Source organism: Enterococcus sp. RIT-PI-f (assembly GCF_001297065.1).
Lineage (GTDB): Bacteria > Bacillota > Bacilli > Lactobacillales > Enterococcaceae > Enterococcus_D.
This window is the reverse complement of sequence record NZ_LHOX01000017.1, coordinates 1-115,343: the sequence shown is the minus strand read 5'-3', so window position 1 is coordinate 115,343 and position 115,343 is coordinate 1. Positions and strand designations below refer to the sequence as shown.

Sequence of the window (115,343 nt, the reverse complement as noted above, 5' to 3'; positions counted from 1 at the left end):
GTCTTTTTGGTGCGCAAGTATTCCCATGATACACCCGGCATGATATAATAAAAGAGTTGGAGAAAGGAGTTTTGCGAAATGACTGAAGTAGATCATTTAGAATTAGTCATTATTACTGGAATGAGCGGGGCGGGTAAGACCGTCGCAATCCAGAGTTTTGAAGATATGGGGTACTTTTGTATCGATAATATGCCGCCAAGCTTGGTGCCTAAATTTTGGGAGTTGATCAAGGAATCTGGTAAAGTCACGAAGATTGCTTTAGTGGTGGATCTACGCTCTCGCTCCTTTTTTGAAGAAATCCAAAGCATGTTGATCGATATTGAGAACACCAATTTCATCGATACCCGCATGTTGTTTTTAGATGCCTCCGATAGTGAGTTGGTGTCACGTTACAAGGAAACCCGCAGAGCGCATCCTTTAGCCATGGATGGTTTAGTCACAGAAGGTATTCGCAAAGAACGTGCGATTTTAGAAGATTTGAAAACCCGTGCCAGTATCGTGATCGATACAACGACACTAACACCTAGACAATTAAGAGAGAAAATCAATCAAGAATTTCGCTCTTCCCATGAAACAGGCTTTCGTGTGGAACTGCTCTCTTTCGGTTTTAAATACGGTTTGCCGATTGACGCTGATATTGTCATGGATGTCCGTTTCTTGCCAAATCCGCATTATATTCCGGCACTGCGTCCGCTTACTGGGAAAGATCAGCCCGTTTATGATTATGTGATGTCTTTTCCTGAAACCGAAGAGTTTTATCAACGCTTCACAGGCTTGCTGCAAACAATCATGCCCGGCTATGTCAGTGAAGGAAAAAGCAGCCTGACGATCGCCATCGGCTGTACCGGCGGTCAACATCGATCAGTGGCGTTATCTGAACGTATAGGTGAGGCATTGGCAACCGAGTATAAAGTCAATATCACGCACCGGGACAAAGATAAACGCAAAGAAACGGTGAACCGATCATGAAGATGAAAACTTACCGTATCAGAAAACCAAAAATCGTTGTAGTAGGTGGGGGCACCGGCTTACCAGTGATTTTGAAAAGTTTGCGTAATCAAGGGGTCGATATCACGGCTATCGTCACCGTGGCCGATGATGGCGGCAGCAGCGGTGAGATCCGTAATCTGGTCTCATCGATTTCACCTCCAGGAGATTTACGCAACGTCTTAGCTGCGTTATCAGATATGCCGCAACTGTATAATGATATCTTTCAATATCGCTTTAAAGCAGAAGATAAGTTTTTGGCCAACCACGCCTTAGGCAACCTGATTATTGCGGCTATTGCAGAAATGCGCAGCAGTACCTATGAAGCAATTCAAATTTTATCAAAAATCATGCACATCGAAGGACAAGTCTATCCTTCGTCTGATTTGCCTTTAGTGCTGCATGCGGTCTTCAAAGATGGAACGGAAGCCGTAGGAGAGTCTAAAATTGCCCTTGATCGCAAAACGATCGATCATGTATTTGTTCGCAATCAAGAGAACAATGACCTCCCTAAAGCTGCCCGCAAAGTGGTGTCATCGATCATGGATGCCGATATGATCGTCTTAGGCCCAGGAAGCTTGTTCACCAGCATTTTGCCGAATCTGATGATCAGCGAAATCGGCAAAGCATTGTTGGAAACAAGTGCTGAAACCGTGTATATTTGCAACATCATGACACAAAAAGGGGAAACTGAGTATTTTACAGATGCCGATCATGTCCGGGTACTGCACCAACATTTAGGCAAACCTTTTATTGATACAGTTTTGGTCAATACAGAGAAAGTACCTGAAGGTTACATGGACCCTGAGATCTATGATGAGTATTTGGTGCAAGTCAAGCATGATTTCAAAGGCTTGCGGGATGAGGCGTGCCGAGTGGTTTCTGCCGATTTTCTGGCATTAGAAAACGGCGGGGTATTCCATGATGGCGAAAAAGTCATCGAGGAATTGTTGCGAATCGTCTATGCTGCTAAGATCTAGTTTTTTTGTGTGTAATTGAGAAAGGAAGGGATCAACATGTCCTTTGCCGCTGAAGTAAAAAAAGAATTGACGACATTAGAAGTCCATCGCGAACATGCCAAAGCTGAGTTGGCCGCATTGATTCGCATGAATGGATCGCTGAGCATCAACAATCAGCAGTTCGTGCTCAATGTGCAAACCGAAAATGCCGCGATTGCTCGTCGGATTTATTCATTGCTGAAAGATCATTACGATGTACGCAGTGAATTGCTGGTGCGACGAAAAATGAAATTGAAGAAAAACAACGTGTACATCGTTCGTTTGAAACAAGATACCAAACGGGTCCTGTTGGATCTAGATATCATGGATGGGATGATGTTCAATAGTCATGTGTCGGATGAAATCATGGGGAATACGCAAAAAATGCGGTCTTATCTCCGAGGGGCTTTCATGGCTTCTGGTTCGATCAACAATCCCGAAACCAGCCGATATCATTTGGAAATCTACTCGATCTATGAAGAGCATAACCAAGATATTTGCGATATGCTAAATGCTTATGGCTTGAATGCAAGACCGTTAGAGCGCAGGAACGGCAGCATCGCTTACCTGAAAGGCGCAGAGAAAATCGCTGATTTTTTAACATTGATCGGGGCAACCAACTCAATGTTGAAATTTGAAGATGTGCGGATCGTACGGGATATGCGGAATTCTGTCAATCGATTGGTCAATTGTGAAACGGCCAATATGAATAAAACCATTGACGCAGCTTCTAAACAAATCGACAATATCGAATTTATCCAAAACCGCGTCGGGTTGCAAGCTCTGCCAGATAAACTACAAGAAATTGCTGCATTGCGGTTGGAGCATCCAGAAGTGAGTTTGAAAGAATTGGGAGAAATGATTCCTTCTGGCGCAATCTCAAAATCAGGGATCAATCACCGCATTCGCAAAATCAATGAATTTGCAGATCGATTAAGAGAACAAGTAAGTTAAAAAAAACCAGATAACGGCCAAAGATCGATCTTTGGCCGTTATCTGGTTTTTGTTTATTGATTGATCAAATCAGTCAATTCATCTGCACTGATCGATTCATCAAAGATATGTCCATCTAAGATCACTGTTGGGACAAATTGAATCGTTGCTTGATTGGCTTCTTCAACGATCGCTGATGCGTGATCAGGATGATTGCTCAACGTCAAGCCTAATGTATTTTCGGCATATGCTGCGACTTCTGTCAGACTTAAATGTCCCCATTCATCTTGTGTTTGAAAGATTCTGGTCAACTGTGTGATCGTTGCCGCTGGATCATTGGTGGAGATATAGCGGTGCATCACATTGCCTCGCTGTAAGGATTCTTTTTCTTTGTCGAATAGTTTGATGACACGGCGAACTTTGCCGGCTGCAACAGCTTCAGTCAAGATCGACAATGATTCTTCGAACCACTGGCGGCAATATGGGCAGCGTACATTGATGAACTCGATGATTGGTTTCGCATCGGCGGCACCGATTTGGATGCCAGTTGTAGCATTGGTTTGTGATGCATTGATGATTGATGTATCCATAGGTGAAACCTCCTTTTTCTCTAGTGTAACGAAACAACAGCAGAATGAAAAGAATCCTGTTCGTTTTTCTCAAAAGATCCAGCAAATCATTGAAAGATCAATGTATGTGATTTCACGAATTTGTTTAAATTTTTGTAGTCAGCTTTATTATTATTGGTGAATCAGCTATAATAAGTTGTGTTTTATTGTGCAAATTGAATGATTGAAGGAAGATAGATAAGAATGAAAAGAAAAACAATGGATGGGAATACTGCTGCTGCTTATATTTCCTATGCTTTTACTGAATTGGCTGCAATTTACCCAATCACGCCGAGTTCAACAATGGCTGAATTGGTGGATCAATGGTCGGCGCAAGGCAAGAAAAATATTTTTGGTCAACCAGTAAAAGTTGTTGAGATGCAATCAGAAGCTGGCGCTGCAGGTGTCGTGCATGGTTCGCTGAAAACGGGTGCCTTAACGACCACTTACACTGCGTCACAAGGCTTGTTGCTGATGTTGCCCAATATGTACAAGATCGCCGGTGAGCTATTGCCGGGGGTTTTCCACGTAGCTAGTCGCGCGGTGACCACCAATGCTTTGAATATCTTTGGTGATCACACCGATGTGATGGCCGCCAGACAGACGGGCTTTGCGATGCTGGCAGAAAGCTCTGTTCAAGAAGTGATGGACTTAGCACCGGTGGCCCATCTCGCTGCGATTGAAGCCAATGTCCCATTCTTGAACTTCTTCGATGGCTTTCGAACAAGTCATGAAATTCAAAAAATCGAAGTGATTGACTATGCTGATCTGGCACAAATGGTCAATCAAGAGAAGGTGACCGCTTTTCGCAAGAAGGCGATGAATCCCAATCACCCAACGATCAGCGGCACCAACCAAAGTCCTGAGATCCATTTTCAACAACGGGAAACCATCAATCAGTACTACGACAATTTACCAGAGATCGTCCGGGGATACATGCAGCAGATCAACCAACTACGCGGCACGTCATACGATCTGGTCAACTATTATGGTGCAGATGATGCCACAGAAGTTATCGTTACGATCGGTTCTTCTGCGCAAACGATCCAGCAAACAGTAGATTATTTGAACCGACAAGGCAGAAAAGTCGGCTTGCTGACGATTCATCTGTACCGACCATTTCCTTTGGCAGTCTTTTTAGAAAAATTGCCGCGGACCGTTCAATCGATCGCCGTACTAGATCGCAGCAAAGAGCCGGGGGCCAATGGTGAATCGCTATTGCTGGACGTGCAAAGTGCGATGTATGATGCAGCGATTCGTCCAACGATCATTGGTGGACGCTATGGGTTAGGATCCAAGGATGTCACGCCTGATCAGATCGTTGCTGTCTATGATGAGTTGCTGCAGCCTCAGGCAGTGCAGAAAAAAAGATTCACTATCGGTATCGTTGATGATGTCACAGGATTATCTTTAGCGTCTAAAGGCGCTTTAGACTTGACCAATCCTGCCACTTTCCAAGCAAAATTTTGGGGGTTTGGTTCAGACGGAACCGTCGGCGCAAATAAATCAGCCATCAAGATCATTGGCGACCAAACAGATAAATATGTCCAAGGATACTTTCATTATGACTCCAAAAAATCGGGGGGCTTGACGGTTTCTCATTTGCGTTTTGGAGATACACCGATCCGTTCCACCTATCTGATCGAACATGCAGATTTTATCGCCTGTCATACACCAGCTTATCTACACACCTACGATCTGTTGAAAGGCTTGAAAAAAGGCGGCACTTTCTTGCTAAATACGACGTGGAATGAAGCGCAGATCATGAAAAATCTGCCAAAGAAAATGAAACGTTATCTAGCTGAGAACGAGATTGCCTTTTATACGATCAATGCCATGCAATTGGCGATGGAAGTCGGATTAGGCGGTCGGATCAATACAGCCATGGAAACGGCCTTCTTTTACCTGGCAGATATCATGCCCATCGATCAGATCATCCCGATCCTGAAAGAAGAAGCGCTCAAAAGTTACGGTCATAAATCAATGGCGATCGTTGAAAAGAATCAACTTGCCATTGATAGAACAATTGAGTTGCTGCATAAAATCGAGATCCCTAGCGAATGGGCAACGATCAAGGTACCCGTCAGAACGTCTCATGCCCCTTCGACGTATGTCCGGGAAATCGTTGAACCTGTCAATCGTCAAGAAGGCAATGCGCTTTCGGTCGGTACCCTCGTGAATAACCAAATGACAGAAGGAACAATGCCTTTGGGGACCACTGCGGTCGAGAAACGCGGCGTGGCAGTTGAAGTACCGGAATGGCTGGCTGATCGCTGTACGATGTGTAATGAATGTGCGTTTGTGTGTCCACACGCGGCGATCCGTCCTTTCTTAGCGGATGAAGACGAGCTGTCTGAAGCGCCAGAAGGATTCATCGTCAGAGAGATGCGTGGCGCAGATGGTCAGAAGTACCGCATTCAAGTTTCAGTCGAAGATTGCACAGGTTGCGGACTTTGTGTCGAAGCTTGTCCAGCCAAAGGGAAAGCATTAACGATGAAACCCTATGAAGAGCAAAAAGAACAAGCTGTGAATTGGGCCTTTGCGATGACCTTACGGCAAAAAGAAAATCCAGCCAAACCTGGTACCGTGATGGGCTCGCAATTCACCAAGCCGCTGTTAGAATTCTCGGGTGCTTGCGCTGGTTGTGGGGAAACACCTTATGTCAAACTGTTGACGCAAATGTTTGGTGATCGAATGATGATCGCCAATGCCACGGGCTGTTCTTCTATTTGGGGAGCTGCCGCACCGGTATCGCCTTATACAACAAATGCAGAAGGACAAGGACCTGCCTGGTCTAATTCACTGTTTGAAGACAATGCAGAATATGGTTATGGCATGTTTTTGGCGAATCAAACCCGGCGAGAAGCTTTGGCGGAACAACTTGAAGCCGTTCAAGCATTTGTTTCTGAAGCAACTCAGGAATTGATCAGTGATTGGTTGGCGCACCGTGAAGACAGTGCGGGGACCCAACAGCGTGCCGCGAAATTAACAGCAGCCTTGACTGCTGATTCGGATAAGCACCCCGCGATTGCTAATGTTTTGGCCAACAATGATTTGTTCGTGAAGCCAAGTCAATGGATGATCGGTGGCGACGGTTGGGCGTATGATATTGGCTTTGGCGGGATCGATCATGTTCTGGCATCTGGTGCCGACGTCAATATTTTGGTTCTTGATAATGAAGTCTACTCCAATACAGGCGGCCAAGTGTCGAAGGCCACACCGGCTTCAGCAATTGCTAAATTTGCGGCCAACGGCAAATATGCAGCCAAAAAAGATCTGGGCATGATGGCCATGACATACGGCCATGTATATGTTGCACAAATCGCTTCCGGTGCCAATCAAATGCAAACCATCAAAGCCTTTGAAGAAGCGGAACGCTTCCCTGGACCATCCTTGATCATCGCTTACACACCATGTATCACCCATGGTTTAGCAGGCGGTATGCGCCAATCATTGAAAGAAGCCAAAGAAGCTGTGGCTTCAGGTTACTGGTCCTTGTATCGATATAATCCTTTGTTGTCAGAAGCTGGAAAAACCCCGATGACATTAGATTTCAAGAAACCAGATTTCGATCTCATGCCTGCGTTCATGGACACGCAAATCCGCTTTGCATCTTTAAAAAATGCGAATGCCACAGCCAGTGAAGGCTTGTTTGCCAAAACCGTCAATGATGCCCGCACGCGATTCTATCGATATGCTCGAATCGCTGGGGTGGAAGAAAAAATTCGTGCAAAACTAGAACCAGCGAACCTTGAAGCCTCAATCCACAAATCTGAGCTTGAATCGACCGCATCAGCACGTACCGTTGAAGGCAAAAAAGAGCGCAAAGCGCGAACACTGACACCAGAAGAGGCAGCGGCCAAAGAAGCAAGACGCGCAGCGAGAGCAGCCCGTCGGAAACAACAATAAAATAAGTGAAACAAACAATCAGAAAAATGCGAAAGAGTCTGTTCTTTTCATTTCTCTGATTGTTTTCGTTTAGACGGCGTTTTGAAATGATTTACTGCTAACAAGCCTTTTCATCTCCTTTACTAAGAAAAACATGGTAGACTGAAAACAAAGGTTTTCATGATTTTTGAAACTTTTTCATAATTTTGTTTTTTTTTGAATCTTTGAATAAGACCTATGTTATACTATTGTTTGAAGTCTTAAGAATAAAGGAAGGCTGTTTATGTCGATAAATTTCACTGATTTTTTTAATTTAGATTATTGGAGCAATCTGCTCTCTTTTGATATATTTTCACTCTCGTTTTTTGTTAATCTTCTAGATGTCATCGTAGTATGGTATTTAGTTTATAAGCTGATTCAGCTCGTGCGAGGAACCAAAGCGATCCAGTTGTTCAAAGGGGTCGGATTGTTTATTGTTCTGCGGTTTTTAGCCGGGATCATCGGACTCAAAACACTATCCTGGTTGATGGATCAAGTCATCACCTATGGTGTGATTGCGGCCATCGTCATTTTTCAACCGGAGATTCGGCGAGGGCTTGAACATTTGGGCCGCAGTTCGTTATTCAAAACATCTAAGAATGAAAAACATCAAGATGAAGTCTTGGTGCAATCCTTAGACAAAGCCGTGCAATACATGGCGAAACGCAAGATTGGTGCTTTGATCACGATCGAACGGACGACAGGTTTGGAAGAATATATCGAAACAGGTATTGCACTAGATGCGGATGTGACCGGAGAATTATTGATCAACATCTTTATTCCCAATACCCCATTGCATGATGGTGCAGTGATTATCAGGGAAGACAAAATAGCCGTAGCCAGTGCGTACTTGCCTCTTTCTGAAAGCCCATTGATCCCTAAAGAATTTGGGACGCGCCACCGTGCAGCCGTGGGCATCTCAGAAGTGAGTGATGCCTTGACATTGATCGTTTCTGAAGAAACGGGGGATGTCAGTATCACCTTGAACAATCGAATGATGACTGAACTGTCGCGCCAAGAATATTTAGCGATATTGAATCGTGAATTGGTACCTGAAGTCAAAAGCGGCAAGCGTAATGTGCTGCAATCTTTCCTTGAAGGGGTCAACAAAGGGGGAAGAAAATGATGAAGAAGGATCGCCGTCAGAATATATTTTATGGTATACTAGCGCTGTTCTTTAGTTTGGTTTTATTTTTTATCGCTAGTGGATCCACCTTGCAAGTTGATCTTTCTGGCGCAGCTAATACTTATCAAGAAGAAATCGAAGCAGTGCCGATTCAGACGGTATATGATACGGACGATTATTTTATCCAAGGGTTTGAAACCACAGTCAATGTGACTTTGAGCAGCCGCAATCGGGTCCAATTGAATGCAGAAAAAAATGAAGAAACTCGGAGTTTTCGGGTAGTTGCTGATTTGTCTGATTTGGCTATTGGCACCCATGAAGTTCCATTAGAAGTACAGAACATCAGCTCCAGTGTGTCAGCTGAAATCGAACCGAAGACAGTCACCGTCACGATCGAAAAGAAAGTTACCAAAACCTTTACGGTGGAACCTGTTGTGTCTACTGAAGATGACAGCAGCGGGTATGCCATTGACACAATGGTAGCTTCGCCTCAAGAAGTGACGCTCACCACTGGGGAACAAACAGCCGCAGATATCGATCGAGTTGTGGCAGTCATTGATCCTGATGACATTCCGAACGACTCTGGCACTGTATCCGCGGTGATCGAAGCATGGGATATCAATAAAAATCCATTGGCGATCGTTGCTGATCCAGATACGGTCGATGTCGCGATCACGATGGAAGCACCAACCAAGGATGTCGAGTTGTTCGTCACACAACAGGGCACTTTGCCAACGGGCATTTCACATTATATATATCGCATGAGCACGATCAGTGCTGCACTGACGGGTCCGCAAGAAATATTGGATCAGACGGCGCAAATCGGTGTCCCTGTTGATATCAGCGGTATTACATCCACCACCGAGCAAACAGTGCAGATACCGGCACCTGACGGTACGACTGTCAACCCGACAGAGGTGACGATCCAGATCACGCCGGTTGCCCAAACAGTAGATGAAAGCAGTGAATCAGGTTCTGATGCGACAGGTGATACGGCCCCTGCAACGACAGCGACTGACAGTGCAACAAGCGCTGATCAGGAGAGCAGTCAAGAAAGTGTTGAGGGGTCAACTGAAAGTGAAACTGATTCAACAAATTGAAATGAGTACGAATAAGAGAGGTTTTTAAAATGGGAAAATATTTTGGTACAGATGGTGTGCGCGGAGAAGCCAATAAGGAATTGACACCTGAGTTAGCTTTTAAACTAGGTCGTTACGGCGGCTATGTATTAAGTCAACATGAAACAGATGACCGCCAGCCACGAGTTTTAGTAGGTAGAGATACCCGGATCTCAGGGCAAATGTTGGAAAATGCTTTGATAGCCGGTCTTTTATCTGTAGGGATCGAAGTGTTTCAATTAGGTGTGATCTCAACGCCAGGGGTGGCTTATTTAACGAAAATCCAAAAAGCGAGCGCCGGCGTAATGATTTCGGCTTCGCATAATCCAGCTTTAGACAACGGTATCAAATTTTTCGGAAACGATGGGTTCAAGTTGGTGGATGAACAAGAAGCTGAGATCGAAGCCTTACTTGATGCACCAGAAGATACCTTGCCAAGACCCTCGGCAGAAGGTTTGGGTACGGTTGATGAATTTCCTGAAGGATTACTCAAATATTCGCAATTTTTACGTCAAACGATTCCAGGGGATCTAGAAGGGATCACCGTTTGTGTCGATGCAGCTAATGGCGCCACGGCAACGAGTGTCAATCGGTTGTTTGCCGATCTGGAAACTGATTTTTATACGATGGGGACATCGCCTGACGGCTTGAATATCAATGACGGTGTTGGTTCAACTCATCCTGAAAAATTGGCGGCATTTGTCGTTGAAAAAGGCGCTGATGCTGGTTTGGCTTTTGACGGCGACGGCGACCGTGTGATCGCAGTTGATGAGCTAGGAAACATTGTCGATGGGGACAAAATCATGTATATTTGTGCCAAATACTTAGCAGAACAAAAACGGTTGAACCAAGGGACGATCGTGACAACTGTGATGAGCAACCTAGGTTTCCATAAAGCTGTTGAAGCGATCGGCTTGAAAGACGTGATCACACAAGTAGGCGACCGTTATGTGGTGGAAGAAATGCGTAAAAACGATTATAACTTTGGCGGAGAACAGTCAGGTCATATGATTTTCTTAGACTTCAATACAACTGGTGACGGCTTGCTGTCTGGGATCCAATTATTGAATATCATGAAGCAAACTGGCAAAAAACTATCTGAACTTGCTGGCGAAGTGACAATCTATCCACAGAAATTGGTCAATATTCGTGTCACAGATAAAAATGGTGCGATGGATGTACCGGCTATCGCTAAGATCGTGGCTGAAGCAGAAGCTGAAATGAACGGAGAAGGTCGGATTTTGGTTCGCCCTTCAGGGACAGAACCGTTGTTGCGTGTCATGGCAGAAGCGCCAACGATTGAAAAAGTTGATTACTATGTGGACAAAATTGCCGCGGTAGTTCGTGAAGAAATCGGTGCAGAATAGAAATTACCTAAAACCAACGATGATTCGTTGGTTTTTTTTGTGAAATAAGCTGATTATCTCACTTATCATGATATAATAGTCATATTATAAGGTTTTCATTTTTATTTTCGAAAAAAATATAAGTGAATCAATGAGGAGTAATTGACTATGGGATTTTCTGCAGCCTGGTTGATTGTTGTCTTGTTTGTTTTGGCGGGAACTGTGCTCGTAACGGGTCATGGTTGGCAATTGATTGCTGGTTATAACACTGCTTCGAAAGAGAAAAAAGCGAAGTACGATTTGGATCGTTTGTATTTAGTTAATGGTGTGGGCATGATCGTGATAGGTCTTTTATTGGGGTTCATGCACTATTTTGCTGACAATTGGTCTCTGATTTGGCAATTGTTATGTCTGTTACTTTTGATTGTTCTGATTGTTGTCATTGTAGTGATGAATGGTACTTGGTGTATGAAAGACAATCCATCAAATGGGTCTTCTGGTTCTTCACTTTAGTAAAAAGTTGATAGTGTCTTTATTTGGTATCATCTGTTCTTATCAGTCTGAATAGAGGTGCTATCTAAAAGTGTGATGCAAAAAAACTTTTAGAAAACACATCAAAAAAACAAGCAACAATTGCCCATTTGACGGGCAATGTTGCTTGTTTTCTTTTGACCATATTATGAATATCATCTTTTAAAAAACTTATTCAACTGTAACAGATTTTGCTAAGTTACGAGGTTTATCCACATCAAACCCACGTTGTAGTGTCGCGAAATAAGCTAGCAGTTGTGTTGGAATCACGGATACTAAACTGGTCACTAATGGGTGGACAGTCGGGATGATGATTTGATCGGTAGGTTTTGCCAGTTCTTGGCTCGCAATGACCAACGTATGTGCGCCACGGGATTCAACTTCTTTCAAGTTGCCTCGAGTATGAGAACCTGTAACAGCTTCTGAAATGATTCCAATCACCGGGGTGCCTTCTTCGATCAAAGCGATGGTGCCGTGTTTTAATTCGCCAGCAGCGAAACCTTCTGCTTGGATATATGAGATTTCTTTTAGTTTTAAAGCTGCCTCCATCGATACATAATAATCGTTGCCTCGGCCAATATAAAAAGCATTGCGGCTTGTTGCCAAGAAGTCTTCAGCGAACTGACTGATCACTGCTTTTTCATCCACGAGTGTTTCCATCGTTGATGCAACAATACTTAACTCATGAAAGACGTCAAAGTCGATAGCTGCAGGGACATTTTTTTCGTCACCGATCGCTTTAGCCAATAAGGTCATCACCGCGATTTGAGCGGTATAAGCTTTCGTTGAAGCTACCGCAATCTCAGGGCCAGCATGCAGCAATAAGGTGTGTTTGGCTTCCCGAGATAAGGTGGAGCCTGCTACGTTGGTGATCGTTAGACTAGGCAAGCCTAATGCATTGATCTTGACCAATACTTGACGGCTATCGGCAGTTTCGCCGCTTTGAGTCAAGAAGATAAAGAAAGGTTTTGCTGAAAGCAATGGCGTATTGTAGCCGAATTCACTAGACAAATGAACTTCAACAGGGATCTCTGTCAATGTTTCAAGAATGGCTTTCGCTGCCCAGCCAGCGTGGTTGCTGGTACCGCAAGCGATGATGTAGATACGATCACTAGCGATCATTTCTGCTTTTAATTGGCTATCGATGGTCACATCTCCGTTTGTGCCTTGATATTCTTGCACGAGACGGCGCATCACAGTCGGTTGGTCATCGATCTCTTTCAGCATGTAGTAAGGGTAAGTCCCTTTTTCGATATCAGTCAAATCTAATTGTGCTTCATACGATTCACGGTAAACCAAGTTGCCTTTCAAATCTTCGATCACGATTTCATCTGCTTTGACTGTCACCATTTCACCATCTTCGATCTCAACAAAGTGCGTTGTTTGATCGAGCATCGCTAAGGCATCGCTGCAGATCACATTGAATCCATCGCCAAGGCCGATCAACAGAGGACTTTTATTTTTCGCAACGTAAATCGTATCAGGGTCTTTCTTGTCAACTAAAGCGAAGGCATATGAGCCGCGAATCAAAGTCAACGCTTGTTTGAATGCTTCTTTGGTCGTGCTGCCACTTTGTGCTTTCAAGACTTCGATCAAGTGGACGACGATTTCTGTATCTGTTTGGCCGGCAAAATGATGATCTGCCACATAAGTTTCGTGTAATTCTTCAAAGTTTTCGATCACACCATTGTGGACCAAAACCAATTCTTCGTTTCCAGAAGTATGGGGATGGGCATTGCGTTCTGATGGGATACCATGGGTTGCCCAGCGTGTGTGTCCGATACCGATCGTTCCTGTTACCTCTGGTGTCACTTTGGCTTCCAAGTTTTTGATTCTTCCTTGTGCCTTGATCAAGTGATCAGAGGTACGATCTGCAACGTATAGCCCCGCCGAATCATATCCGCGATATTCCAATCGTTCCAATCCGTTCAAAATAATCTGCTCTGCATTTGACTTTCCAACAATTCCTACAATTCCACACATAATGACAATCCTACTTTCAAAATTTTTTTCTGTCGATTATGTATTTCTATCTGCGCGGCAAACGGTTTGTGGACATTTTTCAATGTGATTTGTGTTTGCTTGTAGAGTGCAGTCCCTAGAGCCATCCGCCGAAAATTTCGATAAGCTCTTTCCTCGTCATCTGTTGCCAGATCAGGCGCTATCCTTATTGGTCTATCTATCCTCCTTGAAATTATTTTATAGAAATACAAGCAATATGATACTATTTAAGACTTGTGCTGTCAATAGAAAACAAAAATATATGAAATTGGTATAGATGAAATCAGGAAATGAACACACAGTGATTGGGGGAACAATTAGACCAAAGCTTATCTTGAAACAAAAGAATCCAATGAAATTTCCGCGAATGGCTATCCTTTCTTTTGCAATTTCGCTACAATTGAATAGAAAGAAAGTGAGGAATCCATATGGCAGAACAAGTAAGTTGTATGAAATTTTCTGAATTGAAGGAATTGGTGGCGACTTTAGCTGCCAATGACCAGGTCACGGACGATACGAAGATTTTCTTGGATACAGGTTGGGACAGTTTACAAGAAATTTTGCCTGGTGCGGTATCAGTAGCGTCTGCACAACCTTTTCAAGTACAAGATGAGTTGACAAAGGAATTTTTTGGCGGCTATGTATTAGCGGAAAAAAGTGCGAAATTCGAGCGCAGCGGTGCTGCTGAAGCTGTCATCGTCATTCAAAATCTCTATTGATCATGGATCGATAAGAATCAAATAGGAGGGAAAAATGAATAAAAGAAGATGGATTGCCGTAGTGATTGCGGCGGGGTTATTTATTTGTTCGGGGGTCTTTACATTGTTGACAACAAGAGATACCACCGAAGATACGTCATCCTTGCAAGGGTTGAATGCATTGTTTTATGGCAGTAATACAATCGCAGAAACACCTGTGGTATCTGGAGATGAAGAACAGCGGATCGTACGTTTGACGTTGGAAGGCACAATCGCCAATACGTCTAGTGGGGGCTTATTCACTTCAGAGACGTATGATCATCAACTTTTTCTAGAAGAATTGCGGATGATCCAGCAAGATCCTACGATCAGCGGTATTTTATTTGAAGTCAATACGCCAGGCGGCGGTGTCTATGAAAGTGCAGAGATTGCGCGAGAATTGGCGAAGATCAAGGAACAAGGAATACCTATGTATGTCTCGATGAAAAATATGGCTGCTAGCGGTGGTTATTATATTTCCGCAGGTGCAGACAAGATTTTTGCCACCGAAGAAACAGTCACTGGATCAATAGGCGTCATCATGTCTGGCATCAATTATGCCGGCTTGTTTGAAAAGCTCGGTATCGAGGACAGCACCTATAAAAGTGGCGCACTCAAAGATGCCGGTTCTGCTTCAAGAGAAGTGACTGAAGCAGACAAAGAAGTGTTGCAAACCTTTGTCGACAACGCGTATGGTCGTTTTGTAGCGATCGTTGCTGAAGGTCGGGGGATGACTGAAGAAGCTGTCCGTCAAATTGCGGATGGCCGTATTTACGATGGCCAACAAGCTTTAGAAGTTGGCTTGGTCGATGAGATTGGTTTTCCGGAAGATGCGCTAGCAGCGATGCAACAAGATTTAAACTTGGAACATGCAGAAATTTTTACGTATGATGTCGACAATACTGGCTTTGCTGCCACGTGGCTTGGTTCAAAGTTGGCCGAGTTTCAAGGGCTGCAAGCCTCCAATACGGATCGGATCTTAGAAGTCGTGGAAAGCTTAGGGACAAGTGATGCACCAAAACCGTTATATTACTACGGAGGTGAGTAAGTTGGATCAAGAAAAACAAGTGCCGCCGCAGCCTAAACCAACACCAAACAAGGAACAACCAGCGCATCCAGATGATTTTTATCAGCAAGTGTTATCCTCTTTTGAAAAAGAAGCCTATACCAAAGAAGAAATCGAAGCCAATCAACACGCTTGGCAACATGTTGAGTCGCCTGAGCGTCAAGCCGCGCAACCACCCGTGATCCATGACTTTCCTGATTACTTTTTTGCTGGTTTTTGGATCCGCCTCTTTGCCTTCACTATCGATTTGATATTGATCCATTCTGTGACCGAGATGACCATCGGCAGTGTCTATCGTTTACAAGGCCTGGCGATTGGTGCGCATCCTTTTGGCCTTTATCAATTGGTATCTTTGGCGATCTATCTGGCGTATTTTGTGCTGCTGACGAAATGCAATCATGGCCAAACGATTGGCAAAATGATCTTCGGTATTCGAGTGATTTCATTTGAAGACACACAGTTAAGCTGGCAAACGGTCTTGATCAGGGAATTATGTGGACGTTATGTCTTGCAATTCTATTGGTTGTTTTACTTAGGGTACCTACCAACTATTTTCAGCAAAAGGAAACAGCATGCAGCAGATTATTTCGCAGATACCAGTGTCGTGACGATCAATCTGATCAAAGCCTTCAATAAACAGGCGCAGGTGCAGCAAGACGTGTAATGGGCTGACTGTGGCCGGGTGTGTCAAAGACCAATCAAAAAACTGAGGTGTTAACAATGGGAGAAACAATAGATTTCCCAAGTCCAGAAAAAAGACTGAGAATCGCAGCGGAAAAAGCCTATCAAGGGAAAGAATTTTTGCAAGCGTATCGCCTATACCGCGAACTATATGCGTTGGATCATACCTTCGGTGTCAATCAATGGTTGGTGGACTGTTTACAACAGTTGAAAGATTTTGCTAAAGCATTGGAAACCGCCGACGATTATTTGACGGATTATCTGCTTGATCCGGATGGATTTTTACAGATCGGACATTTATATGTATTGGATGGGCAATACTTGAAGGCGCACAGATGGCTGGCCTTAGGACAACGGCAGCAGGTGTCAGAAGCGCTATTGCAGCAGATGCGTTTTGAAATCGATAAGGTAGAAGAAGTGCAACAGATTCTTGGCATGGAAGATCACTTAGCCAAAAAAGATCAATTATTGCGCATCGATAATTTACGTCAACCTGTGAATTATCGAGAATGGCAAAATTTTGTGCAAGGGATGACTAGTCAGCAGTTGATCGATTTGGTCAGGGATTTGCTGCCACGCTTGAGAAATGTCTATCTGCTGCCGCGCTTGATAGAAGAGTTGGTCCGTTTAGATGTGGACGAAGCATTTACGGTCATTGATTATATGGGCGATCGGCAACAATTCAATCCACATCTATTGCGCGTACTGCCAGAAATGCCGGTTTATCAGCACATCATGGCACGGATCAATGACACGATCGCCCAAGAGGATCCAATCCTAGCTGAAAGTGTCCGCGCAGAGATCACGGATCATTTAGCGATCAGCTACCCATTTTTGCCTCTTGAAGGACAAGTAGATGCTTGGATCGATAGTTATATTGCCGATTATCGTGGGGCAGCGAACAATGACCTTTCTGCTAAAACAAAAAATAGCATCCGCCTTCGCAAAGAACGACTGCGGGCCATCTTGCAGGAAACACGATTCTAGAAAGAAAAATTTGCAACTTTCATTGTAAAATGTTTACAATTAAACAACGTTAGTGTACTATTTAAAGGTATGCATGAAACTATTTCATATGTCAAACATAATTTATATTCGGAGGGAAATAAATGACTGCAAATTGGGAAAAAACAGGCACGAATGATGGTGCTTTAACATTTACGATTGCACAAGCTGAAATCCAAAAAGGCTTAACAACTGCATTCAACAAAGTGAAAGGCAACTTGAACGTACCAGGTTTCCGTAAAGGGAAAGTATCACGTCAAGTCTTCAACCGGATGTACGGCGAAGAAGCTTTGTATGAAGATGCATTGAACGCTGTCTTACCTGAAGCGTACGAAGCAGCTGTCAAAGAAGCAGGGATCGATCCTGTATCACAACCTAAAATCGATGTTGTCAGCATGGAAAAAGGTGAAGATTGGACGATCAAAGCTGAAGTCACTGTGAAGCCAGAAGTGAAATTAGGCGACTACAAAGATTTAACAGTTGAAAAACAAGACCGTGAAGTAACGGATGAAGATGTGGATGCACGCATCAAACGTGAACAAGAAGCGCAAGCTGAATTGGTCATCAAAGAAGACGAAGCAGCAGAGGATGGCGACACTGTCGTAATCGATTTCGAAGGTTTCTTAGGCGAAGAAACATTTGAAGGCGGCAAAGGCGAAAACTATTCATTAGAATTAGGTTCTAATTCATTCATTCCTGGCTTTGAAGAACAACTTGTTGGTACAAAAGCTGGCGAAAGCAAAGACGTGACTGTCACTTTCCCAGAAGACTATCAAGCAGAAGATTTAGCTGGTAAAGAAGCAGTCTTCAAAGTAACCGTTCATGAAGTGAAAGCCAAAGAATTGCCAGAATTAGATGATGAATTTGCAAAAGATATCGACGACAGCGTTGAATCATTGGCTGAATTGAAAGAAAAATACCGTACTGAATTAACTGAAACCAAAGAAAAAGCAGCAGAAGATGCAAAAGACGAAGCAGCAATCCGCCAAGCAGTTGAAAATGCTGAAATTCTTGAATTGCCACATTCAATGGTCCATGATGAAGTACACCGTTCAATGGATGAATTCTTGAACAACATGCAACAACAAGGCATTTCACCTGAAATGTACTATCAATTAACTGGTTCTACTGAAGCTGACTTGCATACACAATTTGAAGGCGAAGCAGAAACACGCGTCAAAACAAATCTTGTCGTTGAAGCCATTGCGAAAGCAGAAGGATTAGAAGCAACAGATGAAGACATTGAAAATGAAATCAAAGAATTGTCTGAAGCATATAACATGCCTGTTGATCAAATCAAACGTGTCTTAACAGAAGATATGTTGAAACATGATATTACAATGAAAAAAGCAGTTGAAGTTGTGACTGGAACTGCCAAAGAAGCGTAATTTTCTAAAATTTAAGCGGCGAACATCTTTAGGTGTTTGCCGTTTTTTATTGGTCGTCTTGTTGAAGTTTAAACATTTTACTAACAAATGATAAGAAAGACGTATAGAAAGTAAAAAGAACTTTTTCTTTCAAAAAAGATATGATATGATTGATGAAGACTGTAAATTTGGTCATCAAAATTCCACTCCTTTCATATAGGTTGGAAAATTTTCAAGGGGTGAACAGTATGTACGATAACACAAATGGGAATGAAGCTGTTCGTTGTTCTTTTTGCGGCAAAACACAAGAAGAAGTCAAAAAGATCGTCGCTGGACCTGGCGTCTATATTTGTAATGAATGTATCGATCTTTGTAAAGATATTATCGATGAAGAGTTTTATGAAGAAGCAATCCGTGAGTTTACTGAAGTGCCTAAACCACAGGAATTGTTGAATGTCCTGAATGAATATGTCATAGGTCAAGACCGTGCCAAACGGACGCTGGCTGTGGCTGTTTATAACCATTACAAACGGGTCAACGCTGAAACGTCAGCAGAAGATGTTGAATTGCAAAAAAGCAACATCTGTCTGATCGGACCAACTGGTTCTGGGAAAACGTTCTTAGCGCAGACATTGGCAAGATCATTAAATGTACCTTTCGCGATCGCAGATGCCACAAGTTTAACCGAAGCAGGTTATGTCGGTGAAGACGTTGAAAATATTTTGTTGAAACTATTGCAAGCGGCTGACTATAATGTAGAGATGGCTGAAAAAGGCATCATTTATATTGATGAAATCGATAAAATCGCCCGTAAGAGCGAGAACGTATCGATTACCCGCGATGTTTCTGGTGAAGGTGTGCAACAAGCGTTGTTGAAAATTTTAGAAGGCACAACTGCGAGTGTACCGCCTCAAGGTGGCCGCAAGCATCCGCATCAAGAAATGATCCAAATCGATACAACGAATATTTTGTTTATCGTTGGGGGTGCATTCGATGGCATTGAAACAATCGTCAAGAATCGTTTAGGCGAAAAAACGATTGGCTTTGGTACCAACAACAAACGTTTCTCTGAAGGGGAAAGCGTGATGCAGCAAATCATTCCAGAAGACTTATTGAAGTTTGGGTTGATTCCTGAATTTATTGGACGCTTACCTGTAATGGCAGCGTTAGAAAAACTAACCACAGATGATTTGGTGCATATTTTGACAGAACCGAAGAATGCATTGGTCAAACAATACCAAAAACTGTTGGCGCTAGATGATACTGAATTGGCATTCGAACCTGAAGCATTGCGTTCGATTGCTGACCAAGCCATTGAACGCAATACAGGGGCCCGTGGCTTACGCTCTATTATTGAGAATATTATGATGGACGTGATGTTCAATGTCCCTTCTAATGAATCGATCGAAAAAGTGATCATTACAGAAGACGCGGCCAAGGAGCAAGGTGAACCTACGATCATCTATAATGAAGAAACAAAAAAAGCAGTCTAATTTAGACGTCGTCGGATAGTCTTATTGCTATCCGGCTTTTTTTTGAGTAAAATAAAGAGTCATGAAAGGAGTGAGTGGATGAAAGTACATCAAGCTGAAATCGTCATTAGTGCTGTGGCGCCAGCGCAGTACCCAGACACCAACTTACCAGAAATCGCCTTAGCGGGTCGTTCAAATGTCGGTAAATCCTCTTTTATCAATACCTTGATCGATCGTAAAAATTTGGCCCGGACATCCTCCAAGCCAGGAAAAACCCAGACCTTGAATTTTTACTTGATCGAGCAAGCATTGCATTTTGTCGACGTTCCTGGCTATGGATATGCAAAAGTATCAAAAACAGAGCGTGCCAAGTGGGGTAAGATGATCGAAACATATCTAGCAGAACGCCAGCAATTGCGGGCAGTTGTTTCCCTTGTTGATTTGCGTCACGCACCTTCACAAGAGGACATTCAGATGTATGACTTTTTGAAATACTATGAGATCCCTGTGATCGTTGTGGCCACCAAAGCGGACAAGATTCCCCGCAGCAAATGGAACAAACATGAAAGTATGGTCAAAAAAGCCCTATCTTTCGATGCCAACGATACCTTTATTCTATTTTCAGCTGTTACAAAGCAAGGAAAAGAAGAAGCGTGGCAAGCAATCGAAGAAGCCATCAAATAAAGCTTCACAAGAAACCGTAGATAAGTTCTGCGGTTTTTTTCAATTCTACGTATCGTAGAGAAGTTATTTTTTGTTTTTTGCCGAATTTTCTCTTTTTGTTTGATAGAATCAAGAAGAGGAGGGGAAGTTATGCAAGAAAATTTAGGGAAGCAGTTGAAAGAGTATCGTGTCAAGAATCATTTAACCCAAAAAGAACTAGCAGTCATCCTACATGTAACGGACAAAGCAATTTCAAAATGGGAACGGGGTGGAGGTTTTCCAGATATTGAAACGATGGTCCAAATAGCAAAATTGCTAAAAATGCCGATCGAAGACTTATTATATTATAGAAAAGAGCCGCTCTATTTTGAATACCGAAGTCAGAGGATGTGGTTGAATGTTGCGCTTATGCATATACTCATACCCAATATCTTCTTTATATGGAAAACAGCCGTTTCAATCAAGGATTTCTTTCATATTTTAAATCATTTACCATGGACTAAAGGATGGTTTAGTTTGGGGATCAAAGCTAAAGGCTGTCTATCGCTTGGCATTGTATCATTTGGACTATTGTCTATAGGTGTATTCTCAATAGGTATTATAGCGATTGCAACTGCTAGTTTTGGTTTAATTGCGATTGGCAATTTGAGCATTGCAGCAGGGGGAGCAATTGGTAACGTCGCCATTGGTACGCTAGTGATTGGAAATATTGGATTAGGGCTCATTGGCATTGCGAATGTACTTGTCGCCCACGTCGGTGTAGCAAATATCGGATTTGGAACGTTTTTGATTGCTATTCCTTCAAATGGACAAGATCATTATGCAGTTCAAACTGCGATTCAGCAGTTATTGAATCAGGAAATCCCGATTCAGATAAAAGAGCTGATAGTACGACCTTTACTCACATTTATGCATGAACCAATATACATCATTATTTTTGTTTTGTTGGTTTTACTGGTAATGGGAATGATTCTTAGTATGGTTCTATATGGGGTGCTGAAGTTGAAAAAAGATCATATGAGCTATAAATATTCGCTTAATGGCGATAAAAATGTATGAACTTCAAATACTATAAAAGCAACTGACAATTTATTTGTCAGTTGCTTTTTTTTTCTTATTTAGTTTTTCTTCGTCTGTATCATTTAATTCAGATGATAGCTTTGGTTCATCTTTCAGAAAACGTTCAATATCAAGTTCTTGTTTTTTGTTGTCTTTGTCATTGTCGGGAAGAAAGGCAAAATCATCAAACATTTTGTCTAGAGAATCTTCTCGTTGGAATTTTAAGCCCATATTGTTCACCTCCAAGGGACTCTAGTGTATCACGAATCATGCTGGATTTCATCTAAATTAAGCGAAATAGTGTTCATTCACCACAGGCTTTACTATAATTAAATAAAAGGGATGGATCGAGGTGAAAAAAATTGATCAAGACAGAGAAGATGTACGGGCTTATCCAGTCGGCACCTTTGGATGAAGCGGCTTTACAACAGCACATCGAGAATTGGTTGGTCCTGGTACGTTTGTGCTATCAGCCGGTCGAGTTTTATATCGATCAGCAACTGAAACAACCCTATGACTTCGATACCGTCAAAGAGCTGTTGCAGAGAGGAAAACATCAAGCCAGTTTCGAACTGATCGTCACAGATGGTGAAAATGAGTCGAGTATCCATATCATTGAAGATGCTGTGTTGCAACGGCACTTGTTGACGAAACGTGTTTTTGACAGTTTTAGAGGGGTCATCCAAGACTATTTTGATACCACGATGTCTAACAATGGGTTGTTTGCTTATTTACGCGCCTATGACGAATTTCTAGCCCATAATGTCGAGAATATCGAGAAACGTCAACAGTTTCAAAGCCAAAATGAGATCGCGCTTTTACCTAAACGGAAAAATATGAATCAAGCGGTGGTGATCGACTGTAATCAATTTGCGGGCTACGATGTGTTTTATACTGGCTACACACTGACATCCTGCTGGCGCATGTATTTTTCTGCTTACTATGAGCAAATCATGCCAAGCATCATCATCAAAGATACCCAGCAAGTCGAAAAAATCACCACTTTAGCACATGATGTGGTCATGGTGGAGTTATATCGTGAACCTGATCAATGGGATCTCGAGGTGAACTTGACTTATCAGCGATTGTTTCGCGATCAAACAGGCATTGATCAATTGGCTTGGGACAATGGCGTGGGGGTGTTGCGAGAACCCTTTATCGAGTATGCCTTTGGGCCGCAGATCATCCAAACGATCCAATACCAAAATGATCAATTGCAGCCGACGACCAAACGCAGAGCGACCCATTTTGTCACCCGTAGTTTCGATTTAGTCCAACAAAATTACCAAGAAAAGCGCGTCAAAGGCTACTTGAATGCGCAAGCTTATTTTCCTTGGATCGATCGCGAACGTTTGCGTATGATGGACTATGTGGTTCTTCAACCAGAGCTGACTTTGGATGATGGCATCGCGGCTTACGTGTTTTATATTCGCAATCATCTAGATATATCTTTTTCCGCTGATGCGTTTAAAGATTATGCTGTATGCTTGCAATTTTATTTGCCGCCAGAGGCACTTGATACGCTGCCAATTGACGCTTTAAAAGAAGCAATTCCGGATATCCGTTTTGGTTATGTACATCGCAACAGTAAATATACCAGGGTTACATTGAAGAAAGACGGCAAGAAACTGCAAGTGTATTTTATGAGTGTCCAAAAACTCGCGCAGCAGCAGTTCATGGCAAAATAAGAAAAAAGCAGATCACGGGCATCGTGATCTGCTTTTTGATGGTTAGGCAATCTCTTCAGGCTCTTTCTTCAATAGGCCGAAGATAATACCTGAAACGATCGCACCAATCAATATAAACAATAAGAATAGCAAAGGTTTTGACAAGAGCAATACCACAAATATTCCGCCGTGTGGCGCCATTAATTGGATATTAAATGCGCCGACCAAGGCACCTGTTAGTGCCGATCCGATGATGAAACTTGGGATCGCACGAAGGGGATCAGCTGCGGCAAAAGGAATCGCACCTTCTGTGACAAAAGATAGTCCCATGACGATATTGGTCAAACCTGCTTCTTTTTGGTCTTTGGTAAATTTGTTTTTGAACAACAAGGTTGCTACGAAGATCGCTAATGGTGGCACCATACCGCCAGCCATGACAGAAGCCATCACTACGCTGCCGCCTTCAGCGACAGTTGTCGCCAATGTTGCAGTACCGAATACATACGCTGCTTTGTTGATCGGTCCGCCTAAGTCAGCAGCCATCATCGCAGCCAATAAAGCACCTAACAAGGCTGCGTTTGTGCCGCTTAAACCTGTTAAGAAAGTGTTCAATCCATCATTGATGGCTTTCATTGGTACATTGATCAGCAACATCAAGAAACCAGTGATCAATAGACCGAAGACAGGGTAGAAGAGAATTGTTTTGATCCCATCTAATGATTTTGGCAATCCTTTGAACAATGAACGCAAGAACTTGATCACATAACCTGCTAAGAAACCACCAATCAACGCACCTAAGAAACCAGCGCCGCCACTGCTTGCTAACGCACCTGCAGCAAACCCAACGATCAGACCTGGACGATCACTGATACTAGAAGCGATAAACCCAGCTAAGACAGGAAGCATGAAACCAAACGCCGCACTACCGATTTGATTGAACCAAGCAGCTGATTGGTTATAGCTACCCAACTGACTTAAAGAATCTTGAGGCACACCGATAAATTGATCGATCATAAAGGAAATCGCGATCATGATCCCGCCAGCGATAACGAAAGGCAGCATATGAGAGACACCGTTCATCAAATCTTTGTAGATCCGTTGGCCGATAGAGCCATCAGCGGAACCATCTTCATCACTTGCTGAAGCTTGACCCGTTCCATGGAAAACCGGCGCTTTGCCGCTTAATGCTTCATTGATCAATTGTTCTGTTTTGCGAATCCCATCACTGACTGGACGATTGACCAAGTGTTTACCGTCAAAACGGTCCATTTCGACTTTTTTATCAGCCGCTACAATGACACCAGCTGCTCGGGCAATATCTGCTTCAGTCAATCGGTTTTTGATTCCTTCTGATCCATTGGTTTCAACCTTGATATCAATACCTAATTCTTTGGCTTTTTTCTTCAATGCATCTTCCGCCATGTACGTATGGGCGATCCCAGTCGGACACGCAGTAACAGCGACTAAGTATGGACGTTCGCTCGTTGTTTCTGCTGCAACACTGGCTGCTTGTTCCTCAGCAAGGGCATCAGCTTCTTGCTGTGCTTCTGCTGCAGCGAAAAGTTGTTGGACTTCTTCAGGTGTTGTTGCAGTTTTTAATTTGTCAACAAATGCTGGATTGATCAAAAGACGAGATAGACCAGCCAATGCTTGTAAATGGGTATCGTTGGCGCCTTCGGGTGCTGCGATCATAAATAATAAATAAGTGGGCTGACCATCTAGTGCTTCATAATCAACACCATGTTTGCTTTTGGCAAACAAAACGGTTGCTTCTTTGACTGCACTATTTTTGGCGTGAGGCATGGCGATACCGTCACCTAAACCAGTTGAAGTTTGGGATTCACGAGCCAAAATGCCGTCTTTATAAACGTTCTCATCAGAAATACGACCAACCGCGTATAATTTTGCCACCATTTCGTCAATGGCACCTTTTTTGTCAACAGCTTGCAAATCCATGATCATGGCATCTTTAAGCAGCAATTCATTGATTTTCATTTTTCCATCCTCCTAGATAAATATCTCTTTGACTTCAACTTCTGGCAACAATTCATGAATGAAATCCGCTTGGGCTAAGTCATCTGAAAAAGCCGTTGCACTGCCGCAAGCAACACCCCATTTAAATGCATCAACGACATCCCGCGTTTCTGCATAGCGCCCAATAAATCCAGCGATCATTGAATCTCCAGCACCTACTGAATTTTTCAATGGTCGTTTTAGTACATTCGTGCGATAGATTTTTTCACCGCTAAACAATAATGCACCATCGCCCCCTAATGAAACGATGACATTTTTTGCGCCATCTTGCAGCATTTTTTGGCCATAAGGCAAAATATCCTCGATACTTGAAAATGATGTTTGATATAACTCTGCCAATTCATGATTATTGGGTTTGATCAACAGTGGGTGTGCAGGCAAAGCGGCAAAAAGTTCAGCCCCAGTTGTGTCGATCACAAAATCAGCGCCGGCATTTTGAACGAGTTCAATCAAATCTTCATAAAAGTCAGCAGCAAGTCCTGCAGGTTTGCTGCCAGATAAAATCACGATATCGTCGGGTTTTAGCTGGCTGAACTTGGCTTTTAGATCTGCAATTTCACTTTCTGAAATGGCAGGACCTAATCCATTGATCTCAGTTTCTTCTCCAGATTTAAGTTTGATATTGATGCGGGTATCATCAGTTACAGACGTAAATTGATGATCGATTGTTTCTTCCGTTAACCAGTCGCTGATGAATGTGCCAGTAAAACCACCGACAAAACCAAGTGCAGTTGAATCTACGTTGATTCGTTTTAAAATACGAGATACGTTGATGCCTTTGCCACCAGGTAATTTGAAATCTTGCGTCATTTTGTTTAGGGCACCAATCGCTAAGTGATCGACATGTACAATAAAGTCGATCGACGGATTAAGTGTTACCGTGTAAATCATGTGAATACCTCCATTAATGTTGTTTTTGCTCGGAATTTCGTCAAATAATTTTTCGGGCAATAATCGGTGATGATCGTAGCTGCTTCGATCGTGGCCACTTGTGCAAATGTCGTTTGTTGGAATTTAGAATGATCAAGCAGCACATAGGCTTGTTGACTTTGTTCAATGGCAATCTGTTTGATCATTGCTTCTTCAGGATCAGGTGTCGTAAAACCAGCTTCAGTATGACCGCCATTCATTCCCATAAAGCATCGGTTGAAGCGCAATTTCCGCAATTGTTCACTGGCTGTGATTCCTAGAACCGCATTTGTAGCAATTTTGATCGTACCACCTAAAATCAAGGTGTCGATACTGTGGTCGATCAACAGTGAAGCATGCTTAACAGAATTGGTGACCACTTTCAAGGCATGGATCGTTTTTAAGAAAGGAATCATTTCTAGCGTCGTAGTGCCAGCGTCTAAGTAAATGACTTCGCCATCTTTGATCACACTCGCTGCTTGTTTGGCAATCAATTGTTTCTCGGACTGGAACTTGGCGGTTTTTTCTGTCATATTCGGTTCAAAACCCAGTTGCTGACTTTTTTTAGCACCACCGTGGATCCGTACCAAAAATCCTTTGTCCTCCAAATCTTGCAGATCTCTGCGGATCGTCGACTCTGACGCTTCCAGCTGTTGCAATAAGTCACTGACTTTGACGATCTCATCAAGCTCTAAACGAGCCAAAATCGCTTGATGGCGTTCTTCTGTAAGCATTTTCATCACCTCTTCACAAGTCATAGTAACACAGCAAACAATCAAAATCAATCATAAACGGTAAAAATCATTCAAAATGTAAGCGTGAATATAAGGAAACGGTCAAATAACGCCACCTTTCCAGTCAATTTGTTTCTCATCATCGTTTAATATTTGACAGTTTGGCTATTTATTTGGCTTAATTGAATCAAGGGGGGATATTAATGACGAATAAAATTATTTTACAAGGTTTTGAATGGGATTTGCCGGCCGATAGCCAACATTGGCGTAAATTAAAAGAAATGAGTCAAGAATTAAAAGATTATGGTTTCACAGCAATTTGGCTTCCTCCTGCATATAAAGGAACTGCTGGTTCTAAAGATGTCGGATATGGTGTGTATGATTACTATGATTTAGGCGAATTTGACCAGAAGGGGTCAATACCGACTAAATATGGGACCAAAGATGACTATTTAGCCGCTATTCAGTCACTAAAAGAACATGGGCTGGAGGTTTATGCGGATATTGTCTTTAATCATTTAATCGGTGGAGATGAGAAGGAAGTCGTCCCAGCTGTCAAGTATGATTGGAACAATCGAAATGAACAAATCAGTGGCGAAGAAGAGATCGAAGCATGGACCAAGTTTACATTTCCTGGTCGAAAAGGTACCTATAATGATTACATTTGGACGTGGAAAAACTTTTCAGGTGTCGATTATGATGACCGAACCAAAGATCACGCTTTATTCAATATCGGGGATAAAGGGTGGGAGCAAGAAGTTGATGATGAGATGGGGAACTACGACTATCTGATGGGATGCGACCTTGATATGGAGAATCCTGAAACAGTGGAGCAGCTAGACAAATGGGGCAAGTGGTATTTGTCATTGACGGATGTTGATGGGTTTCGTTTGGATGCAGTGAAGCATATTGAGTTCAATTATTATGCCGATTGGTTGCTGAACCGTCGTGGAGAAAAAGGTGAGCCTTTATTCGTGGTAGGAGAGTATTGGTCGGGGGACTTGCCTAAACTTGAAGAGTATCTCGACTCCTCTGGCAATCTGATCAACTTGTTTGATGTACCATTGCACTACAATCTATATGAAGCCGCACATTCTAATGGTGAATATGATATGCGTCAAATTTTTACCAATACATTGATTGATTCAAGAGAAGACTATGCTGTGACTTTCGTTGATAATCACGATACCCAAGTCGGACAAAGTTTAGAATCATGGGTGGATGGCTGGTTCAAAGTCCATGCCTATTCTTTGATTTTATTGCGCAAAGCGGGCACACCGGTGGTTTTCTGGGGCGATCTGTTCGGTATTCCTGAGCAAGATGTGGGCCCAGTCGGTGATGCATTGATCCATATGCTGAAACTACGAGAAAAATTAGCTTTTGGCAATCAAGTTGATTACTTTGATGATCCTAGCGTGATCGGGTGGGTCTTAACGGGAGATTATGAACATGAACTTTCTGGTCTAGCGGTGGTCATGACCAATGCACAAGGGGCAGAAAAAGAAATGACGATCAGCGCCATTCATGGGGGCGAAACGTTTGTTGACATTTTAGGCAACAATCAAACTGAGGTTGTTCTTGATGATACAGGCAAAGGCTTATTCCCAGTCAATGATGGCCAAGTATCCATCTATGTCAATCAAAAACTGGTTGCTAAGTATTTCCAATGACCATCAGAATAAAAAAGGAAAAGATGCCTTGACAGGTCATCTTTTCCTTTTTTGCTAGATTTGATTTTGATTGAGCAGCAATGCTTGTGCTTTGATCCATTGATTCGATTCAACGGAGTCGGTCAGAACCATGAGCAGATCACCAGCTTGAAGAATCGTATCGCCTTTGGGGATCAACGTATAGGCGCCGCGCCGAATGCGAATCAGCAATGTATGTTCCGGCCAGTTCAGGTCTCTTACAGCACAGCCATGATACATGCTTTCAACCGTCACTGGCAATTCAATGACGTGGGTCTTCCCTTTGATCGAGGCCATTTGTTTGGGCTGAAGACGTTCCAATAAAGTTTCGTAAATGGGATGCCCACCCAACAAGTCAACAACCACGTAAGCTGTCAAGCTGACCAAGCCCAAAGGCATCAGATGATTGATTGAGCCAACCATTTCTGTTACCAGAATAATCGCAGTAAGTGGGGCCTTCCCGATGGCAGTGAAGTAGCCTGCCATGGCAACGATCACGAAATTTTTGATGTAGATGGTGTCTAACCCAAACCAGGTATGCAAGATCGTACCATAGATCGCACCTAAAATTCCGCCAAGGGTCAAAATAGGCAAGAAAATCCCACCTGGCAATCCGGCACCATAAGAAACCATTGAAAATAAATAGCGCAGCACAAACAAACCAATCAAAAGCAGCAGCGGTTGATGGAGACGGCTTAACTGGAGGATGATCTGGTTGCCGCCGCCTAAGTAAAGGGGAAAAAATAGCCCAATTGGTATGATCAGCACAAAAGGTACGAGGCTGTACCAGTTTGATGAGAGCGGCAGTTTTCCAAACAATTTGGGTAATGACAAAAGATTCAGCTGATATAAACGGCCCAATCCCCCTAATATCAGCCCTAAGACCACCAACGTACCATAATAAGGTAAGGGTAAATCACTCACGGTTCCTTGATACAAGACTGGTTGCAAGCCAAAAAAGTGCAAAGAAACAAAATTTGCGGTAAGGGCAGAAGTTAACGCAGTCAACCAAACCAAAGGTGAAAAGGAATGATGGATCTCTTCTAAAACAAACAATAATCCCGCAATCGGCGCATTGAAGGCTGCTGACAAGCCAGCACTTGCGCCACTGGAAATCAATATTTTTTCTTCATAAGAAGGACCTTTGAACCAAGTGCTGATCCCTTGCCCAACGGCTGCACCCAATTGGATCGACGGTCCTTCCCGCCCTAAGAAAAGGCCGGAGCCTACACTCAATATACCCCCGATAAATTTTTTCCATAAGACTGAAAACCAATTGTAGGAAAGCTCACCTGCAAGTAGGCCTTCGACTTGTGGGATCCCGCTGCCTTTGATCTGCGGCTCCCAGCGTACGAGCAATGCAATCAGCACGCCTGTAGCAAGGGACACCGCCAACCATAGAGGAAGCAAATGCGGGTGCGCACCTAGATAGTGATAGACGGACACCACCAGAGCGCTCACCGTTTCGATCGATAGCCGGAACAAACTGACGATCACACCGGCCACTGCACCGACGAGGATCCCTTTGACGATAAATAGCAATCGTGTCGTGTCGATTGCGTGTGTATGTAAGTATTTCATCTAATTCCTCGCTTTCCCTTCCATGTTAAACCCAACTGATTTAGATAACAATAGTTTTTTTCGACGCGTTCGGTTTTCCGATACTATGGATAATGCTATAATTGAAGAGATTGAGAAAGAAAGGATGTTTAAAATCATGTCATCCAAAAATGAATTATTGGCACGAATGAATCCACGGCAAAAAGAAGCCGTTATGCATACGGAGGGACCGCTTCTATTGATGGCGGGGGCTGGTAGTGGCAAAACCCGTGTTTTGACACACCGTATCGCTTATTTGATTGAAGAAAAAGATGTAAATCCATGGAATATTTTGGCCATTACGTTTACCAATAAAGCCGCCAAAGAAATGAAGGAACGGGTCACCAACTTATTAGGCAGCGGAGGAGAAGATGTCTGGGTATCCACCTTCCACTCAATGTGTGTCCGCATTTTGCGCAGAGATGTCGACCGGATCGGCTATGCCAAAAGTTTCACCATTGTGGATTCCTCTGAACAAAATACTTTGATGAAACGTATTTTGAAAGAACTGAATATTGATCCCAAAAAATATGATCCTCGTGCTATTTTGGGCGCGATCTCCCACGCAAAGAATGAATTGCAGACACCAGAAGCTTATAATGCCCTTGAAGGCAGCTTGTTCGAACAGATCGTTGGTCGCTGCTATGTACGCTATCAAAAAGAACTCCGCAACAATCAGTGCATGGACTTTGATGACTTGATCATGAACACGATTCGCTTGCTCCAAGAAAACGAAGATGCTTTGCAGTTTTATCAACGGAAATTCCACTATATCCATGTCGACGAATATCAAGATACCAATCATGCCCAATATACACTGGTGAATTTATTGGCTGCCCGCTTCAAAAATTTGTGTGTTGTCGGCGATGCGGACCAAAGTATCTATGGTTGGCGCGGGGCAAATATGCAAAATATCTTGGATTTCGAAAAAGATTACCCCGATGCCACGACCATCTTATTGGAACAAAATTATCGTTCTACACAAACGATTTTATCAGCAGCCAATCAAGTGATTCGCAATAATCGCAATCGGCCAGACAAAAAATTGTGGACAGAAAATACTTCCGGCGAAAAGATCACCTATTATCGCGGCGATAGTGAACGGGACGAAGCCCGCTTTATCGTCAGTGAAATGCAAAAGCAAATTGCGGAAAAAAGCCGCAAGTTCGGTGACTTTGCCATTTTGTACCGCACCAATGCGCAATCACGGATCATTGAAGAAATGTTGCTGAAAGCCAACGTGCCCTATACCATGGTCGGCGGCAGAAAGTTCTATGACCGCAAAGAGATCCGGGATATTCTTGCCTATCTGTCTGCGATTGCCAATCCTAGTGATTCGATCAGCTTAGAACGGATCATCAATGTACCCAAGCGCAGTATCGGTGCCACATCTGTGGAAAAACTCCGAGCGTTTGCGACTATGCATGAATGGTCGCTATTAGAAGCGGCGATCAATGTCGATCTTGCCAACATCTCTGGAAAAGCCGGAAAAGAAATCGGCAGTTTTGGGCTGATGATGGATGGGTTTGCGCAAATGATCCCTTATCTGTCAATCACAGAATTGACCAAAGAGATTTTAGACAAAACTGGCTATCGTCAAGAACTAGAGAACCAAAATACACTAGAAGCCCAAGCACGTTTAGAAAACTTAGAAGAGTTTTTATCCGTGACACAAGAATTCGATAAACGTTTTGAAAGTCAGAATGAAGATGATGCGGATGCGCCTGATGAAAAACTGACGGTCTTCTTGAATGACTTAGCCCTCTTATCTGATGTGGACAGTTACGAAGAAGAAAGCAGCCAAGTCACATTGATGACTCTCCATGCTGCCAAAGGACTAGAATTCCCTGTGGTCTTTTTGATTGGCCTAGAAGAAAATGTCTTCCCACTGTCACGCGCCTTGATGGAAGAGAGTGAGTTGGAGGAGGAACGTCGTTTGGCCTATGTAGGGATCACCCGGGCGGAACAGGAATTATTTATGACCAACGCTTTTTCTCGTACCCTCTACGGTAGGACACAGTACAATCGTCCATCAAGATTCATTGAAGAAATCGAAAAAGACTTAATACAGTCTTTAGGGGAAAGACAGCAACCAAAGGCTGCACCATTTCAGCCGAAAGTATTTAAGCCTGGCTATACACAGCCGCGTCAAACAACAGTCAATTCCAAACAAACCACCTCCGCAGCCGGCAATCAATGGCAGGTGGGAGAGAAAGTCAATCATAAAAAATGGGGTGTCGGTACCGTCGTTCGGACGTCAGGCAGCGCGCAAGATACCGAGTTAGATGTTGCCTTCCCGCAACAAGGGGTCAAACGATTATTGGCCGCCTTTGCCCCCATCGAAAAAATTGAAAAATAGGAGGTCTTGCTCATGGATAGTCCGACAAAAGAACAACAAGAACGCGCTGAAGCACTGCGCACCGAATTAAACCAATATGCGTATGCGTATTATGTCAAAGATCAGCCTGCAGTGGAAGATTATATCTATGATCAGTTATATGCTGAACTTGTGGCCTTAGAAACAGAATGCCCGCAACTTGTCACAGAAGACTCGCCTACACAGCGGGTGGGGGGCGTGATTCTTCCAGGTTTTGAAAAAGTGACCCATGATATTCCTTTATATAGTTTGAATGATGTGTTTGACAAAGAGGAGATCATTGCCTTTGATGCCCGTGTCCAGAAAGCTCTAGGCAGAGCAGTAGACTATGTCTGTGAATTGAAAATCGATGGTTTGTCGATCTCCCTTAGATATGAAAATGGCCGTTTTGTGCGTGGTGCCACCCGCGGGGATGGTACAGTGGGTGAAAACATCACCGAAAATCTCAAAACGATCAAATCGATCCCTTTGCGTTTGCAGGAATCGATGTCATTGGAAGTTCGCGGCGAGTGTTACATGCCCAAAACTTCTTTTTTGAAGCTAAACACGCAACGAGAAGAAGACGGGTTAGAAATCTTTGCCAATCCTAGAAATGCCGCAGCCGGCAGCTTACGGCAGCTAGATACCCGTATCGCTGCCCAACGGAATTTGAGTACTTTCTTATATACACTAGCTGATTTTGGCCCAATCGAAGCCCATGATCAGTTTGGTGCACTCCATGAATTGGATCAATTGGGCTTTCGGACCAATCACGAGCGCCGCTTATGTCATTCAATTGACGAAGTGTGGGCGTATATTGAAGAGTTTCATGAAAAACGCAGTCAATTGCCGTATGAGATCGATGGTGTCGTGATCAAAGTCAACCAATTTGCCGACCAAGATCAACTAGGGTTTACCGTTAAAGCGCCTCGCTGGGCAGCTGCTTACAAATTTCCGCCAGAAGAAGCGGAAACCATGATTGAGACCATTGAATGGACAGTTGGACGGACAGGTGTCGTTACACCAACTGCTGTGATGACCCCTGTCCGAGTCGCAGGAACGACAGTCAGCCGAGCGAGTCTGCACAATGTTGATTTTATCCAGATGAAAGATATTCGTCTAAAGGATAAAGTGATCATCTATAAAGCTGGAGATATTATTCCTGAAGTGTCAAAAGTATTGACAGAAAAACGCAGTGATGACAGCCAACCTTATCCGATACCGACCCATTGTCCAATCTGTGACAGTGAATTGATCCACTTAGATGAAGAAGTCGCCCTACGGTGTATCAATCCAAAATGTCCAGCCCAACTCAAAGAAGGGCTGAGCCACTTTGTTTCCCGTAATGCCATGAACATCGATGGGTTAGGCCCTAGGGTATTGGCACAAATGTTTGATAAAGGTCTGATCAATGATGCGGCGGGTTTGTATTACTTGACCGAAGAACAGTTGCTGACCTTAGATAAAATCAAAGAAAAATCGGCCGCCAACTTATTGCAGTCGATCCAAGCCAGCAAAAACAACTCGGTGGAACGTCTGATATTTGGATTAGGTATTCGCCATGTTGGCGCCAAAGCAGCAAAAATCCTCGCTGCCCATTTCGGAGATCTCCGCAGCCTCCAAAAAGCGCAAGAAGCAGAAATCATCGCACTAGAATCTATCGGCACGACGATTGCCGAGAGCGTGGTCGCTTATTTTGCCAATCAGGAAGTCCATGAATTGTTGGATGAGTTTGAAAATGGCGGCGTGAATTTCGCCTATCATGGGATTCGGCAAGCAGATCTTTCTGCTGTTACGTCACCTTTCAAAGATAAAACCGTTGTCTTAACAGGCAAGCTTTCACACTTTACCCGCGAAGAAGCCAAAGAAAAGATTGAGCAGCTGGGTGGGAAAGTGACAGGCAGCGTTTCAAAGAAAACCGATATCGTCGTTGCTGGTGAAGAGGCCGGCAGCAAATTGACAAAAGCCCAGGATTTAGGGGTGACTGTGTGGGAAGAAGCACAAATGGTTACTGCTATTGAAGGGAGTCAGGTGAATGAAACGTAATGCACTTTTTTTAGTGGCAGTTTTGATTTGCCTCAGTGGTTGCGGAAATTTAGAAAAAGGCATCACCAATATCGACCAAGGCGATGTGACGACCGGGGGCAATATCACCACCGGCCGGCTAAACAATCAGGTCTATCAAGCCGTGATGACAGATGGCAAATACCAAACAAGTGCTGCCCGTCAATTGAACGCTGAAAAGCTGAATAATGGTTTCAATCAAACCAATTTTGACAATGGACTGCTCCGTTTGTCGTATGACACCTTTTCCGTTGATCAGCATTATTTTCAAGAAGGGCAATATCTAACGGCTGATACCATCAAAAACTGGTTGAAACGTGCCACCGATGACGAAGACAGTCTCGGATTGAACCCCGCGAATCAAGAGGAACCAATCATTTTTCAACAATTACTGGAGCATGATTTCCTGAAAGAAGACGGTAAAACATTGGCCGGCATCAGTTTAGGATTTGCTTTCAATAGTGTCTACTATGGCAGTGAAGAAACGATGACGATTTCCAGAGACACGATGATGGCGAATGCGCGAAAAACGGTTCAAACGGTCTTGACCCACGTACGGCAAATCGATGGACTAGCCACGGTACCAATCGTTATCGGGTTATTTGAACAAAGTGCCAAAAATGACACCGCTGGCGGCAATTATATTTATCAGACCGTCAGTACAGATGGTGGAACCACGATCGATCAATTTGAGCCGGTCAATGAAACGCATCTGATCTTACCTGTTGCTTCCGGCACGTCAAATGCAGCGACTGATGATGGATTGAACAGCAAATTTATCACCTTTAGAGAGGCGATCATTTCCTTCTTTCCTGACTTGACCGGTGTCAGTGGGAAAGTCTATTACGTAGATGATCAAGTGCAAAAATTAGTGATCACCATCGATTCAAATTATTACAGCAAGACAGAAGTTACCAGCTTCACACAATATGTCGGCAAACAAGTCGAAACGGTTTTCAGTGAAGTGCCGGGTGTGATCGAGGTTCAGATTGGCTCGATCACAGGGCAGCAAGCGTTCCTTTCTAGAGAATCAGAGACGACAGCGATTGCTAGTTTTGTTTTCAATTAACTATGATAATTTTCAATTTCTATTTCATGAATCATGAAAAAAGTGATACAATACATTGGAAAAACGCAAAACGTATGTTACGTATGCAAGAAAGAGGAGGATTTTATGGCGATCAGTGAAGAACAAGTCAAACATGTTGCCAAACTAGCAAAACTTTCATTCTCAGAAGATGAATTACACGAGTTTACCTCTCAGCTAGGAAAAATAATCGATATGGTAGAAACGCTTGAAGAAGTCGATACACAAGGCGTACCATTTACGTCAAATGTTGCGGATACGATCAATGTCATGAGAGAAGATGTGACGATTGGCGGATGGGATCGGGATGAATTGATGAAGAATGTACCAGAATCAGAAGATGGCTTTATCAAAGTGCCTGCAATTATCGACAACGGGGAGGCCGGTGCCTAATGACTGAACTATTTAACAAGAGTATAGAAGAATTACATTCTTTATTGGTTTCTAAGGAAATCACAGCAACAGATCTAACAGCTGAAACTTTTGCGCGGATCAAAGAAACAGAACCGCAGATCGAGTCTTTTTTGGCTTTGAACGAAGAAAAAGCACATGACTTAGCGCAAGCAATCGATCGTAAAGGCATTACTGAAAGCAATGTCTTATCTGGTATTCCGATTGGGATCAAAGACAACATTGTCACGAAAGACTTGCGCACGACTGCCGCATCTAAAATTTTAGGTAATTTTGACCCTATTTATGATGCGACTGTCATGGATAAAGTCTACCAAGCAGATTTGGTTCCTGTCGGCAAATTGAACATGGATGAATTTGCCATGGGAGCAAGTACCGAAACCTCTTATTTCAAGAAAACGAAGAATGCATGGGATCAAACCAAAGTTCCTGGCGGCTCTTCAGGCGGCTCTGCTGCAGCGGTTGCTGCTGGCCAAGTCCCAGTTTCTTTGGGTAGTGATACGGGTGGTTCGATCCGCCAACCAGCAGCTTTCAACGGCATCGTAGGACTAAAGCCTACCTATGGCCGCGTCTCTCGTTATGGCTTGATTGCCTTTGCTTCTTCATTGGATCAAATCGGCCCAATGACTCGGACCGTCAAAGACAATGCCCTTGTCTTGAATGCGATCAGCGGCTTTGACGCCAAAGACAGTACCTCAGCAGGTGTATCTGTTCCTGACTTTGCTGCAGGATTAACTGGGGACATCAAAGGAATGAAAGTAGCTTTACCGAAAGAATACATGGGAGAAGGCATCCAACCAGGTGTTCGTGACGCAGTCTTGAAAGCTGCCGACACATTCCGTGCTTTAGGCGCAACAGTCGAAGAAGTGAGTCTGCCTCATTCAAAATATGGCGTGGCAGTTTACTATATCATTGCCTCTTCTGAAGCAAGTTCAAACTTACAGCGCTTTGATGGGATTCGTTATGGATTCCGTTCTGAACATATAACGAATTTAGAAGATGTCTATGTCAACTCAAGAAGCGAAGGCTTTGGTGAAGAAGTCAAACGCCGGATCATGTTAGGGACCTTCTCATTAAGTGCAGGATACTACGATGCCTACTTTAAAAAAGCAGGTCAAGTACGGACTTTGATCAAACAAGATTTCGATCAAGTGTTTAATCAATATGATTTGATCATTGGCCCAGCATCTCCAACTGTGGCATTTGGCATTGGTGAAAATATCAATGACCCAATCACCATGTATATGAATGATATTTTAACGATCCCTGTGAACTTAGCAGGCTTGCCTGGCATGTCAGTACCTGCTGGTTTCTCTGAAGGGTTGCCAGTTGGTTTGCAGATCATCGGCAAACACTTTGATGAAGCTACGATGTATAAAGCGGCCTATGCATTTGAACAAGCCACTGATTTCCATAAGAAACAACCAGTGATTTTAGGAGGGGGCAAAGCATGAACTTCGAAACAGTCATTGGGCTTGAAGTCCACGTTGAATTAAAAACAGAATCAAAAATTTTCTCTCCAGCGCCTGCTCATTTTGGTGCGGAGCCAAATAGCAATACCAATGTCATTGACTGGGGTTATCCAGGTGTCTTGCCTGTGATGAATAAAGCTGCCATTGAATTTGGGATGAAAGCGGCATTGGCGTTGAATTGTGAAATCTCAAAAGAAACCCATTTTGACCGCAAAAACTATTTTTATCCAGATAATCCCAAAGCGTATCAAATCTCTCAATTTGATCAACCCATTGGGCACGATGGCTGGATCGAAATCGAAGTCGAAGGCAAAAAGAAAAAAATCCGTATCGAACGGGTTCATTTGGAAGAAGATGCTGGGAAAAATATGCATGGCAAAGGCGGCTATTCGTATGTCGATTTGAATCGTCAAGGTACGCCATTGATCGAGATCGTATCAGAAGCAGATATGCGCTCCCCTGAAGAAGCCTATGCCTATTTAGAAGCATTGCGCTCAATCGTTTTGTTTACAGAAGTGTCTGATGTCAAGATGGAAGAAGGATCTATGCGTTGCGACGCCAATATTTCTTTGCGCCCATACGGACAAGAAGCTTTCGGCACCAAAACAGAATTGAAAAACTTGAACTCGATGTCTTTTGTCAAAAAAGGTCTTGCTTTTGAAGAAAAACGTCAAGCGAAAGTGCTGCTTTCTGGTGGCGAAATCCAACAGGAAACCCGTCGATTTGATGAAACCACCAGCAAAACATTGTTGATGCGTGTCAAAGAAGGCTCCTCAGATTACCGTTATTTCCCAGAACCAGATATTCCCCGCTTTGTGATCGACGATGAATGGATCGAACGGGTGCGTCAAGGTTTGCCTGAAATGCCGCAAAAACGCCGGGCTCGCTATATTTCTGAATTAGGTTTGCCAGAGTATGATGCGATGGTCTTGACCCTCACGAAAGAAATGTCTGATTTCTTTGAAGCAGCGATCGATGCTGGTGCTGATCCGAAACAGGCGTCTAACTGGTTGATGGGTGAAGTATCTGCTTACCTAAACAGCGAAAAAATCGAATTGCCAGATACCAAACTAACTCCGGATAATTTAGCAGGGATGATTCGCTTGATCGAAGATGGCACCATTAGTTCGAAGATCGCGAAGAAAGTCTTTAAAGAATTGATCACCAATGGCGGCGATGCGAAAGAGGTAGTCAAAGCCAAAGGATTGATCCAACTATCTGACCCAACACAATTGCTGCCAATGATCAATGATGTTCTGGATCAAAACCAGCAATCTGTCGATGATTTCAAAAATGGGAAAGACCGTGCCGTTGGTTTCTTAGTGGGACAAATCATGAAAGCCACGAAGGGACAAGCCAACCCAGGTATCGTCAATAAATTGTTGCAAGAAGAATTAGCAAAACGATAAGAGGCGAGCCATGAAAAGAGCAAGAGTGATCTATAACCCGACATCTGGCAAAGAATTGATCCGTAAGCATTTAGCGGATATTTTAGATGTGTTAGAATCAGCAGGCTTTGAAGCCAGCGCCTTTGCAACCACCGCAGCGCCATACTCTGCGCGGGATGAAGCCAGCAGAGCAGGGCAAGCCGGCTTTGATTTGATCGTAGCAGCAGGCGGTGATGGCACCATCAATGAAGTCGTCAATGGTATCGCGCCCTTAGCGGTTCGCCCGAAGATGGCCATCATTCCTGGCGGCACCACCAATGACTACGCCCGTGCGTTAAAGATACCTAGAAATGATATCAAAGCAGCGGCAGAAGTGATATTGAAACAGCAAACAGTCAAGATGGATATCGGTAAAACACCGAACACCTATTTTATCAATATTGCTGCCGGCGGCCATTTGACAGAGTTGACCTATGATGTCCCCTCTGAACTGAAAAGTGTCTTTGGCTATTTGGCTTATTTAGCTAAAGGGGCCGAGTTGCTGCCGCGGGTCAAGCCCATCAAAATGCATTTAAAGTACGAAGATGGGGAGTATATCGGCGGTGCGTCGATGTTTTTCTTAGGACTGACCAATTCTGTTGGCGGATTCGAACAAATCGCACCGGATGCGAAACTAGATGACGGCAAGTTTTCGTTGATCATCGTCAAAACTGCCAATATATTTGAAATCGTTCATTTGTTGGCACTGATGATGAATGGCGGCAAACATATCAATGACCGTCGGCTGATCTATACCAAGACTTCTTTTCTTGAGGTAGACGCCCCTGAGCAAACCAACCGATTGATGATCAATCTGGATGGTGAGTATGGTGGCGATGCACCGATGCGCTTTGAGAATCTGCACAATCATATCGAATTTTTTGCCAATGTTGATCAAATTCCTGATCAGGCAGTGGTGGGTGAACAAAGCTACCAAGAAATCAGCGAAGGCTTCATCAAGGAAGTCGAACGACTATCTGATGAAGATATCAATGGTGATGGAAAAATCGGTGATGAGAATCGCTAGCCAAATGAATGGATGGCAAAGCTAAAGAACAGGGGGCCTTCGCTTCCTGTTCTTTTTGTAAATTGTGGACAAATATCTTTGCTCTTTTGCGTGAAATGTTGCTGCAATAAGGTTTCGTAAAAAACAACCTACATCTGAAAGTTTTCGTTGTTTCATAAATACGTTATGTTTCACGAAAACACGGCTTTCGCAGGTGGAATTTCCGAATAATTGATTCTGTTTAATTATTAAATAGACCAAAAGACGAATTAAATTGATTAATCTGGTGAAAAGTTCGTTTTTTCAATCGATTATCTGCTTGCTTTGGATGTCATTCAATATTAGAATATGCTATAATAATGAAACGAAGAAATGGGGGGACTGAAATGGCGCAAATCGATGCCGCAAAAGCGCTTGATCTGCTGAAAGATGATGCAGAACGAATCAAAAAGTTGATTCAAAATCAAGAAAATAGTTTATGTATTGCCCAATGCAAAGCCTTTGAAGAAGTCGTCGATACCCAAATGTATGGGTTATCACGACAAGTTGCTTTCGCGATTCGTTTAGGGATCGTTGATAATCAAGCAGGGCAACAATTAATGGCAGACTTAGAGAAAGATTTGAACCAGTTATATAGTGATGTGTATGAAGATCAACGAACGAATGAAATAGGCAAGGAGGCATAATCTTGCCGGAAAAAGTTAAAAAAAGACATTTATTAGATTACAGTATTTTGCTCCCTTATATCTTTTTATGTATTACAGGATTGATGATGGTCTATAGTTCAACGTCCTATGTGGCAATGACGGCGACACCACCTACGACTTCAGCGTCCTATGTCATCAATCAGGCGATATTTTGGGTATTGAGTTTGATCTTGATCACGATTATGTACAAGATGAAAACCGATGTCTTTCGTCACAAAAAATTTGTCCAGATCGCCATGATCGTGATTTTGGTATTGCTGATCGCTGCCTTCTTCTTTGATAAGAGAAATGGGGCATACGGCTGGTTGTCGATTGCTGGTTTTTCTGTGCAACCGGCGGAGTACCTGAAATTTATCGTTGTCTGGTTTTTGGCAATGACGTTGTCGTATCGGCAAAAAGGCATCCAACAGGATTTTCTTAAAACCGTTTGGCGACCTATTGGGATCGTTTTGGTCTATACTGCGATTTTAGGCTTTTATCCTGACTTCGGGAATGCCGTGATCGTGGTGCTGCTGGCATTCACTGTTTTATTATCCAGCGGCTTGAATTATTTATATACACTGATTTTAGGCGGTGCTGGCATCATTGCCAGCGGCTTGATCATTTTCGCTGTGCGACTCACGGGCGGAAAGTTTTTGCCAGCCTATATTTATAGCCGGTTTGCTTCCTATTTGAATCCATTCGCTGATGAATACAACACCGGTCATCAAATGGTCAATGGGTACTATGCTATGTTCAATGGCGGGTTGTTTGGCCGCGGTTTAGGCAATAGTATCCAGAAGCGCGGTTTTCTGAATGAAGCCCATACTGATTATATCTTTTCGATCGTCATGGAAGAATTAGGGTTGATTCCCTCTATCATTATTTTAGGGATTTTGTTTTATATGGTTGGCCGGATCTTTTTGATTGGTATACGTTCAAGAGATCCTTTCAATTCAATGATGTGTACGGGGATCGGCATGTTGTTTCTGTCACAGATATTCATCAACTTAGGCGGGATCACAGGTATCATTCCTTTGACCGGGATCACTTTCCCGTTCCTTAGTCAAGGTGGATCCAGTTTGTTGATGTTATCGATATGTATTGGATTTGTGTTGAACATCAGCGCGGAAGAAAAGAGGAAAGAATATAGTTTAAACGATTGATCAATTGAATGGAGTGGTTAGATGAAAAAAATTCTTGTTGCCAATCGCGGAGAGATCGCGATTCGTGTTTTTCGCGCATGTGCGGAATTAGGTATCAAAACAGTCGGGATCTATGCAGCTGAAGATGAATATTCAGTGCATCGCTTCAAAGCAGATGAAGCTTATTTGGTCGGTAAAGGCAAACGCCCAATCGACGCGTATTTAGATATTGAAGATATCATCCGTACCGCAAAAAAAGCAGGAGCACAGGGCATCCATCCTGGATACGGCTTTTTATCAGAAAACCTAGGCTTTGCACAACGTTGTGAAGAAGAAGGATTGATTTTCATTGGTCCCTCGACCCACCATTTAGATATTTTTGGCGACAAGATCAAAGCCAAAGCAGCAGCTGTTGAAGCAGGGATTCAATCGATTCCTGGATCAGACGGTCCCGTCGATACGGTTGAAGAAGTGCTGGACTTTGCGAAAACCCATGAGTACCCCATCATGATCAAAGCTGCGTTAGGCGGCGGTGGCCGCGGCATGCGTGTCGCCCACGATGAAAAAGAAGCACGAGACGGCTATGAACGAGCAAAGAGCGAAGCCAAAGCAGCATTCGGCAGTGACGAAGTCTATGTTGAAAAATATATCAGCAATCCGAAACATATTGAAGTGCAGATCTTAGGGGACAAACATGGCAATGTCGTTCATTTGTTCGAGCGGGATTGTTCTGTTCAACGTCGACATCAAAAAGTGGTGGAAGTTGCGCCATGCGTGTCGATGGATGAGGCCCAACGAGAAAAAATCTGTCAAGCTGCTGTTCAATTGATGAAGCATGTTGGCTATATCAATGCTGGAACCGTTGAGTTTTTGGTTGAAGGGGACAAATTCTACTTTATCGAAGTCAATCCTCGCGTCCAAGTCGAACATACCATCACTGAAATGATCACTAACCTTGATATTGTGACTACACAAATTTTGATTGCCCAAGGCAAAGACCTCCACAAAGAGATTGGTATTCCGAAACAAGAGGATATTCGTTTCGAAGGCGTGGCGATCCAATGTCGGGTGACCACAGAAGATCCTGCAAATCAGTTTATGCCGGATACTGGTAAAATCGATACCTACCGTTCACCAGGTGGCTTCGGTGTGCGTTTAGATGTCGGAAATGCCTACGCAGGTGCAGTCGTGACACCTTACTTTGATTCATTGCTGGTAAAAGTCTGTACCCATGCAGCGACTTTTGATCAAGCCATTCAAAAAATGATGCGCTGTTTGAAAGAATTTCGGATCAGAGGTGTCAAAACCAATATCCTGTTCATGAGAAATGTCGTTTCTCATCCAGCGTTTCGTTCTGGAGAGGCCAAAACAACATTTATTGATAATACACCAGAATTATTTGATTTTCCGCGGATTCGTGATCGTGGCAACAAAACGATGAAATATATCGGTGAAATCACGATCAACGGTTTCCCAGGTATTGAAAAACAACCTAAACCTTTTTACAATGAACCACGCTTGCCGCAAAAGATCGAAACATTGGCGGATTACACAAGTGCAAAACAAGTATTGGATCAGAACGGGGCTGATGCGGTCGTATCATGGATCGGCAACCAGAAAAATGTGCTGTTGACAGATACAACTTTCCGTGATGCCCATCAAAGCTTGTTGGCGACCCGTGTCAGGACCCAAGACTTTAAGAAAATTGCTGCTATGACAGAAGAAGCGATCCCGCAATTGTTCTCAAGTGAGATGTGGGGCGGTGCGACGTTTGACGTTGCCTATCGTTTCTTGACTGAGGATCCATGGGAAAGATTGCGGATGTTCCGCAAACGCATGCCGAATACATTGCTGCAAATGCTCTTTAGAGGGTCAAATGCTGTGGGCTATTCCAACTATCCTGACAATGTCTTAGTCGAATTTATCAAAGAAGCTGCAGATCAGGGCATTGATGTTTTCCGTATCTTTGATAGTTTGAACTGGATCCCGCAAATGGAGAAAAGTATCCAAGCAGTGAGAGATACCGGAAAGATTGCTGAAGCGACGATTTGTTATACCGGAGATATCAATGATCCAACACGTCAAAAATATTCTGTTCAATATTACAAAGATATGGCCAAAGAATTACAAAATCTAGGTGCCCATATCATTGCGATCAAAGACATGGCTGGATTATTGAAACCGCAAGCGGCCTACCGTTTGATCAGCGAATTGAAAGACAGTATTGATGTGCCGATCCACTTGCACACCCACGATACGAGCGGCAATGGGATCATCACCTATTCAGCTGCGACAAAAGCTGGCGTCGATATTGTGGATGTCGCCATGTCTGCTGTCAGTGGTGCCACCAGCCAGCCTAGTATGAGCAGTCTTTACTATGCATTAGTGAACGGTGCGCGCTGTCCAGAGATCAATGTCGATAATATTCAACAATTGAACCATTACTGGGAAGATGTCCGCATGTATTACCATTCATTTGAAAATGGCTTGAATGCACCGCAAACCGAAGTCTATAAACACGAAATGCCTGGCGGTCAGTATTCCAACTTGCAACAGCAAGCCAAAGCGGTTGGTTTAGGCGAGAAATGGGACGAGATCAAGGAAGTGTATCATGATGTCAACATGATGTTTGGCGATATCGTCAAAGTAACACCTTCCTCGAAAGTTGTGGGAGACATGGCATTATTCATGGTTCAAAACGGCTTGAGTGAACAAGATATTTATGAACAAGGAGACAATCTTAGTTTCCCTGAATCAGTTGTGACCTTCTTCCAAGGAGAGTTGGGCCAGCCTGTTGGCGGTTTCCCAGAGAAATTGCAGAAAATCATCTTGAAAGGACGCCCAGCTTACACAGAACGTCCTGGCGCTTTTGCCAAACCAGTTGATTTTGAGACTGTCAAACAAGAACTTGCTGAAAAAATCGGCTATCAGCCAAAACATGAAGAAGTGTTAAGTTACTTGATGTATCCACAAGTCTTTTTAGATTATCGCAAAGCCTATGAGCAGTTTGCTGATGTCAAAGTGTTGGATACGCCAACGTTCTTCAACGGCATGCGTTTAGGTGAAACCATCAATGTTGAACTAGAAAAAGGCAAGATTTTGATTATTCGCTTGGATGAGATTGGTGAAGCAGACATCGAAGGGAACCGGACGCTGTTCTTCAATCTGAATGGTCAACGACGAGAAATCGTCGTCAAAGACAATTCAATCATTAGCTCAGTTCAAACCAAACGGAAAGCTGAACCAACGAACAAAGAACAAATCGGCGCGTCTATGAGTGGATCAGTATTAGAGATTCTCGTGCATAAAGGCGACCGTGTGGCTAAAGGCCAAACCTTGATGGTGACAGAAGCCATGAAGATGGAAACATCAGTTGAAGCGCGTTTTGCAGGCGTAGTCGAACACGTCTATGTCGCTGCTGGTGAACCGATCCAATCAGGTGATCTTTTGATCGAAATCAAAGAAAAGTAGGGAGCTGACGCAAAAATGAAACATAGAAGCATGTTGTTCGGGTGTCTATTTATCTTTGCCTTAGCGGTTGTCTATTTACAGCCGGTATTTTACCAGCATGCTTCTGATACGCCTTTTCTTTCTGAGAATCCAGTCAAAGCACCTACAACAATGAATTATGAAACAATCAAAGCGGACGGTCTTGCCAATGCAATTGGCGAACCTGTTTCAGACTTTGAAGAAGATTATGGCCTGCCGGTGCGAACGTATCGCACCGGCTATGATTTTGAAGTGAGGGTCTATAATCAATTGGACGATCAGCAATATATTGAGATCAATACGGATGGTGAAAGTGTCCAAGCAATCAAAGTCATTGGTGAAGGCGGGTCTTCATTGACGCCATTTACAATGGGAATGACGTTGGCGGAATTGACAGACTTAACCATGATCTATCCCAATTTCAGTCTGAAGCAAAATGATCGGACCGTCAGTTTTGAACTCATGGAATCAGATATGAATTATCGTCCATTGGTGGCTTTTGACAATGGGACTTTTGCCGTCTTGTTCTTTGATCATATCACCGCCAAATTGCAAGCAATCAGCTATCTGGACCAGACCACATTATTGAAATTGGCACCCTATCCGCTAACAGAGGGAGAACGCCCGCTTTTCCAAACATCTCAGACAATCTCCTCAGAGCAAGCCGCTTTGGATAAAGGAACACTCGCTTTCGTGATTATTGAAAAAATGCGCGGCATCCAGCAGTTGGATACCTATTCGGCAAATCTAGATACCCAGAAAGAAGCTTCGACATTGTTACAGGAAGTGACTGAAAATAGCGCAGATCATCTGACATCCCAGAGGATCCATTCGTATCAGAAAGCCTTGTCTAGTGAAAAAACGAGTAATTTCAATCTAACGACGGAAGAGTGGCAAGAATTGCTGCAAGATCAAGCCATAACAGCCACAGCTACGATCTTTGAGGCGCCTGTCTATGATCCGACTTTTAGTATTCTTTCTTGGTTCAGCGACCCAGCTACTGCAGAACGTTTATCCCACGACGCCGCTGAAAAGATAGGAATTGCTTTTTCGCAAGAAAATATGGTAGTCTTAGTGCAAGAACAAGAAGAAGAAACCGAGGCTAGTACAACGGATGATATACAATAAAGAATTTTTTGAGATCGTGGATCAAATTGAACGGGTGACAAAGACGATCAAGGACAGCACCACGTTTACGGCGTATGCAACAAATAGACAACAGATGTACCAAGATGAAGTCGTACGCACACTGATCGAGTCTTTTGTGACGGAAAAACGTGCATTTGAGAATATTGAATCTTACGGTGAATTCGCACCAGGTTTCAAAGAAGCCAGACGCAGTATGCGTCAAGCCAAACGCAATCTGGACATGAATGACCGCGTGAGCGACTATCGCTTAGCTGAAACCAATCTGCAACGCTTACTTGATGAAATCACTGTATCGATCGCAACCTGTTTTTCAGCTTCAGTCAAAGTCGATGCCGGTAGTCCGTTTTTTCATTCAAAAACAAGTTGTGGAGGAAATTGTCATGCATGAAGAAAAAGAACCATTCCAAATCCAAAAGCGACGTGGGCTGATCGTATGGGTCTATAGTTTGCGCCAATTGAAAAACTTGCGTCGTTTTGGCTTTGTTCACTATGTGTCACGTAAAATGAAATATGTGGTGATGTATTTGAATGAAGAAGAATATGAAGCGAAAAAAAACAAAATCGAACAATTCCATTTTGTCCGTCAGGTTGAACCGTCTTATCGCCCTGATGTGGCGATGGACTTTGCGGATAAAATCGGCACCGATGAAGCGTATCCAAGCAAAGATGATGGCTTTGACGTTGAAGAGAAAAATACAATGATTCGCTTAGCTGAGCATGTGTAAATAATGGTGGCGTGTCGCAGCGCCGCTATTTTTTTGCTCAGAATTTGACATGTGTGGCAGGTCATCTGTTACATGTCATAGCTAGTCGTGTGAAAAACTGTAAAAAAAGGTGAGACATACTTGCTATTTTGAGGAACAGTGCTATATTTATTTTACCTTAGAGGTGCGTTTAGTTGGAGGAGAAGACGATGCGGATAGTTGCAGGAGAATTTGGTGGACGAAGGTTAAAAAGCCTGGCAGGCGAAAATACGCGGCCTACGACGGATAAAGTCAAGGGTGCGATCTTCAATATGCTAGGTCAATATTTAGATGGTGGGGAAGTGCTTGATTTGTTCAGCGGCAGTGGCGGATTGGCCATCGAAGCTGTATCGCGAGGGGCGAATCATGCTGTCTGTGTGGATCGCAGTTTCTCCGCAATCAAGATCATTCGTGAGAATATCGATGTCACCAAACATCCGGAAAAATTTACAGTGTTGAAAATGGATGCCAAACAAGCCATTGCCAGATTTGCTGAAGAGGGGCGGCAGTTTGACTATCTCTTTTTAGATCCGCCATATGCCAAACAACAGATCGTGGAGCAATTGACTGAGATGCTGTCGGCAGATTTGTTGTCCAGCGGCGCGAAGGTGATCTGTGAAACCGATAAAGCGATTCTTCTGCCCGAAAACATCGATTCTCTGGAACTGATCAAGCAGCAAACTTATGGCATCTCGCAAGTCACAATTTATAGAAATGAGGGGTAGCATGAAAAAAATTGCCTTATTTCCAGGTAGCTTTGATCCGCTCACTACGGGCCACGTTGATTTGATCGAACGTGGGGCTAAATTATTTGATGAAATCATCGTTGGTGTTTTTGTAAATACCAATAAGAAAAGTTTTTTTTCCAGTGAAGAAAAGGTCCAACTGATCCAAGAGGCATTGATCCATATCCCTAACGTACGCGTAATTGCCCAGGAAACAGAATTGACAGTTGTCGCTGCTAAAAAGCTCGGCGCACAATTTCTTTTGCGGGGTATCCGCAGTGTCAAGGATTACGAATATGAACGAGATATCATGGAAATGAATCACCATCTGGCACCCACGCTAGAAACGGTCTTTTTATTAGCGGATGCCAAACATAGTTTTATTAGCTCTAGTTTATTGAAAGAAATTTTGACTTTCGAAGGAAATGTGGCGGATTATCTGCCACGAAATATTTATGAAGCCATAGTAAAGAAGCGTGAAGCCAATGAATCTTAAATCTACGATCAAATATGTCTTATTATTTATACTTGCCTTGCTGATTGCCGCTGGCGCCTTGTTGCCGATCCCTTACTATATTGAGCAGCCCGGTGCGACGATCGATCTAAAAGAGCTGATCACGGTCAATCAGAAAGAAGACACCTCGGATGGTTCCTTTTCTTTGACAAGTGTTGGCATACGACAGGCAACAGTCTTCAGTGCCATTGGCACAAAATTCAACGGATTTCAAGAATTAGTCAGTGAAGAAGATCTTTTTGGCGGTGCCACAGACGAAGAATACAATCGTATTCAGCAGTATTATATGGAGTCTTCACAAAATAGCGCCATTGAACAAGCCTTGAAGCTGGCAGATTTGCCATATGAAATGGCGTACAAAGGCGTATATGTGATGGGGGTTGATCCTGATTCAAGTTTTGCGGATAAGATTTCTGTAGCTGATACGGTGACAGCAGTGAATGGCAAATCATTCACCAGCAGCCAAGACTTTATCGATTATGTGCAAAGCCAGTCGATTGGCGATGAAGTGACAGTGACTTATACACAAGACGGAGAAGAAAAAGAAGCGACCGGCGCATTGATCGAACTTTCTACCAACCAAAAAGCGGGTATCGGGATTTCACTCGTCGATCATACAGAGATCTCATCAGATCAAGACATTGTGATCGATGCTGGCAATATTGGCGGCCCTTCAGCTGGTTTGATGTTTACATTAGAAATCTACCAACAATTGACGGGCGATATCCGCAAAGGACATCAAATCGCGGGTACAGGAACCATCTCCAGTGATGGCACCGTTGGCCGAATTGGCGGTATCGACAAAAAAGTAGCCAGTGCCAGTGAAAGCGGGGCTGAGATTTTCTTCGCTCCAGAAGATGAGATCACAGATGAAGAGCGGGCAGCCGATCCTGATATCAAAACCAATTATCAAGAAGCAGTTGCTGCTGCCAAAAAATTGGGTACTGATATGAAGATCGTTCCTGTGTCAAATGTCCAGGATGCTTTAGATTACCTGGCAGGATTATCAAACTAACATGACAAAAAACGACCTGTAGGGTCGTTTTTTTGTGATATCAAGAATTCGAGTAGGCGCATAGAATCTCTTGTGCTATACTTTTATTTAAGGAGCGTGAAAATTGTGGAAATCAAAAGACAGCAACCAATCGTCGAAGCCTATCACTTCGATATGAAACCAAAAGACAAAGAAATGGAAACAAAATTAAATGTCGGATTTGCCCCCTTGAAGGTAAAAGACGAAGCATATATGGAAAAGAACAGCATCATTGGTGCGCGTTTAGAATTTCAATTGGTTTTTCCAGAGTATGTGTTATCAGGTCGCGTAGGACAAGTCAACCATATCTTGAATCGCAAAGTCGAATCAGGAGACGATCTGTCAAAAGCGGAAACAGATCGTCTAGTTGAGCCATTATTTGATATCATCAAACGGTTGACCTATGAAGTGACAGAGATCATTACAGACAAACCAGGTTTGCAATTGAACTTCAATACCAACAATAATCAAGAAACAGACAACAAAGAAGACTAACTGGAGGAAAAAAATGTTCTCAAATAACATGCAAGTGATGCTGTACGTCGCAGATGTGCCAGCAGCAATCACTTTTTGGCAATCATTTGGGTTTGTGATCATTGATCAGCAATCTGTTGATGGCACATCAGTGGTGGAGATTGCCCCAAGCGCACAAGCAGACACCCATTTTGTGATTTACGATCGTACCTTTATCGAAGCACATTCACCAGAAGTTGCTTTGAATTCACCATCAATCATGTTCTTTTCAGAAGACATTACCTCCCTATATAAACAAATGCTTGAGGCAAATGTTGAGGTAGGCGATTTGATTCAAATGGAGGAACAAATGGTCTTTAATTTTGCTGATCCAGATGGCAACTACTATGCTGTTTCTGGTAAATGAGACCTGTTAACGAAGAAATATCACTTCTAACTTTTAAAAGATTGTTTCGATAGCTTCAGGTGAGGATGATCGGTTCTAGGCATCCCCGAAAAAAAGATTGGAGGACCCGCTTTCATGAAAAACTTGATGTATGTGATCAGTGATATCCATGGAATGGCTGATCTTTTTAAAAAGCTTTTGCAAGACTTTGATCCTGATCGACATCAATTATTATTGATCGGCGACCTCAACGATCGTGGGCCAAAAACCAAAGAATGTTTTTTATTGGGCAAACAACTCGTAGAAGAGCAACAAGCCATCTACTTACGTGGAAACCATGAAGAATATTTCCTTCAATTTTTGCAGGCGCCAGAAGATTGGTTCAATGCTTATGTACGTAATGGTGGCAAAGAGACGATAGAAAGTCTTTTGCATACAGGCGCAACTGAAGAGTATTCCCCAACAGAGATCGCCATGATAATCCGCAGCCGCTACCAAGAGCTGATCGAATTTTTGATGGCACGTCCGCTTTATTATGAATGGGGCAATTATCTTTTTGTCCATGCTGGCGTTGATTTGTCCAAGAAGCATTGGCAAGATACTTCTGATCATGACTTTATCTGGATTCGGGAGCCATTTCATCAAACAAAAAACCGAACCGGAAAGACGATCGTCTTTGGCCATACCATCACACCGATGCTGCATGGTGATATGCAAACCACCGATCTGTGGATCAGCGATCATAAAATCGGCATTGATGGCGGTGCGGTCTTTGGTGGCTCAGTTCATGGGGTCATATTTGATCAGCAGGGCATTGTCCAAGACATCGAATATCAAAACTTAACTGGCCCATGGCAACCAGACTTTTAAAAGACTTGTGCTGCAAAGGTAAGAGGTACATGATGTGAAGAAAAAAACAGCAGACTGCTTGCCGCTCGCTTAGGGCACAGCGGCATCCGCTGTTTTTTTTGTGGTATCATAAAGAAATGAATAAAGAAAGGTGAAGAATCAATGGCTGAAATGAATCAAGATGTACTACAATTAGTGACCGCAGAAATGACGGCATTTACAAAAAAACAAATTACGACTGTCTTGCAACTCCTGCAAGATGGCAATACCGTTCCTTTTATTGCCCGTTATCGTAAAGAAATGACAAACGGATTAGATGAAGTCCAAATCAGAGATATCGAGGAACGATATACATATGTTGAAAACTTAGTGAAGCGAAAAGCAGAGGTATTGCGTCTGATCGAAGAACAAGACAAGCTGACGCCCGAATTGCAGCAAGCCATCCTGGCAGCTGCCAAAATGCAGACAGTTGAAGATCTCTATCGTCCATTTAAACAAAAAAGACGGACGAAAGCGACGATCGCTAAAGAAAATGGCTTAGGCAGCTTTGCTGATTGGTTATTGACTTTTCCAAAACAATCTCCAGCTGATCATGCCGCGGCTTATCTGAATGAAGCGGTCCCGACGATTGCTGATGTGATGCAAGGGGCGCACGAGATCATTGCAGAAATGATAGGCGATACCGCTGCGTATCGCACATGGGTCAGAAGCTATTTCCAAAACAAAGGACTCTACAAAAGCACAGTCAAAGATGCGGAGAAAGATGAGAAAGGTGTATATGAGATGTACTATGACTTTCAGCATCCCATCAGCAAAATGGTCTCACACCGAATCTTAGCAACCAATCGCGGGGAACAAGAGGGCATCTTGAAAGTCACACTGCAAGCGGATGACGCCAAAATCTTAGAGTATCTAGCCCGCAAAGAAATCAAAAATACCGCCTCACCGGCTGCTGATGTTGTCAAAGAGGCAATCGCTGACGCCTATAAACGCTTTATCGCACCAGCCATCGAACGAGAAATCCGCAATGAATTAAAAGAGCAAGCGGACGAACAAGCCATCACGATTTTTGGCGATAACCTGCGCAATCTATTATTGCAATCGCCGTTGAAAGGCAAGATCGTTTTAGGTTTTGACCCGGCCTATCGGACAGGCTGCAAATTGGCTGTGATCGATCAGACTGGGAAAGTATTGGCAATCGAGGTCATTTATCCTCATAAGCCAGCACCAAACAACAAGCGCCAAGCTGCTGGACCAGCTTTTCGCCGTCTATTGGAAACCTATCATGTCGATATGGTAGCCATCGGTAATGGAACGGCTAGCCGCGAATCAGAACAATTTGTAGCAGAACAAATCAAACAAGTCGATCAAGACGTGTATTACGTGATCGTGAATGAAGCAGGGGCTTCTGTTTACTCGGCCAGTCCTTTGGCACGGCAAGAATTTCCAGAACTTCAAGTGGAAGAGCGCAGTGCCATCAGTATCGGCCGTCGCTTACAAGATCCATTGGCCGAATTGGTCAAAATTGATCCGCAATCTGTAGGTGTTGGCCAATACCAACATGATGTTTCACAAAAAAGACTGGCTGAGCAATTGGATTTCGTGGTCGAAACAGCCGTCAACCAAGTTGGGGTGGATGTGAACACAGCGAGTGGTCAATTGCTGCAGCATGTTGCAGGGTTAAACAAAACCACCGCTCAAAACATCGTCAACTATCGCGAAGAAAATGGTGCCTTTAGCCAACGCACACAATTGAAGAAAGTGCCACGTTTAGGGCCAAAAGCCTATGAACAAGCTATTGGGTTTATGCGCATTCCTGGTGGAAAAGTCATTCTTGATCAAACCGGGATCCATCCGGAAAGTTATGATACGGCGAAAGAAATTTTGCGTATCGCGGCTATTTCTTTGAATGAGCTAGCATCAGGCAATCAGGAGGAAAATAAGGCGGCGTTGGCCAGTCTGGATCCTGCTTCATTAGCCGACACGCTTCAAGTTGGGAAAGAAACGATCATTGACATTTTGAAAGCATTGATGCAGCCAGGACGAGATATGCGGGATGAAATGCCAGCACCTTTATTAAGAAAAGATGTATTGAGTATGGATGACTTGCTGCCTGGCATGGAATTGCAAGGAACCGTTCGCAATGTGATCGATTTTGGGGCTTTTGTTGATATTGGCGTCAAACAAGATGGCTTGGTCCATTTATCGAAAATGAGCCGTTCTTTTGTCAAGCATCCAAAGGACGTGGTTGCTGTCGGAGACGTGGTTACTGTCTGGATCGAACAAGTGGATCGTAAAAAAGGTCGTATCAGCCTCACAATGGTTGATCCTGTCATTCAGAAATGACTGAACAAGAACTGCAGCGTTATGTAGAAAAGGTATCACTCTGCTATTTCGGCCGTCCCTTTTTGCATACAGCGCTATTTAATCGCCGGTTAAAAACCACGGGAGGTCGGTATCACTTAAAGGATCACCATCTTGATTTTAATCCTGATATGCTGACGCAGCATGGAGAAGCTGTATTTTTGGGGATCGTTAAGCATGAACTGTGCCATTACCATCTGCATTTGACAGGACAAGGCCATCGTCACCGTGATCCTGCGTTTAAAGCATTGCTGGCAAAAACCGGGGGTCTGCGCTATGCACCTACTACTGAAAAGCAGGCTAAGCTGCAATATCAATGCCAAGATTGCGGCACGATGTTCCATCGACAAAAACGCATCAATACCCAGAAGTATGTGTGCGGAAAATGTCGAGGGCCTTTGGTAAATATAGGAATTGATGAGAAAAGTCAAGCGCAAAAATAAATTTCATTGCTATTTTTTTCATTTTGTATGATAATGTAGGACGTGCGACAACCTGATATTTGTCAAAATACACGTTTATTGCAACGTGGAATTGAGAAAAGAGGATTATAGAATGGAAAATCAAAACAAAATATATCATTTTGTTGGTATCAAAGGTTCTGGAATGAGTTCATTGGCTTTAGTGCTGCATGAAAAAGGCTATCGTGTCCAAGGCTCAGATGTGGAAGAATACTTTTTTACCCAGCGTGACTTAGAAAAAGCGGGCATTGCATTATTGCCTTTTGATAAAGAAAATATTCAACCGGAAATGGTGATCATTCAAGGGAATGCCTTCCCTGATACACATCCGGAAATCGTTCGTGCCCATCAATTAGGGTTGGAAGTGACCCGTTATCATGACTTTATCGGCCAATTTATCCAACCGTATACGAGTATTGCTGTGACAGGTTCTCATGGGAAAACAAGTACCACAGGATTGCTTTCTCATGTCTTAAGCGGTGTACGTCCAACCAGTTTTTTGATTGGGGATGGAACGGGCCATGGGGATCCAAATGCAGAATTCTTTTCTTTTGAAGCCTGCGAATACCGTCGCCACTTTTTGGCCTATTCACCCGATTATGCCATTATGACGAATATTGATTTCGATCACCCAGATTACTACCATTCGATTGAAGATGTCTTTTCAGCGTTTCAATCGATGGCCCATCAAGTCAAAAAAGGCATCTTTGCTTATGGGGATGATGCGTTCTTGCGCAAATTAGAAGCTGATGTGCCAATCTACTATTATGGCATCAATGATGATGACGATGTTCAAGCAAAAAATATTGAACGTACCACGCAAGGATCCGCTTTTGATGTCTACATCCATGATGAAAACATTGGCCATTTTGTGTTGCCTGCTTACGGCCAGCATAATATCAACAATGCATTGGGTGTCATTGCCGTAGCGTACAAAGAAGGCTTAGATATGCAAGAAGTGGCAGAAGAAATGCTGTCGTTCCCAGGTGTGAAACGACGCTTTAGCGAAAAAATCGTCGCTGATATGACGATCGTCGATGATTATGCCCATCATCCTGCTGAAATCAAAGCAACCATCGATGGTGCCCGTCAAAAATACCCTGACAAAGAAATTATTGCTGTCTTTCAACCGCATACCTTTACCCGTACGATCGCGTTGATGGATGACTTTGCTGAAGCACTTGATTTGGCAGATAATGTCTATTTGTGTGATATCTTTGGCTCAGCGCGGGAAGACCGTGGAGATGTCAAGATTGAAGACTTAGGCAATAAAATCAACAAAGGCGGCACCGTCTTGAAAGAAGACAACGTGTCACCGTTATTGGATCATAAAGAGGCTGTGATTATTTTTATGGGGGCAGGCGATGTCCAAAAATTTGAAGCAGCGTATGAAAAACTACTGAGCAACACTACGCGAAACGTTTTATGATCAATACTCTTGCAGTCTTTTAAGATTGCAGGAGTTTTTTTTTATCATTGAAGATTTTGTGAATTAAATCCTGCGAACTTGCACTTTTGTCTGCTTCTGATAAAATGAAAGCAGGTAAAAATTATTTTTTTTGGAGGAAACACACTTGAACATAGGTAAACCGCGAAAGATCGGCAAAAGTATCGAAGATATCGAGGAAGGCGATTCGTTATCTTTAACAGAGTCGATCGAAGATAATCAGTTATTGCTTTATTTAGGATTGACAAATGATGCAAATCCACTCTACATCCAACATGACTACACGCAAAGAACGGACTATCAACGTCCTATCGTACCTTCCGTCATGCTGATGGGGATCATCACCAGTGCCGTGTCGAAACATTTGCCAGGCCCAGGATCTCATGTAGTGAATTTTTCGGTGAACTTTATTGAACCAGTCTATCATTATGAAACATTGACCTTTGATTTTGAAGTCATCAAAGTCGATAAAATGAAAGATGTCGTGACGATTTCAGTGGAAGCAATCAATGGTGAAGGCGATCGGATCTTAGATGCTGTTGTGATGGTGCAGCCACCAAAAGAAATAGCAGAACAGGAGGAAATACAAGATGAATCAACTCAATAATGAAACTGTCCAAGCGCAAGGATTGAATCGCTTTTATTCAAAAGTCTATTTGTTCTTTGGCATTGGTCTGGGCATCAGTGCGATATCCGCTTACTTTTTTGGCGAAGTCTTCGCAGAACAAACACTGCAATTTATTCAAAACTTTCCTTTAGGATTTACAGGATTGTGGCTCGTGCAAATCGTGTTAGTGTTGGTCCTAGGTGCCAAAGCACAGAAAAACCCTTCGCTGACTCTTGCTGGGTACCTCGTGTATTCTCTCATGAACGGCTTGACGTTATCTGTTACATTGATGGTCTATGATTTTGGATCTATTGCCGGTGCATTCATTTCGGCAGCTGTGACATTCGGTGTGATGTCTGCTTTTGGGATCATGACCAAACGTGATTTAAGTGTCGTTGGCCGAATCGGCTATGGCTTATTGATCGGGATCATTATTTCAACATTGTTGAATGTCTTTATCCTAAACAGCCAACCAGTCGATTTCTTCTTGTCGATTGTCACAGTGTTCGTCTTTATGGGGATCACAGCGTATGACAACCAACGAATTCGTACTGTCTACATGGCAACGAACGGTGGCGCCAATACAGGCGTAGCTGTCTTTATGGCTTTGCAACTCTACTTAGACTTTATCAACTTGTTCTTAGCATTGCTGCGTATTTTCGGTAAAAACAATTAAAGAAAGCGCGAGGAAACTCGCCTTTTTTTTTGCACTCAAAAAGACAGATTCACCATAGCAATTCATCGCTTTTGGACTATTTCTTTGTTAAAATAAAGAAGAACTTTTTTCAAGAAGGGGATATAAACATGTCGAAAAATAAATTATTACTTGTGGATGGCAATAGCGTCGCTTTTCGGGCGTTTTTTGCATTGCATAATTCACTAGAACGTTTCAAAAATAATAACGGTCTGCATACGAATGCCATCTATGCCTTCAACAACATGTTTGAAAATGTGATGGCCAAAGAACAACCCACCCATGTGCTGGTGGCTTTTGATGCTGGAAAAACCACCTTTCGTACAGCCATGTATGAAGCGTATAAGGGAGGCCGCGCCAAGACACCCGGTGAGTTCAGAGAACAAATGCCTTATATTCGAGAATTGATCAATGCGCTAGGTGTCCAACACTATGAATTGGCCAACTATGAAGCGGATGACATCATTGGGACATTGGCCCACCAGGTGGATAAAGATCAATTTGATGTGGTAGTTTTATCTGGAGACCGCGATTTGACTCAATTAGCCACAGAACATGTCAAAGTTGACATCACGGTCAAAGGTGTCAGTGAGATCGAAAGTTACACACCAGCCCATGTCGCTGAGAAGTATGATGGATTGACCCCATTACAGATCATTGATATGAAAGGGTTAGCTGGCGATGCATCGGACAATATTCCTGGTGTCACGAAAATCGGTGAAAAAACAGCAATCAAACTCTTAAAAGAGTATGGTTCTGTGGAAGGAATCTATGAACATATTGATGAATTAAAGAAAAGCAAAATGAAAGAGAATCTGATCAATGAACAGGAAATTGCGCTTTTATCGAAACAATTAGCCACGATCGATGTCAATGCTCCTGTAGAAATCAAGATCGATGATTTGTTGTATCAAGGAAAAGACCTCGATAAATTGGTTCCTTTCTATCAAGAAATGAATTTCAATGGGTTTCTTGAAAAATTGAATATACTTGCTGAACCAGTGGAGATGGCAGATATTTTGTTTGATGTAGTGGAGTCGTTTACCCCAGACATGTTCCAAAATGACATGGCACTGTATGTTGAAATGTTAGGGGATAATTATCATTTAGAAGACATAGTCGGCGTCGCATGGGGCAACAAAGATAAAATATATGTGACCAACCAAGATCAATTGTTTGAATATCCAGCCTTTATCGATTGGTTGCAAGATCCGCAGCGCACGATCAATGTCTATGATGCGAAGCGCACCTATGTTGCCTTGAACCGTTACGCCAAAGCCCCTTCAGGCATTACGTTTGATGTGCTGTTGGCGGCCTATCTTTTAGACACCAACGACAACAATAATGATATCGCAGGTGTTGCGGCCCATTACGGCTATACAGATATCCAGTCTGACGAGGCCGTATATGGCAAAGGCGCCAAAAAAGGCTTGCCGGCGGATGAAGAAGCTTTCTTTGCTCACTTAGCGAGGAAAGCCGCAGCGATTGTTGACTTGACGCCGAAACTGCAGCACGAACTCGCTGAAAAGAATCAGACGGCCTTATTCCAAGAGATGGAGTTGCCTTTGTCGATTATTTTGGCAGAGATGGAAATCACAGGCATTCATGTCGATGCCGCCCGTTTGCATACCATGAAAGGCGAATTTGCCCAACGATTACAAGAAATCGAAACCAAGATCTATCAAGAAGCAGGGGAAACCTTCAACTTAAATTCACCTAAACAATTGGGTGTCATTTTGTTTGAGAAAATGGGCTTGCCTGTCATCAAGAAAACCAAGACCGGTTATTCCACCGCGGTAGATGTTCTAGAACAATTAAAAGAACAAGCGCCGATCGTTGAAGATATCTTGACGTATCGTCAAATCGCCAAAATCCAATCGACATACGTTGAAGGACTGTTGAAAGTCATTCAAAGCGATGGCAAAGTGCATACCCGCTATGTCCAGACATTGACACAAACCGGACGATTGAGTTCTGTTGATCCGAATTTGCAAAATATCCCGATTCGATTAGAAGAAGGACGCAAAATTCGTGAAGCCTTTGTGCCAAGGCAACCAGATTGGATGATTTATTCATCCGATTACTCTCAAATTGAGCTGCGGGTTTTGGCGCATATCTCTGATGATACCCACCTGAAAGAAGCCTTTATTGAAGGCCAAGACATTCATTCCAGTACTGCCATGCGGGTCTTTGGCATTTCGACACCGGAGGAAGTCACAGCCAATATGCGTCGTCAAGCAAAAGCAGTCAACTTTGGTATTGTCTATGGCATCTCTGATTATGGCTTATCACAAAACTTAGGGATCACGAGAAAAGAAGCGCAGCAATACATTGATACCTACTTTGATAAATATCCAGGAGTCAAAACCTATATGGAAGATGTGGTGCGCGAAGCCAAAGATAAAGGGTATGTAGAAACGCTTTACAATCGCCGCCGCTATTTGCCCGATATCAATTCTCGGAATTTCAATATTCGCAACTTTGCGGAACGCACCGCGATCAATACACCGATCCAAGGCAGTGCAGCAGACATTTTGAAGATTGCAATGATCGATTTAGCCAAACGCTTAAAAGAAGAAAACATGGCAGCCACAATGCTCCTGCAAGTACACGATGAGCTGGTTTTTGAAGTGCCAACTGAAGAACTTGAACGGTTGGATGCCCTTGTCAAAGAAGTGATGGAACAAGCAGTATCATTACATGTGCCGTTACTGACCGACAGCAATTGGGGAAAAACATGGTATGAAGCAAAATAAACGAGGTGAAAGTTGTGCCAGAATTACCAGAAGTTGAAACTGTCCGTAAAGGATTATCCGCATTAGTCAAAAACAAAACCATTGCCTCCGTTGAGGTATTATGGCCACGGATCATAGAAAGTCCCGAAGTACCGATTTTTTCGACACTTTTACAAGGACAGCAAATTTTGGCCTTTGATCGCAGAGGAAAATTTTTGATTTTCAAACTGACAGATTATGATTTGATTTCTCATTTACGCATGGAAGGGAAATATGAATTTTTTGACAAAGAGCCCATCCTAGATAAACACACACATGTCATTTTTCATTTTACCGACGGCAGTCAATTGCAGTATCATGATGTCCGTAAATTTGGTCGAATGACATTGGTTGATAAGAATCAAAGCGGTCTATACAAGGGGATTCAGCAATTAGGACCGGAACCTAGACCGGAAGTCTTCTTATTGCCAGCTTTTGAGATCGGTTTGAAGAAAGCCAAAAAAGCGGTCAAACCATTGTTGTTAGATCAAAAACTGGTCACTGGACTGGGGAATATCTACGTAGATGAAGCCTTATGGGAAGCCAAGATCCATCCGGAACAACCGGCCAATACGTTGAATACAGATGAGATCGGTACATTGCATGAAGCAATCATCGATGTTCTGGACCGCGCTGTCAAAGCAGGAGGCACGACGATTCGTACCTATCTCAATGCACTGGGGGAAGCCGGGAAATTCCAGCAATCTTTGCATGTCTATGGACAAACAGGGAAACCTTGCCAACGTTGCGGCACCCCAATCGTCAAAATCAAAGTTGCGCAACGCGGCACGCATTTTTGCCCTCATTGCCAACAGCTGCAGGCGAGGGATGTCTGATGAGTTTTATTTTGGGGATCACTGGTGGGATTGCTACAGGTAAAAGTACTGCGGTGGCGCATTTTCGCCAGTTGGGGTTTCCGATCGTCGATGCTGATTTGGTTGCCAGGGCAGTCGTAAGGCCGAAGACACCAGGTTTAAAAGCAGTCATCGACACATTTGGTCCATCACTATTAAATGAGCAAGGTGCCCTCGATCGAGAAGCACTGGGGAAAATCATTTTTGCCGACGAAGAGAAAAGAAAGCAGTTGAATCAGCTGCTTTCACCTTTTATCCGCCAAGAAATTCTGCGACAGATCGCTGCTGCTGCGGATCAACCGTTGGTGGTCGTTGATATTCCTTTGCTGTATGAAGCAGGCTATGAACAATATATGGATCAAGTGGCAGTCGTTTATGTGCCAGAAACCATTCAGAAACAACGTCTGATGCTGCGCAATCAATTAAGTGAAACAGAAGCAGCAGCAAGGATCGCTAGTCAACTATCGATCGAAAAGAAAAAAGTCCGTGGGGATATTATTTTTGATAACCAAGGGACGATTGCAGACCTAACACGGCAGATCGATGCGTGGGTCCAACACTTTCAAGAGACAGAACAATCATAAACAACATCCTGAGGCATGCGCGTAACGGTTCGTGCATCAGGATGTTTTTTTGGTTTGGTTCACCTAGGCAGTACGATTTGCCGCTGATTGGCAAAGGGGTAGATCCTGATCGGCTTTTGATAAAAATCTGTTAATGTTCGTTCAGTAAAGACTTGTGCTCTAGGACCGCAGGCGTGGACCTGACCTGCCTTCAGTAAGAGCAGATGATCAAAAAACGGCAGCAATTCCTCCGTATGATGTGTGACATAGATCAAGGTTGGGGGAGCTGCTATCTGCTGCAATGCGGCGATGCGATGCAAAAACTCTTCTCGCGCGAAAAGATCCAATCCCGTACATGGTTCATCAAGAATCAGTATTTCCGGATTTGCCATCAGGGCACGAGCGATCATGACCAGTTGTTTTTCTCCTTGCGAAAGTTGCTTGAAAGGGGCGGTGATCAAATGGCCAATGCCTAAAGCCGCCAATTGTTGTGTCGCTTGTTTCCGAAGGGTGTCATCAATAGGCTGATACAGTCCAATGCTGGCAAATTTTCCTGAAACAACGATTCCCTCGATGGGGTCCTCGGCATAAAATCTGCTTTGGATCGCAAAACTGACCCAACCAATCCGACGCTGCAAATCGGGGACTGACGTTTTTCCTAATGTTTCTCCCAGAACACTGCGAGACCCTGCAGATGGCCATAATGCGCCAGTGATCATTTGCAAAAGTAAACTTTTGCCAGCGCCATTCAGTCCTAAGATCCCCCAATGTTGCCCTTCATGTACTTGCCATGAGATGTTGTCTAATAAAGGATGTCCATTTCGGATAAAGCTGACATCTTTAAAATCGATTTTTAGCATAATAGCGCTCCTTTATCATGAACAGAATATTCTGACGATTATTTTCTCATCCGTAGTATAGCATATCTCTTGCGGGAAACTAAGGGATGTATCCGCATTCGTATCTTTTGTTTTATCCCACATTCCTTGATATGATAGAGATATCTAATAGGAGGGATAATCATGGGAACGTTCAAAGATGAAAAAGACGTGATCGTTGGGTCCGCTAAAGAAAAGATTGGTGAATGGACCAATAACGAAGAATTGGAAAAATCTGGTAAAGAACAGGCACTTGAAGGGCGAATTGGTCAAGAACAACGAGAAAAGCGCGTAGATGAATTAGATCGCCAAAACGACGAGCGAGATGCCCGCCATGATCGTACAACACCAGAAAACTTAGGCCAAGAAGAATTGCTAAGTGAAGATCATCCCGACCAAAATAAAATCACTTCAACAGAACGCCGGGATGCTGATCAATTAAAACATTTTACCGGTATCGAAGACAAATTATAAATCAGACCCGCAGCGACGCGTATCGTTGCGGGTTTCTTTTTGGGCTTTCTTTGCGTTGATTTGACAAAAGATAATAGAACGCTTATAATCCTAGTGCAATTTATTCAGAAATGTTCAATTAGGTGGTGGTCATCAAATGCAAATTTTCGCATTGTGTCTTAGGGGAAAAGTGTTCGTCTAACCGAATCATAAAGAAAAGAGGCCAATCAGATGATCCAACCGAATCAATTCAATTTGATCAAAGAACAAATAGTTCAATTGGTACGCACATACCAATCCGTCAATGACCCGCAAACAGTCCGAACAATCGAAGAAATGACCAAAGATGTGGTCAACAGCCAATTCGATTCCGAGGATAGCCAAGCATTGTTGATCGTCAATGAGATGTTCCAACGCGGCCTGAGCATCAAAAAAGCGGAGGCACACTTGTCTGATTTAAAAAACTTTGTTGAACCCTTCAAAGCACCGTCAGTCAAACAAACAGAGAAACTGTTTCGCAAAGTCAAAAAATTAAAAATCCCGGATTTTGAACAATTCGATTTAAAAGAAACGACCTATTTGGCATGGGATGATATTGGCAGTCAAAGCAAATTTATGATTGCCGCTGGCGATGATGGCTATACGGCGGTCCATGGACACATGTCCACTGAAGTCAAAAAGGGCATTTGCCCTATCTGTCAGCATGAAGGCAATGTATCCATGTTCCTATCTCTGACGAAATCAAGTGGTGATGGCACCTATACCAAACGCGGCAACTATATTTGTCGCGATAGTCAGCGCTGCAATCAGCAACTGACAGATAAAGCCTTGATCACGGCATTCCTTTCATTGGTCAAGATGAAAGAAAAATAACGAAAAAAGCGACAGGAAATTTTCTGCCGTTTTTTCATTTTGTTTTAAAAAAACAAGGATTCTATTATTTAAATTTTCTATTAAATCAACCAAATAAGCGGTTTTAGCTATTGTACCAATACATTTCATGTTATAATTATCTATATAATTTAATCGCTTTAATCAAGAACGCACACGCGTCTGAGAAAAAAATGGGGTGAAAACATGCAATGTCCAAAATGTCACCATAACAATTCACGGGTCGTTGACAGTCGACAAGCCGATGACGGCCGTGTGATCCGCCGACGCCGCGAATGTGAGAACTGCGGCTACCGCTTTACCACGTTCGAACGGATCGAAGAAGCACCATTGCTTGTCATCAAAAAGAATGGCGCTCGGGAAGAATTTAATCGTGAAAAAATCTTACGGGGCTTGATACGCTCTGCTGAAAAACGTCCTGTAACGATGGACCAAATGGAAACGATCGTCGACCATGTTGAATCAAGAGTTCGCTCGTTAGGCGAAAACGAAGTTTCCACAACAATGATTGGAGAATTCGTGATGGAAGAATTGGTCGATTTAGATGAGATTGCCTATATTCGTTTTGCCAGCGTCTATCGCCAGTTCAAAGATATGTCAGTCTTCTTAAAAGAGTTGCAAGATATCGTCGAAAAAGCCAAAGAACCACAAGAATAAATGAAGGGGGAAATCACGTGGGCAATCAACTGCCGAATCAAAGCTATCAAGTCTTTAAAAGCCGGCCATTAAGTACGGAAGGCAAAGATGCCCTTATTTTCTTGTATCAACCAATCATTGAAAGTGATGGCTTAGCCCTGTACCTTTCTTTAGCGGCCGATCACCAGTCAGGTACAATTGCAGCCGACGCGGCTGAACATGTGATTTTAGATTTGCTGAATGCGATGAATGTCGGCATGCAACGGTTCATGCAAGCTAAGGAAAAGTTGGAGGGGATTGGGTTATTGCGTTCCTTCGAAAAAACGGACCCGCAGCAAGGGACAAGTTACCTCTATCTTCTGCAAGAACCTGTACATCCTTTGGATTTTTTTCAAGATGAGCTTTATAGCTATCTTTTGCTGAATCGTGTAGGCGAACGCAAGTTCGAACAATTGGTCTCGCTTTTCCAACCGCAAAGAGCATCCTTGACATCGTTTCAAGAAACGACGACTTCCTTTACCCAAGCGTACGGTTTAGATCCGAAACGTTTTGCTGCAAGTGAATCCAAGCTGCAATCCGTGCAGCAAGCCTTTCAAGAAGACCAGCAGCCCTTGGCACTAGAAGAAGCTGCGATCGATTGGGATTTCTTGCTTTATGAAGCGCAAAGACGCTATATCCGATCAGAAAACTTCACGCCGGCCTTCAAGCAAAAATTATTGATGTACCATGCTTTATACGGCTATGACGTATTAGAACTATTGGATCTTATGGCAGATCATGTTTCCTTGACAACAGGAGAAGTGGATCAAAAGCGGTTGGAACAGGCAGTGATCAGAAAGTCTCGCCAAACCTTTAGCAAAACGACCCGCAGCGAAGATCCTGAAACAGAGTCCCAATTGCGGCGTTTCAATACCTTGAAACAAAATGGTTTTTCTGACAATGACATTCTCTTGATCCAAGAAAGCGAACATACTGCACCCATTCCATTTTTGAAAGCAATCAAGGTTGAAAAAAATAGTTTTATGACCGATTCAGAACAATGGCTGATCAAAAGCTTGGTGGAACGTTCCCCTTTGCCCAATAGTGTCATCAATGTCTTGGTCCATTATGCTTTGGTCGTTCAAAATAATGCTGCACTCAACGGGAGTTATATCAACAATATTGCTGCCCAATGGTCGGAATTGAAGATTGGCACGGCAGAAGATGCGATCAAGCATGTCCGCAACTTGGTCAAGACGGCGAAAGAGAAACGTACAAGACCCCAAACCAATGGCAATCGGATCATTCGCCAAGAAAAGCTGCCGGCTTGGGCGGAATCGCCAGTAGAAGAAGCGACATTGACGCCGGAGCGTCAAGCGGAGTTAGATCGGAAATTACAAAATTATCTGCATAAGAAAGCTGGTGATAAATAATGGAAGATGTGGGAAAAAACCTGAATCATATGTTGGATAAGCGAAATTACCGCAGTCAATTTTCGGCCATGATGTCAGAAGTCTTAGAAGATCCAGATGTCAAAGCATTCATTCAAGAAAACCAAGAGGCATTAACAGAAGCGGATATTCAGAAAAGTTATGCCAAATTATATGAATTCGTACAAGAAAAGCGCAAATTCCGGATCAATGATCCAGGCATGATTGCACCAGGATACGAACCTCGTTTGGCGTTGAATTTCCATTTTATCGATGTGACTTATGTACCGACCAAAGAACTATTGGCCCATCAAAAACAAGAAGAGATCCGCGGACGTATCAAGGCGATGGATATGCCTAAAGATATCCAAGAAGCCAGTTTTTCCGATTATCAACAAACACCTGGAAGAATGGAAGCTATCGCAGCTGCAGTGGATTTTATCAATGCTTTGACGACGCAACCACGAGATTTTCATAAAGGCCTTTACTTAGTTGGCAGTTTTGGGATTGGGAAAACCTTTTTATTAGGGGCGATCGCACGAGACCTTGCTGAAGCAGGCTATACAACCACCTTAGTCCATTTTCCAACTTTTGCTGTAGAAATGAAACAAGCCATTGGAAAGGATAAGGTTGGTGAAAAATTGAATGCGGTCAAAAAAGCCCCTATTCTGATGATGGATGATATTGGCGCCGATGCCATGAGTAGTTGGATCAGGGATGAAGTTTTTGGTGTGATCTTGCAGTACCGCATGCAAGAACAATTGCCGACCTTCTTTTCTTCCAATTTTACCATGCAAGAATTAGAAGCCCATCTGTCTGTTACCCAAAGGGGAGAATCTGAACCGCTGAAAGCCAAACGAATCATGGAACGGATTCGCTACTTAACACAAGAAATCCAGATGACTGGCCAAAATCGCCGGAATCAATAAGCAAAAAAATACTAGAAGAAAGGAAGACGCCGATGAAAAAAATGACAACAATAGGCGTAGCCTTCGTTGCTGCCGTAATTTTAACAGCATGCGGACAAGGGTCTGGGACAGCAGCAACAAGTACGGAGCTATCCGAAGCACAAAGCACCACCCAATCGACCACTAGCAGTACTGCACAAGAGGAGGCGTCTGAAACGATGATTTTTAGAGGAACGATCCAAGAAGATGCCACGACAGGCAATGATGATACGATCCAAGTATTCTTGAAAGATGTCGAAGCAGTTGAAGACAGCGAAGATGTCGTCAAAAATTTCGAGAACGATGGTGTCATTCTACATGTACCGATCGCAGCCTTTGATGGTGATGTCACTGATCTGTCTGAGGGAACGGTCGTTGAAGCGACATTGCAAGGTCTGCCAATCATGACCATGTCGATCCCACCGCAGATTCCTGGCAACTCGATCAAACAGGTAACGATCGTCAGCGAGTAAAATCGAATGTTATACGTGCGTCTTGGCATTTGCGCCACCGTCAAGACGCACATTTTGTTGTTTTCTTATCATAAGTGCTATACTACAATCAAACAAAGGAGTGCCCTCATGAATGAACATGCGTTATCGGACCGTTTGGCCTGTGTAGGTGCCTACGTACCCGATCAAGCAAGATTAGCCGATATCGGCTCTGACCATGCCTACTTGCCTGTGGCATTGATGCTGCAAAACAAAATTTCCTATGCAGTTGCAGGAGAAGTGGTTGAAGGTCCTTATCGATCAGCCAGTAAACAAGTTCAAAAAAATCGGCTGGGTGATAGCATCACTGTTCGGTTAGCGAATGGATTAGCTGCGATCTTACCTGAAGATCAAATCGATACCGTGGTGATCGCCGGCATGGGCGGTCCGTTGATTCGAACGATCCTAGAAGAAGGACAAGCGAAGCAGCAATTAACTAATGTCAAACGATTGATTTTGCAACCCAATGTAGGTGAATGGCCTTTACGTGTGTGGCTGCAAGACAATGGTTACCAAATCATCGAAGAAACGATTCTTTCTGAGAACGACAAACAATATGAGATCATCGTCGCTGAACCGGGACAACGCAGCTATTCGAAGCAGGAACTATTTTTTGGCCCACGCTTGATCCAGGAAAAGAATGCCGTCTTCCAAAAGAAATGGCACCATGAATTGCAACAGAAATATCGCGTGATCGATTCTTTGCAAAAGGCAAACAAACCACAAGTCGAAAAAATCACTGCGTTGAAAGAACAAATCAGTTGGATCGAGGAGGTGTTGGCATGATCAAGGGTCAAACGTTTATTGATCGATTTGAAGCCTATTGTCCTCAATGGTTGGCTGAAACAGGCGATCCTGTGGGCTTACATGTTGGTACGCTCAACAAACCGATTGAACGGGTGATGATGGCGTTAGATGTTCGGCCCGAAGTGGTCACTGAAGCGATCGAAAAAGCCATTGATTTGATCGTGGTCAAACATCCGCCAATTTTTCGGCCTGTTGCCAGACTGTCGGCAGATGATCCCCAGGAAAAAATGTTGATGGATCTGATCAAACATGATATTGCCGTGTATGCTGCCCATACCAACATGGATATCATCGATGATGGGTTAAATGATTGGTTTTGCGAAGTGTTGGGCATCGAAGCAGATACATTTTTGCACCAAACGCATCAAATCAAGATGAAAAAATTAGCCGTTTTCGTGCCTGTTGATCAAGCAAGCCAGATTCGTCGTGTGCTGGCTGAAGCCGGCGCCGGACAGCAAGGTGCCTATAAAAATACCAGTTATTCATTGATCGGTACAGGCCGATTTGTACCGCAAGATCATGCCCATCCTGCCATTGGTGCAGCTGGCAAAGAAGCACAAGTACAAGAAGCGAAAATCGAAGTGATTTTCCCTGAAACCATTACAGACAAAGTCGTGGATGCCATGATCCAAGCGCATCCCTATGAGGAACCAGCCTACGATCTATATACATTGGACAACTTGACAGCGCACTATGGTATTGGTCGTGTCGGGCAATTGCCAGCGCCAATGCCGGTGCAGGAATTTGTTGCCAGGATCAAACAAGTATTTGATTTGGATGCGCTACGTATCATCCTGCCCAATCAACCCAAAGAACAGATCCAGCGCATCGCCATTTGCGGCGGAAGTGGTCAATCCTTTTACACGGATGCATTAAAAGCCAAAGCAGATGTTTATATCACAGGGGATGTGACCTATCACATTGCCCATGATATGCAAGCCAACGGGTTGATTGGGATTGATCCCGGACATCATATCGAAGCGTTATGTATCCCACGCTTCATTGAGAAATTCAATCAGTGGAAAGCTGAAGAAAACTGGTCCGTGACCTTTATACCAGCAACGACATCCACAAACCCATTTCAATATAAATAATAGATAGGAGCACTGATTATGTACGAAAATTTATTGCCGCGTTTTTTACGCTATGTCAAAACTGAAACCCGTTCTGATGCCACCAGCAACACAACACCTTCCACGCAAACGCAAGTTGCTTTTGCTCAAGTCTTAAAAAAAGAATTGGAAGAATTAGGCCTTGAAGAAGTACGTTATAATGAAACAAACGGCTTTGTGCTTGGTACATTGCCAAGTAATGTCAGCCATGAAGTGCCAGCGATCGGTTTTATTGCACATATGGATACAGCTGATTTCAATGCCGTCAATGTAGACCCGCAGATCATTGAAAAGTACGACGGCGAATCCACGATCAATTTGGATAAAGAAGGTAAATATACCTTAAATATCAAAGATTTCCCGAATTTGAAGCATTACAAAGGCGAAACCTTGATCACAACGGACGGTTCTACACTGTTAGGCGCCGATGACAAATCAGGGATTGCTGAGATCATGACGGCAATGGAGATTTTGATCAAGAATCCTGAGATCAAGCACGGTCAAATCAACGTTGCTTTCGGACCAGATGAAGAAATCGGTGTTGGTGCGGACAAATTTGATGTCGCTGATTTTCCCGTTGATTTTGCGTATACGATGGATGGGGGACCAGTGGGTGAATTACAGTATGAAACCTTCAATGCTGCCCAAGCAGAGATCACGATCCAAGGGAAAAATGTCCATCCAGGTACCGCGAAAGACACGATGATCAATGCCTTGCAAATTGCCATTGATTTCCAAAACTTGCTGCCTGCAGACGAAGTGCCAGAAAAGACCGACGGGTCAGAAGGCTTTTTCCATTTGATGCAGCTAAGCGGCTCTGTTGAAGAAGCCAAAATGGCCTATATCATTCGTGATCATGACCGCGACCGCTTTGAAGCCCGGAAAGAAGAATTGCTGGCGATCCAAAGCAAACTGAATGCGCAATTTGATGAAGAGCGTATTTCCATTCATTTATATGATCAGTATTACAACATGAAAGAGATCATTGAAAAAGATATGCGCATCATTGAATTGGCAAAAACAGCCATGGAAACTTTAAACATTCAACCTGTGATTGAACCTGTCCGCGGCGGAACCGATGGCTCTAAAATTTCCTACATGGGTATCGCAACACCGAACATTTTTGCTGGTGGAGAGAATATGCATGGCCGTTATGAGTTTGTTTCATTGCAATCCATGATCAAGGCAACGGATGTCATCGTGAAAATCGTGCAATTAAACGCAGAAAGCGCAAAATAAATTTTTTAGTTTACACAGAAATCAAATTTTATGGCTGGGCAATCTTGCCGCTTGATGCGCAGGGCCTAGCCATTTTTAGGAAGTGGTTCATATGAACATCATCGTTTTGTATAATGATACAGCTGGCAAAAGTGAGGCCAAAAAAACCGCGCAAGATTTTGAGCGTTATAGCAAAGAACAGCAGCCTGAAGCGACAGTCGTTCTTCAACCTTCCAACCCAGATACAGATCCAGAGGAGGTTCGCCAAACAGCAAAAGAAAATCAGGTAGATACCGTGGTGATCATCGGAGGCGACGGGACGATCCATCATGGCATCCAAACCTTCAAGGAACAACTACCAGATTTGAAAATCGGTATTATTCCTGGTGGAACAGTCAATAATTTTGCTAAAATGCTGGGTATCTCAGTGAAGCCAGAAGAAGCTTTTGACACGATCTTGAATGGCACAGATCGAGGCATCGATTATGGCATGGTCAATGATCAAGTCATGATTTCAACGATGACCATCGGTATCTTGGCAGATACGGCAGCTGAGACTTCTCAAGAAGAAAAACAGCAATATGGTCCACTCGCTTTTATGAAACGATTCTTTCATTATTTATTTAAAAAGAAACAGTACAAACTGGAATTGGTATCTGAAAAACGCAAATGGCAAGGAAAAGCCCAATTGTTGACAGTGATCATGTCCAATTCAGCCGGTGGCTTTACCAACTTTGACGAATCGGCACGACCAGATGATGGTCTATTTCATATCATCTTATTGCCGAAGTTGAACCTATTGTCCTTTATTGTCTTCTTGCCGCGTATTATCCGCGGACGGATCGCAAAAGTACCGAGTGTTGAGTATTTTACAGCATCAGAAATAACAATTCGTGCCAAAGAAAGTAAAGTGCAAACAAGAACAGACGGTGACCCAACAGATGATCTGCCGATTGAGATGAAAGTCATCAAACACGGACTCACTATGCGGGTCCCCGCAGATAAGACAGATAGCAAATAACAAAGCAATGATGCTGGATAGGGAGGGGAATAAATGGAGGCATGGCTTTACAATCCGCTATGGTTTTATTTGCTAGCGGCAAACCTTTATCTTTTCTGCCTTATGGGTTATGATAAATATCAAGCAGTAAAGAAACGTTGGCGGGTACCGGAACTGAATCTGCTATTCATGGGATTGATCGGCGGCGGCTTTGGCGGCTTGATCGCGCAACGGGTATTTCACCATAAAACCAAGAAGAAGAAGTTTACGGTCGTCTTTATCTTGGGTACGTTGGTGGCGTTGTTGTTGATCTATTTCTTTGCCTAATCTGCTGCAAAAAATCAAGGAGTTATCATGAAAGCAAAAATAAAATTTGGATTAAACTTGTTGTTACTGGTCATCATTTTGGGGGTCATGTATTTCTTCGTCCGTAGTTCAATGATGGACATTTTAGCAGAAATCAGAAATACCAGCTGGGTGGTCGTTCTGATGGTCATGCTTTTGGGCACGTTATATTTGTGGATCGAAGGACGGACAGTCAAAGAGATCGCAAGCAATTTTCAACCTGACTTTTCTACGAAAGATGGCTTTTTCACCGTTTGTTATAGTGGCTTTTATCGGATCATTACGTTTGGCGCAGGTACATTGATTTCGGAAGTCAATTTTTATCGCAAAAGCGGTCTGCACTTGTCACAAGGAGTAGGGGTCACGACACTCCATATGGTCATGTACAAATTTGCCATTCTTACCTATGCGATCGCTGGTTTGATCATTCAATTCTCACTGTTTTATGATCATGCGCCGAATTTGATCTGGGTCATTTTGGCTGGAATCGTGCTTGTGTTTCTGCTCATTGCAGTTTTGCTGGCATTGTCTGTCAGTCTTAACGTGCAAGTTTTATTTGTGACGATCAGCCACAAACTATTTAAACGTCCAGCCTTCAGAGGCATTATTGATAAGTGTAATACCCAAATCTATTCCTTGCGAGAAACAGTCAATTCAATCTTGCAAGATCGAACGGCCTTTGTGCGGATCTACCTATGGAACCTCTTGAAAATGGTACCGTGGTATGTGATTCCTTATGTCATTTTGGTCAATAATCATCCGGATATCGATTTCTTATTAACATTTTCATTTATTAGTTTCGCCGTGGTCTTGTCTGGTGTGATCCCAACGCCGGCCGGCATCGGCTCCTTTGAATTCGTATATATGTTCTTATTTGGTCCACTGGTGGGTACCGTCGATGCGGCTTCATCCATGCTGTTGTATCGATTGGCTACATTTATCTGGCCTTTTGTGATTGGTTTTGGTTATGTCATGGTGCAAAAACGCAAGGACATCCAAGCCGAATTGACTGAATTGAAAAATGAAAAAATCAAAGTTGAATAAAAAAATGCCATTCCCAGATCATCTAGGAATGGCATTTTTAGTGTCTTTGATAGGTACAACTGTCAAAAAGCGGGACCATGACAGATCAATCTTTCAAATCAACGATTCGATCGACAAAGGTTTCATAAAACTCAGCTTCATGGGAAACGACTAAGACTGTGCCGGGATATGCGGCCAACGTTTCTTGAAGATTGTTCTTGGTATCTTGATCGATGTGGTTGGTGGGTTCATCCAAAATCAAGAAATTGCTTTTGATCAACATCATTTCTGCTAATTTGACCTTGGTTTGTTCACCACCACTAAGTAGTTTTAAGGCTTCTTGAGCCAATTGGCTTGGCAATCCAGCCCGTGACAATTGGCGACGCAATTCTTTATTGGTCGCTTTGGGAAACAAGTCTTCCAAATATTGTAAAGGGGTTTGCAATGGATAGGCCCATTCAAGATCTTGGGAGAAATAATTGAACTTGGTATGTTGCGGATAAGACACTGTGCCTTCAATCGTTGGGATCAAGCCTAAAATCGTTTTGATCAAGGTTGATTTACCGATGCCGTTAAAGCCGCGAATGGCAATTTTTTCTCCATAGCGAATGGTCAAGTTGATTGGTGTCAACAAAGGCTTTTGGTCATAGCCAATCACTAAATTGGTGGTTTCAAGGGCCAATGTCGTGACGATCGGTGCCATATCAAAACCTAAATGAGGTTTCGGCACGTCTTGCGGTGGGGTCAACCGTTCCACTTTGGCGAGTTGTTTTTCACGACTTTTGGCCATCGTTGAACGAGAACCAGCTTTGTATTTACGGATATAGCTTTCGGTCTTTTTGATATGTTCTTGTTGGGCTTCATATTGTTTCATATAACTTTCATTTTGCAACGTTTTTAGTTTTAAAGCTTTGTCGAGATTGCCGGTATATTTAGACAATTTGCCAAACTCGATATCGATGATGTGGGTCGTGATCTGATTTAAGAAATGGCGATCATGGGAAACAACCAAATAAGTCCCATTAAAATTTTGCAAGAAGTCAACCAGCCACTTGATATGTTCATCATCTAAGTGATTGGTAGGCTCATCCAAAATCAACATATCAGGTTTTTCCAACAGCATTTTGGCTAAAATCAATTTTGAGCGTTGTCCACCACTTAAAGAAGCCAACGGCGTGTCCATCCCTAAAATGGCAATGCCCAATCCTTCTGCCAAATCATCGACCAAGGTATCCATTTGATAAAAATCACCCTGGTCTAGCTGGTTTTGTAATTCACCGGCTTTTTCTAAAACTTTATCATCATATGATTCGCTATATGTTACATATAAATCGGCAATTTGCTGTTCTTTTTCAAAGTCAGCAGCAAATGCCGAGCGCAGAAAGTCGCGAATCGTTTGCGCTTCATCCACATTGACATATTGGTCCAGATAGCCCATCTTGAGATTCTTAGGAAAATTGACAAAGCCATCATCTGGCAAGATCTCTCCAGTGATGATTTTGATCAAGGTACTCTTGCCAGCGCCGTTGCGGCCAATCAGCCCGACCTTCTCGCCACGATTGATTTGGACAGATACATCTTCATAAAGCAATTTATCTCCAAATTGCTGGGTAATATTCGTTAAAGTTAACATGATTTCCTCCATATAAAAAAGCCGTAAACATCATTTGTTAACAGCTTGAACATTGCGATCGGCCCATAGTTCAGCCAAATACGCTTTTTTCTTGATGATTAAAAAATCAATCAGCCCTCAGCATACCATTGACTGTCGCTTTCTGTCAATTTTCATGAAAAAAAATAGTTAAAAAAATACTTAAATTCAAGAGGTTGTTTTTGACCATTTCTGACCATGGTTGTATACTAATAAAGTAGACAAAGATGTCTATATGCGTATTCTTTATCCAAATATAGCATGGGAGGAATTTTAATGAACCCAGAAAAAATGACAACTACGTTGCAAAGTGCCATCGCTGAAGCACAACAAGTGGCGATGACGCGGCATCATCAAGAAATCGATATTGCACATTTATGGAAAATTTTCTTGCAAGCCAATCAATTTGGCCGCAATTTTTATACAGATGCTGGGATCGATGCAGATGCCCTTGAATCAGAAGTCGATCGTCTTTTGGATGGCATCTCAGCAGTAGAGGGCAGTAACGTGCGCTATGGTAAGTCCATGAGTCAGAACCTATTTACCTTGCTTTCTGAAGCAGATCAACTAAAAAATCAGTTTCAAGATGAATACTTGTCAACGGAAATCGTTTTGTTGGCTTTGATGAAATTGCAACACCATCCATTGACTGTCTATCTGAAAAAGCAAGGTATTTCAGAAAAGTCACTCAAACAAATGATTGAACAATTAAGAGGAGGGGATCATGTGACCTCACAAAATCAAGAAGAACAATACAAAGCCTTGGAAAAATATGGCGTCGATCTGGTACAGCAGGTCCGTAGTGGAAAAATGGACCCAATCATTGGCAGAGATGAAGAAATCAGAGATGTGATTCGCATCCTTTCAAGGAAAACCAAAAACAATCCTGTATTGATCGGTGAACCTGGTGTTGGTAAAACAGCGATCGTCGAAGGATTGGCGCAACGGATCGTCCGTAAAGATGTACCGGAAAACTTGAAGGACAAAACAATTTTCTCATTAGATATGGGGGCATTGATTGCAGGGGCGAAATTCCGCGGCGAATTTGAAGAACGCTTGAAAGCTGTTTTGCAAGAAGTCAAAAAAGCCGATGGCCGGATCATACTCTTTATCGATGAGATCCATAACATTGTTGGTGCAGGGAAGACCGAAGGCAGTATGGATGCCGGCAATTTATTGAAACCGATGTTGGCCCGTGGTGAATTGCATACGATTGGTGCAACAACGTTAGATGAATATCGGCAATACATGGAAAAAGACAAGGCATTAGAACGCCGTTTCCAAAAAGTATTGGTCAAAGAACCGACTGTTGAAGATACGATCTCGATCTTGCGGGGATTAAAAGAACGGTTTGAGATCCATCATGGGGTCAATATCCATGACAATGCCTTAGTAGCGGCTGCGACCCTGTCTGATCGTTATATCACCGATCGCTTTCTACCGGACAAAGCAATTGACTTGGTGGATGAAGCCAGTGCAACGATTCGTGTTGAAATGAATTCAATGCCAACGGAATTAGACCAAGTCACACGGCGATTGATGCAATTAGAGATCGAAGAAGCAGCCTTGAAGAAAGAGTCTGATGATGCGTCTAAAAAACGTTTGACGATCTTGCAAGCCGAGTTGGCCGAATTGCGGGAAGAAGTCAATACAATGAAAATGCAATGGGAAACGGAAAAAGAAGAAGTCAATGCCGTATCCAATAAACGGGCAGAGATCGATAAAGCCAAGCATGAATTAGAAGATGCCGAAAACAATTATGATCTGGAACGGGCAGCTGTTTTGCGACATGGCACCATTCCGCAATTAGAAAAAGAATTGCTGTCCTTAGAGGACAAGAATGAAGCAGAAGGCATTCGCATGGTCCAGGAATCTGTGACTGAGAATGAAATCGCTATGGTGGTTGGCCGTCTGACAGGCATTCCAGTGACCAAACTTGTTGAAGGCGAACGGGAAAAATTATTGAAATTGAATGAAACGTTGCATCAACGGGTCATCGGCCAAGACGAAGCCGTCGATGCCGTCAGCGATGCCGTATTACGTTCTCGTGCGGGACTGCAAGATCCAAATCGGCCACTGGGGTCTTTCCTCTTTTTAGGTCCAACTGGTGTTGGTAAAACCGAATTGGCTAAAGCATTAGCTGTAAATCTATTTGATTCAGAAGAACATATGGTTCGGATCGATATGAGTGAATATATGGAAAAACATGCCGTTTCACGGCTGGTGGGTGCACCTCCAGGTTATGTCGGCTATGAAGAAGGCGGACAATTGACAGAAGCTGTTCGACGAAATCCATACACGATCGTTTTGCTGGATGAAATTGAAAAAGCACATCCCGATGTCTTCAATATTTTATTGCAAGTCTTAGATGATGGACGTTTGACAGATTCTAAGGGACGCGTTGTAGACTTTAAAAATACAGTGCTGATCATGACGAGCAATATCGGTTCTCAACTGTTGCTAGAAGGGGTAACCAGTGAAGGAACGATTCCAGAAGAGATTGCTGAAGGTGTGGGCGGATTGCTGCGTGGCCATTTCAAACCAGAATTTTTGAATCGGATCGATGATACGATTTTATTTACACCTTTAAGTTTAGCCAATGTGACTGGCATCGTTGACAAGATCATTGCGCAATTGTCTCATCGTTTAGAAGCCCAAGATATTCGCTTGACGATTACCGAAGAAGCTAAACGATGGATTGCCGAAAGTTCTTATGAACCAGCTTATGGTGCACGTCCATTGCGTCGCTTTATCACTAAAGAAGTTGAAACACCCCTTGCAAAAGAAATCGTTTCTGGCAGAGTATTGCCAAAAACAGAAGTGACCATCGAATTGCTGCATGATCAGTTGGTTTTTGCGAATCAACCCATCGTGGATTAAAGCAAACATTTTTGAGAGTTGTCTATCGTAGGCAACTCTTTTTTTGAGTCTTGGTTTTGGCGGGAATGCCTTCCTTCGTTTATACTTAACCTATGGCACAAGAGAGGATGAAATGATGAATACTTTTTTGGATACTTTAAATGAACGAAAGGGAGAATTGGTGACAGCCGTCTTTGAGCATTTGACGTTATCGATCATGGCATTGTTGATTGCCATCGTGATCGCTGTGCCGTTGGCCATCTGGCTTGTGAACCATAAGCGGGCCGCTGAAGTCGGACTGCAGATCACGAGCGTGCTGCAAACGATCCCGTCATTGGCATTGCTAGGATTGCTGATCCCCTTTGTCGGTATCGGTACTCCACCAGCGCTGATTGCCTTGGTTATCTATGCCTTGCTGCCAATATTCCAAAATACGTATATTGGTTTATCGGAGATCGATCCTTCGATCGAAGAGGCAGCAGTTGCTTTCGGGATGTCCCGGATGCGTCGTCTGATCAAAGTAGAATTACCGATCGCATTGCCTGTGATCATTTCAGGTATTCGTACCGCTTTGGTCCTGATCATTGGGACCGCCACTTTAGCAGCCTTGATCGGTGCAGGTGGATTGGGCTCGTTTATCTTATTGGGGATCGATCGAAACGCCCCAGCATTAACGTTGATCGGTGCGATCGGCTCTGCATTGCTGGCGATTATATTTAGTACATTGATTCGTTACTTGCAACACCTAAAACCGCGCTATACGATCATAACCTTGGCAGCGTTGATTTTTGTGATCGGCGGTATTTCTTTTTCCCAAAGCGGTATATTCGCACCTAATACGATTCGAATCGCGGGTAAATTGGGATCTGAACCGGATATTTTGATCAATATGTACAAAGAAATGATCGAACAAGAGGATCCAGATCTTCAGGTCGAGTTAGAGCCGAATTTTGGAAAGACGAGTTTTCTCTTTAGTGCTTTGGATAATGATCAAGTCGATATTTATCCTGAGTTTACCGGAACGGTCTTGGAAAGTTTGGTTGATGTTCCAGAAGATGTCGATAGTCAAAGTCTTGATTCAGATCAAACCTATCAAGAAGCGGTCACTTTGTTGAATGATCAATTCGATATGACTTTATTGAAACCAATGGCGTATCAAAATACCTATGCCTTGGCAGTCAAAAAAGAATTCGCCGAAGAAAACGATCTGACAACCATCTCTGATTTGAAAAAAATTGAAAGTCAAGTCAAAGCAGGCTTTACATTAGAATTTATCGATCGTACGGATGGCTATGCGGGCATTCAAGACAAATATGGCTTAGATTTCCCAAGTGTACAGAGTATGGAACCTGCACTGCGCTATCAAGCCATCAATAACGGAGACATCAATTTGTTGGATGCCTACTCAACAGACAGTGAGCTGCAGCAATATGGATTGGTGATCCTTGAAGACGACCAAGAACTGTTTCCACCTTATCAAGGGGCACCATTGATGAAAACCGCCTTTGCGGATGAACATCCTGAAGTTGTGGCTGCGTTGGAAAAATTAGCAGGACAAATCACTGAAGAACAAATGAGTGAAATGAACTATCAAGTAAATGTCGAAGGCAAACAGCCTGCAGAAGTGGCGAAAGCCTTTTTACTTGACCAAGGGTTACTGAAGGAGGGCGAATAATGACCCCAATCATTGAGTTTAAACAAGTCAGTAAAGCATTTGATGATAAAATCGTGATCGATCATCTTGATCTGACCATCCAAAAAGGCGAGATTTTTGTCCTTGTCGGACCATCAGGCAGTGGGAAGACCACCACATTAAAAATGATCAATGCCTTATCCGAACCAACCGACGGTGACATCTATTTTAAAGAAAAACGGATCAAAGATTACAACATCCAAAAAATGCGTTGGCAAATGGGCTATGTGTTGCAGCAGATTGCTTTATTTCCCACGATGGATGTCAAGCAGAATATCGAAGTCATTCCAGAAATGCTGGGTTGGTCAAAAAAAGACCGCAGTGAAGCGGTAGACCGTCTATTGAAACAAGTACAGTTAGATCCTGAACAATACCGTCATCGCCTGCCCAAAGCCTTATCTGGCGGCGAACAGCAAAGAATCGGCATCTTGCGTGCGTTGGCAGCAAATCCAGAAGTGATCCTGATGGATGAACCCTTTAGCGCTTTAGACCCCATTTCACGCAATGCTTTGCAAGAATTGGTGTTGGATCTGCACAAAGAGTTAGGTACAACGATCATCTTTGTGACCCACAATATGAAAGAAGCCATCAAATTAGGGTCACGAATTGCTGTAATGAACAAAGGCAAGATCGTTCAATGTGACACCCCAGAAGTGATCATCGCACAACCAAAAACGGCGTTTGTCAAAACCTTCTTTGAAGAAACAGGCGAAGATGAAGCCAAACTAGTCAAAGTAGCGGATCTGGTGGCCATGGGCTATTATAGGAAAGAAATCGATGAAAATCTTGAGAAAATCAAAGGCAATATGATATTAAGCGATACCTATGCCTTGTTTGCACAACATGCGGCCTTGACGATCGTTGAGAATGGACAAGCTGTAGGGACTTTGAATCATCAAGATGTCTTTGCCTTTTTGAGCCGAGAAACCCAAGTGAATGAAGCATAAGTGAAGATATTTGTCTGAGAAAACATCAAATTGTTTAAATTTGATGTTTTCTCTTGCTCTAGCGGGGAAAGTTCCGTAAGATAAAAGAATAAATCATTGGTGGAATATTGGCGCATTGCTGTACTTCGCCATTGAAGAAAGAGGAGTTTACATTCACTATGAGAAGAATTTTAAAGGAAAATTGGTTCATTATTTTCTTTATCATCGCTGTTGTTCTTCTACGCTTGTTTGTTTTAACACCAGTCAAAGTTAGTGGCCATTCAATGGATCCGACTTTAGCAGATAAACAGCGTTTGATCGCAACTAAATTGACCAGTTACGATCGTCAAGATATCGTCATTTGTGTCGAACCGGATGATACTGATAAAATTGCTGTGAAACGTCTGATTGGTTTGCCAGGGGATACTGTTGAAATGAAAGATGATGTATTGACCATCAATGGCGATGTTTACGAAGAGCCTTACTTGGATGATTTCAAAGAAATGTTTGCGGATGATCAGTTGCAAGAAGAGTATAGTTATCGGGAAATGTTCCAAGAAATCGCCGCAAGCGCGACGCAGTTTACGGAAGACTTTTCCATCACCGTTCCTGACGGCAGTTATTTTGTCATGGGGGACAATCGGTTGATCTCTCGCGACAGCCGCAGCTTTGGTGTTGTGACCGATGATCAAATGGAAGGCAAAGTCTTAGTGCGTTACTGGCCTTTGACTGAAATTACATTATTTTAATAAAAAAGTATTCTTGCACCAGGATCGAGTCCACCTCGAAACATGCAAGAATGCTTTTTTAAACGATCCAAGCCACCAATGCCACGACAGAAAACAACATTGTCCATACCGCAATAATTGCTGAAGCAATAAAGATAATTTTGATCGACATCGGTTGGACAAATTTGTTGGCATCTTGAGAAAAAGCAAAGGTAATGGAAGAGAATATCAAACAGCACAGAATAAAAAATACAGTCAAAACCATAGGCTTCTCCTTACAAACAAATTTTTTCTTATTATAATTAGTATAACAGAGTGATTCCAATTCGTGAAACAAAAAACTTTTAAAAAACTGGAAATACGCAAATCTAGTTAATCTATTGATGTCAAAACGATTTCATTCAACAAATTTGACGCATGCAGCCGTCAATTCTTTAAGATTTATCTAACAATTTCCAGATAACAAAATACACATGCTTCATTCTCCCAAAGAGAATAGAGCATGTGTATCTCTATTTGTGGTTGATTTTTTGAATACGATAACTTTCAAAATAATCGGGGTTGCCGCGACCTTGTACATAGGCGATCACACCCATCAAAGCAGCCCCAATCGTATTGGTGAACAAATCACCCATTGTATCCATCAGTGCGTCGCGACCGATAAAAGGTGTACCTTCTAATGTCGCATACCGCTGCAAGTTCATGCCACCGATCGAATCACACATGAATTCCCAGAATTCCCAAAAAATACCACACAAGCCAGCAAAGGCAAAGCCCATCAGTAAGAAGAGCCACGGTGATACCTGTTTGACGGGGGTGTTTTTAAGGAGCATACAAATCAGTCCGTAGCCCACTGCTGTCAAGACCATTGGACTAACGGCATGGAGTATTTTGTCCCAGAAAGACACGATCTCGATCAAATGAAGGATCGTCCCCATAAAAACGGAAATCAGTAAGAAAAACCAATAGAAGTAGACTGTGGCATTTGGCAACTGTACCTTGAGCAATTTCTTGCTGTATTCTGGGACAAAGATCAAGAGAATACCAAGGATCGCTTGCGCGATAAACATCAGCCCTTGACTTTGCGGATAGACACCCTGGAAAAACTCCCAAATTGAAAAAGCCAACACCAAGAAGCCAAAGACCGTAAACACCCGTTGGATGCGGTGATAATGTCCACTCATTTAGTTATCCTCCTTTAAGAAGGCTGCTAATCCCTCGAGTAAAGCCGCTTCCGAAGAAAAAATCTCGCCATTTAATTTGATTAGTCCAACTGTATACAAATTGACATAGTGGAACTGATTTTCGGCAACAGTTTGCAAAGCCGTCAGTTTTTGCTGATTGTCCGCGCCTTGTTGACGGCTATCCGTATATAGCCCAATCACAGGGATGCCTTTGGCATAGGCCACACCAATTTCGGAGGCCACACCAGCATCAATGGTCAGTCCATCTAAGCATGCAATCATCAAATCACTAGTCAAAACTTTTTCAGTATCAGCCAGTGCGATCATGGTGCTGTCGGCATAGGCGCTTTTGTCATTGATCGCCGCATTTTCTTGAGGCAAATAAAGGGTGATATCTGGATATTGCTGACGAATCTTTTTTACCAATGCCGCGTTGTACTGCAAGTCACTTGCCGCAAACAAGGGGGCTGCAAAATAAATGTTCATATAAAAAACTCCTCACCGTTTTCGTTATTATGTGATTTGTCAATTCTCCTCAAAAATAGTCGCTGAAATAGGCTTCCATATCAGGGATGATTGATTCTAGTAAAGTCAATGTCTCTTTGTCCGTCCGTAAACGTTCAACACGTTCCAAATAAGCAGGACGTCGATAATTCATCAGCAAACAAGTCAATGTCTGGATATCCAATTGGACGGCTTTGCCGACGGCTTCATTAGATACAGTGATCTCACCCTGTTGAGCATTGATCCCAAAGATCCCGTTGTTCCATTTTGCAACTGGATCAGAAACGACAAAGTGAAAGGCACCGTTAAAGGCTTTGAAAGGGAAATGTTTCAAAAATTCCGTTACATCAACGATCCTTGCCATATAATAAGGCTCGATCGTTTCTTTGATCTGGCTGTCTTCTAAATAAAAAGATAACGGTTGATTGGTATAAATCTCACCTTTGACCCAATAAACCATCGAAAAGTGGGCAGTGATGAAATTCCATAAACCATTACGGGCTTCTTGGTTCAGATAAAACATTTCTCTAACGTGAAAGACTTCTTCTGCCACCCAATAAAAGAGGACACCAGTCGGATGGCCGCTTTCGTTATAATAAATCGCTGCAGTCCGCTGTTCTTCGTTTTCGTAGCGCCAGTATTCTTCCCAGTGGAAATCAGTTCGCTGTAATGCTCCGTGATTGGCCCGTGAGAACTGATTGTAGACCGTATAAACATCGGGATCATCCACATCCTTCCGCTCTACGATGCCAGGAACCTCTTTGGTTTTGGGCAATTGGGTATCGCGAATTTTAAAGGACAATTTATCAGACATGATCTCCCAGCCTTTACGACGATAGTAAGGAACATTGTAAGGGTATAAATAAGAGATCCATTGCTTGTCCGCACGCATCGTCTCCAATGCCAGCTTGATGAGATCCTTCATCAAGCCATGGCCGGCATATTCAGGATAGGTGCCGACACCGGTCACGCCGCCCATTTTCATCAATGTGCCATGAATATTCACTTCACAAGGGTACACCGCAATCTGTGAAATCAACTGATCTTCATTGAACCAGCCGAATACTTTGGACAGTTCTAAGATTGGGCGTTTTGATTTGATCATTTCTCTTTTGTTTTCATAGCCGCTTTCTTCAATATCTGATTCTGTGATTTGAAAAACATAGCTAAGTAATTCGTTAAATTGATCGACATCTTGCTCTTCGACCGGACGAATATGAAATTTTTCATGAAAGGTATTATCCATTGTGTCAACTCCATTTATTTTTACTAGCTCTAGTATAGCAAAAGCTGAGGAAATATGTTTGATTAACGGTCAAGAAAAAGACTTTCACTATTATCATTTCGTTGGTATAATAGAAAAGCTGACTAAAAGAAATGAGGAACGTATCCATGAACATAGAAGAAATGAAAAAACGACAGGAGAAAATACGTAATTTCTCCATCATCGCCCATATCGACCATGGGAAATCGACATTAGCCGACCGTATCTTAGAACAAACCCATACTGTCAGTTCACGTGAAATGCAACATCAATTGCTTGATTCCATGGATCTTGAAAGAGAACGCGGCATCACGATCAAGTTAAATGCAGTTGAATTGAACTATACAGCCAAAGATGGCGAAACCTATATCTTCCATTTGATCGACACACCGGGACACGTCGATTTTACCTATGAAGTATCCCGCAGTTTGGCGGCATGTGAAGGGGCAGTGCTTGTCGTCGATGCGGCACAAGGGATCGAAGCACAAACATTGGCGAATGTCTACTTGGCATTAGACAATGATTTAGAGATCTTGCCGGTTATCAACAAAATCGATTTGCCGGCAGCTGATCCTGAACGTGTTCGCTCAGAGATCGAAGATGTGATCGGTATCGATGCCAGCGAAGCCGTATTGGCCAGCGCCAAAGCGGGGATCGGGATCGAGGAGATTTTGGAGCAGATCGTCGAGTATGTTCCTGCACCAGTTGGCGCTATCGATGCGCCACTGAAAGCCTTGATCTTTGATTCCATCTATGACTCTTATCGCGGGGTGGTCTTGAACGTCCGTATCATGGAAGGCATGGTCAAACCTGGTGACAAGATCCAAATGATGAGCAACGGCAAAACCTTCGATGTGACAGAAGTAGGAGTCTTCTCACCAAAAGCGATTCAACGAGAGGCCTTGATGGTTGGCGATGTAGGTTATATCACTGCAGCGATCAAAACGGTCAAAGATACGCAAGTCGGGGACACAGTCACTTTGGCCAACAATCCGGCAGAAGAAGCATTAGAAGGCTATCGTCAAATGAATCCGATGGTGTATTGCGGTCTTTACCCAATCGATACTTCTCGGTACAATGATTTACGAGAAGCGTTGGAAAAATTGCAATTGAATGATGCTGCGCTACAATTCGAACCAGAAACCTCGCAAGCATTAGGCTTTGGTTTCCGATGCGGCTTCCTCGGTCTCTTACACATGGATGTCGTGCAAGAACGATTGGAACGGGAATTCAATCTCGAATTGATCACAACAGCACCTTCTGTAATCTATCATGTCAACAAAACCGATGGTTCTGTTGTGACAGTGGATAACCCAGCAGACTTTCCTGAAGCAGGCACAGTGGACAACGTCGAAGAACCATTCGTCAAAGCACAGATCATGGTACCCAACGAGTATGTTGGCGCGGTCATGGAGCTGTCACAACGCAAGCGGGGCGACTTTGTCACGATGGATTATCTAGATGATTATCGCGTGAACGTGGTCTACAATATTCCGTTGTCAGAAATCGTGTTTGATTTCTTTGATAAATTGAAATCCAGCACCAAAGGCTATGCTTCACTTGACTATGAAATGAATGGTTATCGCGTCAGCAAATTGGTCAAGATGGATATTATGTTGAATGCAGAGAAAGTCGATGCGCTAAGCTTCATCGTCCATCGCGATTTTGCCTATGAACGCGGCAAAGCCATCGTTGAAAAACTGAAAAAAATCATTCCACGGCAACAATTTGAAGTGCCGATCCAAGCAGCAATCGGCCAAAAAATCGTGGCTCGATCTGACATCAAAGCCTTGCGCAAAAACGTCTTGGCAAAATGTTACGGCGGCGATGTTTCTCGTAAACGCAAGTTGTTAGAGAAACAAAAAGAAGGTAAGAAACGGATGAAACAAATTGGTTCTGTTGAAGTACCTCAGGAGGCCTTCATGGCTGTTCTGAAAATGGATGAGGATGAACCGAAGAAGTAGCAAGGGTTTGTTTGAAAACAGCAGCTTAAAAATGGTTGAAAATAATAGATTTGCCTACGATTTGCCTACGGTGACTTTCACTCGTAGGCAATTTTTTTATTTTGACTGTCTTTTGAGAGATTCTGTAAACAGATCAACTGTTTCGTTTTTCATCTTCTTTGTAACGTGAACATATTTGTCCATAGTAGTTGCAATTCTAGAATGGCCTAAGCAATCTTGTACAGCTTTTGGTTTTGCTCCAGCTTCTAACAACATGGCGGAAATAAGTTCTAGTGACGACAGAAATAAATGAATGGGGAAACACGATGAAAGGAGTTATTATACTAGTTGGATGCAAGTGTGGATAAACATTATACAATCTACAGATTAAAAAATGTTCAACCTATAGATTATAGAGTGAACATTACTAATTATCTTTTTTGATTTTTTCAAATATGATTTTGCCTAATTCATATATTGCTGTTAAAACAGCAATACAAAATAAAAAAGTCATATATTGAACAAGAAAAACTATATTGAACCATAACCCGTACACCATAGGTAATACAACTAAAAGACAAATATATATTTCAATTTTCTTCCATTTCCTTATCTTAAACCACTGTTTATTAGTCAAAATAATACTCCTTTTCAAATACAACCTGAAATTGAAAAAAGTGCCAACAATTTCAGGTTGAACCACTTAGATTTTGTAATCTAATAACGGATGACCCCCAAGAAAATAAACTAATTAAAGAAAGTAACATATATTTTGCCACCTTAAAATTTGATTAAAAATAGCTTACCAATTAAAATATAATTTGTCGACTTAACAAAATAGTTAAGCTGATTAAAAAAGATGTAAATAGAATGCTATTATTTGTATCTAAGTAATGTTTCGAATGGAAAATCCACTAAAATAATCATTTAAAGGATTGAAAAATTGATAACAGAAGCCATAACAATGTTGAAAGATAATATTGAACACACGGATCAATCATAGATGAAATAACTCAAATTGTCAGTAAGCTATCCACCAAAATAACCAACTAAGAAAAGAGGAATAATATGAGAGCAGAGATTAAAATTCAAAAGGGAAATGTCCGATCCTTACTTGATCTGATTAAAGAGAATCCTGATTTGAAGATACTTACCATGATTAATGCAGAGATTGTAGCGGATGATACCTACGGTTGATGGGCAGGTTCTTTTGGAAAAGCTGAAATTGATCATATTTGGAAAAATAGCGAGCGTATATATTTTAAGTCTGGTGCTGAAGAAGATTTGATAGAAAAAGAATTTGACCTCATTTATGACGAGATATTTTCTCGCGATATTGAACCAGACCCATCCATAATAAGTCAAATGGTGGCATCAAGGGTAAATAAATATGACTGGAAAAAAGTGATTGTCGTGTGGATAGGGTTGCCTTCGCAAAAATAACTAACTGAGGAGTGAAGCCAAATGGCAATTTGCGCAGTAACACATGAAAAAACATTAGTAACGGAAAAATTTGTTGATACAAGTGGCATTCAAAGTTATGTAAAGGATGGCGAATTAAAGTCAATTCAAAAGAATTTAGTTTATTCTAAAAAGTATAATTTAGTAATGAATTACTATTCGAATGGCGAAGTTGCAGCATATTTTAATGTTGAATATTTAAATTTAGCAACAAAAGCAACTCAAATTTATCAGTATCATATAGTTTTAGGATAACAAAATAATTGGATGATTGATGTCACATAGAAATATTTCAGTGAGTAAACGCTCTGAAAGTAAAGCTAACTTAAAGTTATTATCTACTATATTTATTTGCACAAAATAATTGACACTTCCGGCTAGCCTTTCCTTAAAGCTTCTTTAAGTATATAATTTAAGTAGTCTTGCAATTGAAGCTAGACTTGTGTAGAACAAATGATTATTGGTTATGAAAGGTCAAATAAAGATAATAAGTCTATGATGTGTAGAGTTGTTGCTATGAAGGGGAATCAGAAAGCTGAAAATTAGCGCTAGATTTTTTATTGCTAGTATAAATGGACGCGCGATTCCATGAGGAACGTATTTGGATATTCTGCTTATGAAAATATCAGAACTCTTATTAATTAAAGTGGGAATGTAAGCGGATGCTATAAAGTGAGGTGAGTGACAATGGAACCTAAAACTAGGCAAGATTTGGAGCAAAAACTAAAGCGGCAACTTGAGCAACGCTTTCCAGGTAAGACGATAAAAATTAAGACCATTACAACGGAAGACTTGGAAAACGACAGTCTGGCATTTTTGGAGGAACTTAAGTATGAAAATTCAGTAATAATTACAGATGATTACAAGGAAGAAGTGTCTGGTAGTGCATCTGAACCAGAGCAAACTACATCTCTTGATTTTTCGATGTTCGACGATGAGGAAGAAACATTATCAGATAAGTTAAATTCTGATGTCTTTAAAAAGAAACTGGAGACTCAAATATTGTCCCCCACCTTTGAGTACAATAGAGATTACCTCTCAGATTATCAGATGAAGAGAAACTCAAATGCGTTGAGTTTTCTTGTAGAGGCGAATAGGGGGTTAGTTGAGAAAACTGTTCGAAGGTTCACTGGATACTTAAATTCATCAATTCAAGAAGAAGATTTAAAACAGTGGGGATATATTGGATTAATGAAAGCTGCTAAAAAGTTTAATTCTAGTAAGGACACACAATTTTCAACCTATGCAATAATTTGGATTCAACAGGTAATTTTGCGAGGAATAATGGATACTAGTACAACTGTGAGAATTCCGATTCATTTTGGTGAAAAAATCAGAAAGATTATCAGAAAAGAAAAAGAATCAGTACAAAATTTTGGTGAAGTGAGGATAAAGTGGATTTGTCAAGAACTTGAAATAGATGTAAAAATGTATTATGAGGCGATTAAAGTCCGTAATACATTTCAACATTCCGTTAGTATTGATACACCATTAGGAGTTGATGGGGAAACAACGATTGGAGAAATGGTACCAGATCAAGAAGGTGATATCGATAAAAAATTGGACTTACTTTTTCTTCGAGAAGAGTTTGAAAAAATATTTGATACATTAACCGACAAGGAAGAATGCATCCTCCGACTAAGGTTTGGCTTCGAAAATGGCAAATCGAAAACACTTGAAGAAGTGGGGCAAGTATATGGTGTGACCCGTGAAAGAATTAGACAGATTGAAGCCAAAGCCTTAGGGAAACTTAAAGGACCAAAATACAAAAAAATCTTAAGTGATTTTTATTACACAAAGGGTGGTAACTATGACTTTCATGATGAAGCAGATTCAGAGCAGAATAAATGACATATGGCTTAAGAAAAATGGTAGACCACAATTGATTGTCTATAAAGGATTTGACGAAAATGACATTCCAGATAAGGGTAGGAGATTTTTTCAAAAGAGTGAGTTCTATCCGATTGGAACAGCTTCAAAATTATTTGGAGAATCCAAAGCTATGGAGTTATCTCGTGACGTTACTACAGATAACTATTACTGGATGCAATATGAAGAATTTGTCTTATCGGAACGTGTGACGGGGATATTATTCGATGTTTGGATTTTAAATAACAATCTATTCTTTACGCAATATCCATATAGAAATACTTTGATAGATGCTAAGAAGGTTTATGAGGATTTTTTTTTAAAGAGTGATGACGTAATTTTAGATAACGAAAAGGAATTATACAATGCTGTTATTGAAGTTTACGGAGATATAAATTTTTCAAAGGAAAGTACATCATATTATATCACTTATCAAGAAGTAGATATTCCAAAGGATAGAATAATCCCACTATTTTTGGCGGAGGAAACGGAATCAACTATAAACATATCAGAATCGAATCCTATTAGTGATTTTACAGTCGAATTGTCTGATGATGAAACTCAGTTTTTGGACTTAACGATGAAACTATTGAAAGGCTTGCCAGTTAAATCGATTGAAATTATATTAACTTCAGATTCAAATAGCTTAAGTAATGATTATTTGAATCGTCTCAAAATTTTACAAGATGTGATTGCTACACAAGCAACATTTTATTTTACAAATAAATCGATTAAGCGAAAGAACGTCCCTAACGAAACTATGTATCTAGAAATTTTGGAACAGTATTGGGGATTTAGTACTTTCAAAGCATTAGAGATGTATGAAAGCATTGAAAAGCGAAATCGAAAAACGATTAAAATTTCCCAAGCACAAATTATCGATGATATCGTTCAGCAAGCTACCTCAGCAATTAATGGGCAAGACTACCAAGATATATATATTACATCATCAACAGGTTCTGGAAAATCAATAATGTTTCAAATTCCGGCTTTGTATTTACAACGAATTTTTCCTGAAAGAAAACCGCTGACGTTGATTATTTCACCCTTGATTGGCTTAATGAATGATCAGGTAGATTCTATGGTGAAAAAAGGAATCAGTAATGCTGCACGGGTTCATTCAAATACGGCACCGTATGAGCGAGAAAAGATTATTCAGGGGATAGCCGATGGGAAAATCGATTTACTATACTTATCACCTGAAACTCTACAAGCAAGGTCGGATATCAAGATGCTGATTGGTAATCGCCAATTGGGTTTGGTTATTATTGACGAAGCTCATATTGTTACTACATGGGGGAAGTCTTTCAGGGCGGATTATTGGTATTTGGGAATTTATCTATCTAAAATGCGCAAACAATACAAGTTCCCAATAGTAACGTTCACAGCAACAGCAATATACGGCGGTAAAGAAGATATGTACATGGATACACGTGATAGCCTTAACATGGAGCGACCAATCTCGTATTTTGGTAAGGTAAAGCGCGATGATATCATTATGTGTATTGATTCTGAAGGGAAAACCTACGAACGGGCTGGTAAAGATTACTACAACGCAAAGCATATTTTAGCCCTGGAACATTTACAGAAAGCACATAAGCAAAAACAAAAATCTTTAATTTATTTTCCGACTATCCGTTTTTTAAAAAGTTTTCGTGAGTATGTAGAGCGCCAGGCTCCAGAAATTTTTGAGTTGATGGGGATATATTATGGTCCGATGGACAAAGAAGAGAAGGATGAAGTGCTTAATAGTTTTAAATCTGGAGAGCTTCAATATGTATTAGCTACAAAAGCTTTTGGTATGGGAATTGATATACCAGACATTACAAACGTGTACCACTTTGCTCCCACAGGAAACGTGGTGGATTATATTCAGGAGGTAGGACGGGTAGCACGAGACAATGAGTTAGTCCCACAAGGATATGCCTGGTTAGACTTTCTGGGTAATGACTTTGCAGAAGTTAACAAGTTACAAGGAATGGGTGCTATAAGAAAAGAGCAAATCATTGAAGTGATGCGAAAGGTTGTTAGTATCTATAAAGCGAAAGGGTATAATCGTAACTTGATAGTTAATGCTGATGATTTTCGTCATATCTTTGGAAATATTGAAAAAGACGATTCAAGTAATCTGGATAATAAAATTAAAACCGTTATGTTGATGATTGAAAAAGACTTTTCTTCTCCACGGAAGATTGGTTACTCACCTTTTGTTGCGCGTCCGCGTTCCTTATTTGGATTAGATAGTTTGTTTGTTTCTGAAAAATTTGAAGAGATACTTTTGAAGAGTCGATTAAAGAGCTTCTTTACGAAGATTGGTGATTTAGAAAAATCAGGGTATAAGGCCATATATGAGGTTGACTTAGCTGGGATTTGGGAAAAAGATTTTAAACAAATGTCTTTTCCTCAGTTTAAGTATTCATTGTTTACACCCGAGGAGTGTGGAAGGTTGAAATATGGATCTATTTTTAAAGAGTTCATTTTCGCTTCAGGAGTGACTGTGCCAAATGTAACTAACTCAGAATACTCTGGTATAACAACTCAGTACAATAAAATCCTAGATGTCTTTGAAAAGTTTTGCCGTGAAAAGAAACGATTAAATGAGTACTTCAGTATTAAAGAACTTGGCAAATATTTGAAAGATAAATTACGGCTAACAGACATTTTCAAGGGACGCGCCCTTGCTCAAGTACTAGTTAATGCGGCTTTTGATTTTGAAAAAATTAAGAACTATAAGTTTATCCGAGATCGAAAGGGGAAAGAGGGGGAATTAGCCTATATCTTCAATAATCAAGTAGATACTTTTATTGATTCTGTAAAGCAATATGTGAAGATATTTTATCTTGATGCATCAAACGTCTTGAATGACTCTGAAAGTCGGACTGTTTATTATCACCGTAATCGCGGAAACACCAAAATCGATGAGGCGATGATGGCACTCGGAATTGGCCAGTCTCTTGAGGTGTTAAATTTTGAAGTGATTAGTGGCTATAATCCACAAATTTATATCAGGATTAACTCAATCTATCAACTAGAAAAAGCTATTCAACAAGGGAACAAATACCGAAATTTTTTACTAGAAGAAGTCTACTTTAGGCATAAAATCAGTGTAGAAATGTTAGCGTACCTTTATACTTATAAGGCATCGGGAGTAAAAAAATCGGAGAGAATTAAAAACTACACTGAATTTTTCTGGGATAAGATTGAGGATTATTTTATGGGGATTATTCCACCTGAGGTAGAAGCTGCGGTTTACTCGAAGATAGAATAATCTGCAGCCTGATAAGTGATTATTAATGTGGTAAATTAATTATTATAAGAGGAGGCCCCATGTTCAGGGGAATCGGGTAATGGCACGAACGACTCTAAAAGACATTATGTACTTTGTAGATCGTAAATGACAAAAAAGTAGCAGCTATGCTATTTCCAGAAGTGAAACGTATAAAAAATACTAGAGGTAACTCCAAAACTGAAGGCAAGAAAATAATTTTTGATAAATAGGGCAACGAGCATCAACAGAACAAATATAATTTGGAACAACCTGAGTTTTCTTTTCTTCTTCGTTTAAATTCCATAGAAATAGTCGTCGAATCCAACTGATGCAGGAATTCCTGGGGCTGCTGCGATACCGGCTCTCCACCACCATCTGTTTGATTTATAGCTAGATGCAGATAATCCAAAACGTTAAGGTTTGTTACCGAAAAGATGGTACAAAGAATTCTCATTATTTGGTTTTATTCTGTCTTTAGTCAACCTTTTAGTTCTCGCTCTCGTTACAATTGATTTACTATTTCTATGAATCAAAAACAAAAAAGTTGTATCCACATTATAAAAATGGATACAACTTTTTTTGCTATGAAAAATTGCTTTTCGTTTTTTTGATTAGGTGAACATCGGTGCCGATTTCATTGTTCATAATTTTGTTATATTGAGTAAGGATTGTAACAAAATCATCTGCAGTGGGATTAGTATGGATCGACACGATGGGACAATGGTTGTAGTATGTAACTTGTGACAAAATTTCTGAGAGGGTATACTGCTCTTAAAGAAAGATCTCACATGCCAAAACGATACACAGCTGAATTCAAACAAAATATTTTAGACCTCCACAATGCAGGACTCAAGACTGCACGTGAACTTTCAAATGAATATGGCGTTGGCTACTCGACCATTCTTAAATAGTGCCAAGCGAAAACGCTAGATTCAAAAACAGGTTGGACACCTGATGATTACAAAGTACAAGCCAAACGTATGAAAGAACCGGAAGAAGAAAATGAAATCCTAAAAAAGCTTTGAACGATTTTATGTCGCACACTTAAAGTTTCTCGTGCGTCCTACTATCGTTGGAAAGATCACGAGCCCACTGCTCGAGAGGTGGAGCATGCCGATGAAAAAAAGCGAATTATCCGTATTATCCATGAAGAAGGCGAAGGCACTTATGGTGCTATTCGGGTCCAACGGAAACCTAAGGAAGAATTAGGTTGTCTTGAGGATGAGCGAATCTGTAGCGTCAAACGGGTTCAAAAAATCATGCGGGAGCTAGGACTTGTCTCTTGTCACCGAAAAAAATGGAAACCCATCCCCTCGCAAAATAAAGTTGAAGAACGTCTCAATTTACTGGCCCAAGATTTTTCTACCACCAATCTGAACCAAAAATGGGTCACAGATATTACCTACATTGAAACAAAAAAAGATGATTGGTGTTACCTATCCACTATTCTTGATTTGCATTCGCGAAAGATTATTGGGTATTCTCTTGAAAAGAGCATGGATACTGAGCTAATTATCGATACGTTGAAAGATGTCGTTTTGAATCGGAAATTTACACCCGGAGAATTAATTCTCCACAGTGATTTGGGTTCACAGTACACTTCAAAACGTTACGAATCAGCCCTTGAAGCATTAACCATTACTTCAGTAAAAAAGGTTGCCCTTACGACAATGCAGGAATTGAATCGTTTCATGTTACTATCAAGAAAGAACGAATTTATCAATGATTGACCTACCGCTCATTCGAAGAGGCACAGCGTGACGTCTTCGATTATATCCATCGATTTTACAATCGAAAACGAATCCATAGTAGTGTATCCTATCTCACACCAGTTCAAATGGAGGAACGCACACTGGCGTCGTAAAGACCTATCACCACATATTTTTTTCAGCAGAATTCACGGGGAAGAACCTCCAGGGCTTCAATCAGCGGTCAAGCGGTTTTGGCTTGAGGGTTGATTGAAACTCTGGAACACTCCCGGAGTGGAATTTTTTGGAAAAACTCTCTGAAATTTCTGTCTCAGGTATTGAGTGTATTCCAATAAAAATGACAGAGGATTATTCTTTACAGTATGCTAAAGAGAATAAAAAGGTATTAATTTCTTCTATTACTGAAGGGAAAGAAATAGAGGAAGAAAAGACTGCCATTTTTATGGCTGGAAGTCCTGGTGCTGGAAAGACTGAGGCTGCACAAACTTTGATGGTATTGAATGATAATCTTTGTGTAATCGATGCTGATAAATTTCGTGAACTATTTCCAGGCTATGTCGGGAATAATTCAGATGAATTTCAACGAGGATCAGCACTTTTGGTAGATGCTGCTCTCGATTTAGTTCTTAAAAAGGGCTATAGTTTTATTCTGGATGGCACTTTTGCGACTTCTAAGGTAAATCAAAATATTGAACGGGCACTAAAAAAGAATTATAATGTGCTTGTCTATTATGTTTATCAAGATCCATTTATTGCTTGGGACTTTACTAAAAAACGAGAAGAAGTTGAAGGCCGTTTTGTTCCTAAAGAACGTTTTATCAATGCTTTTTTCCAATCAAGAAAAAATTTGTCGCGGGTGAAAAAACAATTTCAAGAGGAAGTAACTATCAATATCTTAGTGAAGGACTTTCAAAATACGATGTCTGATTTTCTAATGGATATTGATAATGTTGAGTTAGCATTGCCAATCAGTTATACAAAAGAAAGGTTGGAGGGAGAACTACATGACTGAAAAAGAAAAAGTTGAGGAAATCATGGAGAAGTATAACCGTAACTTCTCTACACTACAAAAGAATGCCTCTGCGAAAGAGCTGAAGACAGTCTTTAAATTTGTAGCAGATGAATCCAATCGAAAACAACGGGAATTGATTGGTTTGGATAAAGAAAAATAAATTTTAATTGAAATAATTTTAAGAGTCAAGAGCAAAAATGTTCTTGGCTTTTTTCTTTGCAATGAATGAGGTGAGTTGTGACATTTTTAGATTTATTCGCCGAGATGGGTGGCTTTCGTCTAGGCATGAAACAATCTGGTCACCAGCGTATCGACTTTTATGAAATTGATGAATTTGCTCGGCGGATTTCCGTGACAGGATCTTTCAATTTAGGGAAAGGGGCAAGGATTTTTCGATACTTGAGGTACTTCATTCTTTGAAATTGCTTGGCTCGTCGCTCCTCTCCAACCTAAGTTTCTATTCCTTGAGAACGTCCGGGATTGCTCAATCACGAAGGAGGGACTACGTTCGAGACAATCGTCCGAACGCTGGATGGATTGGGGTACGACATGGAGTGGCAGGTGCTTAACTCAAAGGCCTACGTTCCCCAAAGCCGCGAGCGGGTCTTCCTTATTGGACATTCTCGAGACGCATGTACCGAACAAGTATTTCCTATCATTGGATAGTCTGCAACATCTGACCAAAACATCAGAAACTTGTTAAATATTAATCCTTCTAATCGCGGGATGGGTGGCCAAGTTTATGGTCCAGATGGCGTTGCGCCGACTTTAACAGGCGATGAAGTCATCAAAATCGCCTTATCAGCAAAAGATGGCATATCGGTAGCTAGGTTGTTGCCAGGAAATTTTGAACAAGGAAATCGAGTCTATGATGTATCAAGAACGGCACCTACTTTGTCAACGAAGCAAGGTGGAACGAAGATTATGATTCGAAAAAATGAAACAGAATATCAAGAGATGAAGCCAGGGGACAGTGTGAACCTGGATTTTCCTAATTCCAAAAGTCGCCGAGGTCGTTTGGGAAAACAAATTGTTCATACCTTACTAACAGGAGATCAACAAGCGGTTGTCACGGATCAGTATCAAATTCTGAAGCTTACGCCACGAGAATGTTGGCGACTGCAAGGTTTTCCAGATTGGGCTTTTGATCGAGCCGTTCAAATCAATTCAGATAGTCAGTTGTATAAACAGGCCGGAAACTTTGTGACAGTTCCGGTCATTTTTGATATTGCCAAGAGATTGAAGGAGGTGGAAAAATGTGATTTATGATGAGTTGATTGGAGAAATTTATTGGGTGATTGACAAAATTCAGACAGATCCGGAACTGGAAGAAGAATTACGCCGTTTCAATTTTGATATTAGTAAAAATAGGGTGAAGGTTCCTGGTGATTCTTATTTAATGGCTGAGGGAATAGATACCCGAATTGATTTGAATCAAATTATCCGTGAATTGGAACGGATGGCGGACTTTGCGAAAGAACCGAATATCCGTCAAAACTTGTTTGAGATAAAAGCAGAATTAGAAATCGAGGGCGTTACCGATGAGTAACAGCCAAATAAACCAATTGATTGGCGCTGACCGCGGGGGATTTGCGAAGCAGAAATCCTCCGCGGTGCTGTGCCTGTTCATGGACGGCGCCAGTCTGCCATGATGTCTTACCCCCCGTATCTAACAGGGGGTACAAAAACACAAAAAATAAGCAAACAACGATTAAGAATAGTTGTTGTCCCAAGGATAATAAGCAACTTGTATAGGTGTTAACTCATTTGAAAAAGTTGACACCTTGAATTTAGAGGTGAGAACTTGGCACAACGGAATTTGGATTATCGGCTATTAAAAGACCGACGCAACGAATATGGCGTTTCGCAAAATAAATTGGCTATGGCTCGTGGGCTTAGCCGCCCGTATCTAAATCAGATAGAAAACGGTGGCGTAACTGCTTCTGCAAAGACCATGAGAAAAATTTTTGACCAACTGGAAAGTTTCAATCCTAATTTGCCTTTGACGTTACTGTTTGACTATGTAAGGATTCGCTTTCCCACAACGGATGTGCGGAAAATTATTCAAGAGATTCTCCATTTGAAGTTTGATTATATGCTTCATGAAGATTACCCCTTTTACTCTTATCAAGAACAATACGTCATGGGAGATATTGTAGTGATGTTGTCTCATGAAGCGGATAAGGGAGTTCTTTTGGAATTGAAAGGGCGAGGTTGCCGGCAGTTTGAAACTTTTTTACTCGCTCAAAAACGCAGTTGGTACGATTTTTTTGAAGATTGTCTTAAAGCCGGAGGTGTGATGAAACGATTGGTTTTGGCAATTAATGATCAAGTAGGGCTAATAGATATTCCTGAATTAACGAAGAAATGTCAGAAAGAAGAATGTATCTCCTTGTTTCGTACCTTTAAAAGCTATCGTTCAGGGGAACTTTTGAAAGCTAATGAAAAAGATGGTATGGGTAATACCTTATATATTGGGAGTATCAAGAGTGAGGTTTATTTTTGCTTGTACGAAAAAGATTATGAGCAATATATCAAGTTAGGAATTCCTTTAGACCAGACTAAAACGAAAAATCGTTTTGAGATTCGACTGAAAAATGACCGTGCTTATCATGCGATTCAAGATTTGTTAAAAGGTCGCAGTATTGAGAGTACCACGTTTTCCATTATCAATCGGTATTTACGATTTGCGGATAAGGTGGAAGGGAGAAGAAGAAGTAACTGGCCTTTGAATGAACAATGGGGTCGGTTTATTGGACGAAATCGCAAGGAGATTCAATTAACTTCTGACCCTAAACCTTACACTATTGAGCGAACGTTGAATTGGTTAGGACTACAGGTAGCCCCTACATGGAAGATGGCAAAGGAACTGGATCGATTGAATCAAACCACTTACATTCAAGATATGGTGCAAAAAGTCCAATTGTCGGACCGGCATAAAAAGATTTTGGAGCAACAAAGTATGGCAGTTGAAAACTTAATTATATGAAAAGAGGGATCTTGATGGGAATTATAAAAGATATTTTATTGGTATTTGGTGGCAGTATGTTTGGGGTTACCGTGATGTGCCTGATGCATGCAAGTGCAGCGGAGGGACGAGCAATGGAAAAGAAAGGAAAGTGACAAGATGAATTTCGGACAAAATTTGTATCAATGGTTTTTGACAAATGCGCAATCCTTAGTCTTACTGGCGATTGTGGTCATTGGTTTATTTTTAGGATTTAAGAGGGAGTTCTCCAAACTGATTGGCTTCTTGGTGATTGCTTTAATCGCTGTAGGATTGGTCTTTAATGCTGCAGGCGTAAAAGATGTCTTGCTTAATTTATTCAATCGGATTGTTGGTGCTTAAGAAAGGAGTCTACCATGGAACAGATGCGAATCTATATAGCAAATTTGGGTAAGTATAACGAAGACGAATTAGTTGGTGCTTGGTTTACACCACCTGTTGATTTTGATGAGGTTAAAGAACAAATTGGGTTGAACGATGACTATGAGGAATATGCGATTCATGATTATGAGTTGCCCTTTGAGATTGATGAGTATACGTCAATTGAAGAGATTAATCGATTGTGTGACTCAGCGAAGGAATTAGAAGAAACGCCGATTGGTGAAGTTGCTTCAAAAATTCAACATGCCTTCTTCAATTCGTTTGAGGAAATGGTGGAGCGTGTGGATGATATTATTTATTATCCCGATTGTAGTGATATGAGTGATGTAGCGTATTACTTGATTGAGGAAACAGGCGCTTTAGGTGAAGTTCCTACTCATTTACAAAATTATACTGACTATGAGGCATTTGGTCGGGACTTAGAGATTGAGGAAGATTTCCTTGTTACAATTTGCGGAATTTTTGAATATATTGGATGATATTATTAAGCTTCATCATTGATTAATAAATATCCAAAACGACTAATCGAAGGTGTTTATCACACTTTCAATATATCTACTATAGTAAAACTTCTCGACAAGGTGTTATAATAAGAGTAGCATTTTTAGGAGGTTTAACGATGGTAATTGATGATGCATATTCACTTTATGAAGCAGATGTTTCTGGATCCAGATCAAAAAATCGGTTTTCTTATGAGATTTATTGGGGAATTGACAGGTTTTTAAGAGAGCTAATGAATTCCGATGATTTCACTATGGTCTTTGATTACGTCTGTGATGTAGAAATTCATCATCGTGATAGACTTGAGTTTTTTCAAGTGAAGTCAAAAAAAGATGCTGGATCATATACAGTTAGGGCTTTAACAAAAAAAGAGCCTTTGAAACAGCATTCCATTATCGGGACTCTATATAAATTGCGACATACCGAAATAGAAAATAATATGCCAAAGTCTAAACTAGCTATAGTTTCCAATCTTCATTTAGGAGTACCTGATAATTTAAGGATACCTAACTCAGAATTAACGCTTGAAACAATTGAAGAAAAGAATAGAAGTATCTTTTTATCAACAATCAGTGCTGAATTTCCTGACGAGGAAATTGATTTATCAGATGTATTCTTTATAAATAGTGATCTTGGAATTTCAACAGTCAGAGAAACTATGGTAGGACGTGTTGAGTCTTTTTTTGTTCAACTTTATAGTGAATATCCGGTTAAGCCTGGGGCGTTACTAACTCTCTTAATACAAGAGGCTTTGGAAAAGGCAAACTATGAGTTTCCGGTAAATTCTCGCATAGAGGCAGTGAAGAAAAAAGGTTTTACTTCAGAGCGATTTAAACTTATTTTGGGCCGTTATGCAGAACAGTCTGTTTCAATAATGGAACAATGTAAAAAATATATACAGGAAGCTGAAAATAATCTTGGTAAACGCCTTAAATACATGACGGTATTACCGGATGTAATATCTCGTCTTAAAATGGATTTTCATTGGCAAGAGCTTGAAGGGAAAATTAGAGATGATATTTTTGAGCAGTCAGATAAACTTGAGTCTGCTCAAATTTTCGAACTTGTTAGACAATATATTGTTATATCGTCTGTTACATTTCCATTAGAGTTTTCACTAGAAGAGATAGAATTATTATGTTTGATAGTTATGATTAAAGTGGAGGAGAGTTTATAATGTCAAAGAAGTTGATAGTAAATAATGTGTATCTATTTTCAACGGCAACTCAAAAAGCTAAAAAAGTATCCTTCACATCTGGTATAAATATTGTTACTTCGGATCAAGAAGATGGAAATAAAAAAGGCAAATCATTAATTCTGAAAAGTGTCTATTATGCATTAGGTGCAGATGTATATTTTGATGATAACCTGAAAAAAGATACAGTTACTTTTGTAGTTGATTTTACAATCGATGATACAAGATATACCATTTTACGTTTGGGGCGTTTCTTTAAGTTATTTGATGCAGAACATAACTTATTAGTTGGTACAGATAAGAGAGACGAGCTGTCTGAAGTATTGTATCCATTGTTTGGGTTTTCTGTCTATCTTCCGTCGAGAAAAGAAAATGATAACAAATTGATTATCGCTCCACCAGCATTTGCATATATGCTAAGTTTTACGGATCAAGATCATATGGACGGAAGTAAGCTCGGCTCATTCACTGGCTTAGGCCAGTTTATCAACTTCAAAGAACCACTATTATATACTCATTTTGGGCTGTTTAATAAAGACTATTTTGACTTGAAACTAAAACAGGACAATTTGAATGAAAAGCTTAAGTTGAGTGAACAAGAACTGACAACTATTGCAAATATGCTTAAGAAAATCGAGCAAGAAATCCCTGAAGCAATCCCTGAAGATGTTGAGTCACTGCGGAAAGAATTAGATCGTCAAGAAAGTGAGTATCGTGCTATCTATTCTGACTTGCAGAAAACAAAGAATGAATTGTCTGATCTAAGGAGTAACTATGTGAAAATTACTAAAACATTAGAGGATGTTAGTATTAGAAAGAGGCATGAAGAAAAAGATGTTAAACAGGTACTTCATGAACATATATGTCCTTTATGTCGCCAAGATCTTGAAGATACACTTGATGTTAGAATAATCAAAAATATTAACATTGAAGATTTATCTCAGGTAAGTTTAGAGTTACAAAGTTTTATATCTTCAGCTAAGAGAAAAATTGAAGAAAAAGAAAGTGTTTATAAAGTCCATTTAAAAAGACTAAATAAATATAATAAAATTTTGAAAGGTACTAAGGAAAGTCAAAATGAAATTTTGAAGATTCAGGGCTATTCTGACCTAAAAACTAAGCTCGAAGGGGAATGGTCAGACGAAAATTCTAATCATAAAGAGCTAGTCGCTGAAGCTAAAGTTTTAACGAAAAAGTTAAAAGAATATTCGAAGAAAAAGAAAGGTGTAAATTCTTTCTACTTTAAGTCTATGAAACAAGATATTATCAAATTTGGTCTAGAAGAAGTACATGATAAATCTATTGAAAATATTAAAAATAGTGTAAAAGCTACAGGGAGTAATCAGCCAATCGTAACAGTTATTTGGTATATGAACCTGCTTAAACTGAAAAATGAATTTTTTCCTGAAGCCATAAAATTTCCACTGGTTATGGATAGTCCCAACCATGCTGAACTAGACGATCAGAAAAAGGAAACTCTTTTTGAGTATATCTTTGCAAATATTCCCTTAGATACTCAATGTATTATTTCAACATTAGGATTTAACAGAGAAGACTATGATACAGATTTGGATTTAAATTTAATCATTCTGGAAAATGAGAAGTATCAACTTATGAATACAGATGATTATCAAGATAATAAAGATTATCTTAATAAATTAATTGATAAGCAATAGTTGCAAGCCACCGCAAAATTAGCGGTGGTTTTTTGTGTAGGAGGCTAAACAATGAAAAAAATAAAAAGTTATGCCAGTATCTGGGCAGTTGAAAAAGTCATTTACGCAATCAATGACTTTCAGCTGCCTTTTCCTGTGACCTTCAACCAAATGGCTTGGTTCGTTCTATCTTTACTGTTTATCATCGTATTTGCTCAGGTGCCTCCACTATCTATGATAGAGGGGGCTTTTTTTAAATACTTAGGAATACCAGTGGTGGTTACTTGGTTTATGTCACAAAAGACCTTCGATGGCAAGAAACCATTGGGATTTTTACGATCTTTTATCAGTTATCACTTGCGGTTTAAGGTCACTTTTGCAGGAAAGAAAATCAAAGAACAGAAGAAACGATGGGATGAACCTATCACCTTAGTGAGGAGTTTGAACTATGTACCCGATTAAGTATATTGAAAATAATCTTGTCTTTAATCAAGAGGGAGAATGTTTTGCCTACTACGAACTAGTACCCTATAACTATTCCTTCTTATCTCCCGAACAGAAATATCAAGTGCCTGATAATTTTCGCCAATTTATTGCCCAAAATCGTGAAGGTAAGATCCATGCCTTACAAATTGCCACGGAAAGTAGCATCCGAGCTACGCAAGAGTGATCGAAAAAGGAAATTACAGGTCGGTTAAAAGAAGTAGCTGAACAACGAATTGATTTACAGACAGATGCTTTAGTATCTATGATTGGCGATAGTCAGATTGATTATCGCTTTTTTATTGGTTTCAAACTGATTGCCACAGATGAGGAAGTCAATCTGAAAAGTCTGAAAAAATCTTTTTTGTCTGGATTTCAAGAGTTTGTCTATGGTGTGAATCATAGTTTGATTGGTGATTTTGTTTCCTTATCCAATGAAGAAATTCACCGCTATTCTAAGCTTGAAAAATTAATGGAAAGTAAATTAGCTCGGAGATTTAAGGTCAGACGAGTAACACCGAGTGATTTCACATATTTTATTGAACATATCTATGGCGTAAGGGGTACACCATTTGAAGAGTACGAATTTCAGTTGCCAAAGAAAAAGCTGAAGTCGGAATCTTTGGTGAAACACTACAACTTATTAGGTCCCAGTCGTTGTTTGACTAAAGAAAAGCCTTGCTCCTTATGAAAGGAAGATGAAAATCATGAATCGGATGAAACGCATTTAGCAATCAATACGATTGTGGGGGAGATGGAGTTTCCTTCCTCAGAACTTTTTTATTACCAGCAACAACAATTTACTTTCTTCATCGACAAGAGTATGAATGTAGAAAGTGTAACTAATAAAAAAGTACTAGCTAACGTTCGTAATAAGAAAAAGAAATTAAAAGATTTAGACAACCATGCGTATCAATCTGTTAAAGAGACGAATGCCAATATTTTGAAAGCTTTGGAATCCATAGATGAACTAAAACGTCGTTGTGATGAAGTGTTCGATTTTTATGGTGATACCAATGTAAAACTAGTCCGTCCTTTTGGCGACCTGATGGGCTTACATGAATAATTCTTGCCCCCAATCAAATGCTATATGAATGACTATATCCAGTATGTTACTTCTGACTTTCTCGCTGGACTTGGTTTTGGAACTACCGAAATGCTAGGATAATTGGAGGGATTATAGCTTGGCTATAATGTAGAAACGGGACGCAATATATACCTGAAAACCGCATTGACCTCACAAGAGGTAAAAGGTTCAATTACCAATGATTTGGCAATTGCATTCTTTGGTTTACTCGGTGGGCAAGCTGAGATTTTTAATCTAAAAGGAGAGCGTGGTAGCTGGAAAGGAACCTTGCCAGAGACTGCGGATGAAATCAATATTCTCAACTTGACAAATCAGCCGGAAAATCAGGGCGTACTTGATCCTTATGTGAGTATGAAAAAAAAGGACTCTGACCCGATTTTCCTTTTTTAATCTTTAAAAAAGAAAAATGATATATTTTTTTTGTAAATATGATAATATTGGAGTGAAGGATTCTCCTGTTTTTCTTTGATTTTTAAATTTGTTGTCAAGTAACGAACAAATATATTCTATATAACTAATCTGATATTTATCAAATGAATTCTTAAGATGCAAAATGTTTCAACAATTCAATACGAATCTAATGATTATATTGAGTAAGTACACATGAGATTATACAAAAGCTTTCAAATTATTCTATTGACAACTCAAGTAATACAATCTAGGAAAGGGATGGAAGAGTATTTGAGCTAGCAAGTAGGGATAGACTAATGCTTGTCACTATATGCATGATGCATTGAATGTGCGATAGTGGCTAAATATTATTGAAATGTTTAGTTTATACATAATTGCTTGTATAGTTGATTCCATGGGAAATGATCAATGACAAAAGAATCAAATATTTGGCATAGTTCAAGTCTGATAATCATTCTAATATTCATTGTTATAAGTGTGTACTTTTTTGTGTTTTCTAATCAAACTACTTATTTGGGAATTCGTGCTCAAAAAAATGAAGATGACTGGATCGTTAAGAGAATCCATGGGGGAGGAGCTGCGTTAAACGAGGACATCGAGGTAGGGGATAAAGTTGTATTAATTGATAATGACTTAGCAGATGACAATCACATTTTAAATAAATGGTTAATTGTCGAACAAGCAAAAGAACTTCATTTAGAAAGAGATGGTAAATCAATCGTTATTCAGTTTGACGCTGATATTTTTTTTGAAAAAGCGTTTCTTATTCTTTATTCTGTAAGTGTTATTTTGATGATATTTTTGATTTACTTTTATCGTAAACAATTAGTGTCTCGAAAATCAAGAATTTTTTGTGTCTTTCTTGTTAACGTTATGTTTCTTATCTTAGCAATTTTTCCTTCAAGTATTGGCAATAGTTTTGGGAGATTAATTATTATTTCTGCGCTTTCATCATTTCCTATTTGTCTTCAAACGTACTTTGATGCTGAATATAGTAATCAATCGAATAAGAACCTAATTACCTTTTTAGGACTTTTTTTCACCTTGAACATTTCCTTAGCATTACTGGCGATACCTTTTAAACTTCCGTACTGGTTGTCCGAATATCTGGCGTTAGATATTTTTACTATTGTGTTATTAATTTTACTCGCTCAATTAGGATACCAATCTGTTAAAGGTTCAAAGAACATGAAAGAATATAAGACCAATATTCCATTGGTCAGTTTGATTAGTACATTGCCTTTAATTTTATTATATATATATCCAAGGGTATGGATAGCGCCATACTATTCAGTAGTTATTTTCTCATTATTACCTTTGCTCAGTATTTTTCATATGTTTACAATAAGGGGAGTAATTAAATTTCGTTATCGTGTGAGTAGAACAACTATTTATCTTTTATTTTCAGTATTTCTGTCAACTATCGCGTTCTTAGCAATATATCTGACAAATTATGTTCCACAGTCAATTATCTTAGGTTACTTATTGTTGTTGTTATACGCATTTTTTCCCTTACTTGAAGAAATTTTTGTTTTGCTCAGTCGGAGGAATATTGTCTCAGAGTCACTGAGTTTATTTATAGCAGTTGAAAATGAGAGAGAGAATATCTCAACTTTTATTCATGATAGTATCATTCAGGATACCATTCATACACTGAGAGAAATTGAACAGAATCCAACTGATATAATCGCAAAAAAAGAAATCATTCAGCATTTAGATGGTTTAATCTATCAGCTTCGAGAGTTGTGCTCAGATATCTATCCACTCTTACTTAAAGAAATTGGACTAGAGAGAACATTAAGCTCTTTGATTACCCAAACCCAACAAAAACATTCTGTGTTTATTCAGTTTGTTTTTGATAAATCCATACATACAGAGTCTGCTGAAATTAACAATTTTATATTAAGGTCAATAAGAGAATTAGTAAACAACAGTATTCTTCATGGAATGGCTACAGAAATAATTATTACTTGTTATTCTGACAACTCGTTTTTTTCTTTCGAAGTAATTGATAACGGTGTTTTTACAAAAACTAAAGTTGATATGGAGCTACATTTTGGGCTGAATATTATCAAAGAAAAACTACTTCTGTTAAGTGGTACATTGGAATATCAGGAAATGCCAACAATAATTCGTTTAAAGATACCAAAAGAAAAATTCGAGGAGACTTAATAATGAAGATAAACATCGTACTTTTAGATGATCATCAATTGGTACTTGAAGGTTTACGAAATTCCTTACAAAGAGAAAGCGCATTTGAGGTTGTCGGAGCATATAACAATGTAAAAGATTTTTTTCTTTGCCTAAAACATCAACCAATAGATGTGATTGTAATGGATATGATGTTAAAAGATTGTCATGCTTTTGATTTAATTCCTACAATCCAAAAAGAAATTACACAAGTACCTAAACTTTTACTTATTTCCGGTTTTTATGACGAGTTGATTCACCAACGGGCAATTGAGTTGGGGGTAAATGCTTTTTTAAGAAAAGAGGCTTCTTATGATGAATTGATTCATGCTGTCATGACAATCTCAAATGGAAACACCATCTTACCTGTACATTTACTCAAACGGGAGGAACAGCGTCTTTTAACGTCTATCGAAATCGAAGTATTGAATTTAGTAGCTAATGAAATGACGAACGAAAAAATTGCTAAGCAATTATATATTAGCCGACGTACCGTCGAAACACATGTAGCAACGATATGTAACAAATTGTCCGTCAATACCAGGATTGGTGCAGTTAGAGAAGGAATCAGGTTAAACTTAGTGAAATGAGGATTACCGCAAAAAAACATTCGGAAAATACCGATGTTTTTTTTTGCCCATTTTTTGATAATTAGAGTCAAGAAAAAGTGAATTATTAAAAGTAAGGGGAGGATTAAATGGTTGGTATTGATCAAATTTTAGGTAAAGCCAAAAATCGTTATTTTGGCTATGGTCACAAAGGAACAGTCTATCAAATAATAAGGTGTGAAATAACAGAAAAACCACCAAATTTTCACATTATTGGCAGAATCCAGCAAGAGAGTATTTGGTCGGAAAAATCAGGGGTTAATTTAACACCACATTTATCCACAGTAGATGGATTGATTTTTGCAATGTTAGCTGCAGAGATTTATCTTGAGAAGAATAATTCTACTGTTCCTGTCGAAACATTACTATTAACAAGTTTTGAGATTAAGTCGGCTACAACTCCAATTGAAAACATTGATCAAATCGTCATTTCAATAAAAAATTCTCTTATTGATCGGGTGAATAAATGTTACGCATTTTTAATCAATATTCAAGGAATGAAAATCAATATTAGTCTAAAAGAAAAAATACCTGTGGATTCAGCATCTAAAAAGAATAGCGATAAAAATTGTTATGTTTCCAATCATTTGAAACAGTCTTTTCACGATATATTGGATATTCAGTTAAATGAAAAGCTAGAAATTTTTGGACGAATAAACAGAACACCAATCAATAATCTCAACTTCTCAGGTATACAAAGTCAACATGAGGGGGCGCTTTCATTGATTGAATGGTTAATTGTTTTTTCTCAGTTATCACAAGTCGCTGCTTATCGTTTTGATATGGTAGATAGAAATGAAACAAATAATTTATGGATGAGGACAGTTAAAGCAGAAATTGTTGATCCCTATCTTCCAGAATCAGATCCATTGACGGTTCAAGGAAAAATAGATGAAGTAAAACTGATTACAATGCAAGCTGAAGAATGGAGAACATTTAAAATGTCTGGACATACAAATTGTCATAACATTAGGTTTATGGGCAAAGTAGCACATAAGTTACCTTACAAGGCACGTCAAACTATAACAGAAGGGAAAACATATGGATAGAGAAATAAGATTAGTTATTTCAGGAACTTATTCAACTGGTAAAACAACAACAGCTACCGCGTTGTCGATAGCAACTGGGATTCCTCTGATTAATGCTTTATCTGCAAGAGAGATATTGACAACTTTATATCCTAGCAGACGTTTCCAAGATATGTCAGCAACAGAACTGATGGCTCTCGGATTAAAAAGGATGGAGGAAAGAGTTCGAGCAGAATCAATCGCATATGGTGAAGGAAGAAGCTTTATTTCTGATGGTTCAGTATTGAATGAGTGGATTTATGGCACAGTAAGAATGAAAATCGGTATAAATCCTGGAGCAGCTATTGTTCACCAACTAGTCAAAGCTGTTTTGGGATTTCCATCACGCCGATTTTTCAGAAAATATATGACAGCATATGGACAGGTTGTAAATCTACACGCCAAAGAATGGTACACAGATGTTGCTCATCTTCCTATTGAATTTGAAATGGATTCAGATGGACATCGTCCTGTTTCAGAGCGGTATAGACAATTATCAGATCAACATTTAATTGATTCATTTCAAGCGATTCATTTAGAACCCTGTTTCATTACTGGGAATCAGGAAAGTAGAGTAATGCAAATTGTTGATCATTACCAACTACCGCTAGTTATGCCTATTAAAGAGGCGGTTTTATTAGCCGAATTGAGAATCAAAGAGAATCGAGAATCTGTGTCAAAGAAAATTATCGAACAATATAGTGAACCAACAGTAAAAGAGAAGATTAAGATTATGACAGAATTCTAGGAGAAAATGATGATTGAATTAAAAAATGTTAGTAAGTTTTATGGGGAGCAATCTCAAAAAATTATTGCGCTAAACAATGTGAGTGTAACAATAGAAAAAGGTGAATTTACGATAATTCTTGGACCGTCTGGATCAGGAAAAAGTACGCTATTAAATATATTAGGTGGGATGGATCAACCTAGCCAGGGTGCGTTATTAGTGGATGATAGAGAAATTAGCCAACTTTCTAAAGAGGAGTTATGCACATTTCGTCGGGAAACTGTTGGCTTTGTCTTCCAGTTCTATAATTTGATTCCCAGTTTGACCGCATTAGAGAATGTTGGGATTGCAGCACAGCTTACACATACTAAAATGAAGGCGGACTATTACTTAAATGAAGTTGGATTAAACCATCGAAAGTTCAACTTTCCAAGCCAATTATCTGGTGGTGAAATGCAAAGAGTTTCGATTGCACGAGCATTAGCGAAAGAGCCTCATTTATTGCTATGTGATGAGCCAACGGGTGCATTAGACTCTTACACAGGAAATAAGATTTTACTTTTGTTAAAGCAAGCTTCAGAAAAATTAGACAGAGCTGTTGTCATGGTTACACATAATGCAGAATTTGCCAAGATGGCAGATAAAGTGATTCGATTACACGATGGAAAAGTTGTGTCCGTTGTTAAGAATGATCCACCTCAAAGGCTGAAACAGGAGGGGGCAGTGTGAAATACTTAAATTTAAAGCTGTTGCGTGATCTTAGAAAAAATGGATTGCAGTTTTTTTCTGTTTTTTTGATGGCGTTTCTCAGCATATTAGTATTTGTAGGTTTACAGGGGGTTTGGGGAGGTCTGGATGTTAGTTTAACAAATTTTATATCAGAAAATGGTTTGGCAGACGCTTGGGTTTATAGCACTGGATTTAGTGATGCAGATATAAAGGCTTTTGAAAATATTTCAGGGGTACAGACTGTGTATGCAAAACATATTATTGATGTGAAAGATATTTCAAATAATGCTATGCAGCGCTCGCTCTCACTTAGTACTTATGATGAAAATTCACCTTCATCACCATATATTGTTCGTGGGAAAACATTTCATAAACAAGTTGGTGGAATATGGATAAACAAAGGATATGCAGAAGCAAACGATCTACAATTAAATCAAGAGCTACGTGTAATGTTAGGAAATAGAGAGGTGGTTTTGGTTGTTGAAGGATTTATTCTTTCAACAGATAAAATTTATTTCACAGGAACCCAAGAATTTATTGCACCTAATAATGAAGAGGTTGGTTATGGACTTATCTCACTAGCAACTTGGGAAGAAACTCTTGATTTGTCAGGTCTACCAGGTGTAATTGAAATCATTGGAGATAGCGAGGATGTCCGACTCAGTGCTGAGTCGATTATGGGAGAACGGCATGGAGGTTACTACAATCGGTCTACACTCAGTGAAGTATCAGAAGCGTTAGGAAGGGTGAATCAGATAAGAAATCTTTCTTATATGTTCTCATTTATATTTATTTTACTGGCTATTTTGGCAATGTACACAACAATAAAAAGACTTATTGAAACTCAAACGAAAGAAATTGCAGTTTTACAAGCCTTGGGATTTTCTAGTCAAAAGATTGGCTTCCATTATAGTAGTTTTGGCTTACTCGTTGGTGGAATTGGTATTACTTGCGGATTGGTGATTGCTCCCATGCTATCGAGTTTTGTGTTAGAAACACAAAAGAATATGTTGTCGTTGCCTCATTGGAAAATTTCATATAATTATTTTTCTCTGGTTATCTGTGGTCTTGTACTACTTGTCTGTGTATCATCAGCATTTTTAGCTTCACGTGAAGCTAGAATAAGTTTGCCTGTGCACTTTCTCAGAGGAACGAGTGAAAAAAAAGGTTCACGTACATTCCTTGAGCGGTCCGATTATATTTGGAGCAAGCTAAATTATGAAAATCGTTGGGGAATCAGAGATGCGGCAATAAATAAAATACGCATTTTAATGGGAATTATTGGGGTTGCTGGAGGCATGATGCTAATAACTGCGGGTTTGGGTATGCCAACATCAATCAATTATTTAGTTGAAAAAGCTTATACGCAAGATTTCACATACGAACAAAGGATTAACACAAGCAACTACCGGACCCTTAAAAGTGAGCTATTTGGGCAATGGATACAAACGATACCTAGTCGATTTTCACCAGATGATGGCTATAATCGCCTTTTGATGGTAATTGAAGAGGGGGAATTTATCCATATGCAAACAACCGATGGTGATTTAATTTCTGTTGGCGGTTTTTATGTAACTGAGGGTTTTGCTGAAAGAGCAAAAATTAAAAAAGGGGATACTGTTTCTGTCTATCCGGCCTTCCATGAACATTCCTTTACATTTGAAGTTACGGGAATTATTTCAAGTGAAACAAATCAAGGAGCATACATTTTTAAAGAGACTTGGGAAAAGGCAGGAGGAAGTTTCAAACCTCAAACACTATTAATAGATCGCTTGTTAGATTTCTCAGAGGTTGAAGAAAACACTGATATTGTTTCAACAATTTCAATTGCAGATCAAAAACAAAATGCCTATGATTTTGTGGAAAGCTTACAAGGTATTTTTTCGATGATTATTGCTTTTGCAATATTATTAGTTGTTGTCGTTTTATATAATTTAGGCACTTTAAATTTTGTTGAACGTATGCGGGACTATACGACATTGAATGTGCTAGGTATGACGAATAGGGAGTTAAGAAGAATCACAATGATCGAAAACATCTTCACAACCCTCATTGGCTGGTGCGTAGGTATTCCAGCAGGGAGTTGGTTTCTAACACAGTACGTTCAAACATTTTCAACTATTCATATTGATTATCAGCCATATATTTACCTACCTAATGTGTTGATTGCTACTTCTATTGTATGGATTTGCTCTTTAAGTACAACAATTTTTGTTAGTCAACGAATTAAAAAAATAGATTTGGTCGAGGCATTAAAAAATATTGATTAGTTTAAGGTTTTAATTTATATGGGGCAACCAGAAAAATTTGGAGGAATTGTATATGAAATTAAAAATTATGATCATAGCTGGGTTAGTTTTGATCGGAAAGTTTACTTTGCTAAGCAAAGAGAAGTGTTGGATTAAAGTTCAAAAGAGTGAGTAGTTATTATTAGCTGATTTTTTGAAGTGAAAAGTTCCTACTATATGTCAATTTTTCTAAGTATATAATTTACAGATATTAAAGATAGACGATGTATTTAAAGGGGATTTAACTATGAGAAAACAAATTATTACTATTATTTCTGATATTTCTGGCTATGAAAAAGAACAATTTGAAGAAGATTCTTATCTTGTAGCCGACTTGGGATTTGACTCTATTATGATGATGGATTTATATCAGACAATACGAAATACTGTGGGAGGTGTTAACTTAGAAGGTTTTTCGATTCAGAAGCTTAAAAGTGATATCACAGTAAATGAATTATTTAAACTCTTAGATTATGAAGTGAAAGAGCCTAGTAATAAGGTAATCAGCCTACTGAGTGATTTTGAGGAAATTAGAAATTTTTCAACTTATTATAAGCAGATGAAAGAAAAGGTGCCATATTTTAAACAAAATCAAAGTGTAGCTAAAAATGTAATTTCTATTGATGACAAAAAATATATAAACTATTCAACATATAATTATTTAGGATTAAACGGGCAATCGGATGTTGCAAGTAGCGCTAAACAAGCTATTGAACAATATGGAACTTCTGTTTCTGGAAGTAGGTTGCTTTGTGGTGAGATTAGCTTGCATGGCAAATTAGAAAAGAAAATTGCCTCATTTTTAGCAGTAGATGACGCTTTAGTACAAGTAAGCGGTCATGGAACGAATATCAATGTCATTACAACAATTATGAGAAAAGGAGACCTAATTCTACACGATTCATTAGCGCATAATAGCATAGTACAAGGAGCAATATTTTCTGGAGCTAAAAGGAAACCATTTAAGCATAATGACATGAAAAGCCTTGAAAAAGAGTTGTCAATGCTAAGAGGAAAATATAATAGAGTAATGATAGTTGTTGAAGGGATATATTCCATGGATGGTGATATATGCAATCTTCCAGAATTAATTAAAATAAAAAAGAAGTTTGATGCAATTTTAATGGTGGATGAAGCGCATTCGTTTGGAACAATTGGGGATCATGGTCGTGGAGTTGCTAGTTATTATGGTATATCTTCTGAAGAAATCGATATATTTATGGGGACACTGAGTAAATCAGCAAGTAGTTGTGGTGGCTACATAGCTGGAAGTCAAGATTTTATAGATTATTTAAGATATAACATGGGAGGATTTGTGTTTAGCTGTGGTATTAGTCCTGCGAATACTGCAGCAGCGTTAGAATCAATAAAAGTGTTTGAGAAGAGCCATGATCTCATAGAAAAACTAGCAAAAAATTCATTTGTTTTTTTAGAAGGTTGTAAAAAATTGGGTATTGACACAGGATTAAGTAAGGATACCCCAATTATTCCATGGATAATCGGAAATTCTTCTAAGACCCTTTTAGCGTATCAATTACTATACGAACAAGGAATTAATGTTATGCCGATTGTCTATCCAGCTGTAAAAGAAAACGAATCAAGGTTAAGGTTTTTCATGAGTACGGATCATACTGTAAATGAGATAAATCATACATTAAATGCTATAGATATAGTAAAAAAAAGACTGTGTATTGAAAATAAATAAGGCTTTCAGGAGATAACTAATGGAGATTACCCAAGAACAAATTGATAATTGTAATAAAAGACTAAAAAGTAAAAGATTTACTAGATTTTCGGCAGTATTAAAATTTTTGTCAAAGTATGACATAAATGGTCGCTATATGTTTGAATACGGATTATATGCAAGAATGAAAAATTTTATATGTATAGTGTGTATAAAAATTTACGAGAATGAGATTCTAGGATCAGAGATTGATCTGAGTTTACTGAAAGAAAACAGAATATATCATGCATATTTAGACTTGCTAAGAAATCTGGAGATGTTGGAGGAGAGTAGCGAAATTTATTCGAGAATTAAATTAAAAGAAATCTATGTAGGTAAAAATAGAAAGTTGAGTAGTATTTGGCAAGATTATCATTATGTAAAAGATTTATTAAGTCAACCGGAGTTATTCAAAACCCCTATTAGCAGATATATTAAATTTTTGATTAGATATATTATTGAATTGGAAAATATATCATTATTAAATAAAACAGAGGCCTCCCTATCAGATGACTTCTATTCAGATCTTGGAGAAGAAGCATTTTCACTTTTCAATTCAAAAAACTATGCTTTAGCACTTAAGGATTGCATATCACAAAGAATTTTAGATGTTGGTTGTGGAAACGGAAACTTTATAGACTATTTCATAATTAATAATAGATTTACAAATATTGTTGGTATTGAAAAACAAGAGATAGTCTGTGAGCACATTAAAAACAAATACAGTGAATTTCCCAATATTCGGATCATCCAAGGAGATGTGATGGACATTGAGTTGAATGAAAGATTTGATTTAGTGAATATGAGTTATATGCTATTTTATCTTTCTCACAAAGAACAAAAAGGTTTATTTGAAAAACTATATTATTTGCTAGATGATTCGGGACAAATAGTATTTTGTCAGTACTTTCCTCACATAGAGTCTATTCAAATTGAAATAGCAAAGCAATATTCTAATTGGAATTACGTTGATAAATATAAATTTTCGATAAGTCAAAATATTCTATATGCAGAAGTTTTATTAAATGAAAGTTTAATGGTTTTTAAAAATGCAGTAAGGTTTCCTGAATTTCTTTTACTTCTTTCAGAAACAGGCTTCTGTATTAGACAAATCTATCCTGCCGATAATAATTTTTATTCATTCTATTTTTGTCTATCAAAAAAAGGAAAGGGGGAATTGGATGATTCAAGTGGAAAGTCTGCATAAATTTTATGGTGAAGTTAAAGAAAATAATCATTCGGTTCTTAATGGGATTACTTGTGAGATTGATACAGGAAAATGGACAACAGTTGTTGGACCATCTGGATCAGGAAAAACAACTTTCTTAAAATGTCTTTCAGGAATTGAAAAAATTTCGTCAGGTGAGGTCATTTTTTTTGGTGAAAAATTATCACATTTAAGTGAGAAAGCCAATTTAGCAATTCGAAGAAAACAGTTGAGCTTTGTTTTTCAAGAATACAACTTAATCGATGATTTGAAGATCGTTGAAAATATTGCTTTTGAACATGTATTAACACCACAAATAGAAGGATTGATTCAAAAATGGGGTATTGAAGAAATCTTGTACAAGTTTCCAGCTGAATGTTCTGGCGGACAACAACAAAAAGCAGCTATCCTAAGAGCTTTATTAAAGGGGAGTAAAGTTATTTTCTGTGATGAGCCGACTGGCGCATTAGACACAAAATCTTCAATTGAAGTGGTAAAAACTTTCAAGGAAGTGGTAAGAGAAAATAATGTCACCATTGTAATGGTGACACATAACCCTTTAATTGAACAGCTTTCAGATTGCGTTATTACTTTGCACGATGGTACAATTAAAAGCTATTTTGTTAATGAAACACCAAAATCTGTGGAGGAAATTCCATGGTGAATACTAAGCAACGTAAAAGAATTATTCGTAGGATGAGAAAAAATGGTCCAAAACTTTTGGCCATTTTTATTTTAGTTACTATTACTACTAGTCTGTTTATAGGCTATTTTGTTGGAACTAGTAGTGTTCTTAGTTCACTTCACCAATTTAATAAAACCAACCGATTGGAGCAAGGATACTTTATTAGTGATCAGATCAATAACGATTTAAGAGTTGAGAAAATAGTCTACCGAGACATTGTAATAAATGATCAAACCCTACGTGTATTCAAAGAAACCACTCATTTAAATCAATATCAAGTAACAACTGGAGCAGATATTTCGTCTGATAAACAAATTTTGCTGGATAAAAATTATTTACAGGCAAATGGATGGTCTTTACATAATGAGATAGAACTAATGGGAGAACTTTTTGAAATTATTGGAACAGCAATTTCCCCTGATTATGTTATGACCAAAAAGAGTGAATTAGTTTTGCAGCCTAATCCCTTAGCTTTTGGTGTTGCTTATGTATCAGAAGAAGCGTTCAATAAATACTTTTTAAATGGGAGTACATCGTATTATGCTTATGGCTCAGATATTTCTTTGGAAGAAGTTGTCGATCAATTTTCCCCGCATTTTTTGCGAGACACATTAAATAATTCTCGCGTCCAACAAGTTCTAGGTGATGCCGAATCTCCACAGCAGCTTTCTATTTTGATAGTGAGTATTTTTTGTGTGATAACAATTATACTTATTCTAATTTATTTTCTAGAAGAAAAGAGAAAAGAAGAAAAGAATATATTAACTTTATCTTACTTAGGTTTTTCTAACAAGGAGATTGCTAACCATTATCTAACAGATATCTTGTTTATTGTAAATATAGCTTTATTAGTTGGAATTTGTTTAGGTCATCAAGCGATCCCTTATGTGATGGACATGAATCAGACAATATATAATTTCCCAATCCTAACTATTAATCGAGAGATGTATATTTTAGCAGTAGTGCTTAGCTTTCTTTTATTTAACATCTTTTGTTTCGTTATTATTAAAATATCTTTTGGAAGAAAGCTTTATCGAAAAACCAGTAAAAATTATTTCGCTATAACAATGCTTTCCTCTAAGA

103 protein-coding genes and 3 pseudogenes are annotated in these 115,343 nt (G+C 40.8%); 91 read left to right on the top strand and 15 right to left on the bottom strand.

The window, feature by feature from the left end; genetic code table 11:
• Positions 1-78: 78 nt before the first annotated feature.
• The 3 genes from rapZ to whiA are packed head-to-tail and all read left to right on the top strand — an operon-like array spanning position 79 to position 2,939.
• Entirely contained in the window at positions 79-969 is an 891-nt protein-coding gene (gene rapZ / locus AEQ18_RS10445) for an RNase adapter RapZ (protein ID WP_054116285.1), read from the top strand.
• Positions 966-1,967: a gluconeogenesis factor YvcK family protein gene (locus AEQ18_RS10440; protein ID WP_054116284.1), complete on the top strand. Its 1,002-nt coding sequence runs from the start codon at positions 966-968 to the stop codon at positions 1,965-1,967. Before rapZ ends, AEQ18_RS10440 begins: the two co-directional genes overlap by 4 nt.
• A 36-nt stretch (positions 1,968-2,003) precedes the next feature.
• A complete protein-coding gene (gene whiA, locus AEQ18_RS10435; RefSeq protein ID WP_054116283.1) occupies positions 2,004-2,939 on the top strand; it encodes a DNA-binding protein WhiA in 936 nt (311 codons plus the stop codon).
• Between the two features lie 53 nt (positions 2,940-2,992).
• Here whiA and AEQ18_RS10430 read toward each other — a convergent pair whose 3' ends face one another.
• The gene (locus AEQ18_RS10430; RefSeq protein ID WP_054116282.1) at positions 2,993-3,508 is read right to left on the bottom strand and encodes a DsbA family protein; all 516 of its coding nucleotides are present in this window, start codon (positions 3,506-3,508) and stop codon (positions 2,993-2,995) included.
• 237 nt (positions 3,509-3,745) lie between these two features.
• Here AEQ18_RS10430 and nifJ point away from each other — a divergent pair, with 237 nt between their 5' ends.
• The 5 genes from nifJ to AEQ18_RS10405 all read left to right on the top strand — a co-directional run bounded on the left by nifJ (position 3,746) and on the right by AEQ18_RS10405 (position 11,556).
• The gene (gene nifJ, locus AEQ18_RS10425; RefSeq protein ID WP_200908918.1) at positions 3,746-7,435 is read left to right on the top strand and encodes a pyruvate:ferredoxin (flavodoxin) oxidoreductase; all 3,690 of its coding nucleotides are present in this window, start codon (positions 3,746-3,748) and stop codon (positions 7,433-7,435) included.
• Between the two features lie 262 nt (positions 7,436-7,697).
• Positions 7,698-8,579, top strand: coding sequence for a diadenylate cyclase CdaA (gene cdaA / locus AEQ18_RS10420; protein ID WP_054116280.1), 882 nt, complete (start codon positions 7,698-7,700; stop codon positions 8,577-8,579).
• On the top strand, positions 8,576-9,679 hold the full coding sequence (locus tag AEQ18_RS10415) for a CdaR family protein (protein ID WP_054116279.1): 1,104 nt from the start codon (positions 8,576-8,578) through the stop codon (positions 9,677-9,679). The genes cdaA and AEQ18_RS10415 overlap by 4 nt, the downstream gene beginning before the upstream one ends.
• A gap of 29 nt (positions 9,680-9,708) precedes the next feature.
• Positions 9,709-11,064 (top strand): phosphoglucosamine mutase, encoded by a 1,356-nt coding sequence (gene glmM / locus AEQ18_RS10410; protein ID WP_054116278.1) that lies wholly within the window; start codon positions 9,709-9,711, stop codon positions 11,062-11,064.
• A gap of 147 nt (positions 11,065-11,211) precedes the next feature.
• Entirely contained in the window at positions 11,212-11,556 is a 345-nt protein-coding gene (locus AEQ18_RS10405) for a DUF3784 domain-containing protein (RefSeq protein ID WP_054116277.1), read from the top strand.
• Between the two features lie 189 nt (positions 11,557-11,745).
• Here the strand turns inward: AEQ18_RS10405 and glmS are convergent, their stop codons facing one another.
• Positions 11,746-13,557, bottom strand: coding sequence for a glutamine--fructose-6-phosphate transaminase (isomerizing) (gene glmS, locus AEQ18_RS10400; RefSeq protein ID WP_054116276.1), 1,812 nt, complete (start codon positions 13,555-13,557; stop codon positions 11,746-11,748).
• A gap of 446 nt (positions 13,558-14,003) precedes the next feature.
• On the opposite strand from glmS, the gene AEQ18_RS10395 reads away from it, so the two are divergent.
• The 8 genes from AEQ18_RS10395 (at position 14,004) to AEQ18_RS10360 (ending at position 21,625) form a co-directional block, all read left to right on the top strand.
• Positions 14,004-14,294, top strand: a complete 291-nt coding sequence (locus AEQ18_RS10395) for a hypothetical protein (RefSeq protein WP_054116275.1) — start codon at positions 14,004-14,006, stop codon at positions 14,292-14,294.
• Positions 14,295-14,328: 34 nt separating this feature from the next.
• Positions 14,329-15,360, top strand: a complete 1,032-nt coding sequence (gene sppA, locus AEQ18_RS10390) for a signal peptide peptidase SppA (RefSeq protein WP_054116274.1) — start codon at positions 14,329-14,331, stop codon at positions 15,358-15,360.
• Positions 15,353-16,042 carry an RDD family protein gene (locus AEQ18_RS10385; RefSeq protein ID WP_054116415.1) on the top strand — a complete coding sequence of 230 codons (690 nt, stop codon included), beginning with the start codon at positions 15,353-15,355 and terminating at the stop codon, positions 16,040-16,042. Before sppA ends, AEQ18_RS10385 begins: the two co-directional genes overlap by 8 nt.
• Positions 16,043-16,098: 56 nt before the next feature.
• Complete coding sequence (locus AEQ18_RS10380; protein ID WP_054116273.1) at positions 16,099-17,046, top strand: hypothetical protein; 948 nt, start codon at positions 16,099-16,101, stop codon at positions 17,044-17,046.
• A gap of 122 nt (positions 17,047-17,168) precedes the next feature.
• Complete coding sequence (gene tig / locus AEQ18_RS10375; RefSeq protein WP_054116272.1) at positions 17,169-18,452, top strand: trigger factor; 1,284 nt, start codon at positions 17,169-17,171, stop codon at positions 18,450-18,452.
• Between the two features lie 227 nt (positions 18,453-18,679).
• Positions 18,680-19,924, top strand: coding sequence for an ATP-dependent Clp protease ATP-binding subunit ClpX (gene clpX / locus AEQ18_RS10370; protein WP_054116271.1), 1,245 nt, complete (start codon positions 18,680-18,682; stop codon positions 19,922-19,924).
• A gap of 78 nt (positions 19,925-20,002) precedes the next feature.
• Positions 20,003-20,587 (top strand): ribosome biogenesis GTP-binding protein YihA/YsxC, encoded by a 585-nt coding sequence (gene yihA, locus AEQ18_RS10365; protein ID WP_054116270.1) that lies wholly within the window; start codon positions 20,003-20,005, stop codon positions 20,585-20,587.
• A gap of 129 nt (positions 20,588-20,716) precedes the next feature.
• On the top strand, positions 20,717-21,625 hold the full coding sequence (locus AEQ18_RS10360) for a helix-turn-helix transcriptional regulator (RefSeq protein WP_054116269.1): 909 nt from the start codon (positions 20,717-20,719) through the stop codon (positions 21,623-21,625).
• Positions 21,626-21,655: 30 nt separating this feature from the next.
• Here AEQ18_RS10360 and AEQ18_RS10355 read toward each other — a convergent pair whose 3' ends face one another.
• Entirely contained in the window at positions 21,656-21,856 is a 201-nt protein-coding gene (locus AEQ18_RS10355; protein WP_054116268.1) for an SPJ_0845 family protein, read from the bottom strand.
• Between the two features lie 149 nt (positions 21,857-22,005).
• Here AEQ18_RS10355 and AEQ18_RS10350 point away from each other — a divergent pair, with 149 nt between their 5' ends.
• Positions 22,006-23,313, top strand: a complete 1,308-nt coding sequence (locus tag AEQ18_RS10350) for a hypothetical protein (RefSeq protein WP_235505530.1) — start codon at positions 22,006-22,008, stop codon at positions 23,311-23,313.
• 42 nt (positions 23,314-23,355) lie between these two features.
• Here AEQ18_RS10350 and AEQ18_RS10345 read toward each other — a convergent pair whose 3' ends face one another.
• From AEQ18_RS10345 to AEQ18_RS10335, 3 genes are read right to left on the bottom strand one after another with little or no spacing between them, the layout of a single operon-like run.
• Positions 23,356-25,287 (bottom strand): PTS fructose transporter subunit IIABC, encoded by a 1,932-nt coding sequence (locus AEQ18_RS10345; RefSeq protein WP_054116266.1) that lies wholly within the window; start codon positions 25,285-25,287, stop codon positions 23,356-23,358.
• A gap of 12 nt (positions 25,288-25,299) precedes the next feature.
• Positions 25,300-26,217 (bottom strand): 1-phosphofructokinase, encoded by a 918-nt coding sequence (gene pfkB, locus AEQ18_RS10340; protein WP_054116265.1) that lies wholly within the window; start codon positions 26,215-26,217, stop codon positions 25,300-25,302.
• Positions 26,214-26,969 (bottom strand): DeoR/GlpR family DNA-binding transcription regulator, encoded by a 756-nt coding sequence (locus AEQ18_RS10335; protein ID WP_054116264.1) that lies wholly within the window; start codon positions 26,967-26,969, stop codon positions 26,214-26,216. Before AEQ18_RS10335 ends, pfkB begins: the two co-directional genes overlap by 4 nt.
• Positions 26,970-27,172: 203 nt before the next feature.
• Here AEQ18_RS10335 and AEQ18_RS10330 point away from each other — a divergent pair, with 203 nt between their 5' ends.
• A complete protein-coding gene (locus AEQ18_RS10330; RefSeq protein WP_054116263.1) occupies positions 27,173-28,639 on the top strand; it encodes an alpha-amylase in 1,467 nt (488 codons plus the stop codon).
• Between the two features lie 54 nt (positions 28,640-28,693).
• Here the strand turns inward: AEQ18_RS10330 and AEQ18_RS10325 are convergent, their stop codons facing one another.
• Positions 28,694-30,238: a ClC family H(+)/Cl(-) exchange transporter gene (locus AEQ18_RS10325; protein ID WP_054116262.1), complete on the bottom strand. Its 1,545-nt coding sequence runs from the start codon at positions 30,236-30,238 to the stop codon at positions 28,694-28,696.
• A 136-nt stretch (positions 30,239-30,374) separates the two neighbouring features.
• Here AEQ18_RS10325 and pcrA point away from each other — a divergent pair, with 136 nt between their 5' ends.
• The 28 genes and pseudogenes from pcrA (at position 30,375) to coaE (ending at position 61,056) form a co-directional block, all read left to right on the top strand.
• Positions 30,375-32,615 carry a DNA helicase PcrA gene (pcrA, locus tag AEQ18_RS15710; RefSeq protein ID WP_054116261.1) on the top strand — a complete coding sequence of 747 codons (2,241 nt, stop codon included), beginning with the start codon at positions 30,375-30,377 and terminating at the stop codon, positions 32,613-32,615.
• A 12-nt stretch (positions 32,616-32,627) separates the two neighbouring features.
• Positions 32,628-34,658, top strand: coding sequence for an NAD-dependent DNA ligase LigA (ligA, locus tag AEQ18_RS15705; RefSeq protein WP_054116260.1), 2,031 nt, complete (start codon positions 32,628-32,630; stop codon positions 34,656-34,658).
• On the top strand, positions 34,648-35,745 hold the full coding sequence (locus AEQ18_RS10310; protein WP_054116259.1) for a CamS family sex pheromone protein: 1,098 nt from the start codon (positions 34,648-34,650) through the stop codon (positions 35,743-35,745). Before ligA ends, AEQ18_RS10310 begins: the two co-directional genes overlap by 11 nt.
• A gap of 105 nt (positions 35,746-35,850) precedes the next feature.
• Positions 35,851-36,156 (top strand): Asp-tRNA(Asn)/Glu-tRNA(Gln) amidotransferase subunit GatC, encoded by a 306-nt coding sequence (gene gatC, locus AEQ18_RS10305; protein ID WP_054116258.1) that lies wholly within the window; start codon positions 35,851-35,853, stop codon positions 36,154-36,156.
• Positions 36,156-37,628, top strand: coding sequence for an Asp-tRNA(Asn)/Glu-tRNA(Gln) amidotransferase subunit GatA (gene gatA / locus AEQ18_RS10300; RefSeq protein ID WP_054116257.1), 1,473 nt, complete (start codon positions 36,156-36,158; stop codon positions 37,626-37,628). Before gatC ends, gatA begins: the two co-directional genes overlap by 1 nt.
• Entirely contained in the window at positions 37,625-39,055 is a 1,431-nt protein-coding gene (gene gatB, locus AEQ18_RS10295; RefSeq protein WP_054116256.1) for an Asp-tRNA(Asn)/Glu-tRNA(Gln) amidotransferase subunit GatB, read from the top strand. Before gatA ends, gatB begins: the two co-directional genes overlap by 4 nt.
• A 10-nt stretch (positions 39,056-39,065) precedes the next feature.
• The gene (locus AEQ18_RS10290; RefSeq protein WP_054116255.1) at positions 39,066-40,100 is read left to right on the top strand and encodes a diacylglycerol kinase; all 1,035 of its coding nucleotides are present in this window, start codon (positions 39,066-39,068) and stop codon (positions 40,098-40,100) included.
• 365 nt (positions 40,101-40,465) lie between these two features.
• A complete protein-coding gene (locus AEQ18_RS10285) occupies positions 40,466-40,765 on the top strand; it encodes a YlaN family protein (RefSeq protein WP_054116254.1) in 300 nt (99 codons plus the stop codon).
• A gap of 2 nt (positions 40,766-40,767) precedes the next feature.
• Positions 40,768-41,931: an FtsW/RodA/SpoVE family cell cycle protein gene (locus tag AEQ18_RS10280; protein ID WP_054116253.1), complete on the top strand. Its 1,164-nt coding sequence runs from the start codon at positions 40,768-40,770 to the stop codon at positions 41,929-41,931.
• A 21-nt stretch (positions 41,932-41,952) separates the two neighbouring features.
• Positions 41,953-45,381 carry a pyruvate carboxylase gene (locus AEQ18_RS10275; protein WP_054116252.1) on the top strand — a complete coding sequence of 1,143 codons (3,429 nt, stop codon included), beginning with the start codon at positions 41,953-41,955 and terminating at the stop codon, positions 45,379-45,381.
• A gap of 15 nt (positions 45,382-45,396) precedes the next feature.
• The gene (locus AEQ18_RS10270) at positions 45,397-46,527 is read left to right on the top strand and encodes a CAP-associated domain-containing protein (protein WP_054116251.1); all 1,131 of its coding nucleotides are present in this window, start codon (positions 45,397-45,399) and stop codon (positions 46,525-46,527) included.
• Complete coding sequence (locus tag AEQ18_RS10265) at positions 46,514-46,936, top strand: YlbF family regulator (RefSeq protein ID WP_054116250.1); 423 nt, start codon at positions 46,514-46,516, stop codon at positions 46,934-46,936. Before AEQ18_RS10270 ends, AEQ18_RS10265 begins: the two co-directional genes overlap by 14 nt.
• On the top strand, positions 46,929-47,273 hold the full coding sequence (locus tag AEQ18_RS10260; RefSeq protein WP_054116249.1) for a YlbG family protein: 345 nt from the start codon (positions 46,929-46,931) through the stop codon (positions 47,271-47,273). Before AEQ18_RS10265 ends, AEQ18_RS10260 begins: the two co-directional genes overlap by 8 nt.
• 188 nt (positions 47,274-47,461) lie before the next feature.
• On the top strand, positions 47,462-48,016 hold the full coding sequence (gene rsmD, locus AEQ18_RS10255; RefSeq protein WP_054116248.1) for a 16S rRNA (guanine(966)-N(2))-methyltransferase RsmD: 555 nt from the start codon (positions 47,462-47,464) through the stop codon (positions 48,014-48,016).
• A 1-nt stretch (position 48,017) separates the two neighbouring features.
• Positions 48,018-48,512 (top strand): pantetheine-phosphate adenylyltransferase, encoded by a 495-nt coding sequence (gene coaD, locus AEQ18_RS10250; protein ID WP_054116247.1) that lies wholly within the window; start codon positions 48,018-48,020, stop codon positions 48,510-48,512.
• Positions 48,502-49,545, top strand: coding sequence for a SepM family pheromone-processing serine protease (locus AEQ18_RS10245; RefSeq protein ID WP_054116246.1), 1,044 nt, complete (start codon positions 48,502-48,504; stop codon positions 49,543-49,545). The genes coaD and AEQ18_RS10245 overlap by 11 nt, the downstream gene beginning before the upstream one ends.
• A gap of 105 nt (positions 49,546-49,650) precedes the next feature.
• Entirely contained in the window at positions 49,651-50,058 is a 408-nt protein-coding gene (locus AEQ18_RS10240) for a DUF1149 family protein (RefSeq protein WP_054116245.1), read from the top strand.
• 13 nt (positions 50,059-50,071) lie between these two features.
• Positions 50,072-50,443, top strand: a complete 372-nt coding sequence (locus AEQ18_RS10235; RefSeq protein ID WP_054116244.1) for a VOC family protein — start codon at positions 50,072-50,074, stop codon at positions 50,441-50,443.
• Between the two features lie 114 nt (positions 50,444-50,557).
• Positions 50,558-51,292, top strand: a complete 735-nt coding sequence (locus AEQ18_RS10230; protein WP_054116243.1) for a metallophosphoesterase family protein — start codon at positions 50,558-50,560, stop codon at positions 51,290-51,292.
• 150 nt (positions 51,293-51,442) lie between these two features.
• Positions 51,443-53,159: pseudogene (locus tag AEQ18_RS10225) on the top strand (Tex-like N-terminal domain-containing protein); the annotation flags it as partial.
• A complete protein-coding gene (locus AEQ18_RS16090) occupies positions 53,156-53,617 on the top strand; it encodes a S1 RNA-binding domain-containing protein (protein WP_396199322.1) in 462 nt (153 codons plus the stop codon). The pseudogene AEQ18_RS10225 and the gene AEQ18_RS16090, both read left to right, overlap by 4 nt.
• Positions 53,614-54,078 (top strand): SprT family protein, encoded by a 465-nt coding sequence (locus tag AEQ18_RS10220; RefSeq protein WP_054116241.1) that lies wholly within the window; start codon positions 53,614-53,616, stop codon positions 54,076-54,078. Before AEQ18_RS16090 ends, AEQ18_RS10220 begins: the two co-directional genes overlap by 4 nt.
• Before the next feature lie 112 nt (positions 54,079-54,190).
• Complete coding sequence (murC, locus tag AEQ18_RS10215) at positions 54,191-55,525, top strand: UDP-N-acetylmuramate--L-alanine ligase (protein WP_054116240.1); 1,335 nt, start codon at positions 54,191-54,193, stop codon at positions 55,523-55,525.
• Positions 55,526-55,670: 145 nt separating this feature from the next.
• On the top strand, positions 55,671-56,150 hold the full coding sequence (locus AEQ18_RS10210; protein WP_054116239.1) for a MaoC family dehydratase: 480 nt from the start codon (positions 55,671-55,673) through the stop codon (positions 56,148-56,150).
• Complete coding sequence (locus AEQ18_RS10205) at positions 56,134-56,826, top strand: Bax inhibitor-1/YccA family protein (RefSeq protein WP_054116238.1); 693 nt, start codon at positions 56,134-56,136, stop codon at positions 56,824-56,826. Before AEQ18_RS10210 ends, AEQ18_RS10205 begins: the two co-directional genes overlap by 17 nt.
• Positions 56,827-56,954: 128 nt before the next feature.
• A complete protein-coding gene (gene polA, locus AEQ18_RS10200; RefSeq protein ID WP_054116237.1) occupies positions 56,955-59,600 on the top strand; it encodes a DNA polymerase I in 2,646 nt (881 codons plus the stop codon).
• A 14-nt stretch (positions 59,601-59,614) separates the two neighbouring features.
• Positions 59,615-60,454 (top strand): DNA-formamidopyrimidine glycosylase, encoded by an 840-nt coding sequence (gene mutM, locus AEQ18_RS10195; RefSeq protein WP_054116236.1) that lies wholly within the window; start codon positions 59,615-59,617, stop codon positions 60,452-60,454.
• Entirely contained in the window at positions 60,454-61,056 is a 603-nt protein-coding gene (gene coaE / locus AEQ18_RS10190) for a dephospho-CoA kinase (protein WP_054116235.1), read from the top strand. The genes mutM and coaE overlap by 1 nt, the downstream gene beginning before the upstream one ends.
• A gap of 59 nt (positions 61,057-61,115) precedes the next feature.
• On the opposite strand, the gene AEQ18_RS10185 is transcribed toward coaE, so the two are convergent.
• Positions 61,116-61,895, bottom strand: coding sequence for an ABC transporter ATP-binding protein (locus AEQ18_RS10185; protein ID WP_054116234.1), 780 nt, complete (start codon positions 61,893-61,895; stop codon positions 61,116-61,118).
• Positions 61,896-62,057: 162 nt separating this feature from the next.
• On the opposite strand from AEQ18_RS10185, the gene AEQ18_RS10180 reads away from it, so the two are divergent.
• The 12 genes from AEQ18_RS10180 (at position 62,058) to AEQ18_RS10125 (ending at position 72,266) form a co-directional block, all read left to right on the top strand.
• A complete protein-coding gene (locus AEQ18_RS10180; protein WP_054116233.1) occupies positions 62,058-62,387 on the top strand; it encodes a CsbD family protein in 330 nt (109 codons plus the stop codon).
• 210 nt (positions 62,388-62,597) lie between these two features.
• Positions 62,598-63,239, top strand: a complete 642-nt coding sequence (locus tag AEQ18_RS10175) for a FusB/FusC family EF-G-binding protein (RefSeq protein WP_054116232.1) — start codon at positions 62,598-62,600, stop codon at positions 63,237-63,239.
• A gap of 204 nt (positions 63,240-63,443) precedes the next feature.
• On the top strand, positions 63,444-63,914 hold the full coding sequence (nrdR, locus tag AEQ18_RS10170) for a transcriptional regulator NrdR (protein ID WP_054116231.1): 471 nt from the start codon (positions 63,444-63,446) through the stop codon (positions 63,912-63,914).
• Between the two features lie 17 nt (positions 63,915-63,931).
• Positions 63,932-65,305 carry a replication initiation and membrane attachment family protein gene (locus tag AEQ18_RS10165; protein WP_054116230.1) on the top strand — a complete coding sequence of 458 codons (1,374 nt, stop codon included), beginning with the start codon at positions 63,932-63,934 and terminating at the stop codon, positions 65,303-65,305.
• Entirely contained in the window at positions 65,305-66,231 is a 927-nt protein-coding gene (gene dnaI, locus AEQ18_RS10160; protein ID WP_054116229.1) for a primosomal protein DnaI, read from the top strand. Before AEQ18_RS10165 ends, dnaI begins: the two co-directional genes overlap by 1 nt.
• 32 nt (positions 66,232-66,263) lie before the next feature.
• On the top strand, positions 66,264-66,722 hold the full coding sequence (locus AEQ18_RS10155) for a hypothetical protein (protein WP_054116228.1): 459 nt from the start codon (positions 66,264-66,266) through the stop codon (positions 66,720-66,722).
• A gap of 108 nt (positions 66,723-66,830) precedes the next feature.
• A complete protein-coding gene (locus AEQ18_RS10150; protein ID WP_054116227.1) occupies positions 66,831-67,526 on the top strand; it encodes a tRNA (adenine(22)-N(1))-methyltransferase in 696 nt (231 codons plus the stop codon).
• Complete coding sequence (locus AEQ18_RS10145) at positions 67,523-68,641, top strand: Nif3-like dinuclear metal center hexameric protein (RefSeq protein ID WP_054116226.1); 1,119 nt, start codon at positions 67,523-67,525, stop codon at positions 68,639-68,641. The genes AEQ18_RS10150 and AEQ18_RS10145 overlap by 4 nt, the downstream gene beginning before the upstream one ends.
• A gap of 18 nt (positions 68,642-68,659) precedes the next feature.
• A complete protein-coding gene (pepT, locus tag AEQ18_RS10140; protein WP_054116225.1) occupies positions 68,660-69,898 on the top strand; it encodes a peptidase T in 1,239 nt (412 codons plus the stop codon).
• Positions 69,899-69,989: 91 nt separating this feature from the next.
• On the top strand, positions 69,990-70,898 hold the full coding sequence (locus tag AEQ18_RS10135) for a diacylglycerol/lipid kinase family protein (protein ID WP_054116224.1): 909 nt from the start codon (positions 69,990-69,992) through the stop codon (positions 70,896-70,898).
• Positions 70,899-70,931: 33 nt separating this feature from the next.
• On the top strand, positions 70,932-71,204 hold the full coding sequence (locus tag AEQ18_RS10130; RefSeq protein ID WP_054116223.1) for a DUF1294 domain-containing protein: 273 nt from the start codon (positions 70,932-70,934) through the stop codon (positions 71,202-71,204).
• 27 nt (positions 71,205-71,231) lie between these two features.
• The gene (locus tag AEQ18_RS10125) at positions 71,232-72,266 is read left to right on the top strand and encodes a lysylphosphatidylglycerol synthase transmembrane domain-containing protein (RefSeq protein ID WP_054116222.1); all 1,035 of its coding nucleotides are present in this window, start codon (positions 71,232-71,234) and stop codon (positions 72,264-72,266) included.
• An 85-nt stretch (positions 72,267-72,351) separates the two neighbouring features.
• Here the strand turns inward: AEQ18_RS10125 and AEQ18_RS10120 are convergent, their stop codons facing one another.
• Complete coding sequence (locus tag AEQ18_RS10120; protein WP_054116221.1) at positions 72,352-73,878, bottom strand: ABC-F family ATP-binding cassette domain-containing protein; 1,527 nt, start codon at positions 73,876-73,878, stop codon at positions 72,352-72,354.
• A gap of 294 nt (positions 73,879-74,172) precedes the next feature.
• Between AEQ18_RS10120 and clpB the strand changes: the two genes are divergently transcribed.
• The 4 genes from clpB (at position 74,173) to lepB (ending at position 80,123) form a co-directional block, all read left to right on the top strand.
• Positions 74,173-76,776: an ATP-dependent chaperone ClpB gene (gene clpB, locus AEQ18_RS10115; RefSeq protein WP_054116220.1), complete on the top strand. Its 2,604-nt coding sequence runs from the start codon at positions 74,173-74,175 to the stop codon at positions 76,774-76,776.
• Positions 76,777-76,891: 115 nt separating this feature from the next.
• Positions 76,892-78,430, top strand: coding sequence for an ABC transporter permease/substrate-binding protein (locus AEQ18_RS10110; protein ID WP_054116414.1), 1,539 nt, complete (start codon positions 76,892-76,894; stop codon positions 78,428-78,430).
• A complete protein-coding gene (locus AEQ18_RS10105; protein WP_054116219.1) occupies positions 78,430-79,395 on the top strand; it encodes an ABC transporter ATP-binding protein in 966 nt (321 codons plus the stop codon). The genes AEQ18_RS10110 and AEQ18_RS10105 overlap by 1 nt, the downstream gene beginning before the upstream one ends.
• Before the next feature lie 158 nt (positions 79,396-79,553).
• Positions 79,554-80,123: a signal peptidase I gene (gene lepB, locus AEQ18_RS10100; protein ID WP_054116218.1), complete on the top strand. Its 570-nt coding sequence runs from the start codon at positions 79,554-79,556 to the stop codon at positions 80,121-80,123.
• 58 nt (positions 80,124-80,181) lie between these two features.
• On the opposite strand, the gene AEQ18_RS10095 is transcribed toward lepB, so the two are convergent.
• The 4 genes from AEQ18_RS10095 to AEQ18_RS10080 all read right to left on the bottom strand — a co-directional run bounded on the left by AEQ18_RS10095 (position 80,182) and on the right by AEQ18_RS10080 (position 83,036).
• Complete coding sequence (locus AEQ18_RS10095; RefSeq protein ID WP_054116217.1) at positions 80,182-80,367, bottom strand: hypothetical protein; 186 nt, start codon at positions 80,365-80,367, stop codon at positions 80,182-80,184.
• Positions 80,368-80,614: 247 nt separating this feature from the next.
• The gene (locus AEQ18_RS10090; RefSeq protein WP_054116216.1) at positions 80,615-81,286 is read right to left on the bottom strand and encodes a hypothetical protein; all 672 of its coding nucleotides are present in this window, start codon (positions 81,284-81,286) and stop codon (positions 80,615-80,617) included.
• Positions 81,287-81,772 (bottom strand): nucleoside 2-deoxyribosyltransferase, encoded by a 486-nt coding sequence (locus AEQ18_RS10085; protein ID WP_054116215.1) that lies wholly within the window; start codon positions 81,770-81,772, stop codon positions 81,287-81,289.
• Positions 81,773-81,821: 49 nt separating this feature from the next.
• On the bottom strand, positions 81,822-83,036 hold the full coding sequence (locus AEQ18_RS10080) for a GNAT family N-acetyltransferase (RefSeq protein WP_054116214.1): 1,215 nt from the start codon (positions 83,034-83,036) through the stop codon (positions 81,822-81,824).
• A gap of 146 nt (positions 83,037-83,182) precedes the next feature.
• Between AEQ18_RS10080 and lepA the strand changes: the two genes are divergently transcribed.
• Positions 83,183-85,018, top strand: a complete 1,836-nt coding sequence (gene lepA, locus AEQ18_RS10075; protein WP_054116213.1) for a translation elongation factor 4 — start codon at positions 83,183-83,185, stop codon at positions 85,016-85,018.
• A 96-nt stretch (positions 85,019-85,114) separates the two neighbouring features.
• Here lepA and AEQ18_RS15465 read toward each other — a convergent pair whose 3' ends face one another.
• Positions 85,115-85,273 (bottom strand): tyrosine-type recombinase/integrase, encoded by a 159-nt coding sequence (locus AEQ18_RS15465; protein WP_082348649.1) that lies wholly within the window; start codon positions 85,271-85,273, stop codon positions 85,115-85,117.
• Between the two features lie 792 nt (positions 85,274-86,065).
• Between AEQ18_RS15465 and AEQ18_RS16005 the strand changes: the two genes are divergently transcribed.
• From AEQ18_RS16005 to AEQ18_RS10030, 10 genes and pseudogenes are all read left to right on the top strand, one after another.
• Positions 86,066-86,194 (top strand): hypothetical protein, encoded by a 129-nt coding sequence (locus AEQ18_RS16005; protein WP_268760938.1) that lies wholly within the window; start codon positions 86,066-86,068, stop codon positions 86,192-86,194.
• Positions 86,195-86,461: 267 nt separating this feature from the next.
• Positions 86,462-86,713, top strand: coding sequence for a hypothetical protein (locus AEQ18_RS10065; RefSeq protein ID WP_054116211.1), 252 nt, complete (start codon positions 86,462-86,464; stop codon positions 86,711-86,713).
• Between the two features lie 432 nt (positions 86,714-87,145).
• Complete coding sequence (locus tag AEQ18_RS10060) at positions 87,146-88,309, top strand: sigma-70 family RNA polymerase sigma factor (RefSeq protein ID WP_054116210.1); 1,164 nt, start codon at positions 87,146-87,148, stop codon at positions 88,307-88,309.
• On the top strand, positions 88,269-91,595 hold the full coding sequence (locus tag AEQ18_RS10055; protein ID WP_235505534.1) for a helicase-related protein: 3,327 nt from the start codon (positions 88,269-88,271) through the stop codon (positions 91,593-91,595). Before AEQ18_RS10060 ends, AEQ18_RS10055 begins: the two co-directional genes overlap by 41 nt.
• 1,028 nt (positions 91,596-92,623) lie before the next feature.
• Positions 92,624-93,325 carry an IS3 family transposase gene (locus AEQ18_RS10050; protein WP_152911910.1) on the top strand — a complete coding sequence of 234 codons (702 nt, stop codon included), beginning with the start codon at positions 92,624-92,626 and terminating at the stop codon, positions 93,323-93,325.
• Positions 93,322-93,459 carry an IS3 family transposase gene (locus AEQ18_RS16085; RefSeq protein ID WP_082348648.1) on the top strand — a complete coding sequence of 46 codons (138 nt, stop codon included), beginning with the start codon at positions 93,322-93,324 and terminating at the stop codon, positions 93,457-93,459. The genes AEQ18_RS10050 and AEQ18_RS16085 overlap by 4 nt, the downstream gene beginning before the upstream one ends.
• Positions 93,460-93,641: 182 nt before the next feature.
• Entirely contained in the window at positions 93,642-94,316 is a 675-nt protein-coding gene (locus AEQ18_RS10045; protein WP_054116412.1) for a zeta toxin family protein, read from the top strand.
• On the top strand, positions 94,309-94,476 hold the full coding sequence (locus AEQ18_RS15765; protein WP_002298811.1) for a hypothetical protein: 168 nt from the start codon (positions 94,309-94,311) through the stop codon (positions 94,474-94,476). Before AEQ18_RS10045 ends, AEQ18_RS15765 begins: the two co-directional genes overlap by 8 nt.
• 77 nt (positions 94,477-94,553) lie before the next feature.
• Positions 94,554-95,585: pseudogene (gene dcm / locus AEQ18_RS10035) on the top strand (DNA (cytosine-5-)-methyltransferase).
• The gene (locus AEQ18_RS10030; protein ID WP_054116209.1) at positions 95,575-95,865 is read left to right on the top strand and encodes a hypothetical protein; all 291 of its coding nucleotides are present in this window, start codon (positions 95,575-95,577) and stop codon (positions 95,863-95,865) included. The pseudogene dcm and the gene AEQ18_RS10030 overlap by 11 nt, the downstream one beginning before the upstream one ends.
• Here AEQ18_RS10030 and AEQ18_RS15960 read toward each other — a convergent pair.
• A complete protein-coding gene (locus tag AEQ18_RS15960) occupies positions 95,852-96,007 on the bottom strand; it encodes a hypothetical protein (RefSeq protein ID WP_235505529.1) in 156 nt (51 codons plus the stop codon). The two genes, AEQ18_RS10030 and AEQ18_RS15960, sit on opposite strands and share 14 nt — an antisense overlap.
• A gap of 113 nt (positions 96,008-96,120) precedes the next feature.
• Here AEQ18_RS15960 and mobT point away from each other — a divergent pair, with 113 nt between their 5' ends.
• From mobT to AEQ18_RS09945, 18 genes and pseudogenes are all read left to right on the top strand, one after another.
• Positions 96,121-97,305 carry a MobT family relaxase gene (gene mobT / locus AEQ18_RS10025; RefSeq protein ID WP_054116208.1) on the top strand — a complete coding sequence of 395 codons (1,185 nt, stop codon included), beginning with the start codon at positions 96,121-96,123 and terminating at the stop codon, positions 97,303-97,305.
• A complete protein-coding gene (locus tag AEQ18_RS15455; RefSeq protein ID WP_152911909.1) occupies positions 97,302-97,439 on the top strand; it encodes a DUF3789 domain-containing protein in 138 nt (45 codons plus the stop codon). The genes mobT and AEQ18_RS15455 overlap by 4 nt, the downstream gene beginning before the upstream one ends.
• A 4-nt stretch (positions 97,440-97,443) precedes the next feature.
• Entirely contained in the window at positions 97,444-97,665 is a 222-nt protein-coding gene (locus AEQ18_RS10020; RefSeq protein WP_010708778.1) for a hypothetical protein, read from the top strand.
• Between the two features lie 14 nt (positions 97,666-97,679).
• Positions 97,680-98,183: an antirestriction protein ArdA gene (locus AEQ18_RS10015; RefSeq protein ID WP_054116207.1), complete on the top strand. Its 504-nt coding sequence runs from the start codon at positions 97,680-97,682 to the stop codon at positions 98,181-98,183.
• 140 nt (positions 98,184-98,323) lie between these two features.
• Positions 98,324-99,382, top strand: coding sequence for a dsDNA nuclease domain-containing protein (locus AEQ18_RS10010; RefSeq protein WP_054116206.1), 1,059 nt, complete (start codon positions 98,324-98,326; stop codon positions 99,380-99,382).
• Positions 99,382-101,076 carry a hypothetical protein gene (locus AEQ18_RS10005; protein ID WP_054116205.1) on the top strand — a complete coding sequence of 565 codons (1,695 nt, stop codon included), beginning with the start codon at positions 99,382-99,384 and terminating at the stop codon, positions 101,074-101,076. The genes AEQ18_RS10010 and AEQ18_RS10005 overlap by 1 nt, the downstream gene beginning before the upstream one ends.
• A 51-nt stretch (positions 101,077-101,127) precedes the next feature.
• On the top strand, positions 101,128-101,517 hold the full coding sequence (locus AEQ18_RS10000; protein ID WP_054116204.1) for a conjugal transfer protein: 390 nt from the start codon (positions 101,128-101,130) through the stop codon (positions 101,515-101,517).
• A pseudogene (locus AEQ18_RS09995) lies at positions 101,504-103,003 on the top strand (ATP-binding protein); the annotation flags it as partial. The gene AEQ18_RS10000 and the pseudogene AEQ18_RS09995, both read left to right, overlap by 14 nt.
• 441 nt (positions 103,004-103,444) lie before the next feature.
• Complete coding sequence (locus AEQ18_RS09990; protein WP_054116203.1) at positions 103,445-105,208, top strand: sensor histidine kinase; 1,764 nt, start codon at positions 103,445-103,447, stop codon at positions 105,206-105,208.
• Positions 105,209-105,210: 2 nt separating this feature from the next.
• Positions 105,211-105,816 carry a response regulator transcription factor gene (locus AEQ18_RS09985; protein WP_054116202.1) on the top strand — a complete coding sequence of 202 codons (606 nt, stop codon included), beginning with the start codon at positions 105,211-105,213 and terminating at the stop codon, positions 105,814-105,816.
• Positions 105,817-105,923: 107 nt separating this feature from the next.
• On the top strand, positions 105,924-106,883 hold the full coding sequence (locus tag AEQ18_RS09980; protein ID WP_054116201.1) for an AvrD family protein: 960 nt from the start codon (positions 105,924-105,926) through the stop codon (positions 106,881-106,883).
• On the top strand, positions 106,876-107,649 hold the full coding sequence (locus AEQ18_RS09975; protein WP_054116200.1) for an AAA family ATPase: 774 nt from the start codon (positions 106,876-106,878) through the stop codon (positions 107,647-107,649). The genes AEQ18_RS09980 and AEQ18_RS09975 overlap by 8 nt, the downstream gene beginning before the upstream one ends.
• 9 nt (positions 107,650-107,658) lie before the next feature.
• Complete coding sequence (locus AEQ18_RS09970; protein ID WP_054116199.1) at positions 107,659-108,357, top strand: ABC transporter ATP-binding protein; 699 nt, start codon at positions 107,659-107,661, stop codon at positions 108,355-108,357.
• On the top strand, positions 108,354-110,627 hold the full coding sequence (locus AEQ18_RS09965; protein WP_054116198.1) for an ABC transporter permease: 2,274 nt from the start codon (positions 108,354-108,356) through the stop codon (positions 110,625-110,627). Before AEQ18_RS09970 ends, AEQ18_RS09965 begins: the two co-directional genes overlap by 4 nt.
• Before the next feature lie 265 nt (positions 110,628-110,892).
• Positions 110,893-112,350: an aminotransferase class I/II-fold pyridoxal phosphate-dependent enzyme gene (locus tag AEQ18_RS09960; protein WP_054116197.1), complete on the top strand. Its 1,458-nt coding sequence runs from the start codon at positions 110,893-110,895 to the stop codon at positions 112,348-112,350.
• Positions 112,351-112,369: 19 nt separating this feature from the next.
• On the top strand, positions 112,370-113,575 hold the full coding sequence (locus tag AEQ18_RS09955) for a class I SAM-dependent methyltransferase (protein WP_054116196.1): 1,206 nt from the start codon (positions 112,370-112,372) through the stop codon (positions 113,573-113,575).
• Positions 113,550-114,239 (top strand): ABC transporter ATP-binding protein, encoded by a 690-nt coding sequence (locus AEQ18_RS09950; protein ID WP_054116195.1) that lies wholly within the window; start codon positions 113,550-113,552, stop codon positions 114,237-114,239. The genes AEQ18_RS09955 and AEQ18_RS09950 overlap by 26 nt, the downstream gene beginning before the upstream one ends.
• The coding region (locus tag AEQ18_RS09945) for an ABC transporter permease (protein ID WP_235505527.1) at positions 114,236-115,343 on the top strand (1,108 nt) is incomplete at its 3' end. The genes AEQ18_RS09950 and AEQ18_RS09945, both read left to right, overlap by 4 nt.

Coding starts and splice junctions, on each gene's coding strand:
- rapZ (WP_054116285.1), top strand. CDS start 79: ATGACTGAAGTAGATCATTTAGAATTAGTCATTATTACTGGAATGAGC.
- AEQ18_RS10440 (WP_054116284.1), top strand. CDS start 966: ATGAAGATGAAAACTTACCGTATCAGAAAACCAAAAATCGTTGTAGTA.
- whiA (WP_054116283.1), top strand. CDS start 2,004: ATGTCCTTTGCCGCTGAAGTAAAAAAAGAATTGACGACATTAGAAGTC.
- AEQ18_RS10430 (WP_054116282.1), bottom strand. CDS start 3,508: ATGGATACATCAATCATCAATGCATCACAAACCAATGCTACAACTGGC.
- nifJ (WP_200908918.1), top strand. CDS start 3,746: ATGGATGGGAATACTGCTGCTGCTTATATTTCCTATGCTTTTACTGAA.
- cdaA (WP_054116280.1), top strand. CDS start 7,698: ATGTCGATAAATTTCACTGATTTTTTTAATTTAGATTATTGGAGCAAT.
- AEQ18_RS10415 (WP_054116279.1), top strand. CDS start 8,576: ATGATGAAGAAGGATCGCCGTCAGAATATATTTTATGGTATACTAGCG.
- glmM (WP_054116278.1), top strand. CDS start 9,709: ATGGGAAAATATTTTGGTACAGATGGTGTGCGCGGAGAAGCCAATAAG.
- AEQ18_RS10405 (WP_054116277.1), top strand. CDS start 11,212: ATGGGATTTTCTGCAGCCTGGTTGATTGTTGTCTTGTTTGTTTTGGCG.
- glmS (WP_054116276.1), bottom strand. CDS start 13,557: ATGTGTGGAATTGTAGGAATTGTTGGAAAGTCAAATGCAGAGCAGATT.
- AEQ18_RS10395 (WP_054116275.1), top strand. CDS start 14,004: ATGGCAGAACAAGTAAGTTGTATGAAATTTTCTGAATTGAAGGAATTG.
- sppA (WP_054116274.1), top strand. CDS start 14,329: ATGAATAAAAGAAGATGGATTGCCGTAGTGATTGCGGCGGGGTTATTT.
- AEQ18_RS10380 (WP_054116273.1), top strand. CDS start 16,099: ATGGGAGAAACAATAGATTTCCCAAGTCCAGAAAAAAGACTGAGAATC.
- tig (WP_054116272.1), top strand. CDS start 17,169: ATGACTGCAAATTGGGAAAAAACAGGCACGAATGATGGTGCTTTAACA.
- clpX (WP_054116271.1), top strand. CDS start 18,680: ATGTACGATAACACAAATGGGAATGAAGCTGTTCGTTGTTCTTTTTGC.
- yihA (WP_054116270.1), top strand. CDS start 20,003: ATGAAAGTACATCAAGCTGAAATCGTCATTAGTGCTGTGGCGCCAGCG.
- AEQ18_RS10360 (WP_054116269.1), top strand. CDS start 20,717: ATGCAAGAAAATTTAGGGAAGCAGTTGAAAGAGTATCGTGTCAAGAAT.
- AEQ18_RS10355 (WP_054116268.1), bottom strand. CDS start 21,856: ATGGGCTTAAAATTCCAACGAGAAGATTCTCTAGACAAAATGTTTGAT.
- AEQ18_RS10350 (WP_235505530.1), top strand. CDS start 22,006: ATGTACGGGCTTATCCAGTCGGCACCTTTGGATGAAGCGGCTTTACAA.
- AEQ18_RS10345 (WP_054116266.1), bottom strand. CDS start 25,287: ATGAAAATCAATGAATTGCTGCTTAAAGATGCCATGATCATGGATTTG.
- pfkB (WP_054116265.1), bottom strand. CDS start 26,217: ATGATTTACACGGTAACACTTAATCCGTCGATCGACTTTATTGTACAT.
- AEQ18_RS10335 (WP_054116264.1), bottom strand. CDS start 26,969: ATGCTTACAGAAGAACGCCATCAAGCGATTTTGGCTCGTTTAGAGCTT.
- AEQ18_RS10330 (WP_054116263.1), top strand. CDS start 27,173: ATGACGAATAAAATTATTTTACAAGGTTTTGAATGGGATTTGCCGGCC.
- AEQ18_RS10325 (WP_054116262.1), bottom strand. CDS start 30,238: ATGAAATACTTACATACACACGCAATCGACACGACACGATTGCTATTT.
- pcrA (WP_054116261.1), top strand. CDS start 30,375: ATGTCATCCAAAAATGAATTATTGGCACGAATGAATCCACGGCAAAAA.
- ligA (WP_054116260.1), top strand. CDS start 32,628: ATGGATAGTCCGACAAAAGAACAACAAGAACGCGCTGAAGCACTGCGC.
- AEQ18_RS10310 (WP_054116259.1), top strand. CDS start 34,648: ATGAAACGTAATGCACTTTTTTTAGTGGCAGTTTTGATTTGCCTCAGT.
- gatC (WP_054116258.1), top strand. CDS start 35,851: ATGGCGATCAGTGAAGAACAAGTCAAACATGTTGCCAAACTAGCAAAA.
- gatA (WP_054116257.1), top strand. CDS start 36,156: ATGACTGAACTATTTAACAAGAGTATAGAAGAATTACATTCTTTATTG.
- gatB (WP_054116256.1), top strand. CDS start 37,625: ATGAACTTCGAAACAGTCATTGGGCTTGAAGTCCACGTTGAATTAAAA.
- AEQ18_RS10290 (WP_054116255.1), top strand. CDS start 39,066: ATGAAAAGAGCAAGAGTGATCTATAACCCGACATCTGGCAAAGAATTG.
- AEQ18_RS10285 (WP_054116254.1), top strand. CDS start 40,466: ATGGCGCAAATCGATGCCGCAAAAGCGCTTGATCTGCTGAAAGATGAT.
- AEQ18_RS10275 (WP_054116252.1), top strand. CDS start 41,953: ATGAAAAAAATTCTTGTTGCCAATCGCGGAGAGATCGCGATTCGTGTT.
- AEQ18_RS10270 (WP_054116251.1), top strand. CDS start 45,397: ATGAAACATAGAAGCATGTTGTTCGGGTGTCTATTTATCTTTGCCTTA.
- AEQ18_RS10265 (WP_054116250.1), top strand. CDS start 46,514: ATGATATACAATAAAGAATTTTTTGAGATCGTGGATCAAATTGAACGG.
- AEQ18_RS10260 (WP_054116249.1), top strand. CDS start 46,929: ATGCATGAAGAAAAAGAACCATTCCAAATCCAAAAGCGACGTGGGCTG.
- rsmD (WP_054116248.1), top strand. CDS start 47,462: ATGCGGATAGTTGCAGGAGAATTTGGTGGACGAAGGTTAAAAAGCCTG.
- coaD (WP_054116247.1), top strand. CDS start 48,018: ATGAAAAAAATTGCCTTATTTCCAGGTAGCTTTGATCCGCTCACTACG.
- AEQ18_RS10245 (WP_054116246.1), top strand. CDS start 48,502: ATGAATCTTAAATCTACGATCAAATATGTCTTATTATTTATACTTGCC.
- AEQ18_RS10235 (WP_054116244.1), top strand. CDS start 50,072: ATGTTCTCAAATAACATGCAAGTGATGCTGTACGTCGCAGATGTGCCA.
- AEQ18_RS10230 (WP_054116243.1), top strand. CDS start 50,558: ATGAAAAACTTGATGTATGTGATCAGTGATATCCATGGAATGGCTGAT.
- AEQ18_RS10220 (WP_054116241.1), top strand. CDS start 53,614: ATGACTGAACAAGAACTGCAGCGTTATGTAGAAAAGGTATCACTCTGC.
- murC (WP_054116240.1), top strand. CDS start 54,191: ATGGAAAATCAAAACAAAATATATCATTTTGTTGGTATCAAAGGTTCT.
- AEQ18_RS10205 (WP_054116238.1), top strand. CDS start 56,134: ATGAATCAACTCAATAATGAAACTGTCCAAGCGCAAGGATTGAATCGC.
- polA (WP_054116237.1), top strand. CDS start 56,955: ATGTCGAAAAATAAATTATTACTTGTGGATGGCAATAGCGTCGCTTTT.
- coaE (WP_054116235.1), top strand. CDS start 60,454: ATGAGTTTTATTTTGGGGATCACTGGTGGGATTGCTACAGGTAAAAGT.
- AEQ18_RS10185 (WP_054116234.1), bottom strand. CDS start 61,895: ATGCTAAAAATCGATTTTAAAGATGTCAGCTTTATCCGAAATGGACAT.
- AEQ18_RS10180 (WP_054116233.1), top strand. CDS start 62,058: ATGGGAACGTTCAAAGATGAAAAAGACGTGATCGTTGGGTCCGCTAAA.
- AEQ18_RS10175 (WP_054116232.1), top strand. CDS start 62,598: ATGATCCAACCGAATCAATTCAATTTGATCAAAGAACAAATAGTTCAA.
- nrdR (WP_054116231.1), top strand. CDS start 63,444: ATGCAATGTCCAAAATGTCACCATAACAATTCACGGGTCGTTGACAGT.
- dnaI (WP_054116229.1), top strand. CDS start 65,305: ATGGAAGATGTGGGAAAAAACCTGAATCATATGTTGGATAAGCGAAAT.
- AEQ18_RS10155 (WP_054116228.1), top strand. CDS start 66,264: ATGAAAAAAATGACAACAATAGGCGTAGCCTTCGTTGCTGCCGTAATT.
- AEQ18_RS10150 (WP_054116227.1), top strand. CDS start 66,831: ATGAATGAACATGCGTTATCGGACCGTTTGGCCTGTGTAGGTGCCTAC.
- AEQ18_RS10145 (WP_054116226.1), top strand. CDS start 67,523: ATGATCAAGGGTCAAACGTTTATTGATCGATTTGAAGCCTATTGTCCT.
- pepT (WP_054116225.1), top strand. CDS start 68,660: ATGTACGAAAATTTATTGCCGCGTTTTTTACGCTATGTCAAAACTGAA.
- AEQ18_RS10135 (WP_054116224.1), top strand. CDS start 69,990: ATGAACATCATCGTTTTGTATAATGATACAGCTGGCAAAAGTGAGGCC.
- AEQ18_RS10130 (WP_054116223.1), top strand. CDS start 70,932: ATGGAGGCATGGCTTTACAATCCGCTATGGTTTTATTTGCTAGCGGCA.
- AEQ18_RS10125 (WP_054116222.1), top strand. CDS start 71,232: ATGAAAGCAAAAATAAAATTTGGATTAAACTTGTTGTTACTGGTCATC.
- AEQ18_RS10120 (WP_054116221.1), bottom strand. CDS start 73,878: ATGTTAACTTTAACGAATATTACCCAGCAATTTGGAGATAAATTGCTT.
- clpB (WP_054116220.1), top strand. CDS start 74,173: ATGAACCCAGAAAAAATGACAACTACGTTGCAAAGTGCCATCGCTGAA.
- AEQ18_RS10110 (WP_054116414.1), top strand. CDS start 76,892: ATGAATACTTTTTTGGATACTTTAAATGAACGAAAGGGAGAATTGGTG.
- AEQ18_RS10105 (WP_054116219.1), top strand. CDS start 78,430: ATGACCCCAATCATTGAGTTTAAACAAGTCAGTAAAGCATTTGATGAT.
- lepB (WP_054116218.1), top strand. CDS start 79,554: ATGAGAAGAATTTTAAAGGAAAATTGGTTCATTATTTTCTTTATCATC.
- AEQ18_RS10095 (WP_054116217.1), bottom strand. CDS start 80,367: ATGGTTTTGACTGTATTTTTTATTCTGTGCTGTTTGATATTCTCTTCC.
- AEQ18_RS10090 (WP_054116216.1), bottom strand. CDS start 81,286: ATGAGTGGACATTATCACCGCATCCAACGGGTGTTTACGGTCTTTGGC.
- AEQ18_RS10085 (WP_054116215.1), bottom strand. CDS start 81,772: ATGAACATTTATTTTGCAGCCCCCTTGTTTGCGGCAAGTGACTTGCAG.
- AEQ18_RS10080 (WP_054116214.1), bottom strand. CDS start 83,036: ATGGATAATACCTTTCATGAAAAATTTCATATTCGTCCGGTCGAAGAG.
- lepA (WP_054116213.1), top strand. CDS start 83,183: ATGAACATAGAAGAAATGAAAAAACGACAGGAGAAAATACGTAATTTC.
- AEQ18_RS15465 (WP_082348649.1), bottom strand. CDS start 85,273: ATGTTGTTAGAAGCTGGAGCAAAACCAAAAGCTGTACAAGATTGCTTA.
- AEQ18_RS16005 (WP_268760938.1), top strand. CDS start 86,066: ATGAGAGCAGAGATTAAAATTCAAAAGGGAAATGTCCGATCCTTACTT.
- AEQ18_RS10065 (WP_054116211.1), top strand. CDS start 86,462: ATGGCAATTTGCGCAGTAACACATGAAAAAACATTAGTAACGGAAAAA.
- AEQ18_RS10060 (WP_054116210.1), top strand. CDS start 87,146: ATGGAACCTAAAACTAGGCAAGATTTGGAGCAAAAACTAAAGCGGCAA.
- AEQ18_RS10055 (WP_235505534.1), top strand. CDS start 88,269: ATGACTTTCATGATGAAGCAGATTCAGAGCAGAATAAATGACATATGG.
- AEQ18_RS10045 (WP_054116412.1), top strand. CDS start 93,642: ATGACAGAGGATTATTCTTTACAGTATGCTAAAGAGAATAAAAAGGTA.
- AEQ18_RS15765 (WP_002298811.1), top strand. CDS start 94,309: ATGACTGAAAAAGAAAAAGTTGAGGAAATCATGGAGAAGTATAACCGT.
- AEQ18_RS15455 (WP_152911909.1), top strand. CDS start 97,302: ATGAAAAGAGGGATCTTGATGGGAATTATAAAAGATATTTTATTGGTA.
- AEQ18_RS10020 (WP_010708778.1), top strand. CDS start 97,444: ATGAATTTCGGACAAAATTTGTATCAATGGTTTTTGACAAATGCGCAA.
- AEQ18_RS10015 (WP_054116207.1), top strand. CDS start 97,680: ATGGAACAGATGCGAATCTATATAGCAAATTTGGGTAAGTATAACGAA.
- AEQ18_RS10010 (WP_054116206.1), top strand. CDS start 98,324: ATGGTAATTGATGATGCATATTCACTTTATGAAGCAGATGTTTCTGGA.
- AEQ18_RS10005 (WP_054116205.1), top strand. CDS start 99,382: ATGTCAAAGAAGTTGATAGTAAATAATGTGTATCTATTTTCAACGGCA.
- AEQ18_RS10000 (WP_054116204.1), top strand. CDS start 101,128: ATGAAAAAAATAAAAAGTTATGCCAGTATCTGGGCAGTTGAAAAAGTC.
- AEQ18_RS09990 (WP_054116203.1), top strand. CDS start 103,445: ATGACAAAAGAATCAAATATTTGGCATAGTTCAAGTCTGATAATCATT.
- AEQ18_RS09985 (WP_054116202.1), top strand. CDS start 105,211: ATGAAGATAAACATCGTACTTTTAGATGATCATCAATTGGTACTTGAA.
- AEQ18_RS09980 (WP_054116201.1), top strand. CDS start 105,924: ATGGTTGGTATTGATCAAATTTTAGGTAAAGCCAAAAATCGTTATTTT.
- AEQ18_RS09975 (WP_054116200.1), top strand. CDS start 106,876: ATGGATAGAGAAATAAGATTAGTTATTTCAGGAACTTATTCAACTGGT.
- AEQ18_RS09970 (WP_054116199.1), top strand. CDS start 107,659: ATGATTGAATTAAAAAATGTTAGTAAGTTTTATGGGGAGCAATCTCAA.
- AEQ18_RS09960 (WP_054116197.1), top strand. CDS start 110,893: ATGAGAAAACAAATTATTACTATTATTTCTGATATTTCTGGCTATGAA.
- AEQ18_RS09955 (WP_054116196.1), top strand. CDS start 112,370: ATGGAGATTACCCAAGAACAAATTGATAATTGTAATAAAAGACTAAAA.
- AEQ18_RS09950 (WP_054116195.1), top strand. CDS start 113,550: ATGATTCAAGTGGAAAGTCTGCATAAATTTTATGGTGAAGTTAAAGAA.